Raw genomic sequence first — 113,538 nt, forward strand, 5'->3', positions numbered from 1 at the left:
GCTATGTATAATATTTCTACAAAAGTAGCCCAAGTGCCATCTTTGTTTACGTTATGGCGAGGTGACGGCGTAAAAGTCATCGGCAAGAATTTAAAATATCTACCAACTAAAGAGATAACCGCACAGGAGGTAAATGCGTGGGTTTGGCGTTAAGGATAGCACTGGGATTTTTTATGATTTTCCAGCTTTTAAAAGCTGAACAGATTGAGATAAGCTCAAAAAGCTTTTATGCAAATGAAGCACAGCTAAAAAGTGAATTTAACGGAGATGTACTAGTAAAGCGTGCGAATGATGAGCTAAGAGCAAATAAGGCTATTGTCTATTTTGACAAAAAGCGCCAGCCTCTAAGATATGAAGCCATAGGAAACGCTAAATTTAAAGCCATATTAAAAGGCAAAAGATATAGCGGTAGTGGCGATAAGCTCGTATATGACGCAATAAATGAGACTTACACCATAATAGGAAATGGACACCTAAAAGAGCTTGATGGCGATAAAAATGTCTACGGACAAAAGATAGTGATAAATCAAAAAAATGGCACATATAACGTAGAAGGCGGCGACACCACTCAGCCGGTACGGTTTATTTTTAATGTCCAAGATAAGAAAGATAGATGATAAAATCAATAAACGCGAGCTTTATTACCTCCGCGCCTCGTATAGAGCTTGCGCCTAGTTTTGGGCTTAGCGAGGTGGCTTTTTTAGGGCGTTCAAATGTCGGCAAAAGTAGCCTCATAAACGCTTTAGTAAATCAAAAAGGGCTAGCAAAAAGCTCCTCAACTCCTGGCAAAACTCAGCTTATAAATTTTTTCAAAGCCACTTTTGAGATAGATGATTTTAAAGAATTTTGCGAAAAATACGGGATAAATTTAACCCAAGATGCAGGGCAAAATAGTCAAAGAGTTGAGCTTGTGCTTGTCGATTTGCCAGGCTTTGGTTATGCAAAAGTCAGCAAAAGTATGCACGCACAGTGGCAAAAAAGCCTTGATGAGTTTTTGCGACTTAGAAGCGATATTAGGCTTTTTATTCAGCTTAGGGATAGCAGGCACTTTGACCTAGATATAGATGAAAATGTAAGCGAATATCTATCTAGCTTTTTAAGGCCAGACCAGAGCGTTTTGCGAGTATACACTAAAAGCGACAAGCTAAATCAAAAAGAGCTATCAGCGCTTAAAAAATTTGACCCAAATGCGCTTTGTGTTTCAACTCTTAAAAATAAAGGCATATCAATCCTAAAAGAGCGCCTAATAGCAGGGGCTTTTGGCGTATGAGCCGTACAAATGATGAGGCTAGCCTTTTTCGATTTTTGATTGAGGCTTTGATTTTGGTGCTTTATGAGATAGCCACGACTGTGTCGCAGTACCTGCCTCCACTTATAGGGATATGCTTTGCATTTGTAGTACTTGAGTATCATGAGCGTACCAGAGCCATGCAAAATCTGGGGCTTGCATGGTATGGAGCTGTTGCCTTTTTGTTTTTTGCAGAGCAAATTCATGGATTTTATCTCTTTAGTGCACTTATTGCCTTTATTATTTTTTACTCACTATTTTTTAACTGGCTTTTTGTTTCACTTAAGTGGCGAAGTGGGCTTTTGTTTATTTTTATTGCGGCTGGATATATGCTTAGCTGGGGGGTTAGTAGCTTTTTTACATATACTAAAAGTGAGCAAGTCTTAGCCTTTGGGATACAGTATCTTATTTATATAGTTCTTGAGGGGTTGCTTGCTATGGTTTTTTTAAGGCATAGGTTAGTTTAGATGCGATTAAAGATAGTATTTAGCATTATTGTGCTTTTTTGGATTGTACTTTTAACTAGAATTTATCATCTAAGCGTAAAATCAAATACTTACTACGAAGGCATAGCTGAGCAAAATGCGGCTAAAACGCAGCTTACTGCACCAGTTAGGGGTGAAATTTATGACATCAAAAATCGCCCAGTTGCGATAAATAATCTAGGTTTTGCCATATCAATTAAGCCTCATTTAAGCTCAAAAGAGGATAGGCTTGATGGTGAGATAGAATTTATTGTCTCGCTTTTTCCTGATTTAAACGCCCAAAAGATAAAGCGTGAATACAAAAAGGCAGACTCTCCTTATAACCAAGACTTTATAAAAGTGGTGGAATTTATAGATTATGACCGCTTTATGCCACATTATACGAGTATTAGTCTGCACGAGCTTTTGCGAATAGACCCAGCTAGCAAAAGGCAGTACCCATACTCTTCTATAGCTAGCCACATAATAGGCTACGTCGGACGTGCAAATCAAAAAGACATAGAACAAGACGAGATGACACGCCTTAGTGGATATGTGGGTAGGACTGGTATTGAGGCGTATTATAACTCCGTCCTTCAGGGACAAAAAGGCACTAGAGTAGTGCGCGTAAATGCTCTAAATGAGGAGATAGAACAGCTTAGTATAACTCCACCAAGAAGCGAGGATATAAGGCTAAGCATAGACATGCAGCTGCAAAAATACATAGCCGAAGTCTTTGGTAAAGAGGCTGGTAGTGTAGTTGTGCTAAGCCTAAAAGATGGCTCCATACTAGCAGCAGGTAGCTTTCCTGAGTATGACTTAAATCAGTTTGTAAGCGGCATCTCAAAAGCGCAGTGGGAGGAGATGATAAATGATGTTGATCATCCCTTTACCAACAAACTAGTAAATGGGCTTTATCCTCCAGGATCTGTTGTGAAAATGGGTGTTGGGCTTTCATTTTTAGACAGTGGTAAGCTGACTCGCCACGATACCTTTAATTGTACTGGTAGCTACGAATTAGGCGACAGGAAGTTTCGCTGCTGGAACTCTCATGGGCATGGGATAATGAATCTAAACTCAGCAATCAGAGAAAGCTGTGATGATTATTTTTACAAAGGTAGCCAAAAAGTAGGCATAGACATCATCGCACAAACTCTCGAGCGTATCGGCTTTGGCGTGCGTAGTGGAGTTGATTTGCCAAACGAGTTTGTAGGTACAGTCCCAAGCCGTGAGTGGAAGCAGCGTAGATATAATAAGCCGTGGTTTGTAGGGGAGACACTGATTACTTCTATAGGGCAGGGAAGCTTTTTGGTTACCCCTATGCAGGTGGCAAAGTATACCGCTCAGCTTGCCACTGGCAAGGTGGTGGTGCCACATTTTATTGATAGCATAGATGGTAAAAAGCTAAAATATGAGCTAGAGGATGGTATTTATACAGAATTTGAAAAATCTCAGCTACCATACATAAGACACGCTATGTATGAGGTGGTAAATCACGAAAAGGGCACCGCTAGGCACTATTTTCACGATCTGCCTTTTAAAGTCGCGGCAAAGACAGGTACTGCGCAGGTTGTAGGCATTAGTCAGAGCGAAAAAATAAGAATGAAAGAGGAGGATATGAAGTACCTCCAGCGTTCACATGCGTGGCTTACGACCTACGCTCCATACGATGATCCTCAATATGTCATCACTATGATAATAGAGCATGGTGGGCACGGCGGAAGTGCCGCAGGTCCTAAAATCTCAGCAATTTATAAAAAGCTAATTGAGTTAGGTTATATTAAATTCTAAAATGCAAAAAGCAAAAGACCTGCCTTATAAATTTGCAAACTTTAGCCCCAGTATCGGCTGCGTACCTATAAGCCTAGGTTGCGCTCACTGCTACGCTCGCACCATTGCGTTACGCCTAAAAAAGCGTGGAAATGCTGAGTATAAGGACGGCTTTAGTTATAAAGAGCTTTGGCACAGGCTAGAGCAGCCCCTGCTTGTAAAAAGACCGACTATATTTTTTATGAGTGCTATGAGTGATCTGTTTTTTGAGAGTGCGAGCGAGGGGTTTTTGGATGCTTTATTTGACGTTATTAGGCGTACTCCACACCATCAGTATCAGCTTTTAACTAAGCGTCCAGAGCGCATGCAGCAATATTTTAGCACACATAAAGCACCTTTAAATTTATGGCTAGGCGTTACGGTGGAGGTGGCGACTAGCAAGTGGCGGATGGAGATTTTAAGGCAGATAGAGTGTGCTATGCGCTGGATATGTTGTGAACCTCTGCTATCTTCGCTAGGAGATTTAAATTTAAACGGCATAGACTGGGTCGTGGCTGGGGCTGAGAGCGGATACGGAGCTAGGGCGTGCGAGCCTGAGTGGATGCTTGAGATAAAAAGGCAGTGCGATGCGCAAGGCGTGGCGTTTTATTTTAGAGGTTGGGGCGATAGTGGCGCTGATAAAAAGCCAAAAGCAAGGCTACTTGAGCCTATTGATGAGTTTAGATTTTATCCATTTTTTAAGGACGCGACTAGCCTATTTTAGCCATCGTTTCGTACTATTAGGCTTTTAGGCAAGCCAAAGATGCGCACCACCTCACTCTCTTTTTCTCTCATCTCTCCGTTATCTATTTCGTGATCAAAGCCTAAAATATGCAAAAGCCCATGAGTAAATAATAATGCCCTCTCATCTTGCGCGCTATGCCCTAGCTCAGACGCCATTTGACCTACCGCATCCTCGTTTATCACTATGCTCCCACTTAGCGCTTGTCCTGCATCAAATAGCGGAAAGCTAAGCACGTCTGTTGGTTTGTCTATACCACGGTGGGATAAATTTATCTCTCTTATTTGCTTGCTATTTACAAAGACAAGCTCCACATCTTTATCTGTGAGGTGGGCGCAAATTTTATCCAAAATCTCATCATAGCTTTGTTCGCAAATTATCACTTTTACACCTTTTTTATCAAAAATAAAATATAATTGTATCAAAAATAAAGGAAAATTTGATGAAAAAAAGGGCGGTATGTGTGCTAAGCGGAGGAATGGACTCCACGCTATGCGCCACTTTGGCTTTAAAGGAGGGCTATGAGATTATAGCGCTTCATTTTGACTATTCTCAGCGTACGCAAAACCGTGAAAGACAGGCGTTTAATGATGTCTGCGATGCTTTAGGCATTAGCGAGCGAGTGGTGCTTGATGTGAGCTTTATCGCCACTATTGGCGGCAGCGCACTTACAGATAGTGCGATAGATGTACCAAAAGATGGACTAGGCGAAGCTGTGCCCATAACTTACGTGCCGTATCGCAATGGGATATTTTTAAGTATAGCTGCGGCTTTGGCTGAGAAATCATGCGCAAGTGCCATCTTTTTAGGGGCTGTTGAGGAGGATAGTAGTGGCTATCCAGACTGCCGTGTAGAGTTTATTAAAGCTGCCCAAAATGCGATAAATAGTGGCATCGCAACGGATATAAAAATCGAGATAAAAACGCCTATTATAGGGCTTAGCAAGGCAGAGATAGTCGCTAAATCCATAGAGGTTGGCTCGCCAGTACACTTAAGCTGGAGCTGCTATGATAGCGAGGACGAGGCATGCGGTGAGTGCGATAGTTGCAGACTTCGGCTACGTGGATTTGAGCTTGCCAAAGAAGTGGATAAAATAGCGTATAAAAAGCGTTAAATTTATATAGTATGCGAGGTATTTTAGATTTTGAAGTTGCGTAAAATTCAATAAATTTGCCTTTTTGAATTTAAAATAAATATCTAGCAATACGAAAGATAGTTAAATCATGAGCTGATTTTGCGAGGCTTATGTAAAGTCCATTTAGTAGGCTTACTGGGTTAGCGAGCTAAAAGCGCTCTAAAAGTAAAGCGCTTTTAAATGCCATACTTAAAGATGGCGATATAATGGCACAAGAGGTAAATAAATTTTTAAATGATAGTGTCGCTTTAATTACAAATTTAAGCCATTTTACAAACCTAACGCCACTGATTCTTGCTAGAGGCTTTTAATAATTATCTCCGTTGCAGAGCAATGTCAGCGCAATTTTAGTACTTTGCAAAGCTTGATGTAAAAAATCTATAAGGTATCTGCAAGCTTTCATATTTGGTAAGTTTACTGCTAGGCTTGCCTATAAAGCAATAGTATTTTTTAAAAGCTTAAATTTAATAAGACAAATGTCTGGCATGTTATTATCTTGAGGGAGTGTTTGTGCTTTACGTGCTAGACTTATAATAAGATAGTGTGGATTTTGCTTATGACATGCTTTAGGCTAGATAATGGACGTGAGGATTTGTAGGCTCACCGTTTGACTTGTGGCTTTGACCGCTCTTATATAGCTTATGTCGCAGCGGCGTTTAAATGCGTGTATAGCAAAGCGAGCTAAACCAGACTTTACAATGTGTGGGTGTGGTTAGCTTGATAAGAAGTATATGCAGTGGAACTTTTATCAAAAGTAAAATAAGGCAGCACTAAATAGCAAGCAATATGAGCTATCTGACTATCGGTATCTATGGTGGTGGGCTTATGGTAAGACAGAGTCTAAATTACCTCCCCAAAAATGGCAAGCTAGCTTGAATTAAAAAATAAATTTAAAATTCCAAAAAAGCGTAGCTATAAATCGCAGATAATCAAGCTTAAACCAAAAATCTTACAAAAGTGTCGAGGCTAGTTAAATTTAAAACCAGCCAAAAAGCAAAAACTTAACAAGAGCTTAGCTAGCTAAAAACGTGCCATCCCCAGATAAAGGCACTCAAGCTAATCGATAGGCTAGCCCCTGCTTATGGCTAGCTCTAGCAGGGCAAAAAGCTAGCCGCCCTAGCGAGCCAGCCAGCTTCTAGGCGCAGAAATTATGCGCAGAATAAATTTATTTATTACCCACTTCGGCTAGTTTGCGACGCATATATGCGATTTTGCTCTGAAGTGGCAGGTGCTTAGGGCAGTAATCCTCGCACCCAAGCAAGCTCATACAACCAAACACGCCATCATCATCGCCCACTAGTTCATAAAAATCAGCGTCCGTTCGCTCATCTAGTGGGTCGATTTTAAATCTAGCCACGCGGTTTAGCCCCACAGCTCCGATAAAGTCCTTTCTCATCACAGCAGTGCCGCACGCAGCCACGCAGATACCGCACTCTATACAGCGGTCTAGCTCAAATGTCTCCTCAGCCTGTGCTGGCTCGACACGCTCTTCTAGGCGGCTAATGTCGGTTTGCTTGCTAGTGTGTATCCAGCTTTCTACACGCTTGCTCATATCATTCATCCAGTTGCCAGTATCGACGCTTAGGTCTTTTAGCAGCTTAAACACAGGCAGTGGCATAAGCTCGATAACGCCTTCAGCATAGTCCTTTGTCAGCGTGCGGCAGGCTAGCTTTGGCTTGCCATTTACCAGCATAGCACAGCTGCCGCAAATTCCCGCTCGGCAGACAAAGTCAAAGCTAAGCCCTGGGTCAAAGTTCTCTCTTATGACGTTTAGCGCTATAAACAGCGTCATTCCGTCGGTCTCTTCTATCTCGTAAGTCGCAAAATGCGGCTTTGAAATTTTGCTTAGTGGATTAAATTTAAACGCACGAATGGTTATTTTTCTACTCATCGCCTACTCCTAGTCTTTCATTTGGGGCTTTGTATTCTGGCTGAAGTTCATAAGGCATAAGCGCATCTTGTATCTCGTAGCGGCTCTTACCTTCAGCTTCCATTTTAGCACGTATCTCATCGACTTGTGCTTGGCGGACGGCACTATCTGGGTGTTCGATTATATTGCCCTTTGCGCCATATCCCCTAAATGCAGGCGGTATTTCCATTTTCATTATATCTAGTGGCTCGTACTCGACTATCGGCATAGTGTCGCCTTCACGCCAGCTTGTAAGCGTGCGTTTTAGCCAGTTTGCGTCATCTCGCTTGGTATAGTCCTCTCGGTAGTGAGCGCCACGGCTTTCGGTTCGCAATAAGGCACCATAAGCCACGCAAAGGGCTAGTTTTAGCATTTTTGGCACACGATAAGCCTCTTCTAGCTCTGGGTTGCCGTAGTGTTCTTTGTTTTCTAGCTTTAGGTTGTTGCTCTCTTTGTATAGCTCTTCAAGCTCAGCGACCGCTTTTTCTAGCCCTTCGCCAGTGCGGAAAATCGCCACGTGCTCCCACATTATGTCTTTCATTCTGTTTTTGATTTCAAAGACATTATACTTGCCCTCTTTTTCTAGCAGGCTATCTAGGTAGGCGTTTTCTTTATCTAAAAAGCTCTGGACGACTTCGCTTTTTATATCGACTTTGTTTTGCTCGCAAAAGTCCGCAAAATAGCCGCCCACTATCATACCAGCCACGACGGTTTCAGCCACAGAGTTGCCACCTAGGCGGTTAAAGCCGTGCATATCCCAGCACGCAGCCTCACCAGCTGAGAAAAGCCCTTTTAGCGTTGGGCTTTCGCCTTTGGCGTTGGTTTTGACCCCTCCCATAGAGTAGTGCTGCATAGGTAGTATCGGTGCCCAGCCCTTGCCCTTGCCATTTTCGTCTATTTCGGTGTCAGCTGGATCTATGCCGTTAAAAATTTGACAAATTTCTTGCACGTCTCGTAGGTTTTTCTCGATGTGTTCGCGACCCAAAATAGATATGTCTAGCCAAACGTGCTCGCCGTATGGGCTTTTTACGCCCTTGCCGTTTCTAATATGCTCCATTATACGGCGGCTTACGACGTCTCGGCTAGCAAGCTCTTTTTTCTCAGGCTCATAATCAGGCATAAAGCGGTATCCGTCGACGTCTCTTAAAATTCCGCCGTCCCCACGGCAGCCTTCAGTTAGGAGTATGCCGCTTGGCACGATTGGCGTTGGGTGAAACTGCACGGCCTCCATATTTCCTAGCTTTGCTACGCCAGTCTCAAGTGCGATAGCAGCTCCTATGCCCTCGCAGATGACAGCGTTTGTGGTGTGCTTATACAGCCTGCCGTATCCGCCTGTGGCGATTAGCGTGCCGCGTGCGACGTAGGCGGTTAGCTCGCCAGTTACTAAATCACGCACGATAGCGCCGTAGCAGCGGTTGTTTTCGTGGATTAGTGCGATGGCTTCGGTGCGGTCATGGATCTCGACATTATGCTTAAGTGCTTCGTTTGCCACGCCAAAAAGCATAGTGTGTCCTGTGGCGTCAGAAGTGTAGCAGGTGCGCCATTTTTTCGTGCCACCAAAGTCTCGTGAGTGGATAAGTCCGTGAGCGTCTTCGTCTTCGACTATGGTTGTTTTTTGAGCGTTTATGATAGCGGTTCGCTCGCCCTTTTCTATCCTAGTCCAAGGCACGCCCCAAGCGGCTAGCTCACGAATGGCTTTTGGAGCAGTCTGGGCAAACATTCTAGCCACGTCCTGATCACAGCCCCAGTCGCTACCCTTTACGGTGTCGGCAAAATGCACGTCCTCATTATCGCCCTGGCTCATTTTTGAATTTCCAAGGCTTGCTTGCATGCCGCCCTGAGCCGCTGCCGAGTGGCTTCGCTTGACAGGACACATACTCAAAACTACGGTGCTAAGCCCACGCTCAGCTGTGGCAATGGCTGAGCGTAGACCTGCCAAACCCCCACCAATAACTAATGCGTCATAATATTTAACATTCATATTTTTACCCCAAATTTAATTTGATAAGCCGATTTTGATAAAAGCAAGCAGCGACAATACGCCAAGCACCAAGAAAAATGCGCTTAAATACCACTTTGCCTTTTTAAGCTTTGCGCGGCTCTCTTTTGCGTTTTTGCCTTCAAAAATTCCCCATTTTACGCATACTCTATATAGTCCGATACTGCCGTGAAGCTCGACTGCAAAAAGCAATACCAAATAAAACGCCCACATAAAGTGATTTAACACCCTTGCGCCAGATGCTGTAGCACTTATAGCGTCAGAGTTTGTTATTATGATAATAAGGTGAGCTGAGCCAAGGAAAAACATAATAAAGCCAGTTATTGCTTGTATCCACCACAATGAAGTATCAGTATGCCCCATGCGTCCCATGTGAGCTCTGTATGCCTGCCACTGACGGAAGTTGATAGGAAACTTTCTCATTCCAAGTGCGGCGTGGACGAAAAATACAACCAACACACAGGCGGCTAAGAATGAAGTAACGTAGCTCATCACTGGATTGTCATAGACAAATCTAGCCTCAAGAACGTGAATTACGCTATTGTAAAAATCTGGGCTTATGAGAATCGTCGAAACGAACATCATATGACACCACATAAAAAGCCCCAAAATCACACCTGTACCGCTTTGGATAAGGTCTAATTTAGCTGGCAACTTACTCTTTTTGCGCTCTAAGCTTATGCCCAAAAAGCCCTCAATTTGATTGCTCATCTGCTATCCTTGTAGAGTTTTTTAATAAATTTGCAATGAAAATTATAACTCTAAAAGCTTTAAAAAATATTAATTTATGGGATTAAAGTTTTTTTAATAAAAAGCTGTTTCTAAAATACACACAAATTCCAAAAACAAGCATAGCGATACTTAAAATTTGTCCCATGCTAAGCCCAAATATTATAAATCCAAGCTGTGGGTCTGGCTGCCTAAAGTACTCGCAGAAAAATCGTGCAATAGTGTAAAAAATGGCATAAAGGCTTATGAGTTCGCCGTTAAATTTTTTCCTTTTTCTAAGAAAAAATAGCACAACAAATATTACAAAACCTTCAAAAAATGCCTCGTAAAGCTGACTAGGATGTCTAAGCACCCCATCTACGTTTATAGCCCAAGATACTTCTGTTTGGCGTCCAATTAGCTCTTGATTTAAGAAATTTCCTATCCTGCCAAATGTATAGCCAAGCGGGATAGAAACAGCACATAAATCAAGCAAAATCCAAACACTTACGCCACTTTTTTTGGCGTATGCTAATGTGGCTATTAAAAATCCAAGCACCGCACCATGGTAGCTCATGCCGCTAATTCCAACAAATTCGCCATTTACAAAGGGGTTAAAAATCTGCCAAGGGTGCGTGAGGTAGTAGCTTGCGTGGGTGCTATATATAAGGATATAGCCAAGCCTAGCACCTAGTATTACGCCTATCTCAACCCAAAAAAAGTAGCTATCTAGCTGTGTATTGCTTATGGGAATTTTATCCTTTTTGACAAAGTATTTTGCCGCCATGAGTGCTGTAAGAAGTGCTAAAACATACATTATGCCATACCAGTGCACCTTAAAGCCAAATATGTTAAAAGCTACTGGATTAAAATGCGTATAAATTTCTTGCCAAGCACCCATAGTCCCTCCTAGTTGTAAATCAGGCAGTTTCGCCCAGCGTCTTTTGCTTTATAAAGTAGCTTATCGGCCGCTTTTACCACGTGTGCAAAATCGCCCCCATTGCTGCTATCGCTTAAGCCCATGCTTATGGTGATTTTTACATCGTGGCGAGTTTGCTCGTTTTTACGGCGACGATTTACGACAAATTTCTTATCCTCAATCCTCTGCCTAACCACCTCTAAAAACGGCACGCACTCCTTTTTAAGCCGCCCTGCAAAAACTATGCAAAACTCCTCTCCGCCGTATCTAAAAGCCCGCGCTCCGCCGTCAGTTAGCTTAATCTCAGCCGCTATAAATCTAAGTACCTGATCGCCCACGTGATGACCGTACTCGTCATTAAATTTCTTAAAATGATCGATATCGCACATGCAAACGCTAAATGGCAGACTAAGCGAGCCTGCATACTCATCAAGCGCTCGGCGGCTAGGGATTTGAGTGAGGGTGTCTACATACGCCATTCTATAAGCCTCAACAAGCAAAGCCATGCAAATAACCATAGCTGCTCCGCTTAAGAAAAATATAGCGTACGGCATTAAAATAGGGCTTAAAAACGGCACGTACGCAATTAGCAGGCTAAGCCATAAAAACTGCGAATAAAATCGCTCACCATAGTTTAGCTTATACCAAAGCGTCCCAAGGCAAGCTATGCAAATAATCGCCCCAAGTTGCGATACAGGACCCTTATTCCATGGTAAAAATATCTCACTTGCTGCGAAGTTTGAAAAATTTGAATACCTACCAAGCAGATAAATAATAAGCAAAATAAAAGCCAGCACCAAAGCCCTAGCCAGCCCCTGACGGCTAAATATAAATCTCTCTGGTAGCATGGCAAAAAGAGTAATCACTGGCGCAAGAAGTAGTGCCAAAATAGCATCATAGACGCTTGCGCTGTTTATATCGACGTAGGCTAGCTGGGCTATGACTAAAAATAGCGTGATATAGCCAGCTCGACTTCTTTTAAAATAGACACTAATGCCAAAGCTAAAGGCACACAAAACAAAAGCGATGGTGGGAAATGAGATCCAAGACAAAACTTACCTTTTAAATTTAAAGCGTTGATTATAGCTAAAAATCATAAATTTTTGCATAAATAGGCAGCCCTAGCCACTTTAACCCACTAAAGCTAAAGCCCTTTGCAAAGGTAAAAAACTCTCCAAACTCGCCCTCGCTAAAGCTAGCCTGCCAGACTGCTCCTTGCTCTATAAACTCACGCTCTGGCAGTGGCTCGCCCTTAGCCAAAAAATAGTGCTCAAACCTAGCCAAAAGGCTAAAAGGCGTGTAGAAAATGCACTCACTTTTTTGTGTATATTCGGCTATTGCGCCTGCGGTTTTTGCCTCATCTATGGCTAAATTTACCGCCGATGAGTAAGCCCTTACAAGCCCGCCAACGCCAAGCTTTATCCCGCCAAAATACCGCACAATTACAACGGCTGAGTTTATTAGGCTAGCCCCTCGTAGTGCGTTTAGACTCGGGGCGCCACTGCTACCTTTTGGCTCGCCGTCGTCGCTTTGATTTTCCACTATTTGGGAGTATTTGTTTATTTCTCTGCTAGCCCAGACAAAATGCACCGCTTTTGTGTGTTCTTGTCTTAAATTTAAAAGAGTTTGCTTTAGCTCGCTTGCAGGGATTAAAAATGCGTAAAAAATGGAGTGCTTTATTTCGATTTTAGCAGGAGGCTGGGCTTTATTAATGAGCTTTAGATTTTGCATTTTTGTCCTTATAAAAAGCTAAAATAGTAAGATTTTTTCATAAATTTAAGCAAATAATAGCTAAAATATCCATTATTTATTTTTAAGGATAGTTAATGCTTAAGACCTGCCTTTTCCCAGCTGCTGGCTATGGGACGAGATTTTTACCAGCGACAAAATCCCTGCCAAAAGAGATGCTACCTATACTTACTAAGCCGCTTATTCATTATGGCGTCGATGAGGCGCTTGAGGCCGGCATGGATAGTATGGCGTTTGTTACTGGGCGCGGAAAGAGGGCTTTGGAGGATTATTTTGACATTAGCTACGAGCTGGAGCATCAAATAGCTGGTAGCTCAAAAGAGCCGCTTTTGGCTGAAATTAGGCAGCTTATGAATAAATGCAGCTTTAGCTTTACTAGACAAAACGAGATGAAAGGGCTAGGGCATGCCATATATACGGGTAGGGGGCTAGTAAATGATGAAGCCTTTGGTGTGGTTTTGGCTGATGATTTGTGTATTAATGAGGATGGCGAGGGTGTTCTTTCTCAGATGACTAAAATTTATGAAAAATATAGATGTAGCATAGTCGCTGTCATGGAGGTACCTCGTGAGCAGACCGCAAGCTATGGTGTCATATCAGGCAGAGCGATAGATGATAGTCTTATTATGGTTGATGATATGGTAGAAAAGCCAAACCCAGACGAAGCTCCAAGCAATCTAGCCATAATAGGACGCTATATCCTAACGCCTGATATTTTCTCTATCTTAGAGCGTACTGCACCTGGTAAAAACGGCGAAGTCCAAATCACAGACGCACTAAAAACTCAAGCCTTAGAGGGCATGGTGCTGGCTTTAAAATTTAAAGGTAGGCGGTTTGATTGTGGCTCATTGCACGGATTTGTAGAGGCGACTAATTACTTTTATGAGCGCGAATATGGTAAAGACAACTCTTAAATTTAACACCGCAAAAAGTGAGCATATCGCTGCGTATGCCGCTAGAGTAAATGATGAGTATGAAAAGGGTGAGGTGGGGTATTATCATCTGCCGTCTTTGAGTGCGTCGCTGCTACCTAGCATATCAGAGCTTAATAAAAGCCTAGGAAGCGGGATAGATACGGTGGTACTTGTGGGTGTTGGAGGGAGTGCGCTTGGTGTTAGGGCGATTGAGTTTATGCTCCCTGAGTGCTTAAGCAAAGAGTTAAAAATAATAGATAATCTTGATGAGGTGAGCATAAGAAGTGCGCTTGAAGGCGTAAATTTTAACTCCACGCTTTTTATCATAAGCTCAAAATCAGGCACGACGTTAGAGACTATTACTATTTTTAAATATATTTTGAATAAATTTAAACCAAATAGCCTAAAAGATAATTTTATATTTATAACAGATAAAGGCACTCCGCTTGATGATTTAGCTAGTAAAAACGGCGCTCGTGTGTTTTTTATACCGCATAATGTAGGTGGGCGATTTAGCGTGCTAAGTGCGATAGGGCTTGTGCCTTTGGGGCTTTGTGGAGTGGATATTGCTGGGCTATTAGAGGGTGCTAAGGCGTGCGCTAAACGCTACATAGATGATGGTGATATGAGCCTAATCGCGAAAGCTCACCACTACGCCACACATCGACATGCGCGCATAAACGTGATTTTTAGCTATTCTGATAGGTTTGAGAAATTTAATGAATGGTATGTGCAGCTTTGGGCTGAAAGTCTGGGTAAAAGGCAGGGGCATAAAAGAGTGGGGCTTACGCCTGTAGGGCTTATAGGCAGTAAAGACCAGCATAGCTTTTTGCAGCTTATAATGGACGGTGCAAAGGATAAAAGCGTAACTTTTTTGCGTATTAAAGAGCATATTAAGCATGGGCTAAGTGCGCCTAATGTAAACATTGATGGGCTTAGATTAGAGGATTTGGCTCAGAGTGATTTTGCTGGCAATTTTAGCGTAGGCGAGCTTTTAAATTTACAAGCTGACGCTACTACTATGGCTTTGGTGCAAGAGGGGCTAAGTGTCGATGAAATCGAACTTGATAGGCTTGATGAGTGGCACATAGGCTGGCTTATTTATTATTATGAGCTACTAACCTCTGCTACTGGCATACTTTTAGGCATTAATCCATACGACCAGCCAGCCGTAGAGATAGGAAAGAGGATATTAAGGCTACTTGCGCAAAAAAGAAATCTATCATAGGATTTGTGTTTGATGCTTTGGATGGCTTTTGTATAAATTTAAATACTTTAGATTAGGATTTAAATTTTGTACTCTTTTGTTTTAGGTTAATCTTAAAAATTTATAGGGTTAAAATTAAAGATATTAAAGTATAAAATGGTGCGATTAGCGAGATTTGAACTCGCACACCTACTGGCACTACCCCCTCAAGATAGCGTGTCTACCAATTCCACCATAATCGCAATAGTTTGGGTTAAAAAGCCTCGAAGTCTATCATATCGAGGCTTAAAATATTATTATAGATAAGGGTTAGAGAATAGCACTATAAGAGCGATAACAAGAGCGTAAATAACCTGAGCTTCAATCATCGCAAGTGATATAAACATCGTTGTCATTAGCTTGCCGCCAAGACCTGGATTTCTAGCTGTACCTAGGATTGTAGCTGATGAAGCGTGTCCCATACCGATAGCGCCACCAAGTGCCGCTAGACCTAGACCTACGCCAGCAGCGATAACTGAGTAAGCTTTTAGCATCTCGTTTGCTACTTGCTCGTCAGCGCCAAAAGCAAAGCCACAAAGGGCAAAAAGTAAAAATACAATCTTTTTCATAAAAAGATCCTTGTTTGATAAATTTCTTAGATTAGTTCGGATGTGATCCCTACTTAGAACCTAAGAGTTGGCATAGATTATAACCCTATAAAGCTTTTGTTTGGTTTAAATTTACCCAAAATTTTACTAATTTTAATTGAAAAATAGCAAGTTTAATATCTATTTATTATCTTTATTAAAGATTTTTTTAGGTACGATTGCAAACAATTTTCAAACAGGATAGTAAATGATAGGCGCAAATGATAAATTTAGTAAAATAGGCTTTGTTTTAGCTATGGCTGGTTCTGCTGTGGGGCTTGGAAATGCGTGGAAGTTTCCTACTATGGTGGGGAATAACGGTGGTTCAGCCTTTATAATCCTTTATCTAGCTCTTACTTTTTGCGTGGCTTTTGTTGCGTTTTTGGGCGAGGCTGCGATAGGAAAGCTGGGTGAATCTGATCTGGTGCATTCGCTTTTTAAGCTTGCCCCAAAGCATAAAAAGCAGTGGTCTTTGGCTGGATTTTTCATGATAGGTGCTGTTTTAATCGCAAGCTTTTATATGGTCGTAATAGGCTGGATTTTATATTATATTATTATCTCGTTTGGCTCTTTGCCTGCTGATACGAGCGCGGCTGGAGCGCTATTTGGCGGACTTATAAGTAGTGATATTACAAGCGTTGTGCTGTGTTTTAGTGCTGTATTTTTTGTTGTATTTTACATCGTTTCGCGTGGGATTAAAAATGGCATAGAAAGGCTAAATATATGGATGATGCCGACGCTTTTTGTGCTACTTTTACTTATGCTTTTTTATTCGTTTACCTTTGGGGAGGGATTTTTAAAGGCGGCTCAGTTTTTATTTGTGCCTAATTTTAGTAAAATTAGCGGAGAGCTTGTGCTTCAGGCTTTGGGGCTTGCGTTTTTCTCGCTATCTATGGGTGTAGGGGCTGTGCCTACATATGCGGCTAGTCTACCTGATGGGACAAATTTAATCAAATCAACCCTATCTATAATATTTATAAATATCTTCATAGGGCTTATGATGGGGCTTGTTGTATTTACGTTTATCTTTGCCTATGGTGCAGATACTGCGCAATCTGGCCCTGGGCTTATTTTTGTTAGCCTTACGACGCTATTTGCAAAGCTAGGAATTGTAGGTAATATCCTAGCTATTTGCTTTTTTGTATCGCTGCTTTTTGCTGGCATTACTTCAGCTATTTCTATGATTGAGCCATTTGCTTTTTATTTGATAAATCAGTTTAAATTTACCCGTGCAAAAGCTCTGGTTTTAATAGGAATTTTTACCTATATTTTAGGCATTTTTTCAGCCCTTAGCTTTTATGCTCCAACGGCTGATAGCTTTAGCCTGTTTGGCAAATCGGTCTTTGATGCGCTTGATTATCTTACTTCAAACATCATGATGCCAGTTGGCGCTATTATATTTAGCTTTTTTGTGGGCTTTGTGCTAAATAAAGAGGCACTTAATATACTGCTTGGGCGCTTTATGGGCAGGGCGTTTTTTGAGCTTTGGTACTTTGCTATCCGCTATGTTGTACCTGTTGCGATATGTGCTATTGGAATTTATCAGATAGTTGGCTAAGATGAATGATAAATTTTCTCGTTTAGGTTTTATCCTTTCTATTGTTGGGGCTGCGATTGGGCTTGGAAACGCGTGGAAGTTTCCATATATGACTGGTGCAAACGGCGGCTCGGCTTTTGTGCTTATTTACCTAGTTTTTACTATTTTAGTGGGGCTTAGTATATTTTTTGCTGAGCTTGCTATGGGAAAGCTAAGCGGAGGCGACGTGGTGAGCGCTTTTTACTCGCTTGCGCCAAAGCATAAAAAGCTATGGAGCAAGGCTGGGTTTATGATGATTACAGGCGTGCTAGTGGCTAGCTTTTATACGCTTATTATAGGCTGGGTTATTAAATATGCTGTACTTAGTTTTTCTGATTTGCCAATTAATACAGACCTAGCCCAGCAGAGCTTTGTAGGTTTTATCACAAATGACATAAAAGGGCAGATATTTTATTATTCTATAGCGTTTTTTAGCTACTTTTTTATACTTGCTAAGGGGATAAAATCGGGTATTGAGAGGCTAAATTTATGGCTTATGCCGATACTTTTTGTGCTTCTTATGCTTATGCTTGGTTATTCGGCTAGCATGTCTGGCTTTTCCGCTGCCCTTGAGTTTTTATTAAGTCCTGATTTTAGCAAGGTTACTGGCGAGACTATATTTATGGCTTTGGGACTTGCGTTTTTTACTATGTGTGTAGGTATTGGCGCTATTATCACATATTCAGCCAGCCTAAATGACAGCACAAATCTCTTTACTTCCTCTTTATACGTGGTGGCTTTAAATTTAATCATAAGCATAGTAATTGGGCTTATTGTATTTACCTTTGTTTTTGAGTTTGGAGGTGCACCAAATGGAGGTCCTGGACTTGTTTTTATCACTCTACCTACGCTTTTTGCAAGCCTAAAGGTCGGCATTTTAGGCAATGTGCTAAGCTTTGCGTTTTTTAGTGTGCTTATATTTGCAGGGCTTACATCGGCTATTTCTATGGTTGAGCCTTTGATTTTTTATTTTAGCAAAAGTAGGGGCATAAGCCGTATAAGGGCTATTTTTATAGTGGGCGCTATTACTTATATTTTAGGCATGCTGTGTATATTTGGGCAGAGTGCGGATTACTCAGAGGCTTTAAAATTTGCAGGTAAGAGCTTTTTTGATTGGCTTGATTTTATATCGTCCAATATTATGTTGCCAGTTGGTGGTATGATTATCTGCTTTTTTGTGGGCTGGAGCATGCGCTTTGATGAGGTACAGGGGCTTTTAAAGCCGTATATGGGCAGGACTATTTTTGAGTTTTGGTATTTTTGCGTGCGCTTTATAGCTCCAGCTTGCGTTTTGGCTGTGTTTATTAAAGGATTATATAATGAATAGATTTTCAAAATTAGGTTATGTTTTGGCTGTTGCTGGCTCTGCTGTGGGGCTTGGCAATGCATGGAAGTTTCCATATGTCGTGGGTAATAATGGTGGTTCTGCCTTTGTGCTTTTGTATCTTGGAATTTGTCTAGTGGTAGGCATACCTATATTTTTAGGCGAGCTTAGTATAGGTAAACTCTCAGAAAGCGATAGCGTAAACGCCTTTAGTAAACTTACTGATAAATTTAAAGGCTTTTGGAAAGCAGTGGGCTTTACTTCGGTGCTTACTGGATATATTATAGCTTGTTATTATGTTGTAGTTATTGGCTGGGTGCTTTATTATATTTTTATGGCACTTGGGGGATTTGGCGATATTTCTATGGTGGCAAACTCGGCTAGTTTCTCAGAAGCTTTTGATACGTCAAAGGGTGTATTTATCAGCTTTTTAACCCAAAACTGGCTTATGCAAACGCTCTGTTTTTTTGCTGTTTTAGCAGGCTGCGTATTCATAGTTTCAAGAGGCATAATAGGTGGGATTGAGCGGCTTAATACCTATATGATGCCGTCTTTATTTATCCTGCTTTTGGTTATGCTTGCTTACTCAATTAGTGCGAGCAGTGGCGGATTTAGCGAGGCGGCCAGGTTTTTGCTTGTGCCTAATTTTAGCAAAATAAACTTTAACTCGTTTTTAGAAGCCCTTGGGCTTGCATTTTTTACGATGTCGCTAGGTATAGCAGTGATTATTACCTATTCGGCTAGCCTAAATGACAATGCAAATTTTTTACGCTCCACATTTAGCGTAGTTGGTATTAATATCTTGCTTGCTATTATGATGGGGCTTATAATCTTTACTTTTATTTTTGAATTTAACGCCCCACCAGCCCAGGGTCCAGGGCTTGTGTTTATGTCTTTGCCACTTTTATTTGCCAAAATGGGCTCAGTCGTGGGTACGCTTATGGGTGTTGGCTTTTTTGTGGCGTTGCTTTTTGCTGGGGTTACCTCGGCTATTTCTATTATTGAGCCATTTACCTTTTTTCTGGTTAGAAACTACAACATAAGCAGGGCAAAAGCGCTTTGCATACTTGGCGCTGGTATGGTTATTATAGGGCTTGCTAGCCTGCTTTCTAATGTCTCTGGCGTAGGCGAACATTATCAAATTTTTGGTATGGGATTTTTGGATTTTCTTGATTATGTTGCGTCTAAAATTTTAATGCCACTATGTGGTATAGGGGCTGCTATTTTTGTGGGCTTTGTGATAAAGCGTGATGGGCTTGAGCTACTGTTTTTACCACATATGCCAAAGGCTGTTTTTGAAATTTGGTATATCTGTATTAGATTTATCGCTCCAGCTTGCGTTATAGCGGTTATGATTAATGCTTTGTGGCCTAGATAATGCTTAATAAAATAGTTTCATTTTTTGATGTGCTTGTACGTTTTGTACTTTCGTTGTCTATGGCAGCTATGCTTTTGCTTATTTTAGTAGTGCTTTTTAATGTCGTTTCGCGCTATCTCTTTAGTTACTCAAATGTAGGGCTTTCGGAGCTTGAGTGGCACCTTTTTGCTGTTATTTTCCTACTTGGTATGAGCTGTTGCTTGTATGATGATAGCCATGTTAGGGTGGATATTTTTTATGCTAACATAAGCCCTAGGAAAAAGGCTTTAATAAATATCATCTTTACAATTTTATTTGTCATACCGCTTGCACTTTTAATCTCGCAGCTTTCGCTTGATTATGTAGCCGAAGCATATCAGTCTAATGAAGCAAGCGCAGACCCAGGCGGATTAAGCCATAGATTTATCATAAAAGCCCTAATTCCACTATCATTTTACCTGCTGATATTTATAAGTTTTGGCACCCTAGTTAAAAATTTAATATCTTTAAAAAGCGCACAAGAAAGAGGCGACAAATGATAGGTATTGTTATGTTTGGCGCAGCTTTGCTTGCGCTTGGGTTTGGCTACCCTGTGGCTTTTACCTTTGGGGCTGTGGCTATGGTGTTTGGTGGTATCGGCGCGATTAGTGAGGCCTTTGGCGATGGCGGAGGACTGGCAGAGAGTGCTGAAATATTCATAGACATGTTTAAGTTTATGCCGTATCGAATTTATGCCATAATGGAAAATAAAATTCTAATTGCCGTTCCACTTTTTGTCTTTATGGGGGTTATTTTAGAAAAATCAAAGCTAGCTGAGAGACTTCTAACCTCTATGGCATTTTTATTTGGCGGAGTTAGGGGCGGGGTGGCTATTAGTACTGTGCTTGTCGGTGCTCTACTAGCTGCAAGCACTGGCGTAGTGGGTGCTAGCGTGGTGGCTATGGGTATGATAAGCCTACCTGTCATGCTGCGCTACCGATACAATGCCTCACTTGGCTGTGGTACGATATGCGCTTCTGGTACTTTAGGGCAGATTATTCCGCCTTCAATCGTGCTTATTATCTTGGGCGATGTTTTTAATGTCCCAGTAGGAAGCCTCTTTCACGAGGCGCTTGCACCTGGGCTTGTCTTGGTTTTTGCTTATGTGGTTTATATTTTAGTTGTTGGATATTTTAAGCCAGAGTATGCCCCTATAGTGCCAGCAAATGAGCATGAGGCTTATAGCATCCAGCTTTTTAGAGCTATTAGGGCTATTTTGCCTCCGCTTTTGCTTGTGATATTTGTGCTTGGTTCTATATTTGCTGGAGTTGCCACTCCTACTGAAAGCTCGGCTTTAGGCTGCGCTGGAGCTGTTATTTTGTCTGTTTTTTATCGTACTTTTTCATTTTCTATGATTAAGGCTGCGCTTCTTGAGAGCGTGCGTACAACTGCTGTAATCTTTACCATACTCGTTGGCGCTACGGCGTTTTCTTTGGTGTTTAGCTACGGTGGTGGCGAGGATTTAGTAAGTGAGTTTATGACAAATTTACCAGGGCAAAAATGGGGCTTTATTATCTTTGTTATGGTGGCTATTTTCTTGCTTGGATTTTTTATAGATTTTGTGGAGATTTCTTATATTGTCCTGCCGATTGTTGTGCCTATAATTTCAGATTTAGGGATTGAGCCAGTAGCCTTTGCCATACTTATAGCTATGAATTTACAAACTTCGTTTTTAACACCTCCTTTTGGTTTTAGTCTTTTCTTTTTGCGCGGAGTTGCGCCAAAGAGCATTAAGACCGCCGAAATTTATAAAGGTGTGGTACCTTTTATTGTTATACAGTTGGTTGTTTTGGTTGTGTTTACGCTTTATCTTATGTAAAGTGGCGTAAATGCGCCAAAACTAGCTATAAAATAAATAATTTTTAAACTTAATAATTGTAGAATACAAAAATACTTTTGTAAAGGGTTGTCATGGAGATTAATCTAGTGGTCGAAGGGCTTAGATTTATGATTTTAGGTATGTCAAGCGTCTTTATTTTTTTAAGCGTTATGATATTTGTCTTAAAACTTCAAGGTCGGATTTTATCTTCTTTAGGGTTTAATCAAACTTTACACCAACCCCCCAAGCCAACCCCCCAAGCCAACCCAAATCAAAATCAAATAGATAATGACACCATAGCCGCCATTAGCGTTGCTATTAATAAATTTAGGAGCCAAAAGTGATAGCTGATAAATTCTCTCGCATAGGATTTATACTTGCTGTTGCTGGTTCTGCTGTGGGGCTTGGTAATGCGTGGAAGTTCCCTACTATGGTGGGAAATAACGGCGGTTCGGCTTTTATCGCACTTTATTTGCTGCTTACCTTTGCTATCGCTTTTATTGCATTTTTGGCTGAGCTTGCTATCGGACGGCTTGGCGAGACTGACCTTGTTGGCTGCTTTTACAAGCTAGCCCCAAAGCATAAAAGAGCATGGAGCTTAGCTGGATTTTTCTCAATTAGCGCGATTTTAATAGCCAGCTTTTACATGGTAGTTATTGGCTGGCTTGTTTATTATATATTCCTTAGCTTTACAGGATTGCCAGCTACTCCAGAGGCTTCAGGGGCTAGCTTTGAGCGTATTATCAGTGCAGACGCTACAAGCGCGCTTATCTGCTTTAGTTTTGTTTTTGTTATTGTATTTTTTACCGTTTCAAAGGGGATAAAAAGCGGTATTGAGCGACTGAATGTATTTATGATGCCTAGCCTTTTTATCCTGCTTTGCGTGCTTTTTGCTTACTCGCTTAGTATGGGTGGGGGATTTTTAAAAGCGGCTGAGTTTTTATTTGTTCCTGATTTTAGCAAAATCACTCCACACCTTGTTCTTGAGGCTTTGGGACTTGCGTTTTTCTCGCTATCTATGGGTACTGGCACCATCCCTACATACGCCGCTAGCCTTGATGAGAGGACAAATTTAGTCCGTTCGACGCTTTCGATTATTTTTATAAATATCTTAATTGGCATAATGATGGGACTTATTGTCTTTACCTTTATTTTTGATGCCGGCTTTGATAGTACCCAAGGCGGGCCTGGGCTTATATTTGTTAGTCTTGCTCTACTTTTTGCAAAGCTTGGCGTTGTAGGGCAGGTGCTTGCGGTTTGTTTTTTTACTGCGCTACTTTTTGCCGGAGTTACTTCGGCGGTTTCGATGATAGAGCCATTTGCTTTTTATCTTATAAATAAATTTAACATCACTCGTAAAAGCGCACTTTTAATAATAGGCGTTGTTGTTTATGTACTAGGAATTTTTTGCGTATTTAGTTTTTACAAGCCAACTTCAGAGAGCTTTAGCCTATTTGGCAAGCCTATATTTGATATTTTAGACGCACTTACCTCTACACTACTTATGCCCCTTGGTGCGCTTAGCTTTAGTATTTTTGTCGGCTATGTACTTAAAAAGGATACTTTGTGGGGGCTTTTTAGTGGCTTTATGAGTAGGGTTGGTTTTAATGTTTGGTATTTTGCGCTTAGATACATAGTGCCGCTTGGTATAGTGGCTATAATGCTTTATAAATTTAAATCCTAGTGGGAGGGGATAAATGGCTAAAAAATTCATAGACGTGATGGATACCACCTTTAGAGATGGTTTCCAGTCTGTTTTTGGTGCACGTGTGCTTATGCAGGACTTTTTGCCTGCTGTTGAGGCAGCTAAAGAGGCTGGTATCACGCACTTTGAATTTGGCGGTGGAGCGCGATTTCAAAGCCTTTATTTTTATCTAAACGAAGATGCGTTTGATATGATGGATAAAATTAGAGAAGTTGCTGGCAAGGATGCAAATTTACAAACCCTAAGTCGCGGCGTAAATACCGTAATGCTAGATACTGGAAGTCGTGAGCTTATAGATCTGCACGCTAAGCTTTTTAAAAAGCACGGCACAACGACAGTGCGAAATTTTGATGCGCTAAATGACGTAAACAATCTAAAATATAGTGGCGAGCGTATCACAGCACATGGCTTAAAGCATGAGGTTGTAGTTACTATTATGGATTTGCCTCCAGGCTGCGTTGGGGCGCATGATGTGGCTTTTTATGAGCGAATTTTACGCGATATATTAGACGCTGGTATACCTTTTGATAGTGTCTGTTTTAAGGACGCAAGCGGCACAGCAAATCCTCAAAAAGTCTACGAGAGTATAAAAATGGCTCGTAGGTTACTCCCTGAAGGCACACATTTAAGACTTCACACCCATGAGACAGCTGGCGTGTCTGTAGCCTGCTATTTGGCTGCGCTTGAGGCTGGGGTTGATGGTATAGATCTAGCCGCACACCCAGTTAGTGGAGGGACTAGCCAGCCTGATATTCTTACTATGCTTCATGCGCTTAAAGGCAAGGATTATGATTTAGGCTTAGATGCTGAGAAAATTTTAAAATACGAGGACGTTTTGGCTGATTGCTTAAAAGATTACTTCCTCCCACCAGAAGCTACGCAGGTAAGCCCTATCATACCATTTAGCCCTATGCCAGGAGGGGCTCTTACGGCAAATACGCAAATGATGCGAGATAATGGTATAATGGATAAATTCCCAGCCGTCATAAAAGCTATGCGCGAAGTCGTCGAAAAGGGCGGCTTTGGCACCTCTGTTACGCCTGTTAGCCAGTTTTATTTTCAGCAGGCGTTTAATAATGTGATGTTTGGTAAGTGGGCAAAAATCGCCGATGGCTACGGCAAAATGGTGCTTGGATACTTCGGACGCACCCCAGTCGCTCCAGATTTAGAGATAGTAAAGCTAGCTAGCCAGCAGCTAGGGCTTGAGCCTACTAGCAAAGACGCCATGGATTTAGCTGATTTAGACCCTAAAAAATCAATAGCACATTTTAAGGCTATATTAGAGGATGAGGGTTTGCCACAAACTGATGAAAATATCTTTATAGCGGCTGCTTGCAAAGAAAAGGGTATATCGTTTTTAAAAGGGCAGGCAAAGGTAAATGTACGTAAAATTTCAACCAAACCTAAAGAGCCAGCCAGCCAGCCTGAGCCAAGCCAATCTATGGCTAAAAGCGCAAAATATAGCATAGTTGTAAATGGCAACCGTTACAATGTTGAGGTTGCCGAAGGTTTTGATGCGTCTATTACCTCTATTGCACCAGCCAGCCAGCCAGCCTCTGCGCCTAGTGCGAATGCTCAAGCTGCTGCGGGGACTGCTTCATCTGATGATGTGGCTGTAAATTCTAGTCTACCTGGCAATGTGTATAAAATTTTATTAAAACAGGGAGATAGCGTAAAAAAGGGCGAAGCTATCGTGGTATTAGAGGCTATGAAAATGGAGATAGAAGTCGCTGCACCAGTTGATGGCGTCATATCCAGCATAGATGTATCGGTTGGCGAATCGGTGCAAAATGATCAATTATTAGCGAGGATAAGACCTTGAAGCGCTTTATTATAGCCTTGCTGGCGTTAAATTTATTTGCTGGATTTTTGATAGCTTGCGATAATCCCACATGTTTTAGTGATGATGCAGATGAGCCTAAGAGCATTAGCGTAAGCACTCAAAATCACAGCCAAAGTGCGAATTTAAACCAAACCGAAGACCTATCTAAAAAGCAGTACCACAGCAAGAGCATGGCTGAGCTTTTTGATAGCTTTTATCGTACGACCGGGATTTATGCACTGTTTAACCCACGCTCTGGTGCGCTTGATGCAAACGGGCATGTGATGAGTGAGTTTAACCAAAGTTGGGGCAGAGTGATTATGTTTGGGGTTTGCTTTTTGCTCTTTTATCTAGCGATTAAAAGGGGCTTTGAGCCGCTTTTACTTTTGCCTATCGGTTTTGGTGGGCTTTTGGCAAATATCCCTATCGCAGAAATTGCAGGACCAAATGGCTTTTTAGGCATTATTTATAATAGCGGCATTACAAACGGGCTTTTTCCGCTTATTATTTTTATGGGTGTTGGAGCTATGACTGATTTTGGGCCTTTGCTCGCAAATCCAAAAACAGCTCTGCTCGGTGGTGCGGCGCAGTTTGGAATTTTTGCCACGCTTATAGGTGCGCTTGCCCTATCTCAGTATACAAGTATTTTTAGCTTCTCCCTCCAAGATGCCGCAGCTATCGGCATAATAGGCGGAGCAGATGGGCCAACGGCTATATTTTTAGCAAGCCGCCTTGCGCCTGATTTGCTGGGTGCTATTGCGGTGGCAGCTTATTCGTATATGGCGCTAGTGCCGATTATTCAGCCTCCTATTATGAGGGCACTTACTACAAAGGCAGAACGCCAGATAAAAATGGTGCAACTTCGCACAGTAAGCAAGGCGGAAAAGATACTATTTCCTATTACTATCCTTATGCTTTGTGCGCTTTTTTTACCTGATGCGACGCCGCTTATGGGTGCGCTTGCTTTTGGTAATTTAGTGCGTGAAAGTGGCGTAGTAGCAAGACTTAGCGATACAATGCAAAATGCGCTTATAAATATAGTAACGATATTTTTAGGGCTTGCTGTTGGCTCAAAGCTAGCGGCTGAAAAGTTTTTAGTGCCAAATACCCTTGCTATTTTGCTTTTGGGGCTTATTGCCTTTTCTATCGGTACTGCGGCTGGGGTTTTAATGGCAAAGATTATGAATAAGCTTAGCAAACATAAGATAAATCCGCTAATTGGTGCAGCTGGTGTGTCTGCTGTACCTATGGCTGCGCGCGTGGTGAATAAAGAAGGTGTTAAGGAAGATTGCACTAATATTTTGCTTATGCACGCAATGGGGCCAAATGTGGCTGGAGTGATAGGCTCTGCTATCGCTGCTGGCGTGCTTTTATCGATATTTAAATAAGGAAAATTTATGATAAACGATATTGAAAAGCTTGGGCTTGAAAATACAAAACAGATTTTTCATAATCTAAGCTACGATGAGCTAAAGACCCATGAGATAGAAAATGGCGAGGGGCGACTAAGCGAAAATGGTACCTTTGTAGTAGATACTGGTGTTTTTACAGGCAGAAGCCCAAAGGATAAGTATTTTGTCAAGCAAGCTCCAAGTGATAAATTTATAGCATGGGGAAAGATAAATCAGCCAATCACCGAGGAGCTATTTGAGAAGCTTTTAAAAAAGGCTAAAGCGCAATTAAGCGGCAAGGACATCTATGTCCAAGACGCATTTTGCGGAGCTAGTAAATCTAGCAGAAAATCGGTGCGCTTTGTTACTGAAGTGGCATGGCAGGCGCACTTTGTTAAGAATATGTTTATCCGCCCAACCAAGGCAGAGTTAGAGCAGTTTCACCCAGATTTTGTCGTTTATAATGCTTGCAAAACAAATAATGAAAATTATAAAGAGGATGGATTAAATTCTGAGGTTTTTGTCATATTTAATATAGAAAAAAATGTCGCAGTCATCGGCGGTACGTGGTATGGCGGTGAGATGAAAAAGGGCATATTTTCTATGATGAACTACTGGCTGCCACTTGAGGGTAAGATGAGTATGCACTGTAGTGCAAATGTCGGTAAAGACGGTGATGTGGCGCTATTTTTTGGGCTTTCTGGCACTGGTAAAACTACACTATCAACTGACGCTGCGCGCGCACTTATTGGCGATGATGAGCATGGCTGGGATGATCATGGCGTATTTAATTTTGAAGGCGGATGCTACGCTAAATGTATAAATCTTGACCCAAATAGCGAGCCTGAAATTTACGCTGCTATCCGCCCAAACGCTCTGCTTGAAAACGTTGTGCTAGATGAAAATGGCGTGGTTGATTATAAAGACGCAAGCAAAACGGAAAACACAAGGGTAAGCTATCCTATCGAGCATATCGCAAATCACGAGCCAAGCTTGAGTGCAGGGCATCCTAAAAATATCATATTCCTTACCGCTGATGCTTTTGGCGTATTGCCACCAGTGGCAAAGCTGACTAAAGAGCAGGCTATGTATTATTTCCTAAGCGGCTACACCGCCAAAGTCGCTGGTACAGAGCGTGGTATCACGGAGCCTGTGGCGACCTTTTCAGCATGCTTTGGCGAGCCTTTTATGCCACTTCATCCTACCATTTACGCCAAGCTTTTGGGTGAGAAAATCGACAAACACGGAGTAAACGTCTATCTAGTAAATACTGGCTGGAGTGGCGGTGCGTATGGCGTGGGTAAGCGAATGAGTATAAAAGCGACTCGTGCTTGTATAAATGCCATACTTGACGGCAGTATCACTAAGTGCGAGTTTGAAAACTTTGATAAATTTAATCTAGCCATACCAAAAGCGCTTGATGGCGTGGAGACTTCGCTATTAAATCCTATAAACACATGGGCGTCGCGTGATGAGTATATAGTAGCAAGAGATAAGCTAGCTGTTATGTTTGATGAAAATTTTAAGCGCTACTCTGATGTGCCAGCTGGCGTTGAATTTGCAAAGGCTGGACCTAGCATATAATTTTTAAAGGCGGATTTAATAAGGCTCACTTTATAATCCGCTAACCCTGAGGGCTTTAGCTTTAAAGCCCTTTTTAAATTTTATGAGCTTATGGCAAACACAGAGCCTTATGTTTATAGATTTGTATTAAATTTATACTTGTATTTCTTTGTAAGTTTAAAAGACAATCCATGCGCCACGTTATTAGTGGACTTATTAATCGCTTGTATCATTCTGCGACACTCACTCATATTTAGTCTGATTTTGCTTGTTTTAAATAAACTGCGACTTTGCCTTGTTTTGCAAGATAATTCCATTTTGCTTATATATTTATCATCCTTCCATCGTAAGATGATAAGTTCGCTAATCTCCGGTTTGCTTCATGCCTTATCTAGAAGGCTTTGTCTTAAATTTGGCTTTACAAGCTTCAATTAGCCATACAGTTGTTTACATACACTCCTATGTTGTTAGCAAAAGCATGGCTTCAATGAAAACGAAGTTTTACAAAACAAGGCAAAGCCGCAGTTTCTTTAAAACAAGCGTATGCGATTGGCGTAGTCGATGTTTATTCAAAACAAGGCAAAGTACAGTTTGTTAAAATAAGGTATATTCGTGGTTTTTAAATAAATTTTTATTTAAAAGAAGCTTGGTTTTCCATGCCACTTTGTAGCGCAAACCCACCCAGTCTAGACAAAGCTTGGCAAAACTGGATGTAAGTTAGTATATCAAGCGACACAGAATAGTTGGATTATTAGGTTTTTCTTGCCGATACTTCCTAGATTTTTATATTTAAAAAGCTCTTTAAAAGAATAGTATTATTTTAAATTGTAAAAATTTAAACCGTAACACAAGTTTAATAATAATTAGTATTATTACTATTGCTTTGCAGTGTTATCAAAATTTTTAGCACTTTTGTACAGTGGATTAGCGCAAAAATTGATGCTAACCTACTTTGTATACATGACTAGGGCTTGCCTTTAAATTTACAAAGCAATGCTATTGTTTAAAAGAGCCATTTAAAAATAGTATCGAAATTATTTTACTTTATGATGTTGGTAATTCTAAAAACTACTTGTTGTTGGGATTGTAATGCGGTTTAAATTTGTGATTAAAAATTTATTTTATAGGTTTTAAAATATAAAATAGGGTAGTGGCTTAAATTTTTTATTAGTTATAAAAGCCAAGAATAAATTTAAAATAAAGGTCATTTTTTCATAGTAAAATTTGATATTTTTAGCCCTCGTTTATAAATTTATGCTAAATTTAAGGTATATTTTTATATAATCTCAACTTCAATTCAAATGGGTTCATAGCTCAGTTGGTTAGAGCATCCGGCTCATAACCGGATGGTCCCAGGTTCGAGTCCTGGTGAACCCACCACAACATATATTCTCTCCATTTTTTAAAAAAATTATTTGTTGTAAATATTTTAAAAACTCCTAAAAATGATATTTCGAGCCTTTTGAGTTTTTTATTCTTTGTACTTCATTATTGTTCTTGCATATAGATAAAATTAAAATTGGGGTATAAAGTTTAGTCTTTAATACTCAAATTATAGCTTTAAAGTGCAAAATTGGAAATTAATTTAAAAAGTTACATTGGGTGGCGCTAACAATCTTTATCTTTTTTTTGCATACTCGGATAATGTCAAAGATGAAGGGTTTAAATTTTATGGATGCAATTAATCTATTTTATTTTTACGCTTATTAGAGCCTAGTCTAAGTGTAACCAGCACAAAATCACGCCAAAAAATGTAATTTATGAGTTTGTTGCTCACAAATAAGACTAAGTCGCTACTAGCACAAAAAGCTAAATCGTATCTGCTTGCGCATATGTTTGGTGTTAAATATTTATTAACTAAATCACAGTCTAATCAATCATGCTCCCCTAAGGCTTATCAAGGCTAGTTGTGATATCCTTGAAAATGAATTTTTCCAGTATTCACAATATGCCTTAAACAAAGAGTGCGCAGGAGATAGAGTGTGTCAAATACGTTGGATATTTGGAATAAATTACCTTTGTCTTTTTCTAAGCGTGAGAAATAGCAAAATTATTGAGGCTAGTATGAGCGTGGCTGGGATTATTCCGTTTGGCTTAAAGCTGTCTTTGGAGCTGTCTAAAAGTACGATTTTAACGGTATAATCGTTTGCCTTTAGGTCTATGCTCTGACCTTTGACGCCGCTTAAACGCACGCTTAAAAGATTAGTATCTATCTTTTTTATTTGCACCTTCGCTGTGCCGCTATATACATATTGGCTTAAGGTTTCGTTGCAATTTTTAGGCATGAAAAATATCTCATATTCTGTATTAGGTTGCACGCCTATAGCGTCGTTTTTGTCTATGACAAAGTACTGCTTTTGCGGAGTTTGTGTGCTAAAGTGCCAAATTTTTTGTAGTTTTTTGCCGTTTTGTTCGTAGGACACCCTTGCCTCATATGCGCTATCAAATTCAAATGGCTTTAGCGAAAATAGGGCAAATTGATATGGGCTTAGCCGTTTATTTGGGTCGTTTTTGGAGGTTAAAAGCCTTGTGTTTTTTAGCTTTTTGCCGTCTTTAAAAATCTCAAAATCCAAAAGCCTCACCACCCCTAATGATTCATTAAATTCAACGCTTACAGGAGTGCTTAGTATCTTGCACTCTGGCATAGGGTCTGGATTTTCGCCGCTAAAATAGGGCTGAGCTGGCAAAGAATTTGGGTAGTAAACTATGTCTGTGTTATCGATTTTTAAGGCTTTATCAAAGTTATCCTTTGGGATTTTTGCTTTGGCATTTGCGCAGGCGTTTATGATATACTTTCCACTTTTTGGGCTAAAACTTTGAGCGCAAAGCTCCCCTATTTTTGAGTTTGACATATTAAATACAGTAGCGCTCATATTATCTGTGCTAGCAGTGGCAAAGCCGACCCTGTCAATCTCTTTATTTGTAAAGCCAAACCTGTGATAGATCGCGCTCATTAGGGAGTCTACGTATAGGCTGGGATGCTTTTTGTAGGTGATATTTTCGCTTATTAAGGAGGTTTTAGCTCCAGCTTTTACCGCTCTTTTGCTAGGCGTGGTAGCATAAAAGTAGGGATTATTTTTATCCTCGTTATGCCCTGTAATGCCGTTTTTAACGCAGTAGTTTGCGTGTGCCAGGCTTGAGATACTTAGGCTTTTATCTAGCAAAAGCTGCGAAAGCCCTAGGTCTTTTCTTATTAAATTTAAATATCCTAAAATATCGCCCTTATCGATAAAGTTCTTTGGCTGCCTTGCCTGAGTTAGGTGCTCATCATCAGCGCAAGCTGATAGGAAAATCAGGACAAAGCTAAGCCAAAATAGCCTCATTATACGTTAAATCTAAAGTGCATTACATCGCCATCTTTTACGATGTAGTCTTTGCCCTCAAGGCGCAACTTGCCTGCCTCTTTTGCTCCGCTTTCACCACCACATGTGACAAAATCCTCATAGCTTATCACTTCCGCTTTGATAAATCCACGCTCAAAGTCATTGTGGATTACGCTTGCTGCCTTTGGTGCTTTCCAACCAGCGGTTATAGTCCATGCACGTACCTCTACTACGCCAGCGGTAAAGTAGCTTATTAGGTTTAATTTGGCAAAGCTTGTTCTTATTATCTTATCAAGTCCGCTCTCGCTCACGCCTAGTCCGCTAAGAAGCTCAATTGCTTCCTCGTCGCTTAGTCCGACTAGCTCCTCCTCTATTTTAGCGCATATTTTTATGACTTCATGCCCTGACGTGGCAGCAAATTCTTTTAGCTTTTTTACGTATTCGTTATCCTCAGCTAACGCATCCTCATCGACATTTGCACCATATATGACCTCTTTTGCGGATAGTAGTCTTAGCTCGCGATTTAGGCTTATATACGCCTCATCATCTCGCCCACTAAAGCTGCTTGCTGGTGCGCCATCATCTAGGTGGGATAGTAGTGCTTTTGCTATTTCAAGCTGCTCTTTTGCGCCTTTTTGATTTGCCTTTGCCTCACGAGTTAACTTTTCTATTTTTTTATTTAGCTGCTCCATATCGGCTAGGATTAGCTCGGTTTGGATTATTTCTATGTCTCTTATTGGATCAACGCTGCCTTCTACGTGCGTGATATTGCCATCATCAAAGCAGCGTACGATGTGTAGTATTAGCTCTGTTTCTCGTATGTTTGAGAGGAATTTATTTCCTAGCCCCTCGCCATTGCTAGCTCCGCGCACAAGCCCAGCGATATCGACAAATTCGATTGTAGAGTGCTGTATTTTATTCGGATTTACTATCTTTGCTAGTTCGTTTAATCTAGCGTCTGGGACTGGTACTATCGCTTTATTTGGCTCTATGGTACAAAATGGATAGTTTGCGCTTTGTGCGTTTTGTGCTTTTGTTAGTGCATTAAAAGTTGTGGATTTGCCCACATTTGGAAGCCCTACTATGCCTACACTTAGTCCCATTATTTATCCTTGCCTATTGAATTTAAAAAGTAAAGACACGCCCTTACTCCAGCTCCACTTGCGCCCGCTTGATTATAACCCCATGGCTTTTCTACATAGGCAGGTCCTGCTATGTCTAGGTGTAGCCAGCTGTCCTTATACTCGTCTTTTATAAATTTATCCAAAAATAGCCCAGCCGTTATCGCTCCGCCGTATCTGCTACTAGCGGCGTTGCTTACGTCTGCTATTTGACTTTTTATTAGCTCTTTTAGATAGTCGTTAAACTCAAGCTCGCTATTTAGCTCTCCGCTTAGCTTTGATTTGTGTCTAAAGCTCTCTTTTAGCTCGGAGCTATTTCCCATTACACCAGTGGTGTACTCGCCAAGCCCCACCACGCAAGCCCCAGTTAGCGTGGCTAGGTCTATTAAAATATCAGGCTTTAAATCCTGTGCAAAGCTTAGACAATCAGCCAGCACTAGCCTGCCTTCAGCGTCGGTGTTTCGCACCTCAATGCTTACTCCAGCACGGCTTATTAGTACGTCATCTGGTTTATAGGCATTGCCGCCTATCATATTTTCAGTCGCGCCTATTATGCTATGAATTTCTAGCTTTAGCCCAAGCTCGCTCGCGGCTTTTATGATAGCCATTACAGCTGCGCCACCACTTTTATCAGCTTTCATCGTTAGCATATAATCAGCTGGTTTTAGGCTAAGTCCGCCGCTATCGTAAGTTAGTCCCTTACCTACAAAGACTATGCGCTTTTTGGCGTCTTTTGGAGTGTAGCTTAGATGGATTAGGCGAGGTGGATGTACGCTTGCACGGTTAACGGCTAAAAAGGCGTTCATACTCTCTTTTTGTAAAAATTTCTCGTCATAGACTTTGCATTTTATATTTTTGTCCGATTTTGCAAGCTCTAGTGCGTCTTGTTCAAATTTAAGCGGAGTGTAGACCTCTGGGATTTCGTTTACTATATCTTTGGCGAAATTTGTAGCATTTGCCATTATCTGTCCGTTTGTTATGCCGATTTTAGCTTTTTCTATTTCTAGTGTGTTTTCGTCAAAACTTTCAGAGCTTATTAGTACGCTTTCTAGCTTGCTTTGCTTTTTTTCTTTTTTGTATTTGTCAAATTTATAGCTAGCTAGGATAAAGCCTTCAACTAGTGCTTGGGTGCTAAATTTGGCACATTTTGTGATATAGCTTGCTACTTTTAGCGATGAGACTTCGTAATCTTTTAGCGCGTTATACGCCTTTGCTGCACCTTGTCTAATAGTGTCTACTTCGGTATTTGCTATGCCTACATATAGTCTTTTTTGACTTTGTAAAAATAGTACTCCCTCACCTTTAAATCCATAAAACTCAAACTCACATTTATCTTTTATAAATTTATGCTCTAAGTCCTTATTTACCACAAATATAAGCTCAACATCTGCACCTATCTCTTTTAGAGGTCTTTCGATTAGTTCAAATTTCATCTATACTTTTCCTTTCTTTTTGTTTACTACTGAGTGTTCTATGCGCTTAATGGTGTATAAAAATCCAGCGACTATAAGCAGGATAACTGGTAGCGCAAGGTACCAGTGTTCCGCTATCATATCTATAATTGCGATGATGCTCTCTCCAAAATACCACGCCAAAATTATCGTTATTGCAGCCCATGCCCATGCTGAGAATAAATTTATAATTGCAAATTTTTTGGCGTTATAGCGGGTTATTCCTATGCTAATTGGGATTATTGTCCTAAAACCATACATGTATCTTTGTATAAATATCACAGGCCAACCAAGACGCTGAAGCAATAGGTGCGCTACGGCAAATTTACGCCGCTGTTTTGAAAGGCGCTTGCCAATAAAACGCTTGCCATATCTACCTATGTAAAAATAAATTTGATCTCCACAAAATGCCCCAAGCCCAGCGATAAAGGTAACCATGAAAAGATCAACATGTCCTATGTGAGCTAGTATCCCAGCTAGTATGAGGGCTAGCTCCCCCTCTAGTATACACCAAGCAAAGACAATCGCATATGCTAAAAGTACGTGATTATTAAGAATGGCATTTACCAAAAACTCGATATTTGGGTGATTTGCCACCAGTGTGGTTAGTGCTGTGTCTGCTTGCATTAAATCTCCAAAACACTATAAACTGGCGATAGTTTGGTTAGATTTTCTGCGCCGCCAAGCTCTTTTAAATTTATTAAAAAGCAAGCTTCAATACACTCTGCACCAAGTTGTTTAATTAGCTCAACGCTTGCTTTTGCAGTGCCGCCAGTAGCTATTAAATCGTCTATTAAAAGCACCTTTGCGCCCTGCTTATTTTTAAAGGCATCCACGTGGATTTGTAGCTCATCGACGCCGTATTCTAGGCTATATTTTTGGCTTATTGTAGTGTATGGTAGCTTTTTGGGTTTGCGAATCGGTACAAAGCCAACTCCAAGCCTAGCCGCAAGAGCCGCTCCAAATATAAATCCTCTACTTTCAATGCCAGCTATGTACTCTACGCCCAAGTTTTCATATCTGCTGGCTAAATGCTCGTTTAAAAACTTAAATGCCGCTGGGTCGTTTAAAAGGGTTGTTATATCTCTAAAGACTATTCCAGGTTTTGGAAAGTCTGGTATTTCTCTTATTGTGTTTAGTAGATATTCTTTTTCTTGTATTGTTAAATTTGTCATTTTTATCCTTATAAGAGTGCTTCAATCTTGCCTTCTAGCTCTCGTATCCTGCCACGAAGTTTGTCATTTTCTAAGCGATATTGAGAATTTCTTGTGCGTAGGCTTGTAACGTCATTTTTTGTTTTATTTAGCTCATCCGTGAGAATATCTATATTCCCTAGGCTTCTTTGGAGTTGGATTTGTAGCTTTCGTATGACAATTTCTGTATCTTGGAGGTTGTTTTTCATATTTTCTCTGGTTTTGCGCTCTTTTTTAAGCAGGGTTTTAAAGTAAAAAACCATGACTACTAAGTATATATTTGCGCAGATTAATATGGTAAAAAACAGCCAGTCAAATATCACTATCTGCCTTTATTTATCTTTTCTACGCGACCCTCGTGTCTGCCGCCTTCAAATTTAGTCTCTAAAAATGCTAAAAGCGCATCTTTTGCCACGTCTGTGCCGATTAGCCGCTCTCCAAAAGCAATGACGTTTGCGTTATTGTGCATTCTAGCAAGCCTAGCCGATAGGCTATCGTGTGCTAGAGCGCAGCGGACGTTTTCATGGCGGTTTGCCGCTATACTTATGCCTATGCCGCTTCCACATATAAGCACGCCAAACTCGCCATCATTTAATGCTTTTGCTAAGGCATGGGCATAGTCTGGGTAGTCTACACTGTCTTTACTGTGTGTGCCTAGATCGTTTATTTGATGACCTCGCTCGATTAGGAAGTGTTTTAATGTTTCTTTGAGACAAAATCCTGCGTGATCGCTTGCGATGTGTATTTTCATTTTCTTTGCTTTTTTTAAATTATTCCGTGATTATATCCTAAAAACCCTTAAATAAGCCCACTAACATACCTAATCGTTGCATAAATTGGAGAAAAAATAGAGCTAGAAAATGGGCTCATGACAATTATTATTAGAATAATAAAACCGTACCTTTCAAGCTCCATCATTTTTGCAGTTAGTGCGCTTGCTCCAGCCCAATCTAGCACGTAAGCAAGTGCTTTATATCCGTCAAGCTGAGGTAGGGGATAAAGATTAAAAAGTGCCAGTAAGATATTTAGCTTTAATAGCATAAATAGCGAATTTATCAGCGTTTGCGAGCTTTGACTATCACTTAAACTGCCTGAGTAAATGAGTGCTTTTATCGCAATAAAAGCAGCCGCTGCTAAAGCTAGATTATAAGCAATACCAGCAAGTGCGACTGCTATTGCACCCACGTATTTGCCGTTATTAAACACAGTTTGCATTCTTACTGGCACAGGTTTTGCCCAGCCAAGCACAACTCCGCCAGCTAGATACATAGCAGCTGGAACTATGATGGTGCCAAATATATCTATGTGGCGCAGGGGATTTGGACTTAGGCGGTTTAGGTTTTTAGCGGTGCTATCACCAAATTTATAAGCCACCCAGCCGTGTGCTATCTCATGTCCTACGATAGAGACGATAAGACAGGCTATAAGCACCAAAATTTCAGCTATATCAAGTGAAGTAAGCTTATGTGTAATAGCGTTAATAAACTCCATCAACTTCCTCTTCTTTTATCGCCATTTGGGTAAATTCGTCGCTATTTTCTATCGTGCTTACTAGCCTGCCTATGCGTTCCCATCTTATGCGGTATTTATCGTCCCAGCTTAGGTATATAAACCACGGTTTACCGATGATATTGCGGTATGGCACGCTCCCCCAAAATCTACTATCGTTTGAGTGGTCGCGATTATCCCCTATCATGTAAAACTCATTAGCCTTAACCTTTGTATAAAAGGCGTTAAATGGTAGTTCTCCCCTTTTTTCTAGCGAGTTTATCATTACTGGCTTCATATCAAGCTTACCTGAGTTTAGCGCATAAATCATATAGCTAAACATATCTACGTTTTTATCGTAGTGAATGCCACTAAATTTATACGGCTCCCTTACAAAAAGCCTACCATCAAGGCTAATAATATCCTCTTTTTTGTAGTTTTGGCTTATAAATTCATCGCCTTCGTGTGGGCGCAGATACATGGCATTTCCATCAAATACTATCTCATCATCCCCTACTCCAAAGAGCCTTTTTACGTAGTGCTCGCTCTCGTTTAGCACGTTTAAAAACACCACTATATCACCGCGCTGTGGCTTATCGCCTTCGATTAGGTGTCCGTTGCCGAAAAAATCAGGTAGTATCTTTTTATTTATAAAAGGTATGGTTGGTGTGGGTATGCCGTAGCTAAATTTTTTAACGAATAAATGATCGCCTATTAAAAGTGTGTTTTTCATCGAGCCTGAAGGTATGACAAAGGCCTGAGCGACAAAAAATATCAAAAAAAGTACGATTATTACAGTGCCAGTCCAGCTATTGCTAAATTTATTAAGCCTGCTTAGAAACTTTATCATCGCCCTACCTCTTGCCTCTTGCTTTTGCTGCGGCTAGAGTATTTTTAAGCAGCATAGCAATCGTCATAGGTCCCACTCCACCTGGAACCGGCGTGATATAGCTGGTCTTTTTAGCCACTTCATCATATGCCACGTCGCCAGTTAGCTTGCCGTTTTCTAGGCGGTTTATGCCTACGTCGATGATTATTGCGCCATCTTTTACCATGTCTGCGCTTAAGAAATTAGCCCGCCCTATGGCTACGACTATTATGTCGGCGTTTTGGCAGATTTGTTTTAAATTTTTTGTGTGAGAGTGCGCTATGGTAACAGTCGCATTTGCAGCCAACAGTAGCGCTGCCATAGGCTTTCCGACTATGTTGCTACGCCCTAGCACTACAGCGTTTAGCCCTGTTAATTCTATGCTGTATTTTTCAAGTAAATACATAACCCCAAGCGGAGTACAAGGCACAAAACTAGCCAGTCCGCTCCAAAGTCGCCCCACGCTAGCTGCGCCAAATCCATCTACGTCTTTTTCAGCTGCTATTGCCTGCGTGATGACGTCCTCGTCTATATGCTTTGGTAGTGGTAGCTGTACGAGTATGCCGTCTATGCCAGCGTCTAAGTTTAATACATTGATAAGGGCTAAAAGCTCGCTTTGGCTTACGTTTTCATTTAGGCGGTGCACCACAGAGCGTATCCCTACTGCCTCGCAGGCCTTTTCTTTTGCACCGACGTAGGTTGCGCTTGCAGGGTCGTTGCCGACTAAAATAACAGCTAGGCTTACCTCTTTGCCACTATTTTTTAGGCTGGCTACCTCTACTGCTATTTCATCACGTGCTTGCTTTGCTGTGGCCTTGCCGTCTAAGATTTGCATAAATCGTCCTTTAATTAGGTTTTTAAGGCAAATAGTGTATCATAACAAACTTTGGAATAAATTTAATTTTTAGGTTTAAAATGAGGCTGGTTTTAGTTTTTTTACTCTGTTTTTTTGTCGCAGCGGCTGTGGAGAGTAGCTTTATCACCCCAGCTGAATACTCCAAAATGCTCTATTTTAACCCACATGGCATAGGCTGTAATAAGTGCCACGGCGCAGAGGGAAAGGGTAGTGTGATAGGGGTGTATTATGAGTTTGACAAAGCTAGTGGGCAGAATAAAAAGCATGAGGTAGTAGCGCCAAATATAGTCGGCATTAGCCTTGAAAATTTTAAGCAAGCCCTAGCAAATCCTAAAAATTTTATGCCAAGCTACTCGCTTACAAATAACGAAATAGCAGCACTATACATGTATGTAAATAAACTTTTTAAAAAGGTAGAAAATGACAAATAAAGAGGCGTTTAAACAGGCAAAAGACTTAATCCCAGGCGGAGTAAACTCCCCAGTTAGAGCATTTGGCAGCGTCGGCTCACAGCCGCTTTTTATTGACCGGGGTGAGGGTGCATACATCTATGACATAGAGGGGCAGCGCTATCTTGATTTTGTACAAAGCTGGGGGCCGCTATTGTTTGGGCATGCTGATAAAGATGTGCTAAATGCTGTCATAGAGCAGGCTAAAAAGGGGCTTAGTTTTGGTGCGCCAACGCTTATTGAGAGCGAGCTAGCCAGCCTTGTGCTTGAGCGGTTTAAATTCCTAGATATGATACGCTTTGTAAGTAGCGGCACGGAGGCGACTATGAGTGCTATTCGTGTGGCTCGTGGCTTTAGCGGTAAAATGGGGCTTATTAAATTTGAAGGTAACTACCACGGACACTCAGACTCGCTTTTAATAAAAGCAGGAAGTGGGGCTACGACATACGGCAACGCCTCAAGCGCAGGTGTAAGCCAAAATGCAGTCGCTGACACGTATTTAGCGCGCTATAATGACATAGATAGTGTTAGGGCTATATTTGAAGCAAATGCGGATAAAATAGGCGCCATCATCGTCGAGCCAATAGCTGGAAATATGGGGCTAGTGCCAGCAAGCGCTGAGTTTATTAGAGGGCTTCGTGCGCTTTGTGATGAATTTAAAGCAGTGCTTATATTTGATGAGGTGATGAGTGGCTTTAGGGCTAGCGAAATAGGAGCGATAAAATACTACGACATCTGCCCTGATATGGTTGTTTTTGGCAAGGTTATAGGCGGAGGCATGGCTGCGGCTGCATTTGCGGCTAGGTCTGAGATAATGAGCGTGCTTAGCCCACTTGGGGCAGTCTATCAAGCAGGCACGCTTAGCGGCAATCCAGTGGCTATGGCAGCTGGCGTGGCTATGCTTAAAAAAATTGACGCTAATATCGGACTTTACGAGGGATTGCAATCTCTTGCAGAGCGCTTGATGCAGGGCTTTAAGGACGCCGCAAGAGCCGCAAATGTAAAAATTCAAACCTGCGTGCGTGGGTCGATGTTTGGATATTTTTTCACGGATAAAGAGGTGCAAAACTACGATGACGCACTAAGCTCTGATACAGCGATGTTTGCACGGTTTCATAACGCTATGCTAGCACGCGGAGTGTATCTAGCACCTAGTCAGTTTGAGGCTGGGTTTATATGTGCTAGTATGAGTGAATATGATATAGATTTTGCTATTAGTGCGGCACGAGACGCTATGGCTGAGGTGGCAAATGGCTAGGCTAAACTCCATAGCCACGGGGCTTGGCAAGCTAAGCCTTGGCATTAGCATAGTTGTGGCGATTGCAATAGGCGTGGGGCTTGGCTTGTGGCTTAGAGATATTACAGGGCTAGACTGGACGCTTTATGTGGGGCTATTTTTTGGCGTAGCAGCTGCGGTATTAAATGTCTATAAGGCCTATTTGCAGGCTAAAAATGAGCTTGATGAGCTTAAAGATAGGTATAAATTTGATAAATCTAGCAAAACAGATGATGATGAGGAGTGGGAGGAGCGCGTGTGAAAAATGCGCTTGCCCTTCTTTTTTTCTTTGCTTTTTTGCTCGCTTTTGGCGCTTTTAATGGCGTGGCGTGGCTAGCTAGCGTGAGTGTTGGATTTTTGGGTAGTTCACTTATCATTGTGGCCAGCTTTTATGGATATTATAAGCGTGTAAGGCAAAAGCTAGAACGTGGTGAAATAGAGGCGGATAAATTTAACGATGAGGACGATGATAGCGAGGTTTTAGAGCGTGAGGAGGATATAAAATCCTTTATAGCTACGCAAAAGCAAAAGCGCAAACTTCTGCCCTCTGCACATAGCTTTGGTTCATCTTTTTTGCCACTTAGAATTTTATCATACGCCATTTTTGTGATAGCCTTTTTTATGCTTAAGCGTCATGATTTGCTCGAGTTTGCTGCGCTTTTTATAGGCGTTGGTATTGGTGCATTTGGCGCAATTATTACGGCTAGGAGGTTTTATGGCTAGCTTGGGGCGGACTGTAAGGACTATGGGGGCATTATTTTTTGGCATGGCGCTTATGTTTTTGGGAAATGGGCTTTTAGTAAGCAGTGCTAGCATTCAGCTAAAGCAGCTTGGGTTTGCTGAGCTGGCTATAGGCGTGGTAAATGCGTCTTATTTTTTTGGGGCGATTTTAAGCACGATTTTTGCCCATCGCATAGTCTCACGTGTGGGACATATCCGCAGCTTTGGGATTTTTACCATACTTTTTGGCATTAGTGCAATGTATCACTCCATGACTGGCTCGATTTTTGTGTGGGCTTTGCTTAGGTTTGTGGTGGGATTTTGCTATTACGCTCTTACTATGATTATTGAAAGCTGGCTAAATGAGCGCACCCCAAACTACCTACGCTCGCGCGTGCTTGCGGTGTATGAGGTGGTTTTTTACCTAAGTTTTGGGTTTGGCGTGCTTTTAATGAGCGCACAGCTTGAAAATATGCAGATTTTTATAATCGCCGCAAGCTTTATAATGGTTTCATCAATCCCTTTAAATTTAATCCGCATTCGCCAGCCTAAAATCCCACAAAGGCAAGCGCTTAGCCTTCCAAAAGTCTTTAGCGTCGTCCCACTAGCTCTAGCTTGCGCATGTGTGGGCGGAGTGGTGATAAATGGCTTTTTTTCCATGGGTGGGGCGTTTGCCCTGTCTTTGGGGCTTAGCTTAAAGCTTGCACCTGTTTTTATGTTTGTAGCTATGGTGGGTGGCTTTTGTGGGCATTTTTTCATAGCGCCCCTAAGCGATAAATTTGGCAGGAGGCTTGCTATTATTACAGTCTGCGTTGTTTCGCTTATCGCTTCTGCTTGTTTTATGATTTTTAGCCTTGATATGGTGGCTATTTTTGTGGCTGGATTTTTTTTGGGCAGCGGGGCATTTTGTCTTTATGCGCTCGCACTTGCTAGGGCAAATGATGTCTTAAATGACCGCTCAAAAAGCCTAGAAGTAGGGCGTGCCTTGCTTTTTAGCTATCTTGCTGGTTCGCTCGCTTCGCCTGTGCTTTTAGGTACTGCTATGCAGCTTGATGGGGCTAGGGGGTTTATGGGGATTTATGTGCTTTTGCTTGCACTTTTACTGCTTTTTGCTCTCACTCAAAAAAGCGTGCCACAAGAAAAGCGTCAGCCATGGCAGCCTCATACCATACGCACCACCGCCATTGATGAGCTAAGTAGCAAAACTCAAAACGGATAATACTGTGGCAATTATAAATAATAGCACTTCAATATCTCAGCCGCTTTCTACCCCCACTAGCCCTCAGCCTCGTCTTGCTACTGAAGGCGCTAAAAGTGGACTAATCCAAAACCAGCCACAAAGCCAAAATGCCCCCTTAGCAAACGAGGGCAGGGAGGCTTTAGCTGGAGTTGAGAGGCTTATGGCAAAGGTGCTAAATGAGCTAAATCAAAACTCTAAAGACAGCTCTAGCGTGGCTTTAAATTTAAAGCAAACTGGCGTTGCAAATGGCGTAATGAAAGGCATTAATGAGCTTATAGGCGAACTTGAAAAGGAGGCAGATCCTACTCTAAAGGAGCTAGGGATAAAGCTTAAAGAGTTTTTAAAACCAATAGCAAATATTAGTGCGTCAAATTTAGCCAGCAGTATAAAAGACTCTGGTGTTGGCTTTGAGGCAAAGCTTGCAAATGCGCTAAATCCGCATGTCTTGCCCCCAGCTATAAATAGGCTTTTTTCGCAGATAAAAAATCTCTCAAACCAAGAAATCCTTGCTCAAATTTTAAATTTAGCCAAAGCAGATGATAGCGAGGCAGAGGCTTTTAAAAAGCTAAATAACATCCTTAAAAACGCCGCCTCAAATGCTGAGGCAAAACTCTCATCATCGCCCATATCTAGGGCTTTGAGCCTGCCTAATAAGCTAGATAGCATGGCTAAGTTTTTAAGCCAAAAAGAGCCGTTAAATCAAAGTCCAGATGCTTTAAAGCGTGAAGCTTTATGGATAGGCAAGACTTTAGAAAATGTGCTTAGTCAAGCAAAGGGGCTTGAGGGGACAAAGCAGGCAAATTCGCAGAGCTTTTTGGCGAATAAAAGGGAGCTTGAGGCAAGCATAAAAGAGGCAAAAGAGGTGCTTGATGGGCTTTTAAAAATAGGCTCAAAATCGGAGTTTGTAAGCGAATTTTCAAATCTTAGCGAGCCGTTAAGTGAGCAAGGAAGCTTGCAAGATAGACTAAAATCAATCGCAAGGCGACTAAGTGGAATGCTTGAGAGTGTTGATAGCGAAGCAAGCAGGGCAAAGCGTGACCTAGCCGAGATAAGAGGCGTGATGAAGCACCAAAAAGCTGCTAGCGAGGCCGCTATAAATATAAAAGCTCAAGATGGCTCTGAGCTAGCGCGAAGCATAGAAAATGACATAAAATCCACGATTCTATCGGCAAATTCTGAACTAAAGCAAAGCCCAAATGAGGCGCTAAAATCAGCCGTAGCGCGTACTTTGGCCGGCATAGAGGCGAATCAAATTTTATCCGTCGTAAGTGGCGAACTAAGTAGCTATTTGCCATATTCTTGGGATGACTTAGACGGCGCTAGGGTGGCGTTTAAGCGTGGAAAAAAGGAGAAATTTCACGCACAGGTTGAGCTTAATTTTAAGGCGTTTGGTGGCATCAGTGCACTTATAAGTTTAAGCGATAAAAAGCACATCGATATTAGCGCAGCGACTGAGAGAGATGATTTTGCAAAGCTGATACGCTCGCATAAGGATTCTTTAAGAGATGCGTTAAAGAGTGGGGGGCTGCTTTTGGGGCAACTTAGTATACGTGTTGCGCCTAAAAAAAGCATGAGTGATGAATTTAAGGCATTTGGCGGCTTTGAGCTAGGGCTTAATAAAAGGGCGTAAATGGCAAAGATTGGGCGTAAAAAGGCGGTTGCGCTAGGCTTTAAACAAGGCAGGGATAATGCGCCAAAGGTGCTAGCAAGTGGCGAGGAGTGTACCGCCGAGCGCATAATTGATTTAGCGCAAAAAAACGGCATACCAGTGCGCGAAGATGCCGATTTGGTCGAGGTTTTAAGTAAGGTCGAGATAAATGATGAAATTCCGCCAAATTTATATAAAGCCGTAGCCGAGGTATTTAGTTTTTTATATTCGATTACGAAAAAATAGGGGTATTTTTGGGGTGATATTTTAAATTTAATGTGCCAAAAAGCTTTTTATAAGTGTTGTTATTAGGGGTTTTGAGTGAGTAAAAGGAATGCTTTTTAGCCTTTTTAAAAATTAGTGTCGCTTTTAAATTCTTAAAGCAAAATCTATGGTGCAAGCCTCTTAAGACCTCCAAGAGCCGAATAAGCCTAAAATAAAAGTATAGTTTTAAAAGTTAAATTTAAATGTTAGCGATTTATTGCGCATACTTGGTCAAATTTTAGGAAATAGCTAGTATGATGTTTTGTGGCTTTGTGTGCGAATGTGTTGTCTAGCGGATTGCAAGTAAAGCAAGTCAAAGACAATGCAAGTAATGAAAATATTTGTAAGATAAAGATCTGGTAAGCCGCACATTTTGTTACAATATGCTGGATGATGCTTGGCTTTGCTTTGATGCGCACTCAATAACTGGTGTTGTTAGCCTTTTTATCCGCCATACAGACACTTTATATATTATTTAAATGTTTTGATTTAATTTGTTGGTAAAATAAATTTAAAAAGCAATTATTGACACGTTTAAGAGATATTCAAACTCAAAGAACCTAAGATTATATGCCCCTGTCATAGACTTGTAAGCGCAGTATAGCTTTGCGAGCAGTTGAGGGGTTTGATGCAGTAAATTCTAACCATAATGGAAAATCAGTAGGCAGAGTCTGATTCAGTAATTGTTAGCATGGTGTGAGGTAAGTCAAAGTGCGACTTTTGAAATAAGTACGGTGAGTTTTTTGATTAAAGCAAGGCGAAACGAGAATTACATTTGGCTAATTGTACTTGCAGGGTGCTACAATGCTTTGCAAATTTTGTGGATAATTGCAGTATTAAGTCTTGCTTTAGAAAATTAGTATAAAATAAATTTAAAATATTAACAAAGCAAAAATAAAGTTTTTGTGGTTTCATGAAAGCTTTTAATTTTTAGGTCGCACCCCCCCCCTTTTTTTTTTCAGATGATTTTAAAATTTTAAGTCTTTGTTTGACTATATTTTAACGTACAAAAAGCTAAATTATAAATTTCATAAACTCTTTTATTTTGCGCAAACTCTAAACCCCTAGTGTATTTAGCCTGTGATGTAAGTTTAAAATTTATTGATTTTTTGCTTTTAAATTTTAAGTCTTGGATAAAACAGGACTTTGGGATAAGCCAAAGCCCAAATATGCTTTTTAAATTTAACTCTCTATATAATTTTTCAGCTTTCTACCTACTTTTGGGTGTTTTAGTTTTTTTATCGCAGAGCTTTCGATTTGACGCACGCGCTCGCGAGTTACGTTTAGGGCCTTGCCTATCTCTTCTAGGGTGCGGTCGCTCTCATCATCAAGCAGGCCAAATCTCATAGAAATCACAGCTCTTTCACGCTCGTTTAGCTGTTCTAGTACTTCATCGATCTGCTCCCTTAAATCGCCCTTTAGAATTTGCTCCATAGGGCTTAGCTGGCTTTTATCTTCGACAAAATCGCCAAATTTGCCGTCGTCTTCATTGCCAATCGGGGCTTCTAGGCTGATTGGCTCTTTTGTGATTTTTATCACCTGCTTGACCTTATCCACGCTTAGCCCTACTTCTTTTGCGATCACGCTCACATCGGGCTCTTTGCCCTCTTCTTGTAGGTACTTGCGGTTGATTTTATTTATGCGGTTTATCGTCTCTATCATATGTATAGGTATGCGTATGGTGCGGGCTTGGTCGGCGATGGCACGGCTTATGGCCTGGCGTATCCACCACGTGGCGTAGGTGGAGAATTTATACCCCTTGCGGTATTCAAATTTATCCACCGCCTTCATTAGCCCTATGTTGCCCTCTTGGATTAGGTCTAAAAACGGCAGTCCGCGGTTGGTGTAGCGTTTGGCGATTGAGACGACTAGGCGGAGATTTGATTTTGCCATTCTGGTTTTGGCTTCGTCGCTGATTTTCTTGCCACGCTTTATCTGCTCTAAGACTTCTTTAAGCTTAACTGGATCTAGGTCAAAGCCCTGCTTGCTCGCCTCTTTTGTGGCAAAGAGCTTTTTGATCTCGACATAGGTGCTTACCATCGTCGCTTCTGGCACACGTGCGGCGATCTCTTCTTTGCTTAGCTTTAATATATCTTTTAAAATTCCCTTGTGATTTTTCTTTAGCTCGTCGCTAAACATCGGTAGGCGATACTCCAGCCTTTTAAGCTCCCTATCAAACTCATCATCGCTCTTAAGCGCCGTCTCCATAGACTTTACTATCTCGTTTATTAGCTTGCTCGTTGGTCCTAGATCCATTAGCTTGTCTTTTAGGATTTTTTTCTTAAAGGCTAGGGTTAAATTTGATAAAGTATCGCCCTCGTCTATTTCTGTTTGTTTATTTATCGTCTTTAGCCACTCTTTTTTGGCCTTTTCTAGGGCTTTAAAGCTCTCGATGACTTTCTCGGCGCGCTTGTCGTTTTTAGCACTTTTTTTAGGCGAGTTATCCTCATCATCGCTATCCTCGTCCTCGTCTATCTCCTCATCATCGCTATCGCCGTCATCTTCAAAGCTTTTAAAAAGCTCCTTTACTCGGCGTTCGCGGTTTATTAGCGGCTCTTTATATTCAAGGATAAAATCGATAAGAAAAGGCACGGAGCAAAATGCGTCTATGATGATGTCCTCGCCTAGCTCGATTTTTTTGCTTATCTCGACCTCTTCGTCCTTGCTAAGTAGGGCGATTTGTCCCATTTCACGCAGGTACATACGCACAGGGCTATCAGAGCGTGACCACTCTAAAAAGTCGTTTTCATTTGCTAGATCAAACTCATCCTCTAGGTTTGCGTCTACATTTTTTGCGGCTGCTTCTCGTGCGCGTTTAGCGTCTGCTAAGTGCTGCTGCTTTGCTACTTCGGCTGCACTTAGGAGTTTTACTTTATGCTCCTGTGCTAGAGATTCTATTTTTTTAACGACTGTCGCTGTTGGAGCTTTATCAAATAGCTTGATGAGCTTTTCAAAGGTTACAAAGCCTTTTGCATTTTCACTAAAAAGCTCCTCTATTTGGCTAAATATCTCTTTACTTGATGACATATTTCTCCTTTGTAGGGATAAAAGGGATATATTATACCCAAATTTTCTTAAGCAGTGATAATATTTTAAGTTGGAACGCATTTTGCTTATTTGGAATAAATTGATTTGTAAATGATAAATTTAAGGACGCACAAGTATGCAAAACGGATATTATCAGGCAACTGGCGCTATGGTTACGCAGTTTAACCGCCTAGATACCATAAGTAATAATCTAGCAAATGTAAATACCTACGGTTATAAAAGAAAAGACGTCGTGGTTGGGGATTTTGAGCGAATTTTTAAAGATAGCGAGGACGAACTACCACTAAAAAATCATACAAAAGATGCGGCTAAGTTTTTAAACCGTACTCTTGATAGAGTGCCAGTTATCAGCGAAAGCTATACGGATTTTAGCGCAGCTGGCATGAAGTACACCTCAAATCCGCTTGATTTTGCCATTAAGCAAGATGACGCATTTTTTGCTGTGCAGACTGAAAGTGGGGTAATGCTGAGTAAAAATGGGGCCTTTAGCCTTGATGCTGAGGGGTATATCATAAACAAAGAAGGCTACCGCATACTAGGTGAAAACAACCAGCCCATCGCACTAGATACGGATGCACAAATTTCAGTCGATAAGAGCGGCTATATTTATGAAGATGGCGAAGTGGCGAATAAATTTAATATCCTAAGCGTGCAAGATGTAAGAGATTTAAACAAAATAGGCGATAATCTCTACTCGCCAAATGCACGCGCTGATGTAAGGGCTGGCGACGATGAGGCAGATTTGCTAGTGCAAGGGTATGTTCAGATGAGTAATGTAAATCCAGTAACTGAAATGGTGGCGCTCATAGAGACAAACCGCCTAGTAGAGATGTATCAGCGTGTGATGAATTCGCAGATGAATGACATAAATCAAGACGCCATAACAAAGCTAGGCGCAGTTAAGCAATAAATTTAAAGGATTAAAGCCATGATGAGATCAATTTATACAGCCGCTACTGGCATGATAGCACAACAAACCCAAATCGACGTAACCTCGCACAATATCGCAAACGTAAACACCTACGGCTATAAGAAAAATAGGGCGGAGTTTGCGGATTTGATGTATCAAAATATGGAATACGCAGGCACAGCAACTAGCCAAACTACCACTAGCCCTACAGGAATCGAGGTGGGTCTAGGTGTGCGCCCGACAGCGATAAATAAAATTTTTACTCAGGGCTATTTTAAGGAGACGAGCAATAATTTAGACATGGTAATAGCTGGAAATGGCTTTTTCCAAATTCAGCTGCCTGATGGTACGACAGCATACACTAGAAACGGCGCTTTTAAACTAGACGCAAACGGCACAGTAGTAAACTCAGACGGATATCAGCTAATCCCACAAATCACAATCCCATCAGACGCCACAGCCATATCCATAGGTACAGACGGCACAGTCTCAGTGTTACAAGCTGGGCAGCAGCAGATGACGCAGCTTGGGCAGATTGAGCTTGCAAATTTCATAAATCCAGCTGGACTTCATTCAATGGGCGATAATAACTACCTAGAAACTTCAGCTAGTGGCAATGTCGTAATTGGCACGGCTGGGCTTGAGGGATTTGGGCAGATTAAGCAAGGCTTTGTGGAGATGAGTAACGTCCAGCTAGTTGAGGAGATGACTGATCTAATCACAGGGCAGCGTGCGTACGAGGCAAACTCAAAGGCAATTACAACAAGCGATAGTATGCTTGAGATAGTAAATGGGCTTAAAAGGTAGGTAAAATGGGCTTAGTGATAGCGTTTTTTATAGCATTAGTGCTATTTTTCTGGGCGGTTGATGCGGTCTATTTTGCTAAGGGTACTAGATGAGCAAAAGCGCGTGTGGCGCCAGACAAGATAGCGAAAAAGAGAGCCAAAAGGGCGAATATTATAGCTTTGGCAGGATTTTTAGCCTTAGTGTGCCTGTGATGCTCGGCTTTATTCCGCTTGGCATTGCGTTTGGAATTTTGGCTAAAAGTACTGGAATTAGCCTATTTATCGCCATGAGCCTTAGCTTAATTACTTACGCTGGGGCAGGGCAGTTTGCCTTTTTATCCATGCTTAGCGTAGGAGCTGGCTTTTTTGAGATAGCAGTGGCAAGCTATTTTATAAATTTACGCCATAGTTTTTATGCGATGACCTTGCTTAGGGATTATAAGGGGCTTGGATTTAAATTTTTTAATATTTTTGCACTAACTGATGAGAGCTTTGCTATATTTAAAAGTCTAAATATCGCCGACATTAATACCCGCACTAAGGTTTTTAGCCTCATAAATTTACTCACGTATCTTTACTGGGCGGTGGGTACGATCATAGGATACGTAGCAGGTAGTAGTATAAGGGTTGATTATAGCGGCATTGAGTTTTGTCTTACGGCGCTTTTTATTGTGCTTGCGCTTGAGATGTTTAAGGCTGCCCCTTCAAAGCTGGTGCTATCTTTTAGCATTTTAGCTGGGGTGCTTTCGCTTGCTTTTGTGCCTGATAGATTTATGCTTATTGTTGCGATTATGGCTTGTTTTATTTTTATTTTATTTTTTAAGGACAAACTGTGATAAACCTAGCCTCTAGCCAGTGGGAGATTTTCTCTGCGGTTTTAGTCTGCGCTGGGGCTACTTTTGCCACTCGTGCTTTGCCGTTTTACATGTCTAGCTTTAGCTTTTTATCTAGCCTTGAAGTGGTGGAGAAGTATATCGGACAGATGATTATGGTGGTGCTTGTTTTTTACTCTTTAAAGGGGATAAATTTATTCGCTTATCCCTACGCAATCCCTGAAATATCAGGTGTCGCGGTGGCGATACTCGTGCATTTAATAAGCAAAAATGCGCTTTTTAGTATTATCCTTTCTACTGCGGTTTATATGTGTTTGCTTAGATTTTTATAGCTTAAATTTAGACAATTTTAGCTACAATCAGCGCAAAAATTTAAAAGGACGCAGGATGAATAAGCACAAAGTATGGCGATTTGGGGATAATATCGACACAGATATAATAATCGCCGCGCGCTATTTAAATACTAGCGACGAAAACGAGCTTGCAAAGCATATAATGGAGGATGCTGACCCTGAGTTTTACTCAAAATTATCCACTAATGACGTAATCGTAGCTGGGGAGAACTTTGGCTGTGGCAGTAGCCGTGAGCATGCCCCGCTAGCACTAAAAGCTGCTGGGGTTGGGGCAGTCATAGCCAAAAGCTTTGCACGCATTTTTTACCGCAATAGCTTTAATACAGGGCTTTTAATCCTAGAAACGCCTCAGGCGACAGAGATAAATGAGGGCGATGAGATAGCCATAGACTTAGACGCTGGCGTGATTAAAAACCTAACCCAGCAAAAAGAGTATAAATTTAATCCCATACCGCCATTTATGCAAGAATTAATCAGTGCTGGCGGCTTGATAGAATACGCAAAAAAGGAAATATAAGTTTGAAAAGATATAAAATTTGTGTAATAAAAGGCGACGGCATAGGACCTGAGATCATAGACGAAGCCATAAAGGTGCTTGATAGAGTATCGGCGAAGTTTGGCTTTGAGCTGGAGCTTAGCTATCAGCTAATGGGTGGGGCAGCTATTGATGTTTTTGGTGTGCCGCTACCTGATGAGACGCTAAAATGTGCGCTTGAAAGCGATGCGGTACTATTTGGCGCTATAGGTGGCGCTAAATGGGATGGCCTAGAGCGTCATTTGCGCCCAGAAAGTGGGCTTTTAAAGTTGCGTAAAGAGCTAAATGCGTTTGCAAATCTACGCCCAGCTATTGTCTTTAAGGAGCTTGTAAATGCAAGCACGCTAAAGCCAGAGGTGCTTGATGGTGTGGATATGCTAGTAGTGCGTGAGCTTACGGGCGGACTTTATTTTGGGCAGCCGCGAGCTAAGGAGGCTGATAGAGCGTATAATACTATGGTTTATTCTCGTTCTGAGATAGAGCGTATAGCGCGCATAGCATTTGACGCAGCTAGAATGCGCCAAAAACGCGTTTGTTTGGTGGATAAGGCAAACGTGCTTGAAACCAGTGAGCTTTGGCGAGATGTAGCTCAGAGCGTAAAAAGCGATTATGAGGACGTGAGTTTAGAGTATATGTACGTAGATAATGCAGCCATGCAGCTTGTGCGAAATCCAGCGCAATTTGACGTGATATTAACAGAGAATTTATTTGGCGACATACTAAGCGATGAGGCTAGCCAAATTTGTGGTAGCATAGGGCTTTTGCCAAGTGCTAGCATGGGTGGAAAGGTAGGTATTTACGAGCCTATTCACGGCTCTGCTCCAGATATAGCAGGGCAGGGTGTGGCAAATCCAATAGCCACTATACTAAGTGCAGGGATGATGCTTCGCTATGCGCTAGGCGAGAGTGCGGCAGCAGATGCCATAGATACGGCGGTGCGTAAAATCATAGCGGAGGGGTATCGCACTAAGGATATATCACTTTTTGACGCTAAAGAGATATGCTCGTGTGCTGAAATGGGCTCAATAATTGCCCAACAAATAGACGCGCTGTGAAAAATACCATAACAGAGGCACAAATTTATGAAGCTCAAGGGCTGCGTGATGATGCGCTTGAGGTTTATAAAAATGTCCTTAAAGCAGATCCGCAGAATAAAGATGCGATGTCTGCTATCTTGCGTTTAAGCGGGGTGCGACGCGAACTTCGTGGTGTTAATGAGACTATGCTTGATTTTTTCTTTAATATGAAAACCAAAGAAGAGATAAATGAATTTAAAAGGTGGCTTTTGAAACTATGAGTGCGATTGATGATATAGCCAAAAAGACGATTGAGGAGATAAGCGCAGAGTTGGCCCAGATAGGTGGTGCCCATGATGAGTTTATCCAGCAAAGCCAAAAAGCTAGGGCAGAGCAGCCTCAAAGCCATGCGCATGCTTTTAATACGAATTTAGATAGCACCATTAGTCATTATGGTGCCTCAAATTACAGTCTCCCTGAGGCCAAAATAGGGCAAGACGGCGCTATTATTGCCCATTCTGCTGGTGCTTTGGCGCATGATGGCGTATTTTCTAGCACAGCCTTACCAAAGAATACTGTAGCTGCGCCAAATTCTGATTTAGTCGCTCAAACCACTCCTAATAGTGTAGATTTTTCACGTAGCGATATGATAAGCCCAGAGTATCTTTTTTTGAGGAATTTAAAAGAGCGTGTGGAGGTGCTTTTTGAGGGGCTTGGGCAGACTCCAGCTAGCGAGGCAGAGGAGCGTCTTGAGCTTACGCTTAAATTTTTAGAATTTTTGCTAGCTACGGTACAGAATAGACTTGAAAATCTCCCTAAATAGCGATCTCTTAGCCGTAAAAGACGCCCTAAGCCCATACACAAAGCGAGTTTATTTTGTCGGAGGATGCGTTAGGGATGCGCTTTTGGGGCGAGATATTTATGATTATGATATTGAGGTTTATGGTATAAGCCCTGATAAATTTGATAAAATCATGCAAAAACTCGGTAGCGAAGGCGTTGGCAAGAGCTATTTTATCTATAAATTTAAAAACATCGATATAGGGCTTGCTAGGAGCGAGAGTTGTGTCGGTAGTGGACATCGTGATTTTGCAGTCAAATATGAGGACGATCCGCGTTTTGCGAGCCTTAGGCGAGATTTTAGTGTAAATGCTATGATGATAGATATTTTTAGCGGAGAGCTTCTTGATTTTTGGGGCGGTATGAAGGATTTGCAGGACAAAACCTTAAGGCACATAGACTCAGATAAATTTAGTGAAGATAGTTTAAGGGTGCTTCGAGGGGTGCAGTTTGCCTCTCGCTTTGGTTTTAAAATAGCTCCATCCACACTAAAACTTATGTGTAAATTAAGCATATCAAATTTAAGCACCTCTCGCATAAGTACCGAGCTTTTAAAATTTTTTAGAGCCGATTATTTAGAGATCGGCGTGCGTTATCTTTTTATACTTGGGCTTTTTAGTGAGCTTTTTGGCATATCTTTATCCAAGGCTAGACTTCGAGATTTTATCTATGTCCTTAAAACAGCTAATAATGATATAAAAGATGAGACCTTATTTTTGTATCTTTTGGGTGGGTTTTTTGGAGTTAGTGCTTATGATTTAGCTAGGAGACTAGGACTTTTACGCAGGTTTTCTAGGCTTAAAAATGAGCCTTATTTTAGCGATACTCCTAGTGATTTTGAGCTTGTTAGGATAGCTTTAAGACGCCCTTTAAAGCAGTGGCTAGGCTGCTATGCAGAGCGTAAAAAGCGTGCTTTAGAGCTTAATATTTTTGAAAAAAAGCTAGATTTTTGCGTTGATAATTCTAAATTTAACAGCCTAAAATCAGATGAGATAGCAAAAGAGGTTTTTCGGCAAGAAAATGAGTTTATCAAGGCTTATTTAAAAGTTTAGCCTTTTAAATTTAAGCCCAAATCCGCTAAAATATCCAAATATCTTTTAAAAATAGGGCTTGGTTTTTGAATGTTTAATATCGTTTTGGTAAATCCCCAAATCCCACAAAATACTGGCGCAATAGGCAGGATGTGTGTTAACGCTGGATTTAGATTACATATTATTAAGCCGACTGTGTTTGACCTAAGCCAAAAGGCGGTCAGGCGGGCTGGACTTGATTACTGGCATAAGTTAAATCCGATAATTTGGGAGAATTTGGAGGAGTTTTTAGCAAAAAATAATCAAGTAAAGGATAGATTTTTCTTTGCTAGCACAAAGGCGAGCGAATATTATTTTAATGTTAAATTTAAACCAAATGATTTTATATTTTTTGGCGCTGAAAGTACTGGGCTTCCGCTATCTTTGATGAGTCTAAATCCTCAAAATATGGTAAAAATCCCAATGACAAAAGAGGGGCGTAGCCTAAATCAGGCGATGGCTGCTGGGATTATTTCATATGAGGCTTTGCGTCAAAATATGGGCGAAAATCCAGAAATTTATATGTAAGTAGGAGTTGGTTTGAGAGCGGTTTTTGCGTGGCTTTTTTTGGTTGCGTGCATGTTTGGTGCGCAGCTTAAAATAGCTAGTTTTAATGTAGAAAATTTATTTGACGGACGAGAACAGGGAAGTGAGTATAAAGACTTTCGTTATCCAAAATGGAACGCGAGCCTTTATGAGATAAAGCTGGCTAAAATAGTGTCCGTGCTTCGTGAGTTAGATGCCGATATAATCGGACTTCAAGAGATAGAAAATGCTCAAGTTTTAGCTCTTTTGGCTAAAAAAGCTGGCTATGAGTATTATTATTTTAGCTCGACTGAGAGGGCGCCAGTTGGCATAGGCATTTTATCGCGCGTGCCATATGTTGGGGTAAAAGAATTTAGCGTCCCACGCTTTAAAACTAGAAATATTTTACAGACCATATTTTTTGTGGATAACGTAAGCTTTAGCGTCTTTAACGCACACTTTCCAGCCTATAATCACGGCAAAGGAAAGCAAGCGTCAATCGAGGCAAAAAAGACCATGAGCCTAGCTGTAAGAGGCGCACAAAATGCCATAATTTTGGGTGATTTTAATAGCCCTTATGGCTCAAAATTTGTGCTTAAAAATTTAATAGATTATAAAGGCTACACGGATCTTTGGAAGTATATAAAAGACCCAAAAGAGCGCTACTCTCATGTAGCTGGTGCTAGCTATAGAGCGATAGATCACATACTGCTTTCAGATGAGTTTTTTAAGAAAAACTCTGGGGTTTGGTTTGAGGATTTTTATGTATTTAAAAAACAGGTTGTTGGAGCAAAGGATTATTCAGATCATCTACCTATAGTAGCTGTAATAAAGGTTGGAAAATGAGTGCATTTGACGCTATTATGCTGGTTTTGTTTGTGCTATTTTTGTGCTTTATGCTAACTGGAATGACAAGACAAATATTAAAAAAAGATGAACTTAGACGAAAAATAAAGGATAAAAAATGAAAGAACTTTTGGTTGAAATAGGCGTAGAGGAGCTGCCTGCGATACCCTTTTTAAAGGAACTTGCAAATATCCCAAAAAAGTGGCAAGACGCACTAGATGCGCACTCCTTAGAGGCTGATGAAGCTAGCTTTTACTACACGCCAAGGAGGCTTGTTTTTTTTCATAAAGCCTTTAGCCAAAAGGCAAAAGATAGCCTAGAAGTCGCTATCGGGGCGCCTTATCACGTGGCTGTAAAAGACGGAGAGTATACAAATGCGGCTATTGGATTTGCGAAAAAAAATGGGCTAAGTGTTGATGAGTTAAAATTTAAAGAAATAGACGGCAAAAACGTGCTTTATAACGAAAAAGTTGTGGTTGGTAAGCCTAGTGAGGAGCTTTTTTGTAGCGTGATTTCGCACTTTTTGTCTTCTTTAAGCTTTGGAAAATCTATGCGCTGGGGGAGTGGAGAGTTTGAGTTTATCCGCCCTATACGCTCTATTGTATGCCTTTTTGGCGGCAAAAACGTGGATTTTAGCTGCTACGGAGTAAACTCAAAGGCGGCATTTTATCCGCATAGATATTATGGTTATGATTTAGTGCCTTTTGGTTCGGCTAGTGAGTACTTTGAGCTAACTCAAAAAATGGGCATAGTGCTAGATCAATCTAGGCGCAAAGCCATGGTGCTAGAGCAGATAAAGGCGCTTGAGAGTGCTGAGATTAGCGTGCAAATCGATGAGGGGTTACTTGATGAGGTGGTGGCTATTACAGAGCTTCCAAATGCGCTTTTGGGCAGTTTTGAGGAGGAGTTTTTAGAAATTCCAAGCGAAGTCATAATAACCTCTATGAAGGAAAATCAGCGATATTTTGCAGTGTTTAACGGCGATAAACTTACAAATAAATTTGTAGTAGTAAGCAACATGCCAAAATCTGATGACGAGACTATAGTCCTAGGTAATGAAAAAGTCCTAAGAGCTAGGCTAAGTGATGCGGCATTTTTCTGGCGTCAAGATTTGGAGAATGGGCTAAATCCAGAGGGGTTAAAAAACGTAACGTATCTAAAAGAGTTAGGCAGCATGTATGATAAGCAGCTGCGAGAAGCTAAGCTTGCGGTGGCTTTGGGTGAGCTTTATAAGAGTAGGCTTGAGCGTGAGGTTGGCAGTGATGCAATAGAGCTTCTAAGGCGCGCTGCAGGGCTTGCAAAGGCTGATTTAATAAGCGGCATGGTGTATGAATTTACTGAGCTTCAGGGCATTATGGGCGGATATTATGCTAAAGCGGCAAATGAGCGTGCGGAGGTGGCTTTAGCTATTAGCGAGCAATATCTTCCAAATGGCGAGGATAGTTCGATGCCTAGTACTCTTTTTAGCTCCATTATTGCACTTAGCAATAAGCTTGATAGTCTATTTTCGCTATTTAGCCTAGGTAGAGTACCAAGTGGCACGAAGGATCCATATGCTCTGCGCCGTGCGGCAAATGGGGTGCTAAAAATAATTTTAAAAGAGGGGATTGAGTTTGATATTTCTCAGACTTTAGCAGGGCTTGCGAAGGGCTATGATGGGCTTGATGTTAAAACTCTTGAGGAGTTTATTTTAGGGCGGATTTATACATTTTTTGATACAAATGCCTCGGTGGTAAAAGCCTGCATAGCCAGCGGCGAGCGGGATGTAGTAAGGCTTTTTGATAGCATAAGTGCGCTTAGTGATGTGGTGCAAAATGATAGTTTTAAGGAAAACTTCTCTACGTTTAAGCGTCTTGCAAATATTCTAAAAGAGGCAAAAATAGGGCAGGTTGATGTAAGCTTGTTTGAGCTTGAGGCTGAAAGAGAGCTTAATAATGCCTTTAACGCCCTTGATAAAAGCGCCCCTTTAAGGGAGCGACTTGAGGCTCTTTTTGCGCTAAAGCCAGCGATTGATAAGTTTTTTGATGATGTGATGATAAATGTTGATGATGAGCGTGTGCGCGCAAATCGTATCGCAAATATCGGACAAATTTATAATGCATTTTTAAGTATCGCTGATATAAAAGAGATTAGCATTTAACGCAGATAATGCCAAAATAGGCTTTTTGGATAAATTTAAAGCCTAAATTTATCCAAAGCTTAAAATTTATTACTTTTTAAAAATCCCACCAGCTGCCTTTTTTAGCTTTGAAAGCCCAAGCCTAACTCCGCTATATACCATAATTTTTGCCATGTGCTTATAGCGGCTTTTTTCATAGCAGGGATTTTTGCATTTTCTGCATTTTGGTTTTGGCTCATGCGGGCAGTTTTGTAGTCTTTTTAGCGCGTATTTAAGAGTGTCATCACACTCGCTACAAAGCCTTGTACATAGTGTTAAGTTTATATCTTTGTAGCTTATGTCTAAGCTTTTTTCTAGCTTTTTATCATTATGCTTTTCATCACAATAAATTTGTATAAATTTAACCAAAGTCTGCGCTTCTTGTCTGAATTTATCGCTATCCACGGCTACTCCTAATATTTTTAATAATTTTACCCAAGCAATCTGGACAAAATCCTTGATTTAAGTCAGCTTTTGATACAATTAGCCAAAAAAGGCAAACATGAACAAAAAGCTATTTTTACTCCCATTTTTAGGCGCTCTTAGTGCATTTGGACCATTTGTGCTAGATCTTTATCTGCCTGCTTTGCCACTTATTCAAAAATATTTTAGTACCTCTACATCCTACGCCCAGCTTACGCTTAGTACGACTATGGCTGGACTTGCGTTTGGGCAGCTTATAGCTGGACCATTAAGTGATAAATTTGGGCGCAAAATTCCACTTTTAATCTCACTCATGCTTTATACAATTAGTACGATTATTATATTTTTTACCCCAAGTATTGAGATTTTTATCGCTATGCGTGCGATTGAGGGGCTAGCAAGCGCTGGAAGCATCGTCATAGCTAGGGCGATAGTAGGTGATTTATATGAGGGGGAGGAGATGAGGAGATTTTTCTCACTTCTTGTAGTGATTAACTCCCTTGCGCCAATTTTTTCGCCTATAATAGGCTCTTTTATCCTCACTTTTGCTAGCTGGAGGGGCGAGTTTACCGTGCTTAGTGTGATAGGTGTTTTGCTTTTTATAGCTAGTTTTAAATTCCACGAGAGCCTGCCAAAAGGACGCAGGCTAAAAGGTGGTGTCTTGCAAAGCTATGGCGTGTATTTAAAGCTTATTTGTATGCGAGATTTTTTAGTGTTTGTCGCTATCTCAGCTGGGGCTTTGGATGCTATATTTACCTATATTTCAGCCTCGGCTTTTATCCTTGAGGATACTTATGGCTTTAGTCAGAGCCAGTTTGCCTTTGCCTTTGCGGCAAATGGTGCTGGCTTTGGAATAGCTGCTAGTTTAGCCTCTAGACTAAGCGCTAGGCAGGCTATGATATTTGGTGCTTTTTTGCTTATTTTTGCTGGTGTTTTTTTGGCTATTAGTTTGATTTTTAAATTTGACGCCATTTTTCTTATGACTTTGTTTTTTGCCGTACTTTTTAGTGCTGGCTTTATTTTACCAACGACATCGTTTTACGCTATTTCACTGGCTAAAAGCTACGCTGGCTCAGCCTCAGCTTTGCTTGGTTTTGCCGGATTTAGCATGGGCGGGATAGTCTCTGCTAGCATAGGTAGGGTTGAAATTTTTAACGGAGCCGCGGTCTCTTTTTTATTATGCTCTGCGCTTTGCTTTTTTGGGGTTGGTTTTGCCTATTTTAGGGGGCTTTTGCGATGATATATCTAGTCTCAAATACTATTTTTAAAGATGAAAATATAAAGCAAATTAGCCTTTTAGAGATAAAATTTTTTAGCTTTTATGTGAATTTAGATGCGTTTGAAGCCATTATAATAAGCTCAAAAAACAGCATAAATGCGCTTAAATTTAATGCCATTTTGCCAGCGAATGTGCCAGTTTTTGCCATATCAAAAGCAAGCGCAAAGGCTGCGTTTGATTTTGGATTTAGTGAGGTTTATGATTTTTCAGCTAGCGATGCGCGCGAGTTTTCGCAATTGTTGGAGCCTAAGATAAAGCAAAAGCGCGTGCTTTATCTTAGGGGCGAGGATGTGGCGTTTAATCTAGCTTTAAGTTTAAAAAATAAAGGCATCGAGGTATCTGAGCTAATCTGCTATAAAAATGAGCCTGTTAAAAGCCATATTCTAGCCTCACCAGAGCCAAAGAGCATTATAATTTTTGCGTCTGCTTTAAATTTTAAAGCCTTTTTTAATAAATTTGGCTTTAGCGATGATTACGTGGGTATTGCCATAGGTAAAAGCACGGCTTTAGCCATGAGTGAGCGTGGTGTGAGCTTTCAAATGCCACAAAATCCAAGCTTAAAAGAGTGCGTAAATTTAGCCAAAGCCATCGAAAATAAACTTGCTTCATCTAAAGAGAGGCTTAAATAATAGCCCTTTAGCTAGATTTTAAGCTAATTTTGTTTATAATTAGTTTGCCTGAGTGATTCGAGAGCGTCTTTTTGAGGGTCCAACATATGAGTATAGGCGATGATGTGCGAGGCTTGTGAGACGCGACCTTGCTTGACTTGCTAGCGCAAGGAGAGGCTGCGACCTAATGGCTGTGCCTAATCGCAAGATTGGCTTTTTCGGGCCGATTCTTACTACGCAACGGTCGCTTGGGTATCTACTTTGGAGAAATAATGAAAATTTTAATAATCGGAAATGGTGGCAGGGAGTATGCGCTAGGGCTTAGACTGCTTGCTGATACCGCAAAACATAATTTATTTTTTGCTCCTGGAAATGGCGCAACTACACGTCTAGGAAAAAATATCAAATTTAATAATCTTAATGAGCTTGCCCTATGGGCTAAAGATAATGCCATAGAGCTTACTATAGTCGGTGGCGAGGAACCGCTAAGCGCTGGAGTTGTGGATATATTTAAATCTTATGGCTTAGAGATTTTTGGGCCTAGTAAAGCTGCGGCTAGACTTGAGGCGAGTAAGGTTTTTATGAAGGATGTGCTAACTCGCGCTGGGGTACGCACGGCTAAGCATATAAGCACAAACGACATCGCTCAGGCGGATAAATTTATCGATGAGCAAGCTGCAAAAAATCGAAATGTAGTTGTAAAAGCTGACGGACTTTGTGCTGGAAAAGGCGTAATAATCGCCAAAAGCGCAGACGAAGCCAAAAATGCTGTACGTCAAATGCTAAGTGAAAATAGCTTTGGCGTAGCTGGTAGCAGGGTCGTGATTGAGGAGTATTTAGACGGATTTGAGCTTAGCTTTTTTGCTATTTGCGATGGCGAGCGATTTTCTAGCTTGCCAGTAGCGCAAGATCACAAAAGACTTCTTGATGGGGACGAGGGGCCAAATACTGGTGGAATGGGGGCTTATGCGCCAACTCCGCTAGCTAGCACAGAGCTTATAAAAAAGATAGAAAAAGACGTAATCGCACCTACGCTTAAGGCTATGAAAGAGCTAGACTGCGAGTTTTGCGGGGTGCTTTTTGCTGGGATTATGGTGGTGGATAATGAGCCAATCGTGCTTGAATTTAACGTCCGCTTTGGTGATCCAGAGTGTGAGGTTCTTATGCCTTTAATTGACGGCGAGTTAGCCGATGGGCTAGCAGCCGCTGCAAGAGGCGAGCTTGTTGAGTTTAAAATAAAAAAAGCCTATGCCGTTGGTGTAGTTATAGCTAGCCAAAACTATCCATATGGCGCTAGTGAGCCAGCTAAAATAACAGAGCCAGCTGAGCGCGAGGGAGCGTATATAGATTATGCTAGAGTGAGTGATGACAAGAGCGCTTTAATGGCAACTGGCGGGCGAGTTTGCGTTTGTGTAGGTGTTGCGCCTAGTATACAAGAGGCCGCAAATAATGCTTATTTGCTTGCTGGTGATGTCAAATTTAAAGGCGCAAAATATCGCAAAGATATAGCGTATCAGGTGCTTTGATGAATTTAGCAGATAGACTTGAGTTTGAGGGGCTAAAGGTAGCGTCGGTTAAAAAGCGTGCCTTTGCATTTATAATAGATGAGTTTATTATAAGCGTGCTTTTTTATATTATATATTATGACGCATTTTCGGTAGCTAGAGACTTTTTGGATATTAATGCGCTACTTACAAATTTAGTCTCGCAGGCGATACTGCTACGCGTGATTTATCAGACATTTTTTACTTGGTACTTTGGTGCGAGTCTTGGTAAAATGGCGGTTAAAATAGAGGTTATTGATGCAAATGGACTTTATAAACCAACTCTTGTTGCTAGCTTTTTAAGGGCGTGCATTAGGGCGATTAGCGAGATGTGCTTTTATCTTGGATTTTTGTGGGTGTTTAATAGCCCTGCTAGGCAGGCTTGGGAGGATTTGGTGGCTAAGACGGTGGTAATTGATGTTGGGTAGGAAAATATTATCTGCTTGCGCTTGTGTGGCAATTGCTAGTACTTTATCCGCAGAAACGGCGGAGATAATGGCAAAAAATGTCGTAAAAAATGGCGATATAATAGAGGCTAAAGAGCAGGTTTTACTGTTTTCCCCTACTTATCTTATTAGTGCTGATATGGCTAAGTATGACCAAAAAAACGGCATAGTCGAGCTTTTTGGTAATGTAAATATGATGCGTTCAAATACTGACGCTTCTAGGTCTAATTATGCTAGGATAAACTTAAACACCCATGATGTTAGCTTTAAGCGTATTTTTGGAGTAAATAAGCAAAATGAGGTTTGGTTGCGCTCTGATGAGGCATACTCTGAAAATAAAATTTACTACACCAAAAAAGTTACCGTCTCAAGCTGCAATGTAGCAGATCCAGACTGGTCCATAAATGCCAGTAGCGCAGAGCTAAAAGATGACTTCTTGCACCTTTATAATCCAGTTTTTAAAATAGGCGAAGTACCTGTATTTTGGCTTCCTTATTTTGCGTTTAACACCAATACAAAGCGGCGTACAGGGCTTTTATATCCTGATTTTGGTTATAGTAGAAGTGAGGGGTTTTACTACAGGCAGCCTGTGTATTTTGCTCCATCTGATAATTGGGATTGGCAGTTTGATCCGCAAATTAGGACTAAGCGAGGGCAGGGGCTTTATACTACTTTTAGGTTTGTTGACTCGCCTTATTCAAGTGGTGAGATAAGTGCTGGAGCCTTTCGCGATAGGAAAAATTTTAAAAACACAGACAATGTAAACTCAAAATACCGTACTCACAAAGGCTTTGGAGTAGAGTACTCACGTGATAGATTAATCGCTCATCTGCTAAGCCCAAAGGCACAAGAGGGCTTGTGGATAAATGCGACATTTTTAAACGATATAGAGTATTTGAATTTAAAAAATAGAGGCGATGATTATGATTCTTTGGTGGAGTCTAGGCTAAATTATTTTATGTCAAACTCAAAGCACTATGCTGGAATTTATGCAAAATATTACATAGATACGCAAAAAATAGGCTACGGTGTGCAAAATAAAGACACCCTTCAAGAGCTACCTAGCTTACAGTATCATAAATTTACAGACTCGTTTTTGCTTAGAAATCTCCTATATTCAGTTGATTTAAGCGCTCATAGATATGAAAGAGAGGTGGGCGTTACGGCTACTCAGTATGAGTTTAATGCCCCTATAAGCTTGCATTTGCCGCTATTAAATGAGGCTTTTACGCTTTCGCTTTATGAAAATATCTATGCAAGTCAGATAAATTATGGAGATAAGCGCACCAGCAAGGACGACAACAGCAAAGATAGGCATGCCCAAAGCTTTGAAAACTATCATAGATTTGTGCTTCATACCGATTTGGCTAGGCGATATGAGAGCTTTTTTCATACTTTAAATTTAGGCTTTGAATATATCCTGCCAGGCGAGTATAAGGGTGGAGATAATAGTGAGTTTATCTATGATGAAAATGGAAGGGAGTATGAGAACTTCCTATCTCAGGAGAAAAAGCGTGAGGAGGCAAGCTTATTTGCCACGCAGTATTTTTACAGCTCAAGTGGGAGAAAATTCTTAAGACATAGCGTATCTCAGGGATATTTAAGAAAAGACGGCAAATACTCAAGTCTAAAGCACTCTTTGCATTTTTATCCATTTAGCTGGCTTACGCTGTATAATAAATTTGAATATTCCCAGATAGAACATAGGCTAAACTCAATGCAAACAGGCATATCTGCAAGTGCTGAGATGGGAAGTATTGACTTTTGGCACACTATGCGTCGCACAAGCATTACAAATAAAAATAGCTCCCAAGCCAAAGAGAGCTACCTAAATGCAGCGGCTAGCATAAATTTACCACATCAATATAGCTTAAATGCCGGCATTCAATACGATAACGAAAGAGACTTTACCAAAATGTGGCGCGTTGGCATAGCGCACAGCCGCAAGTGTTGGAATTACTCTTTAGCATACAGATCAGACATAGAGCCGACAACTACAAGCGAGGGCGTGCGTGCAAGCCGCAAGCAGGGCGTATTTTTCAGTGTGGCGTTTTACCCTATGGGTGGGATACACTACTCATATTCTGTAAGTTCAGATAAAAACAGCACCGCCAATTAAAGGAGAAAAAGTGCAATATAGTATAGAAGTAAATAATCAAGTTGAAATTTATGATTTAAATAAAGTAGCAAAGCAAGCAGCTGGTGCGGTGCTTTTGCGAGTAAAAAATACAGTAGTCCTAGCCACAGTGGCTAGAGAGGATAAGCCTGTGGAGGAGGACTTTTTACCACTTACGGTACAATATCTTGAAAAGGCGTATGCAGCAGGTAAAATTCCAGGCGGATATGTCAAGCGAGAGACCAAGCCAGGGGAGTTTGAGACGCTTACTTCGCGTATTATAGACCGTAGTTTACGTCCGCTTTTTCCAAAGGGGTATGCTTATCCTACGCAGATTGTTGTCATGGTGCTTTCAGCCGATCCTGAAGTTGATTTACAGGTTGTTTCCCTAAATGCTGCAAGTGCTGCACTTTATCTAAGCGACATACCTATAAAAGCCCCAGTTTGTGGCGTGCGCGTGGGTAGGATAGAGGATAAGTGGGTGCTAAATCCTACTAATAGCGAGCTTGAGGAAAGCACATTAGACCTTTACGTGGCTGGGGTAAAGGATGAGCTTTTGATGATTGAGATGAGGGCTATTGCTAGTAAAAAGGACAATACTTCAGCCATTGTGGCGATAGATCCTATAATAGCTGATGCTATGTTTTGCTCGCCTCAGAGTATGAATGAGCTTTGCGAGGATGAGGTCGTAGAGGCTATTAAATTTGCCTCAGAAGCGATACTGCGAGGTTCTAGGGCTTATGAGGAGGCCTTTGCGCCACATAAAAAACCATCTGCAAATTTTGAGCTAAAGTCTGAGGTAGAAAATGAGCGTATAGCCTCGTATTTAAGGGAGTTTTATCTAAGTGAGATAAAAGACGCAATAAATCAAATGGCAAAATCAGAGCGCGCAAGCGAGCTTAACGCCATAGCCAAAAAAGTGGCAAGCGATGAGAGTGCGATAAATGAGGAGTGGAGTGAGGAGGAGATATCCAAGGTACTCTCAAAAGTAAAAAAAGAGATAGTAAGAGCGCAGATAATAAATGAAGGGCGCAGGGCTGATGGCAGGGCGCTTGATGAGGTTCGTCCTATCTCGATAGAGACAAATTTATTACCAAATGCCCACGGCAGCTGCCTTTTTACTAGAGGCCAGACGCAAGCCCTAGTCGTAGCTACGCTAGGCACTGACGGCGACGCCCAGCTAAGCGATAGTCTTACAAGCAAATCAGCCATTGTTGAAAGATTTATGTTTAATTACAACTTCCCAGGCTTTAGTGTGGGTGAGGCAAGTCCGCTAAAAGCTCCGGGTAGACGCGAGCTAGGGCATGGAAATCTAGCAAAAAGAGCGCTTGCGCCTAGTATAGATGAGAGCAATCCTTACACCATAAGGTTAGTTAGCGAGATACTGGAGAGTAATGGCTCAAGCTCTATGGCTAGCGTTTGTGGTGGTGCTTTGGCACTTCGTGCAGCTGGGGTGGAGACTTTAGAGCTTGTGGCTGGCGTGGCTATGGGGCTAGTATTTGAGGGCGATAAGCACGCTGTACTAACAGACATAATGGGGCTAGAGGATCACGATGGAGATATGGATTTTAAAGTCGCTGGACCTCGTGGAGGTATAACTGCGCTTCAGATGGATATAAAGCTGGGTGGAATTAGCCTAGAAGTGCTAAAAGAGGCGCTTGAACAGGCTAGAAAAGGGCGCGAGCATATATTAAATTTAATGCAAATTGCGGATAGTGAGATAGCTGTGAATGAAGACGTCCTTCCAAAGCTCGAGCTTTTTAGTGTGGATCCAAGTAAGATAGTTGACATCATCGGACAGGCTGGAAAGACGATAAAAGAGATAATCGAACGCTTTGGTGTAAGCGTGGATCTTGACCGTGAAAAGGGCGAGGTAAAGATTTCTGGCGATGACAGAAAAGGCGTTGACGGAGCAAAAAGCTACATCATAGAGCTAACCTCAAAGGGAGGCGACAGGGGAGCAAAAAGATTTAACGATAAAAGAGAAAGAGCGCCAAAGCCTATTTTTAACGTCGGAGATGAGATAGATGGTACTGTAAAAAGCGTCGTTGACTTTGGCGCATTTATCGAGATAGCTGCTGGCGTAGATGGTTTGCTTCACATTTCAAAGATCCGCTCTCCACTAGCGGTAGGCGATAAGGTGCGTGTAGTAGTAGCAGAACAAAAAGGCAATAAAATATCTTTAAATTTAGCGTAAAGGATGCGTTGTGAGAAGCAAAAAGCTATTTTTCCCTATCGGTGCTGGCGAGGATTATTATGAGAGATTTTATGGCGCACTGAGCGTTGCTAGGCATTTTTGCGCACATATGGAGGTGCTTTGTTGCTATCTTGACCCAGGTGAGGCTTATAATATGAAAAGCACCATGCGAGGAAGCGTACTTTATGAGCAGTTTTTGCGCTCCGCAAATGAGGAGCTTGATAGAGAGCATTCTCGAATTAGGGGACTTTTTGAGCGTGCAGCTAGCGAGCTTGGCGTGGTGGTGTCTGATAGTCCTATTGATAATATCGCAAGTGCAAATTTTGTCTTGCGTTCTGGCAATCGTAGCCGTCTAGTCGAGGCAGAGAGCCGATTTTGCGATTTAGTAGTAGCGGCTGTGCCATTTGATGGCAAGATTACTGGTACTTTTGAAGCTGCTACTATGAAAAGCGGCAAATCAGCCATTGTTATTCCTAGAAATTTAAAGGACTTTAAGGCGGATAGTATTTTGGTTAGCTGGACTGGTACGACTGCAAGCAGCGCGGCACTTACGGCCTCTGTGCCACTTTTAGAACAGGCTAGTAGAGTACACTGCATAACCTCAAAGGCGAGTCTAGGCGATGATGCTAGCATAAATTTGGCTCGCCTTGAGGAGTATTTTGCAATCCACGGCATAGAGGCTAGTTTTGAGATTATAGACACTACGGCTATACCTGGCGAGGCTTTGCTAAAGACCGCTAGAGAGGGTGAGTTTGACCTAGTTATAGCTGGCAAACAGGGAGAAAACGGCTTAAGAGAGATGTTTTTGGGAGGGACAGCTAAGTTTTTCTTAAAAAATACAGAAATTCCAGTCTTTATCTGATTTGTCCTTAGGTATTTAAACAGTTTTTGCTTTGGATAAATTTAATTTTTTACTTAACTTAAATTTATCCTAAATATCCTTTTTAAATTTAAAAAGGAATTAGAAAGACTTTAGTTCTTAACTCGGCTTTAAATTTATACAACTAAAATTCCACTAATCCCAAAATATTTATTGTTATCGTCTTTTTAAACAATACTATTGCTTTATAAATTTCAAAGACTTTGTTTTAAAAAACATTGCTTTTTAGTGACACTAAAGCAAGAGCGGTATCCATAATTTGTGCCAGTAGCATAAAGCATTACCGCCCTTGTTGCACAATGTTGGTACGATTTTTAGCACTTTGCAGTGACTCAGCGCAAAAATCTGGGGAACGCCCTTAAGTCCGGAGGACTTAGGACGACGACTGCTTTTATGCGGCTCGTATCGCTTTGCGATATACTTCGCTAACGTCCAGTTCCGCTTCGCTTCACCTAGAAACTGCGGCTATGCCTTGTTTTTGCTTTATGCACGCAGGGCAAGCAGTTGCCTTGCTAAGCCACTTTGTGGCTTGCATACGCTCCTGTGCTTTAAGCGAGTGAGCGAGCATATTTTCAGCTCACTGCGTTTACTTAGACCCAATGGGTTCAAGCCGCGAAGTGGAGCAGAAAGCAAAGCTTCTTTAAAACTTGCGGCTACGTCTTGTTTTAAAGAAGCTTCTCGTTTTGCTAAAGAAGCTAACGCTTTGCAAAGCAATGTGAGCGATGGCTAAGCCACTCATATACGTGGTACTGGCAAATTAAGCTTTTAAGAAAGTAATGCTTTTTTAAAACAGAGCCATTTCAACTATAACCCTACGTCACACATATGAGCGGCTTACTAATTGACTAGCTTACGTCTGGTTTTGCTTCGCTTTGATTGTTTTAAAGAAGCTATGATTTACCAAATAAACTTAGTCTTCACTTTAACACGTAGCAAGTATTGCCCTGATAAGCCATTGTGCGGCTCTCATGCACTCCTTTGCTGTTAGCAAAAGCAGATCTTCTTTAAGCCGCAGTTTATTTAAAACAAATGAAGTGCAGTTTCTGTGAAAACAAACGAAGTGTAAGTTTTTAAGGTAGTGCATAGTAGTAGTTTTTTAAAAAAACCATATTTTACTAAAGAAGCTTTGTTTTAAAAGGTTCTATTTTCTATGCTACTTTATGGTACAAGCTTGCCCAGCATAGACAAATTCTAGAAAAGCTGGACGCACTGGCATATCGCTACCTAATAAAAACAGCCTTAGATTACTAGGCTTTTCCTAAGAGAGTTTTTACTTAGCTCTGTAAATAGATAAAAAACATGCTTTAGTAGCAGTGACACCAAAAACCACTAGCATAAGTTTGCGCTTAGGCTTAAAATTCATGATTAAAATAACAGTATGTTTTTTTAAATAGTTTAGCAATGTGAGTATGGTTGAATGGAATTTGGCATAATTTATAAAGATTGTTTAGTTTTAAGGCGTTTAAAGGGTTGCTTTGGCTTTTTGTGGATTTTTAAGCTCATAAAATCAATTTTATGGAGTTTAGATTTTAGTATGTTATATAGTGTAAAAGCCCGATCTATTCGGGCTTTTGGATTACTTGTCTCTTATGCCTAATTCAGCTATAATTTTTGAGTATTTAGCGTAGTCTGTGCTTTTTAGGTATTTTAGTAGTCTTTTTCTGCGTCCGACTAATTTAAGTAGACCTAAACGAGATGAAAAGTCTTTTTTAAATACTTTTAAATGCTCTGTAAGATCGCTAATGCGGTTGCTTAATAGAGCTATTTGAACCTCTGGTGAACCAGTATCACCCTCTTTACGTGCAAATTTAGAGATAATCTCCGCTTTTTTCGCCGTATCCAAAGCCATAATAGACCTCCTGATTGGTAATTAAAATAGAGACGGAGTATACTGAAAATAAGCTTAAATATATATAAATTTAACCCAAAGTCAAAGCGCTTAAAAACTCTGTCTAGTGAAACAAAAAAGCAGGTTTTAAAAAAAAATTCAATATAATGATAAGCTTAAATTTTAAACAAGGATTTATATTGCTTTTTACAAAGGCCAGCGAGTACGCACTTTTATCGCTTATATTAATATCACAAAAGCCCGAGGCTACAGACGCTTTGAGTATAGCAAATGAGCTTGGTATATCAAAGAGCTTTTTGGCAAAGATACTTCAAAACCTAGCTAGGGCTAAAATACTACACTCATATAAAGGGGCAAATGGTGGCTTTACGCTTGCCGTAGCACCAGAGGAACTTAGCGTGCTTCGCATAATAGAAAGCGCAGAAAAGCGCCGTGCGAGCGTGTTTGACTGCTCTGCTGATGCGAGTGCTTGCCCAGGACAAAAGGCACCCATATGTCAAATTTGGCCGATGTTTACTGGCTTTCAGGCGCAGGTTGATGATATGCTAGAGTCTATTAAATTAAGCGACATCATCAAGGCCTCCTAACTTGGCAAAAAAAGAGACTATACTAACCCTAGTTGCCCCATACATAGCGCCGATACTTAAATTTAAAAGTCTAAGTATCGTTGGCGTCATAATCGCCATACTAGCCGTTATCATAGTCCCTTTGCCGTCTTTTGTACTGGATTTTTTGCTTTCGGTTTCGATTGCTATTTCAGTGCTTATTATACTCATTTCCATATATGTCCCACGCCCTACCGACCTTAGTACTTTTCCTACTTTGGTGCTTATTATCACGCTTTTTAGGCTATCTTTAAATATCGCCACAACCCGCATGATACTAAGTAAAGGGCATCTTGGCCCAGAAGCCGTAAGCGATATAATCGCTAGCTTTGGCGAGTTTGTCGTGGGCGGAAACTACGTCATAGGTATCATTGTTTTTTGTATTTTGGTACTTATAAATTTTATGGTTATTACAAAGGGTAGTACGAGGGTGAGTGAGGTGCAAGCTCGCTTTACACTAGATGCGATGCCTGGTAAACAGATGGCGATTGATGCGGATTTAAACGCTGGATTAATCGATGAAGCTACCGCAAAATCACGCCGTCAAGCCATAATCGCAGAGGCAAATTTTTACGGCGCGATGGACGGTTCGTCTAAATTTATAAAAGGCGATGCTGCAGCTGGCATTATCATCACTATTATAAATATCATCGGTGGCTTTGCGATAGGGGCTTTTCAGTATGATCTAGACCTTGCTACTTCGGCACAAAATTATACCATTTTAACCATAGGTGACGGACTAGTAAGCCAGATACCGGGGCTTATTACATCAACTGCTACAGCTATCATCATCACACGTGCTAGCAAGGAGGATTCGGCGAATTTTGCTGATGAGAGCATACATCAGCTTTTGGGGGATTATCGCATACTTTTTATAGTGGGTGGGATACTTGCTATGTTTGCTTTGGTGCCTGGACTTCCTACGCTTTCGCTTGGGTTTATAGCACTTATTTTTATAGGTATGGCTTTTTTAATGCGCCAAAGCGAGGGTACGCCTATTGTGCCTGGTCTTGCTAAATCCACGCAAGCTGGGGCGGCAAAATCTGGTGCAGGTGGCGCTTCTAGCGAGGCTGGTGTAAAGCCAGCTAAAAAAAGCGATGAGGAGATAGCTAGAGAGGAAGAGCAAAAGATAAATGATATTTTAAAGCTCGAAATTTTAGAGCTTGATTTAGGCTATAGTCTGCTTAAAATGGCTGAGACGGATCTTATAGAGCGCATCCGTGCAATACGCAGAAACATAGCCACGACTTTGGGCTTTTTAATGCCAAAAATTCGTATCCGAGACAATCTCCAGCTCTCTCCAAACGAGTATCAGTTTAAACTAAAGGGCGTGGTAATTGGCAAGGGTGAGGTCTATCCTGATAAATTCCTAGCTATGGATGGCGGACTTGTAACAGAGGACATTGAGGGCATACCTACAAAAGAGCCTGCTTTTGGGCTTGATGCGCTTTGGATTGATGCCAAAAACAAAGAGGATGCGTTATTAAACGGCTATACCACGGTTGATCCAGCAAGTGTGATAAGTACACATATGAGCGAGCTAATAAAGGCAAATGCAGCTGAAATCCTCACTCGTCAAGAGACACAAAATCTGCTCGATAAGCTAAAAAATGAGTATCCTGTACTAGTTGAGGACACTCTGCGAATAACTGGCGTCGCACTCGTGCAAAAGGTGCTTAGGGCACTATTAAAAGACGGCATACCGATAAAGGATATGCTAAGTATCCTTGAGGCGGTTAGTGATACGGCGGAAATTAGTAAGAATGTCGAATTTATCGTAGAGCATGTTAGGCACGCGCTTGCACGGGTTATTACCTCGCTTTATCTTAATGATAGTGGGCAGCTTGAGTTTTATGTATTAGAGCAAAACGCACAGCAAAAGCTAATGGAGGCTCTTAGCCAAAATAAAGACGGCAGTTACAGCCTAGCTATTAGCATAGCGCAGACTACGGCGCTAGTACAAGCGATAAAAAATGCATATGAAAAGCGTCCAGCTAGTCAGGTACATAATAAAATGGTGCTTTGTGTTGAGCCGGCCATTAGGAAAAATATAGACACGCTAACTAGCACTTATGGTATCGATGTTGCTGTTATTAGCGGTGCTGAGATAGCGCCAAATACGCCTTATGAGATAGTAGGCGTCATTGAAATACCAAATTTATAAGGAACATAATGAAAATTTTTCATCTCTCTCATACCGATTTAGACGGATATGGGGCGCAGTTTATAGTGGATTATTATTTTAAAGATGTGGAGTTTTTTAACTCAAATTACGGGCGTGAGATTGATGAGCAGTTTGGGCGGATTTTGGCTAGGCTTGATGGGCTAGGAGATGAAAAGGCTATCGTGCTTATAACCGACCTTAATCTAACCTTAGAGCAATGTGCTGAATTTGAGGAGAGAATAAAAGGCAAAAATGCAAAATTATTCTTACTTGACCATCACGCAAGCGGGGCTGAGTGCGCGAGCAAATATGAGTGGTATTTTTTAGATAGCTCACGCTGTGCGAGCAAGATTACGTATGATTTTTTCTCAAATATCTGTGGTAAAAGCGATTATTTAGAAAAAATAAGCGATGTGATAAATGCTGTGGATATTTGGCTAAAAGACAGCGAGCATTTTGAGATGGGTAAGGTGTGTTTAGGGCTAATTGCTGGCGCAAAAGAGATAAATAGGGTGATGTTTGAAAATCACAACAATAAATATATGTTTCATCTAATTAAAAGTGCGGCTAAATTTTTTAATGAAAAAAACGACTACATAGGGCTTGATAGTGCGGTACATACTATGAAAAAGGAATTTTTTAAAGATGCCAAAGACGACACGCTAAGCAATCTAATCTCAGCCTTTGTGGTTAGTAATCTAAGTAAAAATGCAGATAAGCTTAGCATATATTTTGAGGGCAAAAAAGGGCTTTTAACGTACAATATAGGCAATACTTCAGTTATCGGTAATGACTTTTTGGTTGCTAATGATGATTTTGATTTTTTCCTTGATGTTACGAGTAAAAAATCTATGAGCTTTAGAGCAAATGGAAAGTGCGATGTCGCAGCGCTTAGTAAGCGTTTAGTCGGCGGCGGCGGACACGTAAATGCAAGCGGAGGAATGTATGCTGGCTTTAAGGATGGCTTTAGCTATGAGATGATAAAGGCTCAAATTGATGAGCTTTTGGCCAAAAAAGAAAAGGAGAACGTATGAGAGAAAATGAGATAAGTATAGAGGAGCTTAGCTATGAGCTAAGCATCGTGCTGGACGGACTTTTATACTACGCAGGTGTGGCAAAAACAGACCTTGAAGAGGTGGCAAATTTATACGTTGAGTGTAGTGATGAGGCGTTAGAGGGTAGCGACGCACAGGGCGTTGATGAAGTCATTGTGATAGTTGAATATCTAAAACAAAAATATCCACAATATTTTAAGAAAAAGGGGAAATAATGAAAAAAATAGTAGCGTTTTTTATGGCTGGTTTGGCTGGTGCTTTGCTGGCAAGCGATTTAAGCGTGACAAAGGGCAGCTACGAGTATGCTTATGGGCTTTATAAGCATGGTAAATTTGATGAGGCGTATGCGGATTTTAGCTCACTTTGTAAAAATGGCAGCGATAAATCCTGCTCTATGAAGGCGATAATGGATTTTAATGGCGAGGGTGTAGTTGCTAATAAAGAGGCTGCTATTAATGAATTTAAATCGCTTTGTGATAAAAACGAAGCCATGGCTTGCGGTAAACTCGGCGAGCTGTATACCTATGGATACGATAGGAAAAATGTAAAATTAGAGCAGATTGAAGCTGTGCTTAAAAAGGCGTGCGAGGGTGGCTACGCGCCGTCTTGTGATTTAGCAAAGTAGGTGCGATATGCGTTATTTGCGTAAGGATTTGCTCGGTATTGAGGATTTAAGCGCTGACGAGATACTCTATTTTTTAGATTCCGCTAATGAATTTAAACGCCTAAATTCAGGTGATTTTAAAAAGGCAGATCATCTGCGTGGTAAGACCACGATAAATGCCTTTTTTGAAAACTCTACCCGCACTAGAACGAGCTTTGAGATAGCGGCAAAGCGACTGGGAGCGGACGCGATAAATTTCACCGCCGCTAGCTCAAGCGTGAGCAAGGGCGAGACGCTCATTGACACTATCGCAAATTTAACAGCGATGAAAAGCGACATCATCGTCATCCGCCACCCAAGCAGCGGAGCGGCCGAGCTAGTGGCAAAGCACACAGACGCCTGCGTCGTAAATGCAGGCGACGGCACTCACGCTCACCCCAGCCAAGCCCTGCTAGATCTTTTCACCCTGCGTGAAGCGGGCAAGCTAAAGCCAGGAGCAAAAGTCGCTATCATTGGCGACATCGCTAGAAGCCGTGTGGCACGCTCAAACATCTGGGGGCTGGCTAAATTTGACATTAAGCCCACGCTTTTTGCCCCTGCGATGATGATGCCACTGGGCGTAGAGAGCTTTGGCTGCCCTGTGGCACAAAATATGGAGCAGGCCTGCGAGGGTGCGGACGTGATAATGATGCTGCGGATTCAGCTTGAACGTGGCGGCGATGATGTCGCTTTTCCTTCAAGCCGAGAGTATTCTAAATTTTTTGGGCTAAACAGAGCTAGACTTGCCCTAGCTAAGCCTGACGCCCTAGTCCTGCACCCAGGCCCCATAAATAGGGGCGTAGAGATAAACTCAGACGTGGCCGATAGCCTAAACTCCCGCATACTAGACCAGGTCGAAAACGGCGTGGCGGTGCGTATGGCGATACTCTCAAGCCTAATAAATAATGGAAAATAGACGATGAAAACACTGATAAAAAACGGCATTTTGGTAAATTCAGACGGCAAGGTAAGGGCAAATTTATTAATAGAGAATGAAAATATAAGCGAGATAACGCAGGCTAGCCCAGACGCAGATCTCGTCATCGACGCTAGTGGCAAGCTCGTCCTGCCAGGGCTAATCGATATGCACGTGCATTTTCGTGACCCTGGGCTTGAGTATAAAGATGACATAGAAAGCGGCTCAAGGGCGGCTGTGGCTGGGGGCGTAACGACCTGTCTGCCGATGGCAAACACAAACCCAGTCAATGACACCGCCTACATCACGGCTGCGATGATAGCCAAGGCAAAGGCGGTGGGGCTAATCGACCTGCTGCCAATAGCGGCGATTAGCAAGCATTTAAAGGGCGATGAGCTAGTGGAAATGGGCGATCTGATCGCAGCTGGAGCGGTGGCGTTTAGCGATGACGGACTGCCAGTGTCTAGCTCGTCCGTGATGCGTGCGGCACTTGAGTATTCAAAGCAGTTTAATAGCTTTTGCATTAGCCACAGCGAGGACTGCTCGCTCTGCCGCAGCGGCGTGATGCACGAGGGCAGGGTATCGGCACTTTTAGGACTGCGTGGAATGGCAAGAGAAAAGGAAGAAATCAGCGTCAGTCGTGATATGCTCCTAGCCAAGCTAACTGGCGGACACGTGCATATCGCTCACGTAAGCTCAGCCTACTCGCTAAAAATCATCGAAATGGCTAAGCGTGATGGCATAAACATCACCTGCGAGGCCACGCCACACCACTTTAGCTTTAGCGATGATGAGCTTTTGGCAAACCGCTATGATGCGAATTTTAAAATGTCGCCGCCGCTGCGTGAGATAAGCGACGTGCAGGCGATTCGTGCAGCTCTTAAAAGCGGGCTAATCGACGTCATCGCCACCGACCACGCCCCACACCACAGCGATGAGAAAGTGGTTGAATTTGACAAGGCGCCATTTGGCATTATAGGGCTGCAAACACTCGTGCCGCTTACTTTGGGGCTGGTGCGTGATGGCGTCATAGATGAGTGCGATATGGCTAGGCTTACTTCGGCAAATCCTGCTAGGATTTTAAATTTAAAAAGCAAAGGCAGGCTGGAGGCTGGCTATCTAGCCGACATCGCTATCATTGACCCTGAGCTAGAATACACCTACGATGAGCGCATAAATCGCTCTAAGTCAGTTAACTCTCCACTTTTTGGCAAGCGTCTGCGTGGGGCTTGCGTGGCGACCTTTAAAAACGGACGGCAGGTGTTTAGCTGGGCGGAGCTTGGGCTGTAGCGAGTGCTTTAATCCGCTAACCCTGAGGGCTTTAGCTTTAAAGCCCTTTTTAAATTTTATGAGCTTATGGCAAACACGGAGCCTTCTATTCTAGCGTGTATTTATGGCTTTATATTAAATTTAATATTCGTTGCACCTAGACCAAACGGATTTTGCGCTAAGTGGGACATAAAACAAAGATTTTAACTTAAACCCCTATTAAACCCCAATACTTAAAATGTGTTTTTGTATTATTTCCTCTTAATCTTACTGTATCTAAGGCTAAAATTATAAATACAATCAACTTTTGATTTTAGTTTTTGTAGGTAACCAAGTTTTTTATTTGTGGCTATAAGCGACTTTTCTAATTCATTTAGCCTTTTGTTTATGCCTGATAACTTTATAAAAATCAGCCAATTAATGGTAAGCTCTTTTAAAGCAGTCATAATCTCATTCTCGCTTTTGCTAATCTTAGTAAGTAGTGTAAAAGCCCTATCTGAGATTTGCCAGTTATGGTAGTGTGGTAAAACTCACTTTCTACGTCACTGCCCTCAGTTTGTTTTCTTTCATAGATTGCATATTCGCCCTGCAAAAGCTTTGGCTTTTTGAGCACCGCAAGGCAAAGCCATACCAATGACATTATTATTGCCTAGTTTATTCCTTATTAGTGTTTTTGCCATTACTTATTTTCCTCCCATTAATGCGTCAAATTTTAAGCTTAAATATTCACATTTGGTATCTATATCATAGCCACAATCAAAATTACCGATAATAGCAGTCTCTAAATCGCTTATACCTTTTGCGGTATTAATATGTGGCAAATGAACCATAATCGATAATCGTCCTGTAACGTCTTTTTTGCCAACAATTAGCTTTTTTAAAATGAAGTTTTTTAAAACAACAACCTCTTTAAAAACCGCAACCATGCCTTGTTTTACAAAAGCTCTGTTTTTCTTACACTACAGAAGCGTATGAAAGCTGAAAATAACTTATTGCTATGCGTGTATTAAGTTGTGCTAAGTTTCTTTGAATAATAAAAACATCTACTCAAATTGTGAGGGCAACAAGCCCATTAAGGCAGAGATTTACTAAAGAATCTCACCTAAAGGCTTGCTTTACTAAAGAAAGTCGCTTAAAAGCTCCTTTTGCCTGGGTTGGTGGTAAATCAAAGCTAGCCAAAGAGATCACATCATTTATGCCAGAGCATAAAACTTATGTCGAGGTTTTCCAGTTCCTCTTCGCTTCACCTAGAAACATCGGCTACGCCGACCGCATACGCTTGTTTTCACAGAAACTTCGCTTCGCTTGTTTTCGGTGGAGCTTTAAGCGTATTTTATGCCAAAGCACCCAGCAAATGTGAGATAGTAAATGATATAAACTCTGAGCTAATTAACCTTCACAAAATAATCCGCTCACGTCCTGCTAGCCTAGCTGGGTGCCTAAACACTATGCTAAAAAGCAGAGAGCTTTTTAACGACATCAGGCACGCTAGGCTAAAGCCAAGGGGCAAGATAGAAGCAGCGGCATTTTACTTTTACCGCATAGCCTTAAGCTTTGGGGCAAAGGGCGAAAACTATGCAAAGGCTAGGAGTGCTGGTGGGATTTATAGGGAGTTTAGCTTGCACGCACGCAGACTAAAAAGGGCTAGCATTGAAAATCTTGATTACAAGACGCTTATTACTCGCTATGATGCCCCTGATACGCTCTTTTATCTTGATCCACCATACGTGGGGACTGAGAGCTATTATAAAAACACAGACGGCTTTGGGTTAGCTGAGCATAAAAGGCTGGCTGAGATTTTAAGGAGCATAAATGGTAAGTTTATCCTAAGCTATAATGACTGCAAACTAGTGCGGGAGCTTTACGCAGGCTTTAAATTTAAAGAGCTAAAAACTGATTATAGCCTAAACGCACTAAGCAAAAACAGGGAAAAAACCGAGCTTTTAATAATGAATTTCTAGCTTTTTAAAAGGGGTTTAAAGCCCCTTTGAATTTGTTCTAGCGTAGTTTAAGCAAAGGTCAGGATGTGGGTTGGGTTGTTGGGATATTTGGATAAATTTAACCCTAAAGCTTAAACCGAAAAATGTAAAAAATTGACGTTTCAAATCTAAATAATTTTATGGATTTTTATCATAGTTGGATTTGAAACGTTGATTGAAAATTTACTAAGTGTGCAATATTTGTATAAAATTAAATTTATATTAAAGCCATAAAATAAATAGACCATCTTGCTTTTAGATCAAGGTAATGATTTATACTAGCTGTGGCGACATATTCGAATTTTTGAGATTTTGCTTTTGATTTTTGTGGCCAGTCTGTTTTTGCCTAGCAGATAAATTTCCTTATAAAACCTAATAAATTTCGACTGCTTTTTGACATAAATTGCCGCAAACACCTGCTCCAAATCCGCCTTTTCCTTATGTGTTAGTCCGTTCATTTCTCGCTCTTTTCTAGCTTTTTTATCTTTTTAATCACAAACAGCACATCCTCATCATCTAGCTCGCAGAGCATTTGGCACACAGCGGCGGCGGCTTGGGGGTTTGAGTTTCCCAATCGCCAGTCCTGATACGTTCGCATAGATACGCCCAGCTGCCTAGCCATAGTTGACTGTGAGATTTTTTTTCCCATATTTTTGGCCTCTAGTGCGTTGTGTAAGATATTAAAGATGTTGCTCGTTTTAAACATGGGCGATATTATACGTTATTATTCTTTAAATACGAATTAAATATTATATTTTATTATTAAAATAGTATGTTATATTTAAATAAACTTATATTTTATCTATTATTATCAGTAGAATATACGTAAAAATGTATAAAATAAAATGTATCGGCACGCAATAATAGCTTTTTGGATTAAGTTTTGTGTATATATCCACTTTTGTATGAGCTGGCGTTAAGCTTTTAATTGGCGAGAATAAATCAAATTTCTATTAGCATAAGTCCCTAGTAATCGTATTTTTGTGCTACTTGTGAACGTAAATAATTATACTTTTGATACTATTATGAGTAATTGAGCTTGGTAACGTGCTATAAGCTTATGGGGCTTAAAAAATAAATCGCATCATGGCGATGGTTATTTTTTATAAAAGGCTTGATAGTAGATTAGGCTATCTCATTAAACTAATTTAAAAGTTGAGGGGGGGGGGTATAAAATGATTAATTTAATCATGGTTTTATAAAAATATCTAGCACTTTATAACTTATATTGCTAAGTTTTTTAAATTTTTATGTGAAATTCTTTAAAAATTTAAGTTTTTGATTTTAAAATTTTTACATGAAAATTTAAAAAATACCGATAAATAGGGCTATAAAACTTTAGTGTATAAGACTAAATAAAAATAAATTAAAAAATTTAATCTTAGCCCTTGACAAAGATAGGCTAAAGTTGTATAATATCGCTAGCAATTTAAAATAAAGAGTGCTAATAAATAAAATAGCGAGGGTGGAATGAATAAGCTTGATAAAAGAGATTTAATACTTAGATCTATCATTGAAGCATATTTAAACCAAAATCTCCCTATTGGCTCGGCTGAACTTGGCACTAGAATGAGCGAAGCCATACCAGCCTCGACTATTAGAGTTTATTTTAAAAAGCTCTCAGACGAGGGCGAAATCACCCAGCTACACATCAGTGGAGGACGTATACCAACGCATTCGGCTATGAGGCGTTACTGGAGCAACGAGTTTAGCGGATTTTTGCCTGAAATTTATATAGATGATGAGAGGGCTTTAAGCCTGCTTTGTGAAAAATTTGGGGTGTATTGTATGGTGTTTGCCTCGTCAGCTCAGAGTCTAAAAGATGTTTTAAACTTAAATGATAAATTTATAGTTTTAGAGTTTGATAATGATGAGCTTGTTATTAAATTTGATGCTAGGGTGCAGAAGTTTTTGGCAAATTTAAAAGGTGTTAGTTTAGATCAGCTTGAGGAGTTTAGCGCTCAGGTTGGTCTAAGCGAACTTAGAAGCAAAATAAGGGAGCTAAAACGTACAAAAATTTACTTTCAGGCAAATGAAATAGTTGCTTTTAAAATGTTTGGCGATAATAGATTTAAGGCGCTACTTGAGCCATCGGTTGCTAGCATTTTATCGGAGCCGCTTACGTTTTCGCCGATATTTGAAAGTGGTTATATGGGGCTAAAGCTGCCAGTTAACTTTCAGGATAAAGGTGCGACTTTGGTTTGCGCGGGAAGTGTTTATGTGGATTATTTAAATTTTTTAAATCAAATTAAGGAGGCAGCGTGAATGAAGAGATAAACAGTGAGCAGGCTGAAATATCAAGCGAACAAGCGCAGACCCAAAATAGTGATGAGAGCATAAATTTAGATGCCTTAAAATCAAACGATAAGGCTTTGGAGCTTGAGAGTAAGCTAGCGGAGATGACGGATAAGTTTTACAGAGCCAACGCAGACTTTGAAAACCTAAAAAAACGCACCGAAAAGGAAAAGGCAGACATCGCAAGCTATGCAAATGAGAAATTTGCTAGGGATTTGCTAGGCGTGCTTGACGCACTGCAAATGGGTGCTAGCTTTGAGCCAGCTGATGAGTTTGGCGCTAAGATAAAAGAGGGCATCGAGCTTAGCATAGCGGAGTTTATAAAAGCGCTAGCCAAGCACGGCGTAAGCGAAGTGGAGGTGGGCGGCGAGTTTGACCCAAATATCCACAACGCCGTAATGCACGTCGATAGCGATGAACACGAAAGCGGGGCGATAGTGCAGGTGCTGCAAAAAGGCTATAAGATAAATGATAGGGTTTTACGCCCAGCGATGGTAAGTATCGCAAAATAAATTTAAATTTAAAGGAAAAATAAAATGTCAAAAGTAATAGGAATAGATTTAGGAACTACAAACTCTTGTGTGAGCGTGTATGAGCGTGGGGAAGCGAAGGTAATCCCAAACAAAGAGGGCAAAAACACCACTCCAAGCGTGGTTGCCTTTACCGATAAGGGCGAGGTGCTAGTGGGCGACGTGGCAAAGCGACAAGCCGTAACAAACCCAGAAAAGACAATCTACTCAATCAAGCGTATAATGGGTCTAATGAGCAACGAAAAAAACGCCACTGAAGCAAAAGCTAGACTGCCGTATCACGTGGTGGATAGAAACGGCGCGTGTGCGGTCGAGATAGCTGGCAAGGTCTATACTCCGCAAGAAATCTCGGCCAAAATTCTAATGAAGCTAAAAGAGGACGCGGAGGCGTTTTTGGGCGAGAAGGTAGTCGATGCTGTTATCACCGTGCCTGCGTATTTTAACGACAGCCAAAGAAAGGCGACAAAGGAAGCTGGCACTATCGCTGGACTAAACGTGCTAAGGATAATCAACGAACCAACAGCTGCGGCACTTGCTTATGGGCTGGATAAAAAGGACGCTGAGAAAATTTTAGTCTATGACCTAGGCGGCGGCACATTTGACGTTACTGTGCTAGAAACTGGCGATAATGTAGTCGAAGTGCTAGCTACTGGCGGTAATGCTTTCCTTGGTGGCGATGACTTTGATAATAAGATAATCGACTGGCTAGTAAGCGAGTTTAAGAACGAAAGCGGCATAGATCTTAAAAACGACGTAATGGCTATGCAGCGTCTAAAAGAAGCGGCTGAAAATGCTAAAAAAGAGCTAAGCTCTGCGGCTGAAACGCAGATAAACCTGCCGTTTATCACAGCTGACGCCACTGGTCCAAAGCACCTAGTAAAGACGCTAACTAGGGCTAAATTTGAAGGTATGATAGAACCACTTGTGGCTGAAACTATCACAAAAATAAACGAAGTCGTAAAAGACGCTGGACTAAGTAAGAGCGACATAAAAGAGGTCGTGATGGTGGGTGGTTCTACCCGTGTGCCGCTAGTGCAAGAAGAGGTCAAAAAGGCCTTTAATAAGGAGCTAAATAAGAGCGTAAATCCTGATGAGGTAGTCGCAATCGGTGCTGCTATTCAGGGTGCGGTTATTAAGGGCGATGTAAAAGACGTGCTGCTGCTTGACGTTACTCCACTTAGCCTGGGTATCGAGACATTAGGTGGTGTGATGACAAAGGTAATCGAAAAAGGCACGACCATACCTGTAAAGAAAAATCAAGTCTTCTCAACCGCTGAAGATAACCAAAGTGCGGTTACCATTCACGTGCTGCAGGGCGAAAGGGAGTTTGCTAGGGATAATAAATCTTTAGGGCAGTTTAATCTTGAAGGAATCCCAGCTGCACCAAGGGGCGTGCCGCAGATTGAAGTTGAGTTTGACATCGACGCAAACGGAATTTTAACGGTTTCTGCAAAAGATAAGGCCACTGGTAAAGCGCAAAATATAACAATTAGCGGCAGCAGCGGGCTAAGCGAAGATGAGATAAATAATATGGTAAAAGACGCTGAGCTGCATAAAGAAGAGGATAAAAAACGCAAAGAAGCGGTCGAAGCTCGCAATAGTGCGGACGCGCTAGTTCATCAGACTGAGAAATCTCTGGCTGAGCTAGGCGAGAAAGTCCCAGCTGAAGATAGGGCAAATATCGAAGCGGCGCTAAATGAGCTAAAGGCGACTTTAAAAGATGAGAATGCGGATAAGGCGGCGATTGACGCAAAGGTGGCTGCCCTAAGTGCTGCAAGCCACAAGCTAGCTGAAGCTATGTATAAAAAAGATGACGCTAAAGCAGAGCAGGGCAAGAAAAAGGACGATGACGTAATTGACGCTGAAGTGGAGTAAGGCGTAAACAAAGGCTAGCTGCTAGGCTAGCCTTACAATTTTGATACTTTTATAAACTACCAAACATTAAATTTCCAATCTTTGAATTTATCTTTACTAACTATTTTTTGATATAATTTTAGGCTATTTTAATAAAAAAGGGGGGGGCTAAATGTCAAAGTTTAAAATTTTAATAGTAACTATTTTTGGTTTTTTGCTTACGGGGTGTTTGCCGTTTTTGCAGCCTGAGACACCGCGTGAAATTGACCCAAATAAGCCACTTACTATCTTTGTTTTGGATATTTCTGGTAGCATGGAGAGTATTGACGCTCAAAGTGGTGTTTCGATGATAAAAACAGCAAAACAGACCATAAAAGATATCGCTTTAAAGCTAGATACAAATAAGACAAATTTATCGCTTGTTTCATTTGGTGGGTGGTGTAGTGTTGACACGGAAGTATTTTCTACTTCAAGCAAAGATGAGCTTATAGGTAAACTGCAAGGGCTATCAGCAGACGGTAAAACTCCTTTGGCTTTGGCTATTAAAAGAGTCTCTAAAATGGCTAATAAATTTAAAAATACTGTAAATATAATTCTCTTAAGCGATGGACTTGAGAGTTGCGGAGGTAATCCTTTGGGTGAGATTAATGCCTTAGTGGCTAATAATCCGCAGATTAATTTTAACGCTTTTGTGCTTGGGTATAACGTAGATAGTGGAACAAGAAATATGCTAAGCCAGCTAAGCTATGGCAAGGGCGTTTATTATGACGTTTTGGGCGCAGCTGAGCTTAGTGTTATTTTAAATAGAATTATTACGACGCTTGATGTTGTGGAGCTTGGCTGGGAAAATGGGGTATATAATTTTTTGATAAATTTTGACCACGATAGCGACATCATAAAGGCTGAGTTTGCTCCAAATTTGGCAAGATTTGCAAGCTATTTAATAAGCTCAAACGCCAAAGCAGAAATAGGCGGACATACTGATAATGTGGGCAATGCTAATTATAACAAGAATCTGTCAAAACGTAGAGCAAAGTCAGTCAGAGACGCTCTAGTTGCACTTGGCGTAAGGTCTGATAGGCTAAGCTATAAGGGATATGGCGAGACAAACCCAAAAGTCCCAAACACAACCAGAGAAAACAGATATAAAAATAGGCGAGTGGAGGCTAGAGTTTATTAATTTGTGCTTAAAAAAAGGAAAATTATGCCATACATAAATATAAAAATCACTAAAGAAAACGGCACTCCAACGCAAGAACAAAAGGACGAGCTGGCTCGTGGAGTGGTGGAGCTTTTTGAAAAAGTAATGAAGCGAAGTGCTAAAAACGCTGTCGTAATTATCGATGAGATAGCACCAAGTGATTATTTTATATCTGGGATAAGTGTTAAAAATTTAAAGGAGAAACAATGAAAAACTTCACATATCAGTGTCCGACAAAGCTCATTTTTGGGCGTGGAGAGATAGCAAATCTAGCTGGCGAGATAGACAAAAGCGAGCGTGTGTTGCTCGTCTATGGCGGCGGTAGCATTAAGCAAAACGGAGTGTATGAGCAGGTGATGGCGGCTTTGGCTGGCGTTAGCGTTGTGGAGTTTGGCGGCGTCGAGCCAAATCCTGACTTTGACACCTGCGTTAGGGCTGCCGAGCTAGCTAGGAGTATCAATGCTACCTGTCTGCTGGCTGTGGGCGGGGGCAGCGTGCTTGATGCGTGTAAATTTATTGCTCAAATTATTCCGCTTAAGGGCAGGGAGAGCGAGCTATATGAGCGAAAGATCACCGCCACTGCCGCCACTCCGATATACGCGGTGCTCACGCTACCTGCGACTGGCTCTGAGATGAATATGGGCTGCGTGATAAGCCGCCGAAGCAGTGGCGAGAAAAAGGGCTTTCACAACCCACTGACCTTTCCGCGAGTATCCGTCGTCGATCCAGCTACAACGCTATCCCTGCCGCCACGACAAATTCAAAACGGCATAATCGACGCATTCGTCCATACCATTGAGCAGTATGCGACCTATGACGTGGATACTCCGCTACAGGATCTTTGGGCGATAGGTGTGATGAGAACGCTAATGAGCGAGGGAGTAAAGAGCCTAAAAAATTCCGCTGATTACGACGCTAGGGCGAATTTGTGCTGGTCGGCGACTTGTGCATTAAACTACTGGATAGGGCTTGGCGTGGTGCAGGACTGGAGCGTGCATGCGATAGGGCATGAGCTGACGGCTCTGTATGGGCTAGATCACGCTCAGACGCTGGCGATTGTGCTACCGTCGCTTTATCGGCTAAAGCTATCTTCAAAGCAGACAAAGCTAGCACGTCTTGGGCGAGAGGCGTTTGGATTAGTGGGCGATGAAGTGGTAGTGGCTAGCGAGTGCGTGGAGCGTATAGTGGCGTTTTTTCGCTCTCTTGGGGTTAAAACTACGCTAGCTGAGTATGGTATCGACGCAGCAGAAGCAGCCCAGGCTGTAGCGGCTAGATTTAGCGAGCGTTGCTTTAGATGTGGCGAACGCGGTGACATCGACGCAGAGGCTGTTAGGCAGATACTGCTTAAAGCTTAGGGTTAAGGCGGCGTTTGGGATAGTGCCTAATCGCCAGCTAAATAATATTTCATGCAGGTAAATTCGTAAATTTAATGCTAGAATTTATCTGTTTTTTGCTTCATTTTTTAAATTTTCTAACTCCGCATAGTAATCTTTTTGCTTTTTTAAAATTTCATCTATCTTAAAGCCCAACATCAGAGTTTGATATAGGTTTGGCTTGTTTTTTCGCCAGTTGTAAAGCGTGGAGACGTCAATGCCTAAAAATGCTGCCATATCACGCTTTGTCTGTTTTTGCAATTTTAATCCTTAGCTTTTTTAAGCTGATTTTACTTGCTTTTTTCTGATAAAAAAACTATTGAAATATTCTATAAATAATATAAAAAATATTTAATATTTCAATTATTTTTAAAGCAAATGAATTTATAATAGCGAACTTTTTATCTATTTTAAAGGAGAGAAAATGAATAAATTTTCAAAGATTGCTTTATCTGTGGCGGCGGTTTTGGTTTTTGTGGGGTGTGGGAGCGATTTCCCAGGGCAGCCTAGTGATACAGTAAAGGTAAATGAGAGCAAGTATAGCGACGGGTCTATAAAGTCTGAAACTCCGCTTAATAAAGAAAACAGAATTCACGGTGTAAAAAAGGAGTATTACGCTGACGGCACTCCAAAACTCGAGCAAAATTATAAAAATGGGGCTAAAGACGGCGTAAGTAAAGAGTACTATGAAGACGGTACTTTAGCGCTTGAGCAAAATTATAAAAATAATAAATTATATGGTGTTTATAAGCAATATTATCCAAATGGCAATCTTGATGAGGTTGGCGGGTATGACGAAAACGGCAAAATAAGTGGAGAGTTTAAAAAGTATAATAAAGATGGAGTTTTGCTAGGGGAAGGGGCTTTTAAAGCTGGCAAAAAAGATGGCGCGTTTAAGCAGTATAATAGCGATGGCGTATTGCTTAAAGAGGCTAATTATAAAGATGATAAGCTAGATGGAGCTGAGAAGGAGTATAATGAAAATGGGGTGCTAACATATGAGGGAAATTACAAAAATGGTAAAAAAGATGGAATTTTTAAGTACTACACAAATGACGGTGCTTTAGTAAGTGAAGAGGGATATAAAGACGATAGAAAAAATGGCAAATTTATAGAGTATAAAAACGGCGAAGTGGCAAGCGAGACCTACTACGAAAACGGCGTAAAACAGAAAAATAAGCAGTAAATTTATAACCTTTAGTCTCAGGCGGCTAAGACTTGATCAATTATAATTTAAGGGAAAAAGATGAAAAAGATAGTTTTTGCGCTTTTGTTTTGCGTGGCTTGCTTTGGTGCTGGGGTGTTTGATGATGCTTTTAGTAGGGATAGCGGACGAAAATCTAGTAATAAAAGCGTAAACTGCGATGATGAGGCAGTCGTGGCTGATTTAAATAAAAAATTTAGACAGCTTATGAGAGTAGCGATTAAGGCAAATAAAAATGATAAGAATATAAGAACGATGCTTGATGCTGTGGGTGAAAAGGGCACTATGGAGATGTTTGATTTTACATTTAGTGAATTTGATGAAGTAGAGCGAGATGTCAGTAAAAAGCACCTAGAATGTCAAGTATATGTCAATATGACTATGTTTGGGCAAAGGCTGGGAGATGATCTTTTAGAGTATGCTGTCGATTATTCAAACGGTATTAAGACTAGCTTTGATATGGGATTTTTTGATTAAATACTATTTTTCAAATTTTAAAGCAAATCATAGCCACACATATTAGGCTTGGCGCCGATTTTGTGCTAAGTCTGTGCAAAGTGCCAAAAAATCGTGCCGACATTACAAGGCGATGTCGGTAATACCAAAAGCCACTGGCATGAATTAATGATGCTAGGCTTGCGCTGTGGCTTAAATTTGTAATTAAAAACAATATTTTACTTCAGAGCTTTGGCGACAAACTCCGCCAAAGCCTATAGGCAGCTTATAAAAAACTCCCTTAGTTGCTCGCTTAGCCTACTTGGCTTTTTGTCTTTTATGTAGGCTAGCGTTACTTTTGCTAAAAATATAGTGCTTTCATTTAGGCTTATGCTTTGTTCTAGTATTACCTTGCTAGCGCCTATTTGCAGGGCTTTTGTGTGTACCGTGATTATGTCATTTAGTCTAGCCGGGCTTATAAAATCAGCCTGCACGCTACGCAGGATGAAATACTCTCTATCGCTAAAGCCGCCGATATTTTGACTTAGTAGCATCTCGCTTCTTGCGCGCTCACAGAATTTTAAGTAGTTTGCGTGATAGACTATGCCCTGCGCGTCGGTGTCCTCGTAATAAACCCTAAAACTTATCTCTTTTTGCATGGTATTAGCCTTATGAAAAATAGCGCAACTTGGGCTATCATTATGATTTTTAGGGTATATTCGCTTGCGATATGAATTTGTAAAAACTCCTGCGTACTCACGCTAGCTTCGCCTAGCTTTTGGGCGTTAAGGATAAAATCGGTAAAGTAAAAGACAAATAAAAATGCTCCACCAGCGCAGATGATTGAGAGCATTAATCGGCTAAATTTGAGATAAAAATTGCATTTACTAAATACCCCCGCTGTCTCAAAAAGCAAGCTAAAAATGCAAACAGCTACCAAAACATAGCCAAATCTGACAAAAATTTCACTCATTAAAACGCCACTATCAAATTTACTTAACACCGCACTTAGACTTTCTGGCGGAAAAAATATAGTAGGTGCGACGATAGCCCCTATGCCAAGCTCAAAGCCGACTATGGCTGCGAGTAAGAATAGATAAATGCTTTTCAAATTTTCTCCTTTTTAAATGCTAAAAATCCCCTGTCAAAGCCTGCTAAATCCTGATAAAAGCTCGCCTTATAGCCGTTTTTATCAAGTGCTTTTTCTAGTGAGGCTTTTTGGTCGTACCCCATCTCGCAAGCTAGCAAAGGCACACCTCTAGCTGCGGCTAAATCGATAATCTCTAAGAGCAGCTCATCGCCCCTATCCCCTCCAAAAAGTGCGGCGCTAGGCTCGCTTAGTACCCATTTATCAAGTGCATAATCCTTTGCAATGTAGGGCGGATTTGATACTATGGCGTCAAATTTTTCACCATTTTCGCTAACGCCTGTCATTAGGCTCGTTTGTATTAAATTTAAGCTAACATTAAATTTATCCGCATTGATTTTTGCGTTTTTTAGAGCGATTTGGCTTATGTCTGTGGCGGTTATTTTTGCCTTTGGAAGCAAAAGAGCTAGTATAACACTAATCACGCCGCTTCCCACGCCTATTTCGCATATTTTTGGTGCGTTTTTATATTTTAGGGCATTTGCCACTTTTTCTACGAGAAGCTCCGTTTCTGGGCGAGGGATTAGCACATCAGGAAGCACCGTAAATTCGTGCGAATAAAAGCTCACGCGCTGCGTGATATACTCTATGGGAGTGCCTTTTATAAAGCTCTTTATATTTTGTTTAAATTCAAACTCTTGCTCCTTGCTTAGCTCATTTTGGCTGTGTAGCACTAGCTTTGAAGGCTCGCACTCAAGCGTATGAGCTAGTAACAAAGAGGCTATGCGCATAGGCGTCGCTGGAAGCTCGCTAGATTTTGCCAGCAGCTCACTTTGAGCTTTTAATGCACTAGCTACTTTCACCGCTTAGCTCGCTTATACGCTCATAAAGGCTAGGGTGAGAGTGGTATATCGCTGAGTAAAGTGGGTGCGATTTTGGGAAGGCTTTATTCTCGCTACCTAGCTTTTTTAGGGCGTTTATCATGTCGTTTTTATTTTGCATTTGTGAGCCAAATTTATCAGCATTAAATTCATTCTGTCTGCTAAAAGCGCCTATAATTGGCGAGAAAATAAGACTAAAAGCAGAGCTAAAAAGCAGTAAAAAGACTAAAATTCCTCCTCCGCTGTTTATGCCCAGTGCACTATAAACAGAAGCTGGCATATTGCCAAAGACAAAAAATATAACAAACAGCATAAATGCACTAAGCGCTAACATTTTTAGTATATCTTTGTGCTTAAAATGCCCCAGCTCATGCCCTAAAACTGCTAGGATTTCACTGTTTTCTAGCTTGAGTAAAAGAGTGTCAAAAAGCACCACACGCTTACTTGCTCCAAGCCCGCCAAAATAGGCATTTAGCCTGCCATCTCGACGACTTGCGTCCATGACAAATACACCACTGCTTTTAAAGCCACACCTGTTTAAAAGCTCTGTTATCTTGCTTGAAAGCTCGCTATCTGTAAGCGGGGTCATTTTATTAAAAATAGGCGCAATTAGAGTAGGGTAGATTAAGTTTATCATAAGTATTACACCAAAGCTAAAGCAAAATCCAATTAGCCACCATAAATTTGGCGATTTTTGCATAATCCACAAAAGAACCCACACAAAAGCTCCGCCAAATATGACTGTCAGAGCTATGGTTTTTACGGTATCAAGCGCGAATAATTTTGCGTTAATATTTGAAAAGCCCTGCCTTTTGTCTTTGATAAATTTTTCATAAATATCAAACGGAAGCCATAAAATTGACTGCATTATTAAAAATGCAACTACAAAAATAGTCTGCTGGGTTATATCAGATGTGTTGTTTATTAGGGCATTTTGTAATGCGCTAAGCCCCCATGTCGCCCAAATCAAAAATATGAAAAATGAAAATAGGCTTGAAGCTATACTAAATTTTTCGTTTTCATCCGCTACAACTCCAGCTTGATGGTAGCTAGCCTCATCTAAAATCACTGCTTTTTCTCGTAGCTGTGCCTTTATAAATTTAATTTGCAAAATGCTTAAAGCTATCTTAAAAGCTGTGTAAATGGCGAATATTATGATTAAATTTAATAGCATATTTTTACTTTATAAAATTGTCATAAAAGCTGCTTATAAACACGGCTAAGATTATAAACGGCACTATAAATTTGACATACCAAAACCATATCGGTACCACCCAGCGGTGCTTTTCACTTCCTTGTAGCACCTCTGCTATCGCCTCTTTTTTAAGTACGAGAGTGGCAAAAAGCACGCAGCCAAGCGAGGTCAGGATAAAAAATATCGTGGCTGAAATGGAGTCATATGCGTCAAAGATGTCCTTGCCAAAAAATCTCACATCGCTTAGGTAGTTTGATGAGAGCAGGCTGGGGACGTTGCCTAGGATAAATATGCCACCAAGGGTGAGTGCGATAGCTGTTTTGCGTGATAGCTTTGCTTTTTCGCATAGGACTGTGATGATTACCTCGTAAATAGGTAGCGAGGTCGTAAGGGCTGCTATCATCAAAAGCGAGAAAAACGAAATCGCAAAGAAATTTCCTGCAAACATATTTGAAAAGACTATAGGTAGACTTTTAAACACAAGACTAGGGCCACTTGCCGGCTCGATACCAAAGGTAAAAAGTGAAGGAAAAATCATAAAGCCAGCAAGCACGGCTATGGCGGTATTTAGCACGCCTGTGATGACTGAGACTTTTATCAAAGATTCGTCTTTTTTGACAAAGCTAGCTAGGGTTATCATCACGCCAAAGCCTATGCTAAGTGCGAAAAATACCTGTCCCAAAACATCTACAAAAAGCTTTGCGTTTATCTTTGAAAAATCAGGTGTGAGGTAAAATTTAATCCCCTCGCTTGCCCCTGGCAAGCTAACATTTCTAATCACCATTATAAACATCAGCATAAAAAGTATGGGCATTAGGTATTTGGCGGCTCTTTCTATGCCCTCAACTGCGCCTTTTATTAGGATTATGAAATTTATAGCGACAAAAATAAGCGTCGCAATGCCTATGTCAAGGGGTGAGTTTTTTATGTTATTTTCGTAAAATTCGCTAGTCGCGCTTAGTGTTACTGGAGTGCTTAAATCAAGTGTACCATAGGCTATTTTGCCAATATAATTTAGCACCCAGCCACCTATTACCATGTAATATGACATGATTCCAAAAGCACCTATTAGCCCCATATAGCCGACGATTTTCCACGTTGGATTTATGCGTTTGCCACTTAGGCTGCCAGAAAATGCGTCCACGGAGTTTACTTTAAGCCTTCTGCCTATTGCGCTTTCAACTAGCATCATGGGAATGCCGATTAATAGCATCGCTATGCAAAATACAAGAACGTATGCGCCACCGCCATTTTGCCCAACTAAATATGGAAAGCGCCAAGTAGCCCCAAAGCCCACTGTTGCGCCAGCTACGGCCAGCACGTATGTGAGCCTTGAGCTCCAGTTTTTTCTTTTTTTCATGACATAATACTCTTTAAATTTATTTTAAACGTGAGATTTTAACAAAAGTTGGCTTACATTTAAATTTATATGCTCCCTTTAAAGCTCTTAAGTCATAATTTAGTAAACCTTAGCTAAAATTGCCCCTTTATTTTATCTAAAGGATATAGTCTATGAAACGAACCTATCAACCGCACAATACTCCAAAAAAGCGCACTCATGGCTTTCGTGTACGCATGAAAACTAAAAATGGTCGCAAAGTAATAAAAGCAAGACGTGCTAAAGGTAGAAAAAGATTGGCTGCGTAGCAGGATACGCCTCGCTAAATAGCCAGCGTGATTTCTCTACTGTTTACTCTCAGGCAAAGAAATGGTATAACGAGATTTGTATAGTCTTTTACCTACCGGGTGAACATAGGAGAATAGCTGTCGTAGCTAGCAAAAAGGTTGGAAAAGCAGTTGCTAGAAATAGGGCTAAGAGAGTGCTAAGAGCCTCTTTTTCCTGTTTTGCAGATGAGTTAAGACCCGGTGTTTATATTTTAGTAGCTAAAAGTGGCGTTGAGAGCTTTAACCTATCCATAGCGACTAAAAATATGCGTTGGTCTTTTAAAAAGTTAGGGTGTCTAAAGTGAAAAAATGGCTAGTCGGACTTATTAAATTTTATCAGCTTTATATCTCAAAGCTATTGCCACGTTCTTGTAGATATTATCCAACTTGTTCTGAGTATGCTATGTGGCAGTTTAAATTTAACTCTCCGTTTAGGGCTTTTTGGGCGACTTTACTTCGTTTACTTAGGTGTAATCAGCTATTTTCTGGCGGTGTTGATTATCCTGTGGTATCAAAGCCGTTTAACTACTTTGTATATCAAAAAAAGCATATAAGCTTTTGGTTTATACCACTTAAAAATAATAAATTTCAAATAATTAAGGCAATTTGTTAAAGGAATAAAATGCAAAATCTATCCACCCAAAAGCGAGTGTTGCTTGCTACACTTTTATCATTTATATTTTTTATAGCATATGATTACTTTTTTATACCAAAGCAACCACTGCAAGAGCAGAACGCTAAAAACGTATCCCAAAGCACTACTTCAAATTTAAATACAGTAGAGCAAGGCTCATCTAATGCTCCAGCTTTACAATCATCAAGCCCTGTTAAGCCGTCTGATGATAGCTTAAATAAAATAATAGCAGTTGTAAAATCAGCTAGTTATGAAATACACATAGATGCGCTGGGTAGAATTAGTAAATACTATATAGAGGATTCAAGGTATAATGACGAAAACGGACAGAGGCTTCAGCTTTTATCACTCTCTCCGTTACCGCTTGAGCTTAGATTTAGCGATTCTGCTATAAATGATGAGGCTTTTAAGATTCCTTATACTTCAAGCGCTAGTAGCGTGGAGGTGGGTAGTGAAGCAGCGGAGATAACGCTAACTCAAGAGCTTAATGGGCTAAACATAGTAAAAAAGATAAAATTTAATCCAAATGGCAGTTATGATGTAAGCGTGCTACCTAGTCGCGATGTAGAGTATTTTATGACACCTGGACTTAGACCAAATATAGCTGTAGATAACTACACAGTCCACGGAGTGCTCTTGCAAAATAGTGATGAGAGTTTAGAGATTTTATCAGATGATAGTGTCAAGTCCCCTGAAGTCTTTAATAACATAAACATATTAGCCGATTCAGATAGATATTATACTACACTTTTTTACTCATTTAACAGTCCACTTAATGTAGTAGTTGATAATGACAAATCAAAGGATTTAAATTCTATCGCTTTTATTAAGGCTAACGGTGCGCTTAGCGTTGGTGGCTACATAGGACCAAAAGGGCATAAAGAGCTAAATGGGATAAATCCACAGCTAACAAATGTAATAGAGTATGGTTGGTTTACTTTTATAGCAAAGCCTATGTTTAAATTTATAGATTTTTTATATAACCATATAGGAAACTGGGGCTGGGCTATTGTTGTTCTTACGCTTATTATTAGGCTTGTGCTTTTCCCACTTACTTATAAAGGCATGCTATCTATGAATAAGCTTAAAGAGCTTGCACCTAAGGTAAAAGAGCTTCAAGCTAAGTATAAAGGCGACCCACAAAAGCTAAATGTGCATATGATGGAGCTTTATAAAAAGCACGGTGCAAACCCTATGGGAGGATGTCTACCTATAATAATACAAATACCTATATTTTTCGCTATTTATAGGGTGCTTTTAAATGCTATAGAGCTTAAATCCGCACCATGGATACTGTGGATACATGACCTATCGGCAATGGATCCATACTATGTCTTGCCTATATTAATGGGTGCAACTATGTTTTTGCAACAAAAGCTCACACCGACAACTTTTACAGACCCTATGCAAGAAAAAATTATTAAATTTCTACCATTGATATTTACCTTTTTCTTTGTAAATTTCCCAGCAGGACTTACCCTTTACTGGTTTGTAAATAACGTCTGTTCTGTCATTCAGCAAATATTTGTCAATAAGCTTTTTGCAAAGCATAAATCCAGCGGAGCTAAGTAATGCGTATCGAAGCTCCGAGTTTACAAGAGGCTTTTGCTAGAGCTGCTGATGAGCTTAAGTGCTCTGTAACCGAGCTTGATATAAAGGTACTTCAGCATCCAAGAGCTGGATTTTTTGGGCTTTTTAAAAAGCCTGCTATTATAGAGGTAGCTCGTGAAAATGGCATTAAATTTGATGACGAAAAACACCATGAAAATAGAAAAAAAGAACATGTAAAAGAGTCAGTTTGGGAGACAAATAAAGGCTCTAATGATTTTATATCTAAAAAAAATAGGCAAAAAAGAAAAGAACAAAAGCAGGCTTTAAATAACACTAAGGACAATCAAGGCTTTGATAATTTCTTTAAAGAGGAGTTTATAGGGGAGGCTCAAAATACAGAATCAAAAGAGCAAAAGCACATAAAAAAAGAGCAAAAACCGACAAAATCAAAGCACCAAGACATACCAAAGCAACGCCATAAGGAGCGTGGTATATTAGACAACTCTATAATAGATACCTTTAATCAAGCAAGACCAGCTGAGGAGACAAAATCTCCTGCAAGTAGCGAAACCTTAAACGAAATAAAACAAAAACTTATAAAGCTTTTTGAGGTTAGTGATTTTGATATAAATAGTATTGATGTGTTTGCCTACGATGACGAAACTATACAGATATGCCTAGATGGGGCTGACGCTGCGCTTTTAATAGGAAAAGAGGGGCATAGATACAAAGCACTTTCTTATATTTTATTTAACTGGATAAATCTCAAATACAATTATGCCCTGCGTCTTGAAATAGCTCAGTTTTTAAAAGCTCAGGAGGAGTCTGCTAGACAGTATGCCGTAGTATTAGCACAAAAAGTCGATGAAAATGGCAGGGTGCAATCTAGGCCTATTGATGGAGTAGGGCTTAAGATAATCCTAGATGAGCTAAGAGCTACTTTTCCAAATAAGTATGTCGGAGTTAAAAATACCCAAGAGGGCAAGTGTGTGGTGGTAAATGAGTTTTACCGCAAATGATACAATAGTTGCTATTGCTACAGCTTATGGTGTTGGGGCTATTTGTATTATTCGCATTAGTGGTTCGCGTGCACTTAGTATAGCTACTGCTTTAAGCGGGTGCGAGCTAAAGCCTAGATATGCTACTCTTGTAAATTTAACCTCCTCAAAAGGCGAGCCTTTAGACGAAGCTATAGCCATATATTTTAAAGCACCCCATAGCTTTACGGGCGAGGATGTAGTAGAGCTTCAGACCCATGGTGGTATAGTGGTGGCGCAAATAGTGCTTGCTGAAATCCAAAATCACGGCGCTAGATTGGCTGATGCTGGGGAGTTTAGCAAGAGAGCCTTTATAAATGGCAAAATAGACCTAGCAAAGGCCGAGGCTATACAGGCTATTATAAGCTCTCAAAGTGAAAGTGCAGTAAAAATTCTAGCCAGAAGTTTGCGCGGAGAGCTTGGCGAGTTTGTAAGTGAGCTTAGGGGGGAGCTTGTGCGTACTCTTGCATACTCTGAGACTGCTATTGATTATGCTGATGATGATTTGCCAGAGGATATACTTAAAAGCACCCATGAAATGCTTCGTAAGAATGTCCAAAAGCTTGATAAAATAGTTTCGATTAGCCAAAGCAGGAGAGGGCTTATAGATGGCTTTAGGGTTGCTATTATAGGCAAGCCAAATGTAGGAAAAAGCTCTCTTTTAAACTCCCTTTTGCATTATGAAAGAGCGATTATTAGTGATGAGGCTGGCACGACTAGAGATAGGATAGAAGAGAGCCTAAAAATAGGCACCCATCTTGTAAAGATTATTGATACGGCGGGTATTAGAGCTGGTGCTGGGTATGTAGAAGCAAAGGGCATAGAATACTCAATAGCAGCAGCCAGCGAGGCTGACATCGTTGTTTGTGTGTTTGATGGTGCTAGAATTAGTGATGATGAGGATAGGAAAATTTTAAATTTATGCCAAAGTCTAACTGGTAAAAAAATAATCTATGCCTTTAATAAATCGGATCTTGAGTTTAAATTTGACATTGATTTAGCGGACGCAGTGCGCATATCGCGCCATGATACAAGCGAGCTTGAGAGTGCTTTACAGGCGTATTTGGATAGCCTTGAGACCACTTCGATAATGCTTAGCTCAACTCGTCAGATAGACTGCTCTAAAGCAGCAAGTGTGGCGTTGACTCGAGCTGATGAACTACTTGATGAAGGCTCGCTCGAGCTTTTTTCCTATGAGCTTAATAAGGCTATTTTGGAGCTTTCAAATATAACAGAGCCGTTTAACAGAAACGAAATACTTGATGAAATGTTTTCAAATTTCTGTCTAGGCAAGTAGGCAAATTTAATGATTTATCCTCTGTTTTCTCGCTTTAAATGTCCCAAAGACTGGAGTGAATTTAAATTTTACCAACTCACAGGCATAGCTTATAAAGCCTAAATCACTCCTGTATCGGCACAAAACTAGCATTTTCTAGCCTATACAGCCTTGTATTATAAAGCACCTTATTAGACACTATTTGCTCTTTAAAATCCGCCTCATCAACCACATCTACATATTTTTGACTAAGCCGCTCAAAGCCTAGTGCACAGCTATAGTTCACCCAGTTATACCAGCCTCCAGCCCCCAAAAGCTCTGCAGCTAGGTTTAGCTTTTTGTCCATTTCGTCTATCGAACTAGCCACTATCATTTCACCTCTAGCAAGCGGAGATATGAGACTAAAGACCTGGGGATTATAGCCTATTTGCGTACTTAGTAGCATTTTTGGTTTGATTTCAAATTTTGGTAGATAATTTATTGCAAACGCTGCTTTTATTAGCGGTAAATTTAAGAATATATTAGCGTTATTTAGGGCGTTCGCTCTATCTTGCAGCACCTTTGTGCTTGTCTCGTCGCTATTTATTTTTATGCGGTTCATGACTTTAACGCCTGCTTCATTTATAAGCCCGTCAAGCTTTTGCGCCAAGGCACTATTATCGCTAAAAATCGCAGATTTTGACTGTGCTTTTTGCGTTAGCGCAAAAATCTGCTCTTTATAATCTATTCCACCAAAGATTATTCTGCCGTCTGATGGTGCTTGCATAGCAGCCAGTGTCGGGACATAGGCTATCTCGCCCTCTTTAAGCTCAGTAGCCAAAAGTCCTAGCCCAGCCTCTTTAACAGGTGCTATAAATATATTTGCTCCAAGTTCTCTTGCTTTTTTTAGGGCGATTTTTATCTCGCTTTCGTTTTGACACTGGATAAAATGTGCGCTTAGGGCTGCTTCATGGCTTACAATGTAGGCTTGTAGGGAGGATTTTATTGCTTTTGCGTAAGATTTTAACGTCTTTGGCAAAAGTACGGCTATTTGGGCTTTTTTGTTTAAATTTAATCCCCATTTTATAGCGTTATAGCTTCGCAAAAGCTCTCTGTCTGCTGAGCTTTTGGGGTTATATTTGGCCATAAAGCTTGCAAATTCTCGATTTTTTATTAGGTTTTTTAAGCACGCCTCATCGCATTGATTTATGTCTAGGTCTATCCATATCTCATAAGCTGGCGGTATAGGCGAGGGAAGTTCACTTCTTGCTATTAGTGTGTTAAAAGCTAGTAAAATACATAAAAAAACTCTCATAAGTAGCTCCTAATTTTTATCAAATCGGCTATAAACTCGCCCTCTTTGCTGGGATTTTTTATCACGTATTCATCGCTAAAGCAAGCCACAGCCTTTGTGTTTGCGATATTTTGCACTATCCCTCTAGCTCGACTTAGCTCCTCTGTAAAAATATACCCACACGCCTCATCTCCCAATACGATAGCAGCCTTTATGTCGCGTAATGACAATTCGTTGTAAAAATATGGCAGGCAAAGGTTTATTGAGTGCTTGTTTATCTTGTCTTTTGCTGGGCATTTAATCACTGAGATAAAATCGATCTCATCTTTGGCTATATTTAGGTTTTTGCTTGCAATATTTGTTAAAAATTCCCTATTTTTTACCTCTAAAATACTAACAAAAACTAGCTTTGGGGTTGTTAAATTTATCCCAGCGCTTGCATTTTGCTTATTTTTTTGGCGTAGGTGCGATAGTTCGCAAAGCTGACATCTGTCTATTTGTGCGTAAAGTTCGTTTAATGATGTGTATTCTATTTTGGTTTTTGTTTTGGCTGGTTCGTAAAATTTAAAACCAAACGCCTTTAAGTAAAATAGCGAGCGTAGAGTCTGGCTCATACGCTCTTTAATTTATCTAGGCTCTCGCCCTCTAGCCTGTAAACTCTCCACTCTTTTGACTGGTTGTTTGCGTTTAGACTTTCGTAGAATTTAATACTAGGCTCATTCCAGTGTAGACATGCCCACTCAAGCCTGCCAAGACCGTCTTTAGCGCATTTATTAGCAAGTTCTTTAAAAAATGCCTTACCTATGCCTTTGGCTCTAAACTCGGGCTTTACATATAAATCCTCCAAATATATCCCAGCCTTTCCAAGCCATGTAGAAAATGAGTAAAAATATATCGCATAGCCAACTAGCGCACCATTAATCTCAGCGACTAGGATGTTTGCCCTTTTTTGCTTAAATATGGTATCTAAAAACTCGCCCTCGTCAAATACGACCGCATCTGGCTCCTTTTCATACTCTGCAAGCTCTCTTATCATGGCAAACACAGCTGGCATATCCTGCTTATTTGCGCCTCTTATGTTAAAGTTTTTCATACCATAAATAGCGATACAAATCTCTTTTTAGGAATAGGAGAAAACTGTGTCATATACTCAAACGCCTCTTCATAATCTCCATCAGTATATCCAGCTACTTGCTCTATTAGCTCATATAATTCCTCATCGTCCATAGAATCAAAACTGCCTCTGTTTTCAAGTACCTCAAGCAGCACAGCGTCAAGTTCTAACTCGTCATAAGTCATCTAAACTTCCTTTTGTGGTCTAAAGTAAAAAATTGCGAAAATATACCAAAAAAACCTTATATTAATCTTTTATTTAGTCTTTTGTAAAATTTAAAGCCTAAAATAGCACCATAAATATCCTGTTTTAAGCGAGCATTAAGCCAAAACAAATTAAAGTTTTTATTTTTAAATTTAAGGATAAAAATGCAGATAAATAGTGACATTTTAACCAGCATTGCTCCATTTTTAAGTACTATTTCTCATACAAAAGGCAGGCTTAGAGTGCGTGTAAGCCCAAAAATCAAGCAGCTTGAGCTTCCAGTAAGCGGTATAGAGGATAGGGTGAAAAATATAGACGGCATAAAAAATGTTAAATTTAATAAGCTAATTGGTTCTGTTACTATAGAGTATGACGAAAATTTATTGCCTGCTAAGTTTTGGGATAGCCTTATAGCTGGAGAAAATAGTGAATATGTTGCAGAAATTATAGCTAGGGTGGGTGCTTTATGATAGATGTTAAAAAAGAGCCTTTTAAAGATAGCGTGGCTAATGCTTTAAATATGGCTTATGCTAGTGAGCTTGGCGGGGTAATGCTTTATTCTCAGCTTGCCTTAAAAGGCTATGAGGCTGAGGAGTTTGCTAGTATTAGGGATGTTAGATTAAGGGCGTGCGAGCTGCTAAAAGAGGCGGCAAATTCTTATAATTTAAGCTTAAAAGATGAGGCTGGTGTGCCCGTATTTGCGCCTGATATTTTTGATGAAGCGCTTATTGTGGCGATTAATTATGAAATTTCAATCGCTGCATTTTATGATAGCTTATGTGAACAGTGCGATGATGAGGCGCTAAGAGATCTATTTTTTAGGCTTTGGGCTACTTCACAAAATGAATTTATTCCTGCTTTAAAGCTTAGACTTTATCACGCTTTAGCCGCTGAGCAAAAAGATAGCTTTCATTTAGCTCATGGGTCAAAAAATGAGCTTGCTAGATTTTTAAACGGGGATTTTAAAAGCTATCAAGATGACATAAACTCGCTAAATCAAAAGCTAAGTCGTATAGTAAATGGCGAGGCTAGAGAGGGCGAGATAAAAGAGCTTTTAAATCATAAGCAGTTTGCCTTTTTTAGCGGTGCAGCCCTTGGGGCTATGGGCTTGGCTGCTTTTATAAAAAATACAAATAAAGATGAGAAAAATGATGAATAATCTTAATAAAAAGGGGTTTAAAATGGCACTACCGTTTTTAGTTGGCGCTGCTGCTGGCGCACTTGCAGTGATTGCTTTTAATAAAAAAGATGAGCTATTAAAAGAGGCAAAAACTGGCATAAAAAAGGGAAAAGAGGCTGCTATTAAGGCATATAAAAATGGTAAAAGCGAGGTTAATGCCATAGTATCTAGTGGTGAAAAAGAGGTAAAAAAGCTAGCCAAAAAGCCAACAGCGAGAAAATCTCCAGTAAAAAAAGCCACCAAAGCAGAGTAGGGTGATATAGATGCTAAAAAATTTAAAACAAAATCAAATGCCCTTAGTCTCGACTTCTCGCTTGCCGCTTGATAATTTTATAAGTGGGGCTTTGCTAGGCGGAATGAGTAGCGTAGCACTGGGATATGCCAGGGTGCAAAAAGGCGAGGCTAATACCAAAGACGTGGTAAAAGAGGCTGCAAAGCTAGCTGTGGGCGGTGGCGTGGTAACTGCTGCTGCCATTGGTGCATCAAATGCTATTGTAAGGAGAGATTTTGCAAGCGCTTTGCTTTGGGCAGCTGGTGGTGCTGCTAGCTTGATATTGATTGAAAAATTTATAAATAAGGAAAAACAGTGAAAAATCCATACATAAACGAAAATATGCAGAATAAAGCGCCTCAGAGTACTTTGGATAAAAGCATAAATGAAGCCGCTAGCAATATGCCTTTTGTGCCTGAAAATTTTAATACAGCTGGGTTTTTAAAAGGGCTTGCAGTAGGCGCAATAGGTGCATATTTGCTTACAAATGAAAAGGCTCAACAAACTCTTTTTCGCGCTATTATAAAAGGTGGCGCACTTTTAAATGCTGGCTTTGAAGAGTTAAAAGAACGGTTTGAAGATGCCAAAGCAGAAATCGCAGCCGAAGAGGAATAGTATCCGCATAGTCCACAGCTTACCAGGGCGTGCGAGACTTATTGTAGATGGGCTTTGTAAATATAGTGATGAGGCACGCATAGAGACTAGTGTAAGTGAGTGCGCTGGGGTAAAATTTGCCAGAGTAAACCGCTATGCAAAAAGCATAATAGTAGAATATAGTGGGAGCCTTGATGATATAATCTCTCATGTAAGTAGCATAGCCCTGCCTACAAAACAAGGCTCCACGCCTGATAAAAGCGGTATCTACAAGGCTGCTGTAGCTATGGGCATATCGCCACTTTTAAGCTCTGATTTAGCTAAAACAGCTCTAGGGCTTTACGCAGCAAGCGCAAATTTAAAAGAGGGCTTTGAGGAGCTAAAAAGCGAGGGTATTACCTCAAAGGTACTTGAATCAATGGCTGTTGGCGTGAGCCTAGCCAGAAAGGACTATCTGGCTGCAAACTCGACAAATTTAATGCTAAATTTAGGCGAATATATGGAAGAATCTGCCGTACATAAAAGTGATGATCTTATAAAAGAACTAGCTAAGCCAAGTATTGAGGATGTCTGGGTCGAGGAGATAAAAGATGGTAAAAAAACCCTAAGTAAAATTAAGACTAAAGACGTAAAAGAGGGTGATATAGTCGTAGTTGGAGCTGGCGAGAGTATAGGAGTAGATGGCTACATAGTAGAAGGAAGTGCTAGCGTAAATCAAGTCTCTATGACTGGCGAAGCTGAGCCAGTGGCTAAAATGCGTGGAGATAGGGTTATAAGTGGCACGGTCGTAGAAGAGGGGCGTATAAAGATATGGGCTGAAAATGTCGGTTCTGACACCGCAACTGCTAGGATAAAAGAGTATATTCAAGCCTCCTTAAATGAAAAATCATCAGTAGGGCTAAAAGCAAGCAGGCTGGCTGATAAGCTAGTGCCTGTTACGCTTTCGTTAGCTGGGCTTTCATACTTGCTAAAGCGCGACATGCAAAGCGTGGCTAGCGTGCTTCAGGCTGATTATTCGTGCGCTTTAAAGCTTGCGACTCCAGTGGCTTTTAAATCAAGTATATCAAAAGCTGGTAGGGGTGGCATACTGGTAAAAGGCGCAAAGGCGCTAGAGGCGCTAGCTGCTGTGGACACCTTTGTCTTTGATAAAACCGGTACACTCACTCATGGTAAATTATCTGTGGTAAAAGTCCACTCTTTTAAGGAAGGACTAAGTGAAAACGAGCTTTTAAATTTAACCGCTTCGGCTGAGGAGCACTATTTTCACCCAGTGGCCGAGGCTATAGTAGACGCAGCGCACAAGATAGGCTTTAAGCACATACATCATGACGAGGTGGAATTTATCGTCGCGCACGGCGTAAAAACCCAAATGCACGGCAAAGAGGTAATCATTGGTAGTAGACACTTCTTAGAGGATGATGAGGGCATTAGCTTTGCTGGGCATGAGGCGATTATATCAAGCTCGCTTGAGGCTGGATATACCCTATTATACATAGGCTACGGCGGCGATCTAGCTGGCATGATAGCTATGAGAGACACTATGCGCCAAAATGCAAAGCAGACCCTAGAGCGTCTTAGAGCTTTAGGGGTAAAAGAGCTTGTAATGCTAACTGGCGATATACGCCAAAAAGCAGAGCAGGTCGCTAAGGAGTTAGGCATAGATAAGGTATATGCAGAGTGTTTGCCTACGGATAAGGCAAAGGTCATAGATGAGCTTAGAAATAGTGGACGCAATGTAGCCTTTATAGGCGACGGTATAAACGACGCGCCTTCGCTGAGTAAGGCAAATGTGGGTATTAGTATGCACAAGGGCGCAGATATAGCAAAGGCTACGGCTGATGTGAGCCTTTTAAAAGATGACATAGCAAGCGTGGCGGATATAAAGGAGCTATCCATTAAAACCATGGCGCTTATTAATGCAAATTTCAAAGCTACTGTGGGTATAAACTCTGCTATCTTAGGTGCCGCTACGCTCGGTTTTTTAAACCCTATAGCCACAGCTGTGCTTCATAATGGCACGACTATTTGGCTGCTTTTAAATTCAATAAAAGGTGTAAAATTTGGCAAATAAAATGCAAAAAGAGTTAAATCAAAGCGAAAAATCGGTATCGCATACCAGTGCTAGTACGCAAAAGCCTCGTTCTAAAAAAAGTATAATAAACGGCGATTTGCTCGATATTGATGCGCACAGGAGATTTGCTAAGGCTGGAATGAGCGTGTCCTTGGGTGCGCTTGTGCTTACTGCCTTTGGTATGAAAAATAAAACCGTAAAAAAAATCCACATCGTAGCTGGTGTGGCTATGGTTGGATTTAGCCTTTATCATGCTGGACTTTATGATAATGGCGTCATTAAGAAAATGATAAATAATGCCGCTAAAAAGCGTCGCATAAAGATAAAAGCTGGTAAGGGCTATGAGTGATTTTTTGGCTTGACTTCGTTTTAAAGCCAGCTCGTCTCGTGAACGCTTTTTACGGAGTTTTGCCATTTTAAATACTCACGTGCTATATGTATGCTCCGTTTTAAAATGGCTTACAATCCTAAAAATCATCTCACTATACTTCGCATATAGCCAGTCAATACAGAGCAAGAATTGAAAGCAAAGTGAAGCAAAATATCGCTTGATACCTGCGTAGAAAAGTCTTGCGCCCCCCCCCATGTAATGAGTAGATTATTCATAGCTCACGTCGCAAAGCGACAAGTTCGCCCACTCGCTTACGGCACGGACAACAAGTAGTTGTCGTCCTAGGCTTCGCCTGCCGACGCTGCGAAGTAGCGGCGGTCATACCCAAGGGTACTGCCACAGGAGCGTATGCAAGCCACGAAGTGGCTTAGCACAGCAACTGCTTGCTATGCGTGCATAAAGCGAAAACAAGCGAAGCGAAGTGAAACTGGACGTCGGCGAGTATATCGCAGAGCGATGCGAGCCGCATAGACAGTGGGGTTTTAGGGTACTGGACTGAAAGAAGGGCGACTTCGTAATTCAAGCTCCTTTTCCCCTGGCGTAAAAATAAAAGCCGTAACATTAAGCAGACTTAGCCTTTGATGTAAAAAATGAAAGCTAGGGTACAAAAATAAATTTAAACTTAAGTAAAGCTAAAGTTATACGGTTTAGGAATTTAGCACTGATAAATTTAATCATAGCTATACAGTGTTTTTGCGGATGTCGGGCGGGTTGCATTACAAGCATAACGAAGTTAAAAGCAATGCGAGTAAAAGGCGTTAATAAAAATAAGTACGGTGATTTCGCAATAAAAAAACTACTTTTTGGTGCAAAAATAAATTTAAATTCTAAAGTTTCTGCGGTTTTGTCCCCTTTTTAACAGTAAAAAACAAAGTTTAAATTTATCTCGTATATAGCCAGTTTTTAACGAGTGGTTCGCAAGCAGTGGACGCAGTATGAAAAATGGGCGGCTTCGTCAAACAAGCTAAGCGATGTTTCTGTGGAAACAATTATCGTGAGTGGGCAAAATAAGCTGTGCATTGCTTTTAAAATGGATTAAAAAGTCTTTGTGGTTTGAAAATTTATAAAATACATATCCGCACAAAAGACTAAGATTAAATTCTAAGGTGCGGATATTTGTTATAGCAGATAGTGATGTTGGAGCTTATTCGTTTAAAAGTGTTTTTTAAAAAAGATAAAGGCTTACTTTGTGATTTTAAAGCTAGCAAGCCATTTTAATTAGCCATCGTAAGCAGTAGATTAAAGATATAGGGATTTACGCCCTTCTAAAAAGGCGTAAATTTATTCCAAAAAGCTCACATATGGCTAGCTTGGTGCCGATTTTTACAGAGCAATATTAGCAACATAAAAAACCACTAGCGCAAATTAGCGGCATTAGGCTCATAATGCAGCTTAAAATTTGTAATTAAAGTAGCATTATTAATTTAGCCCAGCATGCTCTTAAGTATGTTTATGGCCGCTGCTAGTGAGCCTCCGCACACGGCTGGTACTGCGTCGCTTTGAGCGTTGCTGGGGGTGTCAAAGACAGGGTTAAAGCCTAGTAGCTCTTTACACTGATTTGTTTTTTGACTTTGGATAAATTTTTCATCAAACTCGCGAGTCTTTTGTAGTCTTAAGTCGCGATTTTCATCATGACTTAAGTTCGGATTAAAAAACGCAAGTCCCAAAATCATATAAGCTGCCGAAACTGAGCCACAGACATCGCCTTTATTCATGCCGGCACCAAAATTTAATCCCATGGCAACCATGGCGTCTTTGCTTATTTTGTCGCTAAATCGTGGCGCAAAGTGTGCTAGCAGTGTCTGCGCGCAGTTTAATCCTAGTTCGTTTTTTAGGCTAAAAGCCTCCGCTGGCGTCATTTTTTCTCCTTTGCTTTTGGGCGAAATGCTCTCATTTTGCTCTCGTTAGTCTGTATGTATGCTCCGCCTATTAAGTCTATGCAATACGGAACTGCTGGAAATACAGGCTCTAAGCACTCTTTTATGGCCTTTGGGCTGCCTGGGAGGTTTATGATTAGGCTTTTGCCTCTTATGCCAGCACTTTGGCGCGATAGTATGGCTGTGGGGACGGATTTTAGGCTCACGCTTCGCATTAGCTCGCCAAAGCCTGGTAGCATTTTCTCACATACTGCTTCTGTGGCTTCTGGGGTTACATCACGAGGTGCTGGACCAGTGCCTCCTGTTGTTAGGATTAGGTCACATTTTTCATCATCGGCTAGCCTAATTAGGGTGCGGTGTATGAGGTCATAATCATCTGGTATTACCTCATAAACGTACTCATGCTCGCCTAAAAGCCACTCGTTTAAGCACTCTTTTACCCCAAGCCCTGAGGCATCCTCATACACCCCAGCACTTGCTCTATCACTTAGGGTTAGTATTGCGATTTTTGCCACTTTTTATCCTTTAAATTTGTAATAATTCTCTTATTTTTCCTTGTGTTATACTCTCATTTTGGCTTAGATGCTCTGCTACTTTACGCACTGAGTCATCTCCTGATTTAAGAAGCTCAGCTATCTCTTTTTGAGCTAGGTTTAAAAGCTCTATTTCGCTGCTTGCCATGGCGTACTCATTTACCATTTTACTAGCCAGTACTGAGGCTTGACGTAGATCGTATCTTGCGTTTGAGTAGCTCTCATCTAGCGCTATTTGCACCCATTCATTACCAGCGCAAAGCACCTTTAGCCTTGAAAGAAGCTCGCTTTTTGAATAAATTTCAGCGTCAACTTCACTAAATCTATCTTCTATAAGCGATATGCGCTCAAACTCCACACCCAGCCAGTACGCCGCATATGCCTTTGCTCCTTGATACTGTGCGAGGACGGCTTGTTCTGCTTTTGTGTAACTTAGTACGCGTTTTTTGCCATCAAGTACCTTTCTAGCTACTGCGTTAAAGTCGCTAAGCTCAATAAGAGCCTTGCCATTTCTTAGTGCGCAAAGTCCAGCCTCATTTACCAAAGTAGCCAGCGCAGCCCCACTAAATCCCACAGTAAGCTTTGCTATGTCGTTTATATTTTGTATGTTGTGAGGCTTGTCTTTTAGGTAGCTTTTAATGATTTCAGCTCGCTCGTTTAGGCTAGGCATGGATAGGTATATGCGCCTATCAAAGCGTCCAGAGCGCAGTAGTGCTCCATCTATCATCTCTATGCGGTTTGTGGCGGCTATGACGATTACTCCGTTGCTATCCTCAAAGCCGTCCATCTCGGTTAGTAGCTGATTTAGTGTCGCCTCTCGCTCCTCGTTTGCTCCGCTTGTGCCTCTAGCTCTGCCTATAGCGTCTATTTCATCTATAAATACTATCGACGGTGCGCTTGCTCTAGCCTTGGCAAAAAGCTGCCTCACGCGTTTTGCTCCAACGCCGACATACATCTCCACAAAGCTACTGCCATTTTGGTAAAAAAATGGCGTATTTGCCTCTCCAGCGACCGCTTTTGCGACCATGGTTTTGCCCACACCAGGAGGCCCGATTAAAAGTACGCCCTTTGGCATGCTTACGCCAAAACGTTTAAATTTATTAGGGTGTCGTAAAAACTCCACTATCTCCTCAAGCTCGCTTTTAACATCGTCAATGCCTGCTACATCGCTAAAGCGTACTTTTGAGTGTGTTATTTCTGTAAAATTTGCGCCTTCGCTCTCTTTTTGGTTTGATATTAATAGGCTTTGAGTGCGCTTTTGCTGGCGTAAGAGCGAGATAATAAAAATCACAAAAAACACAGCTATGGCATAAAAGGCAATATCCTCTGCCATATTATCAGCGCTACTGCTTTCGTAATTTATGGCAAGCTTTGCGATGACTGTATCAACCACGCTTTGTGTTGCTGGCATAGAGTATGTCTCGTTGCCGTTTTTTATGAGCAGTACTCCATCTTGCAAGCTTGCGCTTAAGCCTTCTGGTTGAGCTAGTAGGGTTTGTAGCTCTGGTAGGCTGATTGAGCGCGCGCTGGTGTAGTTTCTAGTAGCGACAACGGTTAAAAGCGCAATTAAAAGCACAAGGGCAAAAATGGCTATTTTTGATTTTTTAAAGATTTGCATAGTTTGCATCCTCTTTTATCTCATATTTGTTTAAGCTTACCCACTCTTTTGATATGTCGCGATTTGAGTGAATGATTATTTTATTGTAAAACTGATCAAGCCCACTATAAATTCCACTTTCTTGTTCGCTTTCAACTAGCACATTTAGGGTTTGCTTTTTGTGGGCTAGTCTAAATTTATGGTTATTTTGTGTGACTATCTGCTTTATCTGGGCTAGCCTAGCCTTTGCCACGTCGCCCTTTACGTCGTTTTTTAGCGTGGCTGAGTGAGTACCTTCTCTGGGCGAGTAGACAAAGGCATGCAAATGAGTAAGGGGGAAGGCTTTAAAATTTTCTAAAGCCTCAGCCCATATCTGCTCGCTTTCACCAGGGTGTCCCACGATAAAATCCGTCCCAAGCGCAAAGCCACGCTGCGCAAGATATTCAAAAAGCTCTCTATCTTTTAGCGCAGTATTTCGCCGTCTCATTATGCTTAGCATTTTAGGGCTTGTGTGCTGAAGTGCGATATGCAGGTGTCTCTCCAGCCATGGCTCGCTTAAAAGCTCTTTAAATTCATCATCAATTTGTACTGGCTCAATCGAGCCAAGTCTTATGCGCTTTATGCCAGCGATGCTTCCAAGGCGCTTTAAAAGCTTTGCTAGGCTACTGCCCTCCTTACGTCCGTAGCTGCCAATATTTGTGCCAGTAAGCACTAGCTCATTATAGCCATTTTGCGCTAGGGTTTTGGCTTCGTTTATGATTGATTCCTCGTTCATACTACGTGCTGCGCCACGGACGCTTGGGATTATGCAGTAGCTGCATGCAAAATCGCAGCCCTCTTGAATTTTAATAAATGCTTTTGTATGGTTTTCGTAATTTGTTACGATATTTTTATCCACACTGTTTAAATTCCCTAGCTCAAAGAATTTAGCCTTGCTTGATAAAAGCTCGTTTATCCTGGATTTTTCACTAGCTCCTAGCACGCCGTCTATCTTGCCAGCTTCAAATAGCCCTCGCCCCTTGCTAACTGCCCCACAGCCTGTTAAAACCACCTGCGCACCACGCTTTTTTACGCTATTTATGTAGGCTCTCGTGCCGCTATCAGCACTGTTTGTTACGGTGCAGGAGTTTATTATAACTATGTCGGCTAGGTTTTCATCATTTACTATCTCGTAGTCTTTTACGTAGCTTTTAATGAGTTCGGTATCATAGATGTTTGTGCGGCAGCCAAAGGTTTTAAAATAAATTTTTTTCATACACTAGTCTCCTTTTGGCTTGCTGGACCATTGACTTTCTTTTTTTCCAGATAGAGATTTTGCGCTGGGTAGGAGATACTTATGTCAGATTCAGCTTTAAAAGCATCAATTATCTCCGTTCCTATCGTGCTTCTTAGCTTTAGTGTGGCATAAGAATCAGTCATGTACCAGACTGAAATTTTAATTCCATAAGGTTCGACAAAGGTAAAGACACGTGGTTCTATGAGTGGATTTCGCAGGCTGTATTGATCTCTTAGTTTATTCATCTGTCTGCGTGCGCTTTCTGTTATGCCTTTTGAGTTTCTTGCGGCTATGGTATGTGCTAGGTGGGCTGCTTTTTTGTAATTGCTCTCAAAGCTTATAAGCACGTCTATGCCGTCCCAGACCGTCTTTAGCCCCGAGTGAGTGTAGTTGCAAATTAGCTCTGTGAAAATATAGTTATTTGGCACAAATACTATGCGTCCGCTTCGTCTGTTTGTGGTGTATGTAGTTAGTGTGATGTCCTCAAAAATAGTCATCCTTAAAAGCGAAATATCTATAATGTCTCCGACAAACTCATGCCCTGCGTGGCTTACTTTTACCCTATCTCCCACGTGAAATGTCCCGCCAAATACCACGACCGCCCAGCCAAGCATTGACATAAACATATCCTTCATCGCAATGGCAATACCAGCCGAGGCAAAGCCAAGCACTGTAACAAGGTAGCTTACATTTTCAATGTAGGCAAAGAGCAAAATCAAAATAATGAGCGAAAAGTTTATGAAGTTTATAAATTTATTAAAAGTATAAATTCTCTCCTTGTCTTTCATCGTTCGCTTTGCGATGATTTTGCATAAAAACGAAATCAGAATGCTCGCTATTATAAAAACGGCGATATTTGCCATGCTAAAAAGCTGGCTTTTTATGTCGTTTGTGGTGGTGGCGACTAGCTCCTCGACCTTTTTATCATATACGCTATGAGTTATCGTTACTATGTCGTTTGCGGCGTTAAATTCACTTATCTCGCTTTTTGTAACACTTAGCGCGACCTTTAGTTCGTCTATTTTATCGCTGTCAAATTCATCCTGATGTTTTAGTAGACTTGATAGTATGTCTTGCTTTTTTTCTAAAGTTAGTATAAGGTTAGCAAGATCGTTTATGTGTCTTTCAAATTCCTCCCTATCAAGGCGGAGTTTTTTTATATAGCTAAATCCTGAAATTAGAGCGATGGGATTTGTTATGCGAGGTGGGGCGTCTATCTCTGGGGCTTGTAAAATGCTAGAAAACGGCGTCTCCTCGTACTCTTTAAGCATTGAAATTTGCTCTTTTAGAGTTGCTATTTTTTTAATTAGCTCGCTATTTTTGTTATCTTTTGCCGATTTTAGGCTGTATTCGCTACTTGCTAAGTCCTCTTTTAAATTTTGATATGTGTTGTAGTTTAGATACCTTGTAATCCACACATTACCCCTAAGTCCCCTGTCTATAGTCTCAAGCTCTTTAATCAAGCTTGATACATCAAAGCTTTTGGCTATGCTCTGAGCCTGGCTGGGTTGTGCGGTATTTTGAGGCTCTTTTCCGTCTGGTGTAGCCGAAAAAAGCGTACCTAAAAATATAAAAAATGCTAAAAAAGCTCCTCTCATTTAAACTCTCCAAGCACGCTTAAGACAAGCTCCTCGCTAATGTCGCTTCTAATAACCGCATCTCCTATGCCGTGCGGTAGGATAAATTTAATATTTCTACCTTCGCTTTTTTTATCCATAAAAAACTCATCATAAAAGCTAAGGACGTCTTTTACGCTATACGAGACTGGTAGATTGTGGCGCTTTAGCAGGGCTTTTATGCGCTCTTTTTCACTTTGGCTAATTAACCCAAGTCTAAAAGCAAGCTCATTTGCCATTACCATTCCCACAGCGACCGCTTCGCCATGAAGTAGCGTGCCATATCCGCTTTCTCGCTCTATGACATGCGCAAATGTGTGTCCGTAATTTAGTACGGCTCTTATTCCGCTTTCTCGCTCATCGGCTGCTACGACGCGAGCCTTTATCTGCACGCATTTTGCGACTAGATGAGCTAAGTTTTCTTTAAGTCTTAAATCAGCGCTCTCGCACCACGCAAAAAACTCCTCATCAAAGCAGACCGCCATTTTTATCGCTTCGGCTATGCCAGCGGCCATTTCTCGCTTAGGCAGGGTGCTTAGCCACTGACTATCGCAATATACCCTGTTTGGCTGATAAAACGAGCCTATTAAATTTTTGCCAAATTTGGAGTTTATTCCTGTTTTCCCGCCTACGCTTGCGTCAACCTGTGCTAGTAGTGTGGTGGGAACTGAGATAAATTTAATCCCACGCTTGTAAATGCTAGCCGCAAAGCCAGTCATATCCGTTATCACGCCCCCACCAAAGGCTAGCAGGGTGCTTGATCTATCTAGGCGGCTTACAAAAAGCTGTTCTAGTATCGTCTCAAGCGTGTTTAAATTTTTATACTCCTCACCATCTGGGACGCTTATTATGTAAATCTCATCGGCGCTTAGCCTTTTAAGCAGGGTTTGTAGATGAAGTCCAGCGACCTTTGCGTTTGTGATTATGGCACATTTGCCGTTAATTTTTATATTTTCGTTTTCATCTATAAAGACTTCGTAGTTTATCTCATTTTGCTTTAAATTTAGTGGTATTTTCATCATTTTGCCTTATTCAAATTTATCAGATGATGGTATAAAAAGTTGTGCGTTTTTACTAAGTAGTCTGTAAAGTCTATTAAATTTAGTGCTAAAAACCGCCCAAAAATCGCTATTTACTATCGCCTCATCAAAGATTACAAACTGCATAAAATCGCTCCTTTTTTGAAGCATTAAAAGGGGATTTTCCTCGCTAAATACGCTCACTTTTACGCTTTTTTCAAAAAGGCGGCTAAGTCCGTCAAAATAATCAATAAGCTCGTTTGTGTTTGATTGAGTGTTGTAGCAAAAAAGCTCAGTTCTTAGCCCAAGCTGACTGCATACGTCCATAATTACAGCCGAGTGGTCTTGCAGCTCGTCCTCATCGCCTCCTAGTATGACGCCAGAGTTTACTTGCTGCAGGCTTACATCGCCTATTTTTAACACAGGTAGCCCAAGCGAGTAAAGCTCTTTTTTAAATTTAAAGAAAAACCTACTATCGCTTATGACTAGCCCAATGTCTAGATTTGCTGTATCACCTAAAATATCCATAACTCCGATATTTTCATACTCTATCATCACGCTTACCCCAGCCTCGTCAAGCACCCTAAGTGCCTCATAAGCTGAATTTAATGTAGGGTTTAAAACCTTGAAAAATAGCTTTTTATTAGCGATTTTGTAGTGCATAAAAAGTGCACTATCAATAAGTCTTAAAATATCTGCCTCATTTTGTATGCTCATATCAATCAAGCAGTAGATATTTGTTCCAAATGGATTTGGAAACTGCGCTTGATCTCGTTTTATAGCGCGAAAGACATTCTCAAGGACATTTGGATCTCCTACTGTGATTAGGCTATCGCCTGGGCGGATCTTTTCAGCGGAGTTTGGTAAGACTATATCGCCCTCTCTAATAACTAAGGCTATGCGCCATTTTCGCTGCTGGATACTGCCTATATTTCTATACGCATATGGGCTGTGAGCTGGTACTCTAACTTCCATTATCTCGCCCTCTCCAAGCCCTATATTATCGGCAAATAGCGGCATTTCAGGCAGGCTATCGACTAGCTTTGTAGCCATGGTGTTTTTGCCGTCTATTACATCAAGCCTTTTGTCGTTTTCTAATACGTCTTTATACTCCGTTAAAGACCACATAGAAAGCATCACGACCTCGACTTCTTTATTGACTTCTCGTATGTTTTCATAGCAGGCGTAGGTGTCGCGCTTTGAGCTTGTTACAATAATGGCTTGTGCATATGATTGTGAGGAGGTGTTAAATTTAAACTTAGAAAGGCTTGTCGGATCAAACTCAAGTAGCTTAAATCTTTGCTTATTTAGTTCCATTTTTGTTATGCGCTCATCGTTTGATATTACGGTGTAGTAGTATGCGCCTAGCTTTGAGCCTGCAAGACGGTTTATAAAGTGCTTAGCCAAGACGCCTTCTGCTAGAATTAAGATATTTTTCATCACCCCTCCAAAAATAGGTGCATTATACCAAAGCAAAGCTTTAAATCGCTATAATCACGCCTAAAAAAGGAGCAAAAATGGCAAAAGCAAAGTCTATTTTTGAGTGTGAGGCTTGCGGACATCAGCAAGCTAAATGGACTGGTAAATGCCCGCAATGCGGGGCGTGGGACAGTCTAAAAGAGCTTAGTAAAACTGAGATTGAGACGATAAAACAAATAAAAAAAGCAAGCAGCCAAACTCAAGTTGCAAAGAGTATAAAAGAGGTTGAGGTAGAGCGTATAGTCCGATATAGCACTGGTGATAGCGAGCTTGATTTGGTGCTCGGTGGTGGAGTAGTGGAGGGTAGCCTCGTGCTAATAGGCGGTAGCCCTGGGATTGGTAAGAGTACGCTTTTATTAAAAATCGCTTCAAATTTAGCCACGCCAGAGCGTAAAGCTCTGTATGTCAGTGGCGAGGAGAGCGCAAGCCAGATAAAAATGCGAGCCGATAGGCTAGGCGCTGTTAAAAGCGAGCTTTTTTTGCTTACGGAGATAAATTTAGAAAGCATTATCGCTGAGATTAGAAATGGAGGGTATAAAACGGTCGTTATTGATTCCATTCAGACGCTTTATAGCGAGAAAAGCCAAAGCGCACCAGGGTCTATTTCGCAGGTTAGAGAGATTACCTTTGAGCTTATGCGCTTAGCAAAGGACAGTGGCATAAGCATATTTATAATCGGGCATATCACAAAAGAAGGCTCCATAGCAGGTCCTAGGGTACTTGAGCATATGGTCGATGTGGTGCTTTATTTTGAAGGCGATGCTGGGCGCGAGCTAAGGATGCTAAGAGGCTTTAAAAACCGCTTTGGCTCAACCAGCGAGGTTGGAATTTTTGAGATGAGCCCACAAGGATTAATAAGTGCTACTGAAATATCTAGTAAATTCTTTACTCGTGGAGAGGCAATAAGTGGCTCAGCTATTACAATCATAATGGAAGGCTCAAGAGCATTAAGTGTAGAAGTACAAGCCCTAGTATGTGAAAGCAGCTACCCAAAGCGAAGTGCAACAGGCTATGAAAGAAATAGATTAGACATGCTCTTAGCCTTACTTGAGAGAAAGCTAGAGCTTGCCTTAGGACATTATGATGTATTTATAAATATCTCAGGTGGTGTTAGAGTAGGAGAGACTGCAGCTGATTTAGCTGTCATTGCAGCTATTGTCTCAAGCTTTAAAAATAGACCCATAAGCAAAGAGAGTGTATTTATAGGAGAGCTAAGCCTAAATGGAGAGATAAGAGATGTCTTTAACCTAGAGCAACGCCTAAAAGAGGCTAGTACTCAAAAATTTAAAAATGCAATAATTCCTTCAAAACCTGCAAATTTAAATGGCATAAAAAGCTACATAGTAAAAGACATAAGGCAGGTTTTAGAATGGATGTAAGAATAAATTTAATTGGGATAAAATGATAGCTATTCATGCTAGAGGTAATGAAAGTATAGGCATAGGTAATCTTTCACGCTGCTTTGAGCTTTTTAAATTCTTGCAAAAAAGTGGGGAGGATGTGGTTTGTGTGTTTGAATGCACTAAGGAGCTTTTTGGTAGGTATGTGGAAAATGGAGTTATTAGAAGTGATGGGCTAGAGGCGTCTTTGCATGCTTTAAGCAAGCTTAAAATAGACGTGTATATCTGCGATTTAGTGGATGCCACAAAGAGCCTAAGCGACGCCCTAAGAGCCATGGGGGTGCCTAAGATAGCGCATTTTAATGGGCTTGAAGGTGGCTTTGAGGTGGATGCGCTTTTTATCACAGATGGCTTTAGCTACCCTGCGCCAAGTGGGGGTTTTAGGGTATTTCGTGGGTTTAATTATTACATAGTGCCTGAAAATTTATTATCAAAACGGCTTAAAAATCCAAAAAACTTAAACGAGATAAAAAACATTTTAATAAGCTTTGGGGGTGCTGATCCAGCCTTTTACACGGAGCATTTTGTAAGGTGTATAAATCCTGATGATGGACGCGAGTACAAGGTAGTG

At 41.0% G+C, this 113,538-nt stretch carries 117 protein-coding genes, 2 tRNA genes and 2 pseudogenes (2 of these 121 only partly in view); 78 read left to right on the forward strand and 43 right to left on the reverse strand.

The genetic code is table 11. The features are described 5' to 3' along the window. The 6 genes in view from LBC_RS02750 to LBC_RS02775 are tightly spaced (at most 1 nt apart) and all read left to right on the forward strand, a layout consistent with a single transcriptional unit that may run on beyond the window. Positions 1–153, forward strand: partial view of an LPS export ABC transporter periplasmic protein LptC gene (locus LBC_RS02750; protein WP_221254586.1) — the final stretch only. The gene continues 363 nt to the left of window position 1, outside the view; the window shows 153 of its 516 coding nt (coding positions 364–516); the start codon falls outside the window, past its left edge; its stop codon occupies positions 151–153. Beyond that, complete coding sequence (gene lptA, locus LBC_RS02755; RefSeq protein WP_409240984.1) at positions 138–617, forward strand: lipopolysaccharide transport periplasmic protein LptA; 480 nt, start codon at positions 138–140, stop codon at positions 615–617. The genes LBC_RS02750 and lptA overlap by 16 nt, the downstream gene beginning before the upstream one ends. Then, a complete protein-coding gene (locus LBC_RS02760; RefSeq protein ID WP_221254587.1) occupies positions 614–1,270 on the forward strand; it encodes a GTP-binding protein in 657 nt (218 codons plus the stop codon). Before lptA ends, LBC_RS02760 begins: the two co-directional genes overlap by 4 nt. Next, on the forward strand, positions 1,267–1,755 hold the full coding sequence (locus tag LBC_RS02765) for a hypothetical protein (protein ID WP_221254588.1): 489 nt from the start codon (positions 1,267–1,269) through the stop codon (positions 1,753–1,755). Before LBC_RS02760 ends, LBC_RS02765 begins: the two co-directional genes overlap by 4 nt. After that, positions 1,756–3,543: a penicillin-binding protein 2 gene (gene mrdA / locus LBC_RS02770; protein WP_221254589.1), complete on the forward strand. Its 1,788-nt coding sequence runs from the start codon at positions 1,756–1,758 to the stop codon at positions 3,541–3,543. 1 nt (position 3,544) lies between these two features. Further along, positions 3,545–4,285, forward strand: coding sequence for a DUF5131 family protein (locus LBC_RS02775; protein ID WP_221254590.1), 741 nt, complete (start codon positions 3,545–3,547; stop codon positions 4,283–4,285). Here LBC_RS02775 and ybeY read toward each other — a convergent pair. Next, the gene (gene ybeY, locus LBC_RS02780; RefSeq protein ID WP_221254591.1) at positions 4,282–4,686 is read right to left on the reverse strand and encodes an rRNA maturation RNase YbeY; all 405 of its coding nucleotides are present in this window, start codon (positions 4,684–4,686) and stop codon (positions 4,282–4,284) included. The two genes, LBC_RS02775 and ybeY, sit on opposite strands and share 4 nt — an antisense overlap. A 59-nt stretch (positions 4,687–4,745) precedes the next feature. Here ybeY and queC point away from each other — a divergent pair, with 59 nt between their 5' ends. Next, the gene (gene queC / locus LBC_RS02785) at positions 4,746–5,417 is read left to right on the forward strand and encodes a 7-cyano-7-deazaguanine synthase QueC (RefSeq protein ID WP_221254592.1); all 672 of its coding nucleotides are present in this window, start codon (positions 4,746–4,748) and stop codon (positions 5,415–5,417) included. A gap of 1,186 nt (positions 5,418–6,603) precedes the next feature. On the opposite strand, the gene LBC_RS02790 is transcribed toward queC, so the two are convergent. From LBC_RS02790 to LBC_RS02815, 6 genes and pseudogenes are all read right to left on the reverse strand, one after another. Beyond that, positions 6,604–7,329 carry a fumarate reductase iron-sulfur subunit gene (locus LBC_RS02790; RefSeq protein WP_221254593.1) on the reverse strand — a complete coding sequence of 242 codons (726 nt, stop codon included), beginning with the start codon at positions 7,327–7,329 and terminating at the stop codon, positions 6,604–6,606. Beyond that, positions 7,322–9,328: a fumarate reductase flavoprotein subunit gene (locus LBC_RS02795; protein WP_221254594.1), complete on the reverse strand. Its 2,007-nt coding sequence runs from the start codon at positions 9,326–9,328 to the stop codon at positions 7,322–7,324. The genes LBC_RS02790 and LBC_RS02795 overlap by 8 nt, the downstream gene beginning before the upstream one ends. 18 nt (positions 9,329–9,346) lie before the next feature. Beyond that, a pseudogene (locus LBC_RS02800) lies at positions 9,347–10,057 on the reverse strand (fumarate reductase cytochrome b subunit); the annotation flags it as partial. An 82-nt stretch (positions 10,058–10,139) separates the two neighbouring features. Continuing rightward, positions 10,140–10,955, reverse strand: coding sequence for a prolipoprotein diacylglyceryl transferase (gene lgt, locus LBC_RS02805; protein ID WP_221254596.1), 816 nt, complete (start codon positions 10,953–10,955; stop codon positions 10,140–10,142). Between the two features lie 8 nt (positions 10,956–10,963). Continuing rightward, positions 10,964–12,025 carry a diguanylate cyclase gene (locus tag LBC_RS02810; protein WP_221254597.1) on the reverse strand — a complete coding sequence of 354 codons (1,062 nt, stop codon included), beginning with the start codon at positions 12,023–12,025 and terminating at the stop codon, positions 10,964–10,966. Positions 12,026–12,059: 34 nt separating this feature from the next. Beyond that, the gene (locus LBC_RS02815; protein ID WP_221254598.1) at positions 12,060–12,704 is read right to left on the reverse strand and encodes a YigZ family protein; all 645 of its coding nucleotides are present in this window, start codon (positions 12,702–12,704) and stop codon (positions 12,060–12,062) included. Between the two features lie 95 nt (positions 12,705–12,799). Here LBC_RS02815 and galU point away from each other — a divergent pair, with 95 nt between their 5' ends. Continuing rightward, on the forward strand, positions 12,800–13,636 hold the full coding sequence (galU, locus tag LBC_RS02820; protein ID WP_221254599.1) for a UTP--glucose-1-phosphate uridylyltransferase GalU: 837 nt from the start codon (positions 12,800–12,802) through the stop codon (positions 13,634–13,636). Continuing rightward, on the forward strand, positions 13,617–14,864 hold the full coding sequence (locus LBC_RS02825) for a glucose-6-phosphate isomerase (protein ID WP_221254934.1): 1,248 nt from the start codon (positions 13,617–13,619) through the stop codon (positions 14,862–14,864). Before galU ends, LBC_RS02825 begins: the two co-directional genes overlap by 20 nt. 136 nt (positions 14,865–15,000) lie before the next feature. Here the strand turns inward: LBC_RS02825 and LBC_RS02830 are convergent. Beyond that, positions 15,001–15,085, reverse strand: a tRNA-Leu gene (locus LBC_RS02830). A gap of 54 nt (positions 15,086–15,139) precedes the next feature. Continuing rightward, the gene (locus tag LBC_RS02835) at positions 15,140–15,451 is read right to left on the reverse strand and encodes a F0F1 ATP synthase subunit C (protein ID WP_221254600.1); all 312 of its coding nucleotides are present in this window, start codon (positions 15,449–15,451) and stop codon (positions 15,140–15,142) included. Between the two features lie 226 nt (positions 15,452–15,677). Between LBC_RS02835 and LBC_RS02840 the strand changes: the two genes are divergently transcribed. The 11 genes from LBC_RS02840 to LBC_RS02890 all read left to right on the forward strand — a co-directional run bounded on the left by LBC_RS02840 (position 15,678) and on the right by LBC_RS02890 (position 29,445). Continuing rightward, entirely contained in the window at positions 15,678–17,027 is a 1,350-nt protein-coding gene (locus LBC_RS02840) for a sodium-dependent transporter (RefSeq protein ID WP_221254601.1), read from the forward strand. A 1-nt stretch (position 17,028) separates the two neighbouring features. Further along, positions 17,029–18,372, forward strand: coding sequence for a sodium-dependent transporter (locus tag LBC_RS02845; protein ID WP_221254602.1), 1,344 nt, complete (start codon positions 17,029–17,031; stop codon positions 18,370–18,372). Next, complete coding sequence (locus LBC_RS02850; RefSeq protein ID WP_221254603.1) at positions 18,365–19,747, forward strand: sodium-dependent transporter; 1,383 nt, start codon at positions 18,365–18,367, stop codon at positions 19,745–19,747. Before LBC_RS02845 ends, LBC_RS02850 begins: the two co-directional genes overlap by 8 nt. Continuing rightward, on the forward strand, positions 19,747–20,265 hold the full coding sequence (locus LBC_RS02855; RefSeq protein ID WP_221254604.1) for a TRAP transporter small permease subunit: 519 nt from the start codon (positions 19,747–19,749) through the stop codon (positions 20,263–20,265). Before LBC_RS02850 ends, LBC_RS02855 begins: the two co-directional genes overlap by 1 nt. Beyond that, on the forward strand, positions 20,262–21,584 hold the full coding sequence (locus tag LBC_RS02860) for a TRAP transporter large permease subunit (protein ID WP_221254605.1): 1,323 nt from the start codon (positions 20,262–20,264) through the stop codon (positions 21,582–21,584). The genes LBC_RS02855 and LBC_RS02860 overlap by 4 nt, the downstream gene beginning before the upstream one ends. Before the next feature lie 92 nt (positions 21,585–21,676). After that, entirely contained in the window at positions 21,677–21,928 is a 252-nt protein-coding gene (locus LBC_RS02865; protein WP_221254606.1) for an OadG family protein, read from the forward strand. Beyond that, positions 21,928–23,268, forward strand: a complete 1,341-nt coding sequence (locus LBC_RS02870; protein ID WP_221254935.1) for a sodium-dependent transporter — start codon at positions 21,928–21,930, stop codon at positions 23,266–23,268. Before LBC_RS02865 ends, LBC_RS02870 begins: the two co-directional genes overlap by 1 nt. A 13-nt stretch (positions 23,269–23,281) precedes the next feature. Next, complete coding sequence (locus tag LBC_RS02875; RefSeq protein WP_221254607.1) at positions 23,282–25,111, forward strand: biotin/lipoyl-containing protein; 1,830 nt, start codon at positions 23,282–23,284, stop codon at positions 25,109–25,111. A 104-nt stretch (positions 25,112–25,215) separates the two neighbouring features. Next, complete coding sequence (locus LBC_RS02880) at positions 25,216–26,499, forward strand: sodium ion-translocating decarboxylase subunit beta (protein WP_260173457.1); 1,284 nt, start codon at positions 25,216–25,218, stop codon at positions 26,497–26,499. A 9-nt stretch (positions 26,500–26,508) separates the two neighbouring features. After that, positions 26,509–28,086, forward strand: coding sequence for a phosphoenolpyruvate carboxykinase (ATP) (gene pckA / locus LBC_RS02885; RefSeq protein WP_409240985.1), 1,578 nt, complete (start codon positions 26,509–26,511; stop codon positions 28,084–28,086). Positions 28,087–29,368: 1,282 nt separating this feature from the next. After that, positions 29,369–29,445 (forward strand) — tRNA-Ile (locus LBC_RS02890). 632 nt (positions 29,446–30,077) lie between these two features. On the opposite strand, the gene LBC_RS02895 is transcribed toward LBC_RS02890, so the two are convergent. The 10 genes from LBC_RS02895 to folD are packed head-to-tail and all read right to left on the reverse strand — an operon-like array spanning position 30,078 to position 38,344. Then, positions 30,078–31,388: a CAP domain-containing protein gene (locus tag LBC_RS02895; RefSeq protein ID WP_221254608.1), complete on the reverse strand. Its 1,311-nt coding sequence runs from the start codon at positions 31,386–31,388 to the stop codon at positions 30,078–30,080. After that, the gene (ychF, locus tag LBC_RS02900; RefSeq protein WP_221254609.1) at positions 31,388–32,491 is read right to left on the reverse strand and encodes a redox-regulated ATPase YchF; all 1,104 of its coding nucleotides are present in this window, start codon (positions 32,489–32,491) and stop codon (positions 31,388–31,390) included. The genes LBC_RS02895 and ychF overlap by 1 nt, the downstream gene beginning before the upstream one ends. Continuing rightward, complete coding sequence (locus LBC_RS02905; RefSeq protein ID WP_221254610.1) at positions 32,491–33,942, reverse strand: leucyl aminopeptidase; 1,452 nt, start codon at positions 33,940–33,942, stop codon at positions 32,491–32,493. Before LBC_RS02905 ends, ychF begins: the two co-directional genes overlap by 1 nt. Then, positions 33,943–34,587, reverse strand: a complete 645-nt coding sequence (locus LBC_RS02910; protein ID WP_221254611.1) for a DedA family protein — start codon at positions 34,585–34,587, stop codon at positions 33,943–33,945. It lies immediately after the preceding gene. Then, positions 34,587–35,135: an adenine phosphoribosyltransferase gene (locus LBC_RS02915; RefSeq protein ID WP_221254612.1), complete on the reverse strand. Its 549-nt coding sequence runs from the start codon at positions 35,133–35,135 to the stop codon at positions 34,587–34,589. Before LBC_RS02915 ends, LBC_RS02910 begins: the two co-directional genes overlap by 1 nt. Before the next feature lie 8 nt (positions 35,136–35,143). After that, entirely contained in the window at positions 35,144–35,416 is a 273-nt protein-coding gene (locus LBC_RS02920; RefSeq protein ID WP_409240990.1) for a hypothetical protein, read from the reverse strand. Positions 35,417–35,475: 59 nt separating this feature from the next. Next, a complete protein-coding gene (gene rpiB / locus LBC_RS02925) occupies positions 35,476–35,904 on the reverse strand; it encodes a ribose 5-phosphate isomerase B (protein WP_221254614.1) in 429 nt (142 codons plus the stop codon). A gap of 47 nt (positions 35,905–35,951) precedes the next feature. Further along, positions 35,952–36,644: a site-2 protease family protein gene (locus LBC_RS02930; protein ID WP_221254615.1), complete on the reverse strand. Its 693-nt coding sequence runs from the start codon at positions 36,642–36,644 to the stop codon at positions 35,952–35,954. Beyond that, on the reverse strand, positions 36,631–37,491 hold the full coding sequence (gene lepB / locus LBC_RS02935; protein WP_221254616.1) for a signal peptidase I: 861 nt from the start codon (positions 37,489–37,491) through the stop codon (positions 36,631–36,633). Before lepB ends, LBC_RS02930 begins: the two co-directional genes overlap by 14 nt. A gap of 4 nt (positions 37,492–37,495) precedes the next feature. Beyond that, on the reverse strand, positions 37,496–38,344 hold the full coding sequence (gene folD / locus LBC_RS02940) for a bifunctional methylenetetrahydrofolate dehydrogenase/methenyltetrahydrofolate cyclohydrolase FolD (RefSeq protein WP_221254617.1): 849 nt from the start codon (positions 38,342–38,344) through the stop codon (positions 37,496–37,498). Between the two features lie 80 nt (positions 38,345–38,424). On the opposite strand from folD, the gene LBC_RS02945 reads away from it, so the two are divergent. Genes LBC_RS02945 through LBC_RS02975 form a run of 7 tightly spaced genes read left to right on the forward strand, consistent with a single transcriptional unit; the run spans position 38,425 to position 43,944 of the window. Next, on the forward strand, positions 38,425–38,796 hold the full coding sequence (locus LBC_RS02945) for a c-type cytochrome (RefSeq protein WP_221254618.1): 372 nt from the start codon (positions 38,425–38,427) through the stop codon (positions 38,794–38,796). Beyond that, positions 38,786–40,072 carry a glutamate-1-semialdehyde 2,1-aminomutase gene (gene hemL / locus LBC_RS02950; RefSeq protein ID WP_221254619.1) on the forward strand — a complete coding sequence of 429 codons (1,287 nt, stop codon included), beginning with the start codon at positions 38,786–38,788 and terminating at the stop codon, positions 40,070–40,072. Before LBC_RS02945 ends, hemL begins: the two co-directional genes overlap by 11 nt. Then, on the forward strand, positions 40,065–40,352 hold the full coding sequence (locus LBC_RS02955; protein ID WP_221254620.1) for an AtpZ/AtpI family protein: 288 nt from the start codon (positions 40,065–40,067) through the stop codon (positions 40,350–40,352). Before hemL ends, LBC_RS02955 begins: the two co-directional genes overlap by 8 nt. Beyond that, positions 40,349–40,813: a hypothetical protein gene (locus LBC_RS02960; RefSeq protein ID WP_221254621.1), complete on the forward strand. Its 465-nt coding sequence runs from the start codon at positions 40,349–40,351 to the stop codon at positions 40,811–40,813. The genes LBC_RS02955 and LBC_RS02960 overlap by 4 nt, the downstream gene beginning before the upstream one ends. Beyond that, the gene (locus tag LBC_RS02965; protein WP_221254622.1) at positions 40,806–42,029 is read left to right on the forward strand and encodes an MFS transporter; all 1,224 of its coding nucleotides are present in this window, start codon (positions 40,806–40,808) and stop codon (positions 42,027–42,029) included. Before LBC_RS02960 ends, LBC_RS02965 begins: the two co-directional genes overlap by 8 nt. A 4-nt stretch (positions 42,030–42,033) precedes the next feature. Continuing rightward, positions 42,034–43,680, forward strand: a complete 1,647-nt coding sequence (locus LBC_RS02970; protein ID WP_221254623.1) for a flagellar hook-length control protein FliK — start codon at positions 42,034–42,036, stop codon at positions 43,678–43,680. Continuing rightward, positions 43,681–43,944 carry an EscU/YscU/HrcU family type III secretion system export apparatus switch protein gene (locus LBC_RS02975; protein ID WP_221254624.1) on the forward strand — a complete coding sequence of 88 codons (264 nt, stop codon included), beginning with the start codon at positions 43,681–43,683 and terminating at the stop codon, positions 43,942–43,944. A gap of 1,200 nt (positions 43,945–45,144) precedes the next feature. Here the strand turns inward: LBC_RS02975 and rpoD are convergent. Then, positions 45,145–46,989 carry an RNA polymerase sigma factor RpoD gene (rpoD, locus tag LBC_RS02980; protein WP_221254625.1) on the reverse strand — a complete coding sequence of 615 codons (1,845 nt, stop codon included), beginning with the start codon at positions 46,987–46,989 and terminating at the stop codon, positions 45,145–45,147. A 136-nt stretch (positions 46,990–47,125) separates the two neighbouring features. Here rpoD and LBC_RS02985 point away from each other — a divergent pair, with 136 nt between their 5' ends. The 13 genes from LBC_RS02985 (at position 47,126) to glyS (ending at position 56,863) form a co-directional block, all read left to right on the forward strand. Continuing rightward, positions 47,126–47,920 carry a flagellar hook-basal body protein gene (locus tag LBC_RS02985; RefSeq protein ID WP_221254626.1) on the forward strand — a complete coding sequence of 265 codons (795 nt, stop codon included), beginning with the start codon at positions 47,126–47,128 and terminating at the stop codon, positions 47,918–47,920. Between the two features lie 18 nt (positions 47,921–47,938). After that, a complete protein-coding gene (gene flgG, locus LBC_RS02990) occupies positions 47,939–48,727 on the forward strand; it encodes a flagellar basal-body rod protein FlgG (protein ID WP_221254627.1) in 789 nt (262 codons plus the stop codon). Positions 48,728–48,815: 88 nt separating this feature from the next. Continuing rightward, positions 48,816–49,541, forward strand: coding sequence for an AzlC family ABC transporter permease (locus LBC_RS02995; RefSeq protein WP_221254628.1), 726 nt, complete (start codon positions 48,816–48,818; stop codon positions 49,539–49,541). Beyond that, on the forward strand, positions 49,538–49,870 hold the full coding sequence (locus LBC_RS03000; RefSeq protein ID WP_221254629.1) for a branched-chain amino acid transporter permease: 333 nt from the start codon (positions 49,538–49,540) through the stop codon (positions 49,868–49,870). The genes LBC_RS02995 and LBC_RS03000 overlap by 4 nt, the downstream gene beginning before the upstream one ends. A 55-nt stretch (positions 49,871–49,925) precedes the next feature. Beyond that, positions 49,926–50,408 carry a 3-isopropylmalate dehydratase small subunit gene (locus LBC_RS03005; protein WP_221254630.1) on the forward strand — a complete coding sequence of 161 codons (483 nt, stop codon included), beginning with the start codon at positions 49,926–49,928 and terminating at the stop codon, positions 50,406–50,408. Positions 50,409–50,410: 2 nt separating this feature from the next. Then, positions 50,411–51,481: a 3-isopropylmalate dehydrogenase gene (leuB, locus tag LBC_RS03010; RefSeq protein WP_221254631.1), complete on the forward strand. Its 1,071-nt coding sequence runs from the start codon at positions 50,411–50,413 to the stop codon at positions 51,479–51,481. After that, complete coding sequence (locus tag LBC_RS03015) at positions 51,478–51,723, forward strand: hypothetical protein (RefSeq protein ID WP_221254632.1); 246 nt, start codon at positions 51,478–51,480, stop codon at positions 51,721–51,723. The genes leuB and LBC_RS03015 overlap by 4 nt, the downstream gene beginning before the upstream one ends. After that, a complete protein-coding gene (locus LBC_RS03020) occupies positions 51,720–52,265 on the forward strand; it encodes a CiaD-like domain-containing protein (RefSeq protein ID WP_221254633.1) in 546 nt (181 codons plus the stop codon). The genes LBC_RS03015 and LBC_RS03020 overlap by 4 nt, the downstream gene beginning before the upstream one ends. Next, positions 52,246–53,334, forward strand: a complete 1,089-nt coding sequence (locus LBC_RS03025) for a CCA tRNA nucleotidyltransferase (protein ID WP_260173430.1) — start codon at positions 52,246–52,248, stop codon at positions 53,332–53,334. Before LBC_RS03020 ends, LBC_RS03025 begins: the two co-directional genes overlap by 20 nt. 69 nt (positions 53,335–53,403) lie before the next feature. Beyond that, complete coding sequence (locus LBC_RS03030) at positions 53,404–53,880, forward strand: tRNA (cytidine(34)-2'-O)-methyltransferase (RefSeq protein ID WP_221254634.1); 477 nt, start codon at positions 53,404–53,406, stop codon at positions 53,878–53,880. Between the two features lie 12 nt (positions 53,881–53,892). Next, positions 53,893–54,723, forward strand: a complete 831-nt coding sequence (locus LBC_RS03035) for an endonuclease/exonuclease/phosphatase family protein (RefSeq protein ID WP_221254635.1) — start codon at positions 53,893–53,895, stop codon at positions 54,721–54,723. After that, positions 54,720–54,845 (forward strand): hypothetical protein, encoded by a 126-nt coding sequence (locus tag LBC_RS09000; RefSeq protein WP_260173431.1) that lies wholly within the window; start codon positions 54,720–54,722, stop codon positions 54,843–54,845. The genes LBC_RS03035 and LBC_RS09000 overlap by 4 nt, the downstream gene beginning before the upstream one ends. Beyond that, entirely contained in the window at positions 54,842–56,863 is a 2,022-nt protein-coding gene (glyS, locus tag LBC_RS03040; RefSeq protein WP_221254636.1) for a glycine--tRNA ligase subunit beta, read from the forward strand. The genes LBC_RS09000 and glyS overlap by 4 nt, the downstream gene beginning before the upstream one ends. A 69-nt stretch (positions 56,864–56,932) precedes the next feature. Here glyS and LBC_RS03045 read toward each other — a convergent pair whose 3' ends face one another. After that, complete coding sequence (locus LBC_RS03045) at positions 56,933–57,286, reverse strand: nitrous oxide-stimulated promoter family protein (RefSeq protein WP_221254637.1); 354 nt, start codon at positions 57,284–57,286, stop codon at positions 56,933–56,935. Positions 57,287–57,383: 97 nt separating this feature from the next. On the opposite strand from LBC_RS03045, the gene LBC_RS03050 reads away from it, so the two are divergent. The 7 genes from LBC_RS03050 (at position 57,384) to LBC_RS03080 (ending at position 66,356) form a co-directional block, all read left to right on the forward strand. Beyond that, complete coding sequence (locus tag LBC_RS03050) at positions 57,384–58,544, forward strand: Bcr/CflA family efflux MFS transporter (RefSeq protein ID WP_221254638.1); 1,161 nt, start codon at positions 57,384–57,386, stop codon at positions 58,542–58,544. Next, entirely contained in the window at positions 58,541–59,212 is a 672-nt protein-coding gene (locus tag LBC_RS03055) for a uroporphyrinogen-III synthase (RefSeq protein ID WP_221254639.1), read from the forward strand. Before LBC_RS03050 ends, LBC_RS03055 begins: the two co-directional genes overlap by 4 nt. 251 nt (positions 59,213–59,463) lie before the next feature. Then, entirely contained in the window at positions 59,464–60,717 is a 1,254-nt protein-coding gene (purD, locus tag LBC_RS03060) for a phosphoribosylamine--glycine ligase (protein WP_221254640.1), read from the forward strand. Then, positions 60,717–61,163 carry an RDD family protein gene (locus tag LBC_RS03065; protein ID WP_221254641.1) on the forward strand — a complete coding sequence of 149 codons (447 nt, stop codon included), beginning with the start codon at positions 60,717–60,719 and terminating at the stop codon, positions 61,161–61,163. Before purD ends, LBC_RS03065 begins: the two co-directional genes overlap by 1 nt. Further along, the gene (locus LBC_RS03070) at positions 61,153–63,300 is read left to right on the forward strand and encodes an LPS-assembly protein LptD (protein ID WP_221254642.1); all 2,148 of its coding nucleotides are present in this window, start codon (positions 61,153–61,155) and stop codon (positions 63,298–63,300) included. The genes LBC_RS03065 and LBC_RS03070 overlap by 11 nt, the downstream gene beginning before the upstream one ends. 10 nt (positions 63,301–63,310) lie before the next feature. After that, entirely contained in the window at positions 63,311–65,494 is a 2,184-nt protein-coding gene (locus LBC_RS03075; protein WP_221254643.1) for a polyribonucleotide nucleotidyltransferase, read from the forward strand. Positions 65,495–65,504: 10 nt separating this feature from the next. Then, the gene (locus tag LBC_RS03080) at positions 65,505–66,356 is read left to right on the forward strand and encodes a universal stress protein (RefSeq protein WP_221254644.1); all 852 of its coding nucleotides are present in this window, start codon (positions 65,505–65,507) and stop codon (positions 66,354–66,356) included. A 1,594-nt stretch (positions 66,357–67,950) separates the two neighbouring features. Here the strand turns inward: LBC_RS03080 and rpsO are convergent. Next, positions 67,951–68,223, reverse strand: a complete 273-nt coding sequence (rpsO, locus tag LBC_RS03085) for a 30S ribosomal protein S15 (RefSeq protein WP_221254645.1) — start codon at positions 68,221–68,223, stop codon at positions 67,951–67,953. A 179-nt stretch (positions 68,224–68,402) separates the two neighbouring features. Here rpsO and LBC_RS03090 point away from each other — a divergent pair, with 179 nt between their 5' ends. From LBC_RS03090 to LBC_RS03120, 7 genes are read left to right on the forward strand one after another with little or no spacing between them, the layout of a single operon-like run. Continuing rightward, positions 68,403–68,810, forward strand: coding sequence for an Rrf2 family transcriptional regulator (locus LBC_RS03090; protein ID WP_221254646.1), 408 nt, complete (start codon positions 68,403–68,405; stop codon positions 68,808–68,810). Between the two features lies 1 nt (position 68,811). After that, complete coding sequence (gene flhA, locus LBC_RS03095; RefSeq protein WP_221254647.1) at positions 68,812–70,992, forward strand: flagellar biosynthesis protein FlhA; 2,181 nt, start codon at positions 68,812–68,814, stop codon at positions 70,990–70,992. An 8-nt stretch (positions 70,993–71,000) separates the two neighbouring features. Then, entirely contained in the window at positions 71,001–72,026 is a 1,026-nt protein-coding gene (locus tag LBC_RS03100; RefSeq protein WP_221254648.1) for a DHH family phosphoesterase, read from the forward strand. Further along, positions 72,023–72,262: a hypothetical protein gene (locus tag LBC_RS03105; RefSeq protein ID WP_221254649.1), complete on the forward strand. Its 240-nt coding sequence runs from the start codon at positions 72,023–72,025 to the stop codon at positions 72,260–72,262. Before LBC_RS03100 ends, LBC_RS03105 begins: the two co-directional genes overlap by 4 nt. Then, positions 72,262–72,672, forward strand: coding sequence for a sel1 repeat family protein (locus tag LBC_RS03110; protein WP_221254650.1), 411 nt, complete (start codon positions 72,262–72,264; stop codon positions 72,670–72,672). The genes LBC_RS03105 and LBC_RS03110 overlap by 1 nt, the downstream gene beginning before the upstream one ends. Before the next feature lie 7 nt (positions 72,673–72,679). Then, positions 72,680–73,606, forward strand: a complete 927-nt coding sequence (locus LBC_RS03115; protein ID WP_221254651.1) for an aspartate carbamoyltransferase catalytic subunit — start codon at positions 72,680–72,682, stop codon at positions 73,604–73,606. Between the two features lie 3 nt (positions 73,607–73,609). Next, a complete protein-coding gene (locus tag LBC_RS03120; RefSeq protein WP_221254652.1) occupies positions 73,610–74,896 on the forward strand; it encodes a dihydroorotase in 1,287 nt (428 codons plus the stop codon). A 421-nt stretch (positions 74,897–75,317) separates the two neighbouring features. On the opposite strand, the gene LBC_RS03125 is transcribed toward LBC_RS03120, so the two are convergent. Beyond that, positions 75,318–75,515, reverse strand: a complete 198-nt coding sequence (locus tag LBC_RS03125) for a hypothetical protein (protein WP_221254179.1) — start codon at positions 75,513–75,515, stop codon at positions 75,318–75,320. Positions 75,516–75,558: 43 nt separating this feature from the next. After that, positions 75,559–75,801, reverse strand: a complete 243-nt coding sequence (locus tag LBC_RS03130; RefSeq protein ID WP_221254178.1) for a hypothetical protein — start codon at positions 75,799–75,801, stop codon at positions 75,559–75,561. Between the two features lie 107 nt (positions 75,802–75,908). On the opposite strand from LBC_RS03130, the pseudogene LBC_RS03135 reads away from it, so the two are divergent. After that, positions 75,909–76,836 (forward strand): annotated as a pseudogene (locus LBC_RS03135) (DNA adenine methylase). 296 nt (positions 76,837–77,132) lie between these two features. On the opposite strand, the gene LBC_RS03140 reads toward LBC_RS03135, so the two are convergent. Both LBC_RS03140 and LBC_RS03145 read right to left on the reverse strand, forming a co-directional pair. Further along, on the reverse strand, positions 77,133–77,312 hold the full coding sequence (locus LBC_RS03140) for a hypothetical protein (RefSeq protein ID WP_221254653.1): 180 nt from the start codon (positions 77,310–77,312) through the stop codon (positions 77,133–77,135). Further along, entirely contained in the window at positions 77,309–77,560 is a 252-nt protein-coding gene (locus tag LBC_RS03145) for an XRE family transcriptional regulator (protein ID WP_221254654.1), read from the reverse strand. The genes LBC_RS03140 and LBC_RS03145 overlap by 4 nt, the downstream gene beginning before the upstream one ends. 764 nt (positions 77,561–78,324) lie before the next feature. Here LBC_RS03145 and LBC_RS03150 point away from each other — a divergent pair. The 6 genes from LBC_RS03150 to LBC_RS03175 all read left to right on the forward strand — a co-directional run bounded on the left by LBC_RS03150 (position 78,325) and on the right by LBC_RS03175 (position 84,089). Next, positions 78,325–79,119, forward strand: coding sequence for an HrcA family transcriptional regulator (locus LBC_RS03150; RefSeq protein ID WP_221254655.1), 795 nt, complete (start codon positions 78,325–78,327; stop codon positions 79,117–79,119). Continuing rightward, a complete protein-coding gene (gene grpE, locus LBC_RS03155; RefSeq protein ID WP_409240986.1) occupies positions 79,116–79,661 on the forward strand; it encodes a nucleotide exchange factor GrpE in 546 nt (181 codons plus the stop codon). The genes LBC_RS03150 and grpE overlap by 4 nt, the downstream gene beginning before the upstream one ends. A 24-nt stretch (positions 79,662–79,685) precedes the next feature. Then, positions 79,686–81,554, forward strand: a complete 1,869-nt coding sequence (gene dnaK, locus LBC_RS03160) for a molecular chaperone DnaK (protein WP_221254656.1) — start codon at positions 79,686–79,688, stop codon at positions 81,552–81,554. Positions 81,555–81,705: 151 nt separating this feature from the next. Next, complete coding sequence (locus LBC_RS03165) at positions 81,706–82,713, forward strand: OmpA family protein (protein WP_221254657.1); 1,008 nt, start codon at positions 81,706–81,708, stop codon at positions 82,711–82,713. A gap of 24 nt (positions 82,714–82,737) precedes the next feature. After that, complete coding sequence (locus LBC_RS03170) at positions 82,738–82,944, forward strand: tautomerase family protein (RefSeq protein ID WP_221254658.1); 207 nt, start codon at positions 82,738–82,740, stop codon at positions 82,942–82,944. Beyond that, entirely contained in the window at positions 82,941–84,089 is a 1,149-nt protein-coding gene (locus tag LBC_RS03175) for an iron-containing alcohol dehydrogenase (RefSeq protein ID WP_221254659.1), read from the forward strand. Before LBC_RS03170 ends, LBC_RS03175 begins: the two co-directional genes overlap by 4 nt. An 84-nt stretch (positions 84,090–84,173) precedes the next feature. Here the strand turns inward: LBC_RS03175 and LBC_RS03180 are convergent, their stop codons facing one another. Beyond that, a complete protein-coding gene (locus tag LBC_RS03180) occupies positions 84,174–84,368 on the reverse strand; it encodes a transcriptional regulator (protein ID WP_221254660.1) in 195 nt (64 codons plus the stop codon). Positions 84,369–84,531: 163 nt separating this feature from the next. On the opposite strand from LBC_RS03180, the gene LBC_RS03185 reads away from it, so the two are divergent. Together LBC_RS03185 and LBC_RS03190 are read left to right on the forward strand one after the other, a co-directional pair. After that, positions 84,532–85,293 carry a toxin-antitoxin system YwqK family antitoxin gene (locus tag LBC_RS03185; protein ID WP_221254661.1) on the forward strand — a complete coding sequence of 254 codons (762 nt, stop codon included), beginning with the start codon at positions 84,532–84,534 and terminating at the stop codon, positions 85,291–85,293. Between the two features lie 60 nt (positions 85,294–85,353). Further along, positions 85,354–85,788 (forward strand): hypothetical protein, encoded by a 435-nt coding sequence (locus tag LBC_RS03190; protein ID WP_221254662.1) that lies wholly within the window; start codon positions 85,354–85,356, stop codon positions 85,786–85,788. A gap of 233 nt (positions 85,789–86,021) precedes the next feature. Here the strand turns inward: LBC_RS03190 and LBC_RS03195 are convergent, their stop codons facing one another. Genes LBC_RS03195 through LBC_RS03215 form a run of 5 tightly spaced genes read right to left on the reverse strand, consistent with a single transcriptional unit; the run spans position 86,022 to position 90,269 of the window. Further along, the gene (locus LBC_RS03195) at positions 86,022–86,405 is read right to left on the reverse strand and encodes a YbgC/FadM family acyl-CoA thioesterase (protein ID WP_260173433.1); all 384 of its coding nucleotides are present in this window, start codon (positions 86,403–86,405) and stop codon (positions 86,022–86,024) included. Further along, positions 86,390–86,857, reverse strand: coding sequence for a DUF4149 domain-containing protein (locus LBC_RS03200; RefSeq protein ID WP_221254663.1), 468 nt, complete (start codon positions 86,855–86,857; stop codon positions 86,390–86,392). The genes LBC_RS03195 and LBC_RS03200 overlap by 16 nt, the downstream gene beginning before the upstream one ends. After that, positions 86,854–87,696, reverse strand: coding sequence for a peptide chain release factor N(5)-glutamine methyltransferase (prmC, locus tag LBC_RS03205; RefSeq protein WP_221254664.1), 843 nt, complete (start codon positions 87,694–87,696; stop codon positions 86,854–86,856). Before prmC ends, LBC_RS03200 begins: the two co-directional genes overlap by 4 nt. Beyond that, entirely contained in the window at positions 87,683–88,888 is a 1,206-nt protein-coding gene (locus LBC_RS03210) for a M48 family metallopeptidase (RefSeq protein WP_221254665.1), read from the reverse strand. Before LBC_RS03210 ends, prmC begins: the two co-directional genes overlap by 14 nt. Before the next feature lie 4 nt (positions 88,889–88,892). Further along, the gene (locus LBC_RS03215; RefSeq protein WP_221254666.1) at positions 88,893–90,269 is read right to left on the reverse strand and encodes a sodium-dependent transporter; all 1,377 of its coding nucleotides are present in this window, start codon (positions 90,267–90,269) and stop codon (positions 88,893–88,895) included. A 152-nt stretch (positions 90,270–90,421) separates the two neighbouring features. Between LBC_RS03215 and rpmH the strand changes: the two genes are divergently transcribed. From rpmH to mnmE, 6 genes are read left to right on the forward strand one after another with little or no spacing between them, the layout of a single operon-like run. Then, entirely contained in the window at positions 90,422–90,556 is a 135-nt protein-coding gene (gene rpmH / locus LBC_RS03220; protein ID WP_221254667.1) for a 50S ribosomal protein L34, read from the forward strand. After that, positions 90,544–90,879 carry a ribonuclease P protein component gene (rnpA, locus tag LBC_RS03225; RefSeq protein WP_221254941.1) on the forward strand — a complete coding sequence of 112 codons (336 nt, stop codon included), beginning with the start codon at positions 90,544–90,546 and terminating at the stop codon, positions 90,877–90,879. Before rpmH ends, rnpA begins: the two co-directional genes overlap by 13 nt. Beyond that, positions 90,876–91,187, forward strand: coding sequence for a membrane protein insertion efficiency factor YidD (yidD, locus tag LBC_RS03230; RefSeq protein WP_221254668.1), 312 nt, complete (start codon positions 90,876–90,878; stop codon positions 91,185–91,187). The genes rnpA and yidD overlap by 4 nt, the downstream gene beginning before the upstream one ends. Before the next feature lie 9 nt (positions 91,188–91,196). Next, positions 91,197–92,780 (forward strand): membrane protein insertase YidC, encoded by a 1,584-nt coding sequence (gene yidC, locus LBC_RS03235; RefSeq protein WP_221254669.1) that lies wholly within the window; start codon positions 91,197–91,199, stop codon positions 92,778–92,780. Beyond that, complete coding sequence (locus LBC_RS03240) at positions 92,780–93,778, forward strand: Jag N-terminal domain-containing protein (protein WP_221254670.1); 999 nt, start codon at positions 92,780–92,782, stop codon at positions 93,776–93,778. The genes yidC and LBC_RS03240 overlap by 1 nt, the downstream gene beginning before the upstream one ends. Continuing rightward, positions 93,759–95,093, forward strand: a complete 1,335-nt coding sequence (gene mnmE, locus LBC_RS03245; protein WP_221254671.1) for a tRNA uridine-5-carboxymethylaminomethyl(34) synthesis GTPase MnmE — start codon at positions 93,759–93,761, stop codon at positions 95,091–95,093. Before LBC_RS03240 ends, mnmE begins: the two co-directional genes overlap by 20 nt. Positions 95,094–95,196: 103 nt before the next feature. Here the strand turns inward: mnmE and LBC_RS03250 are convergent, their stop codons facing one another. Genes LBC_RS03250 through LBC_RS03265 form a run of 4 tightly spaced genes read right to left on the reverse strand, consistent with a single transcriptional unit; the run spans position 95,197 to position 97,644 of the window. Then, positions 95,197–96,366 (reverse strand): hypothetical protein, encoded by a 1,170-nt coding sequence (locus LBC_RS03250; RefSeq protein WP_221254672.1) that lies wholly within the window; start codon positions 96,364–96,366, stop codon positions 95,197–95,199. Next, complete coding sequence (locus LBC_RS03255) at positions 96,363–96,959, reverse strand: hypothetical protein (RefSeq protein ID WP_221254673.1); 597 nt, start codon at positions 96,957–96,959, stop codon at positions 96,363–96,365. The genes LBC_RS03250 and LBC_RS03255 overlap by 4 nt, the downstream gene beginning before the upstream one ends. Continuing rightward, a complete protein-coding gene (locus LBC_RS03260) occupies positions 96,956–97,438 on the reverse strand; it encodes a GNAT family N-acetyltransferase (protein WP_221254674.1) in 483 nt (160 codons plus the stop codon). Before LBC_RS03260 ends, LBC_RS03255 begins: the two co-directional genes overlap by 4 nt. Beyond that, entirely contained in the window at positions 97,435–97,644 is a 210-nt protein-coding gene (locus tag LBC_RS03265; RefSeq protein WP_221254675.1) for a hypothetical protein, read from the reverse strand. Before LBC_RS03265 ends, LBC_RS03260 begins: the two co-directional genes overlap by 4 nt. A gap of 183 nt (positions 97,645–97,827) precedes the next feature. Here LBC_RS03265 and LBC_RS03270 point away from each other — a divergent pair, with 183 nt between their 5' ends. From LBC_RS03270 to LBC_RS03300, 7 genes are read left to right on the forward strand one after another with little or no spacing between them, the layout of a single operon-like run. Continuing rightward, the gene (locus LBC_RS03270) at positions 97,828–98,133 is read left to right on the forward strand and encodes an HMA2 domain-containing protein (RefSeq protein WP_221254676.1); all 306 of its coding nucleotides are present in this window, start codon (positions 97,828–97,830) and stop codon (positions 98,131–98,133) included. Then, complete coding sequence (locus LBC_RS03275; RefSeq protein ID WP_221254677.1) at positions 98,130–98,822, forward strand: hypothetical protein; 693 nt, start codon at positions 98,130–98,132, stop codon at positions 98,820–98,822. The genes LBC_RS03270 and LBC_RS03275 overlap by 4 nt, the downstream gene beginning before the upstream one ends. Further along, positions 98,812–99,096, forward strand: a complete 285-nt coding sequence (locus LBC_RS03280) for a hypothetical protein (protein WP_260173434.1) — start codon at positions 98,812–98,814, stop codon at positions 99,094–99,096. The genes LBC_RS03275 and LBC_RS03280 overlap by 11 nt, the downstream gene beginning before the upstream one ends. Before the next feature lie 10 nt (positions 99,097–99,106). Next, complete coding sequence (locus LBC_RS03285) at positions 99,107–99,433, forward strand: Cys/Met metabolism pyridoxal-phosphate-dependent enzyme (RefSeq protein ID WP_221254678.1); 327 nt, start codon at positions 99,107–99,109, stop codon at positions 99,431–99,433. Continuing rightward, on the forward strand, positions 99,430–99,729 hold the full coding sequence (locus LBC_RS03290; protein WP_221254679.1) for a YtxH domain-containing protein: 300 nt from the start codon (positions 99,430–99,432) through the stop codon (positions 99,727–99,729). The genes LBC_RS03285 and LBC_RS03290 overlap by 4 nt, the downstream gene beginning before the upstream one ends. Beyond that, positions 99,695–101,779 (forward strand): heavy metal translocating P-type ATPase, encoded by a 2,085-nt coding sequence (locus LBC_RS03295; protein WP_221254680.1) that lies wholly within the window; start codon positions 99,695–99,697, stop codon positions 101,777–101,779. The genes LBC_RS03290 and LBC_RS03295 overlap by 35 nt, the downstream gene beginning before the upstream one ends. Further along, positions 101,769–102,128 carry a helicase gene (locus LBC_RS03300; RefSeq protein WP_260173435.1) on the forward strand — a complete coding sequence of 120 codons (360 nt, stop codon included), beginning with the start codon at positions 101,769–101,771 and terminating at the stop codon, positions 102,126–102,128. Before LBC_RS03295 ends, LBC_RS03300 begins: the two co-directional genes overlap by 11 nt. A 1,466-nt stretch (positions 102,129–103,594) precedes the next feature. Here the strand turns inward: LBC_RS03300 and LBC_RS03305 are convergent. Genes LBC_RS03305 through LBC_RS03335 form a run of 7 tightly spaced genes read right to left on the reverse strand, consistent with a single transcriptional unit; the run spans position 103,595 to position 111,528 of the window. Further along, the gene (locus LBC_RS03305; protein WP_221254681.1) at positions 103,595–104,029 is read right to left on the reverse strand and encodes a C-GCAxxG-C-C family protein; all 435 of its coding nucleotides are present in this window, start codon (positions 104,027–104,029) and stop codon (positions 103,595–103,597) included. Next, a complete protein-coding gene (gene mog, locus LBC_RS03310; protein ID WP_221254682.1) occupies positions 104,026–104,562 on the reverse strand; it encodes a molybdopterin adenylyltransferase in 537 nt (178 codons plus the stop codon). The genes LBC_RS03305 and mog overlap by 4 nt, the downstream gene beginning before the upstream one ends. A gap of 10 nt (positions 104,563–104,572) precedes the next feature. After that, the gene (locus LBC_RS03315) at positions 104,573–106,198 is read right to left on the reverse strand and encodes an AAA family ATPase (protein ID WP_260173436.1); all 1,626 of its coding nucleotides are present in this window, start codon (positions 106,196–106,198) and stop codon (positions 104,573–104,575) included. Further along, positions 106,185–107,432, reverse strand: coding sequence for a tRNA (N(6)-L-threonylcarbamoyladenosine(37)-C(2))-methylthiotransferase MtaB (gene mtaB, locus LBC_RS03320; RefSeq protein ID WP_221254684.1), 1,248 nt, complete (start codon positions 107,430–107,432; stop codon positions 106,185–106,187). Before mtaB ends, LBC_RS03315 begins: the two co-directional genes overlap by 14 nt. Beyond that, positions 107,429–109,051, reverse strand: coding sequence for a mechanosensitive ion channel family protein (locus LBC_RS03325; protein WP_221254685.1), 1,623 nt, complete (start codon positions 109,049–109,051; stop codon positions 107,429–107,431). The genes mtaB and LBC_RS03325 overlap by 4 nt, the downstream gene beginning before the upstream one ends. Continuing rightward, complete coding sequence (aroB, locus tag LBC_RS03330; RefSeq protein WP_221254686.1) at positions 109,048–110,088, reverse strand: 3-dehydroquinate synthase; 1,041 nt, start codon at positions 110,086–110,088, stop codon at positions 109,048–109,050. The genes LBC_RS03325 and aroB overlap by 4 nt, the downstream gene beginning before the upstream one ends. 9 nt (positions 110,089–110,097) lie before the next feature. After that, the gene (locus tag LBC_RS03335; protein ID WP_221254687.1) at positions 110,098–111,528 is read right to left on the reverse strand and encodes a COG3400 family protein; all 1,431 of its coding nucleotides are present in this window, start codon (positions 111,526–111,528) and stop codon (positions 110,098–110,100) included. Positions 111,529–111,605: 77 nt separating this feature from the next. On the opposite strand from LBC_RS03335, the gene radA reads away from it, so the two are divergent. Together radA and LBC_RS03345 are read left to right on the forward strand one after the other, a co-directional pair. Then, positions 111,606–112,946, forward strand: a complete 1,341-nt coding sequence (radA, locus tag LBC_RS03340) for a DNA repair protein RadA (protein WP_221254688.1) — start codon at positions 111,606–111,608, stop codon at positions 112,944–112,946. Between the two features lie 22 nt (positions 112,947–112,968). After that, a protein-coding gene (locus LBC_RS03345; protein ID WP_221254689.1) for a hypothetical protein crosses the window boundary here: on the forward strand, positions 112,969–113,538 show its 5' portion. It continues 393 nt past the right edge of the window; 570 of the gene's 963 nt are visible here — the first part of the coding sequence; the start codon lies at positions 112,969–112,971; its stop codon lies off the right edge, out of view.

This window comes from Campylobacter sp. 19-13652 (assembly GCF_019702925.1).
Lineage (GTDB): Bacteria > Campylobacterota > Campylobacteria > Campylobacterales > Campylobacteraceae > Campylobacter_A.

What these genes read in the sequence shown, in the direction of transcription:
- LBC_RS09000 (WP_260173431.1), top strand. Translation starts at nt 54,720, where the DNA reads ATGAGTGCATTTGACGCTATTATGCTGGTTTTGTTTGTGCTATTTTTG.
- LBC_RS02945 (WP_221254618.1), top strand. Translation starts at nt 38,425, where the DNA reads ATGAGGCTGGTTTTAGTTTTTTTACTCTGTTTTTTTGTCGCAGCGGCT.
- LBC_RS02905 (WP_221254610.1), bottom strand. Translation starts at nt 33,942, where the DNA reads ATGAAATTTGAACTAATCGAAAGACCTCTAAAAGAGATAGGTGCAGAT.
- LBC_RS02910 (WP_221254611.1), bottom strand. Translation starts at nt 34,587, where the DNA reads ATGCAAGCAGACACAGCACTAACCACACTGGTGGCAAATCACCCAAAT.
- LBC_RS02835 (WP_221254600.1), bottom strand. Translation starts at nt 15,451, where the DNA reads ATGAAAAAGATTGTATTTTTACTTTTTGCCCTTTGTGGCTTTGCTTTT.
- LBC_RS03175 (WP_221254659.1), top strand. Translation starts at nt 82,941, where the DNA reads ATGAAAAACTTCACATATCAGTGTCCGACAAAGCTCATTTTTGGGCGT.
- LBC_RS02975 (WP_221254624.1), top strand. Translation starts at nt 43,681, where the DNA reads ATGGCAAAGATTGGGCGTAAAAAGGCGGTTGCGCTAGGCTTTAAACAA.
- LBC_RS03125 (WP_221254179.1), bottom strand. Translation starts at nt 75,515, where the DNA reads ATGTCATTGGTATGGCTTTGCCTTGCGGTGCTCAAAAAGCCAAAGCTT.
- LBC_RS02875 (WP_221254607.1), top strand. Translation starts at nt 23,282, where the DNA reads ATGGCTAAAAAATTCATAGACGTGATGGATACCACCTTTAGAGATGGT.
- LBC_RS02790 (WP_221254593.1), bottom strand. Translation starts at nt 7,329, where the DNA reads ATGAGTAGAAAAATAACCATTCGTGCGTTTAAATTTAATCCACTAAGC.
- LBC_RS03100 (WP_221254648.1), top strand. Translation starts at nt 71,001, where the DNA reads ATGAAAATTTTTCATCTCTCTCATACCGATTTAGACGGATATGGGGCG.
- pckA (WP_409240985.1), top strand. Translation starts at nt 26,509, where the DNA reads ATGATAAACGATATTGAAAAGCTTGGGCTTGAAAATACAAAACAGATT.
- LBC_RS02825 (WP_221254934.1), top strand. Translation starts at nt 13,617, where the DNA reads ATGGTAAAGACAACTCTTAAATTTAACACCGCAAAAAGTGAGCATATC.
- LBC_RS03335 (WP_221254687.1), bottom strand. Translation starts at nt 111,528, where the DNA reads ATGAAAAATATCTTAATTCTAGCAGAAGGCGTCTTGGCTAAGCACTTT.
- LBC_RS03020 (WP_221254633.1), top strand. Translation starts at nt 51,720, where the DNA reads ATGAGTGCGATTGATGATATAGCCAAAAAGACGATTGAGGAGATAAGC.
- lgt (WP_221254596.1), bottom strand. Translation starts at nt 10,955, where the DNA reads ATGGGTGCTTGGCAAGAAATTTATACGCATTTTAATCCAGTAGCTTTT.
- LBC_RS02995 (WP_221254628.1), top strand. Translation starts at nt 48,816, where the DNA reads ATGAGCAAAAGCGCGTGTGGCGCCAGACAAGATAGCGAAAAAGAGAGC.
- LBC_RS03295 (WP_221254680.1), top strand. Translation starts at nt 99,695, where the DNA reads ATGCCAAAGCAGAAATCGCAGCCGAAGAGGAATAGTATCCGCATAGTC.
- LBC_RS03115 (WP_221254651.1), top strand. Translation starts at nt 72,680, where the DNA reads ATGCGTTATTTGCGTAAGGATTTGCTCGGTATTGAGGATTTAAGCGCT.
- LBC_RS03050 (WP_221254638.1), top strand. Translation starts at nt 57,384, where the DNA reads ATGAACAAAAAGCTATTTTTACTCCCATTTTTAGGCGCTCTTAGTGCA.
- LBC_RS03070 (WP_221254642.1), top strand. Translation starts at nt 61,153, where the DNA reads ATGTTGGGTAGGAAAATATTATCTGCTTGCGCTTGTGTGGCAATTGCT.
- LBC_RS03315 (WP_260173436.1), bottom strand. Translation starts at nt 106,198, where the DNA reads ATGCAAATCTTTAAAAAATCAAAAATAGCCATTTTTGCCCTTGTGCTT.
- LBC_RS02850 (WP_221254603.1), top strand. Translation starts at nt 18,365, where the DNA reads ATGAATAGATTTTCAAAATTAGGTTATGTTTTGGCTGTTGCTGGCTCT.
- ychF (WP_221254609.1), bottom strand. Translation starts at nt 32,491, where the DNA reads ATGGGACTAAGTGTAGGCATAGTAGGGCTTCCAAATGTGGGCAAATCC.
- LBC_RS03110 (WP_221254650.1), top strand. Translation starts at nt 72,262, where the DNA reads ATGAAAAAAATAGTAGCGTTTTTTATGGCTGGTTTGGCTGGTGCTTTG.
- LBC_RS03130 (WP_221254178.1), bottom strand. Translation starts at nt 75,801, where the DNA reads ATGGTTGCGGTTTTTAAAGAGGTTGTTGTTTTAAAAAACTTCATTTTA.
- radA (WP_221254688.1), top strand. Translation starts at nt 111,606, where the DNA reads ATGGCAAAAGCAAAGTCTATTTTTGAGTGTGAGGCTTGCGGACATCAG.
- LBC_RS03285 (WP_221254678.1), top strand. Translation starts at nt 99,107, where the DNA reads ATGCTAAAAAATTTAAAACAAAATCAAATGCCCTTAGTCTCGACTTCT.
- LBC_RS02965 (WP_221254622.1), top strand. Translation starts at nt 40,806, where the DNA reads ATGGCTAGCTTGGGGCGGACTGTAAGGACTATGGGGGCATTATTTTTT.
- LBC_RS02840 (WP_221254601.1), top strand. Translation starts at nt 15,678, where the DNA reads ATGATAGGCGCAAATGATAAATTTAGTAAAATAGGCTTTGTTTTAGCT.
- LBC_RS02855 (WP_221254604.1), top strand. Translation starts at nt 19,747, where the DNA reads ATGCTTAATAAAATAGTTTCATTTTTTGATGTGCTTGTACGTTTTGTA.
- rpmH (WP_221254667.1), top strand. Translation starts at nt 90,422, where the DNA reads ATGAAACGAACCTATCAACCGCACAATACTCCAAAAAAGCGCACTCAT.
- LBC_RS03165 (WP_221254657.1), top strand. Translation starts at nt 81,706, where the DNA reads ATGTCAAAGTTTAAAATTTTAATAGTAACTATTTTTGGTTTTTTGCTT.
- LBC_RS02930 (WP_221254615.1), bottom strand. Translation starts at nt 36,644, where the DNA reads ATGGAGTTTATTAACGCTATTACACATAAGCTTACTTCACTTGATATA.
- LBC_RS03255 (WP_221254673.1), bottom strand. Translation starts at nt 96,959, where the DNA reads ATGAGCCAGACTCTACGCTCGCTATTTTACTTAAAGGCGTTTGGTTTT.
- LBC_RS03105 (WP_221254649.1), top strand. Translation starts at nt 72,023, where the DNA reads ATGAGAGAAAATGAGATAAGTATAGAGGAGCTTAGCTATGAGCTAAGC.
- mtaB (WP_221254684.1), bottom strand. Translation starts at nt 107,432, where the DNA reads ATGAAAAAAATTTATTTTAAAACCTTTGGCTGCCGCACAAACATCTAT.
- LBC_RS02860 (WP_221254605.1), top strand. Translation starts at nt 20,262, where the DNA reads ATGATAGGTATTGTTATGTTTGGCGCAGCTTTGCTTGCGCTTGGGTTT.
- LBC_RS03210 (WP_221254665.1), bottom strand. Translation starts at nt 88,888, where the DNA reads ATGCTATTAAATTTAATCATAATATTCGCCATTTACACAGCTTTTAAG.
- LBC_RS03030 (WP_221254634.1), top strand. Translation starts at nt 53,404, where the DNA reads ATGTTTAATATCGTTTTGGTAAATCCCCAAATCCCACAAAATACTGGC.
- LBC_RS02815 (WP_221254598.1), bottom strand. Translation starts at nt 12,704, where the DNA reads ATGCAAAATCTAAAGCTCATTAATAAAGCCCAGCCTCCTGCTAAAATC.
- LBC_RS02985 (WP_221254626.1), top strand. Translation starts at nt 47,126, where the DNA reads ATGCAAAACGGATATTATCAGGCAACTGGCGCTATGGTTACGCAGTTT.
- purD (WP_221254640.1), top strand. Translation starts at nt 59,464, where the DNA reads ATGAAAATTTTAATAATCGGAAATGGTGGCAGGGAGTATGCGCTAGGG.
- LBC_RS02920 (WP_409240990.1), bottom strand. Translation starts at nt 35,416, where the DNA reads ATGGTTTTTTACTTTAAAACCCTGCTTAAAAAAGAGCGCAAAACCAGA.
- LBC_RS02795 (WP_221254594.1), bottom strand. Translation starts at nt 9,328, where the DNA reads ATGAATGTTAAATATTATGACGCATTAGTTATTGGTGGGGGTTTGGCA.
- LBC_RS03120 (WP_221254652.1), top strand. Translation starts at nt 73,610, where the DNA reads ATGAAAACACTGATAAAAAACGGCATTTTGGTAAATTCAGACGGCAAG.
- LBC_RS03055 (WP_221254639.1), top strand. Translation starts at nt 58,541, where the DNA reads ATGATATATCTAGTCTCAAATACTATTTTTAAAGATGAAAATATAAAG.
- LBC_RS03250 (WP_221254672.1), bottom strand. Translation starts at nt 96,366, where the DNA reads ATGAGAGTTTTTTTATGTATTTTACTAGCTTTTAACACACTAATAGCA.
- LBC_RS02775 (WP_221254590.1), top strand. Translation starts at nt 3,545, where the DNA reads ATGCAAAAAGCAAAAGACCTGCCTTATAAATTTGCAAACTTTAGCCCC.
- yidC (WP_221254669.1), top strand. Translation starts at nt 91,197, where the DNA reads ATGCAAAATCTATCCACCCAAAAGCGAGTGTTGCTTGCTACACTTTTA.
- LBC_RS03065 (WP_221254641.1), top strand. Translation starts at nt 60,717, where the DNA reads ATGAATTTAGCAGATAGACTTGAGTTTGAGGGGCTAAAGGTAGCGTCG.
- LBC_RS03195 (WP_260173433.1), bottom strand. Translation starts at nt 86,405, where the DNA reads ATGCAAAAAGAGATAAGTTTTAGGGTTTATTACGAGGACACCGACGCG.
- LBC_RS03260 (WP_221254674.1), bottom strand. Translation starts at nt 97,438, where the DNA reads ATGAAAAACTTTAACATAAGAGGCGCAAATAAGCAGGATATGCCAGCT.
- flgG (WP_221254627.1), top strand. Translation starts at nt 47,939, where the DNA reads ATGATGAGATCAATTTATACAGCCGCTACTGGCATGATAGCACAACAA.
- LBC_RS02895 (WP_221254608.1), bottom strand. Translation starts at nt 31,388, where the DNA reads ATGAGGCTATTTTGGCTTAGCTTTGTCCTGATTTTCCTATCAGCTTGC.
- LBC_RS03140 (WP_221254653.1), bottom strand. Translation starts at nt 77,312, where the DNA reads ATGAACGGACTAACACATAAGGAAAAGGCGGATTTGGAGCAGGTGTTT.
- LBC_RS03240 (WP_221254670.1), top strand. Translation starts at nt 92,780, where the DNA reads ATGCGTATCGAAGCTCCGAGTTTACAAGAGGCTTTTGCTAGAGCTGCT.
- LBC_RS02915 (WP_221254612.1), bottom strand. Translation starts at nt 35,135, where the DNA reads ATGACAAATTTAACAATACAAGAAAAAGAATATCTACTAAACACAATA.
- LBC_RS03185 (WP_221254661.1), top strand. Translation starts at nt 84,532, where the DNA reads ATGAATAAATTTTCAAAGATTGCTTTATCTGTGGCGGCGGTTTTGGTT.
- mrdA (WP_221254589.1), top strand. Translation starts at nt 1,756, where the DNA reads ATGCGATTAAAGATAGTATTTAGCATTATTGTGCTTTTTTGGATTGTA.
- LBC_RS02955 (WP_221254620.1), top strand. Translation starts at nt 40,065, where the DNA reads ATGGCTAGGCTAAACTCCATAGCCACGGGGCTTGGCAAGCTAAGCCTT.
- queC (WP_221254592.1), top strand. Translation starts at nt 4,746, where the DNA reads ATGAAAAAAAGGGCGGTATGTGTGCTAAGCGGAGGAATGGACTCCACG.
- folD (WP_221254617.1), bottom strand. Translation starts at nt 38,344, where the DNA reads ATGCAAATCTTAGACGGCAAGGCCACAGCAAAGCAAGCACGTGATGAA.
- LBC_RS03145 (WP_221254654.1), bottom strand. Translation starts at nt 77,560, where the DNA reads ATGTTTAAAACGAGCAACATCTTTAATATCTTACACAACGCACTAGAG.
- LBC_RS03215 (WP_221254666.1), bottom strand. Translation starts at nt 90,269, where the DNA reads ATGAAAAAAAGAAAAAACTGGAGCTCAAGGCTCACATACGTGCTGGCC.
- hemL (WP_221254619.1), top strand. Translation starts at nt 38,786, where the DNA reads ATGACAAATAAAGAGGCGTTTAAACAGGCAAAAGACTTAATCCCAGGC.
- LBC_RS03305 (WP_221254681.1), bottom strand. Translation starts at nt 104,029, where the DNA reads ATGACGCCAGCGGAGGCTTTTAGCCTAAAAAACGAACTAGGATTAAAC.
- aroB (WP_221254686.1), bottom strand. Translation starts at nt 110,088, where the DNA reads ATGAAAATACCACTAAATTTAAAGCAAAATGAGATAAACTACGAAGTC.
- LBC_RS02760 (WP_221254587.1), top strand. Translation starts at nt 614, where the DNA reads ATGATAAAATCAATAAACGCGAGCTTTATTACCTCCGCGCCTCGTATA.
- dnaK (WP_221254656.1), top strand. Translation starts at nt 79,686, where the DNA reads ATGTCAAAAGTAATAGGAATAGATTTAGGAACTACAAACTCTTGTGTG.
- LBC_RS03280 (WP_260173434.1), top strand. Translation starts at nt 98,812, where the DNA reads ATGATGAATAATCTTAATAAAAAGGGGTTTAAAATGGCACTACCGTTT.
- mnmE (WP_221254671.1), top strand. Translation starts at nt 93,759, where the DNA reads ATGAGTTTTACCGCAAATGATACAATAGTTGCTATTGCTACAGCTTAT.
- LBC_RS03005 (WP_221254630.1), top strand. Translation starts at nt 49,926, where the DNA reads ATGAATAAGCACAAAGTATGGCGATTTGGGGATAATATCGACACAGAT.
- lepB (WP_221254616.1), bottom strand. Translation starts at nt 37,491, where the DNA reads ATGATAAAGTTTCTAAGCAGGCTTAATAAATTTAGCAATAGCTGGACT.
- glyS (WP_221254636.1), top strand. Translation starts at nt 54,842, where the DNA reads ATGAAAGAACTTTTGGTTGAAATAGGCGTAGAGGAGCTGCCTGCGATA.
- LBC_RS03190 (WP_221254662.1), top strand. Translation starts at nt 85,354, where the DNA reads ATGAAAAAGATAGTTTTTGCGCTTTTGTTTTGCGTGGCTTGCTTTGGT.
- rpiB (WP_221254614.1), bottom strand. Translation starts at nt 35,904, where the DNA reads ATGAAAATACACATCGCAAGCGATCACGCAGGATTTTGTCTCAAAGAA.
- LBC_RS03325 (WP_221254685.1), bottom strand. Translation starts at nt 109,051, where the DNA reads ATGAGAGGAGCTTTTTTAGCATTTTTTATATTTTTAGGTACGCTTTTT.
- galU (WP_221254599.1), top strand. Translation starts at nt 12,800, where the DNA reads ATGCTTAAGACCTGCCTTTTCCCAGCTGCTGGCTATGGGACGAGATTT.
- LBC_RS02765 (WP_221254588.1), top strand. Translation starts at nt 1,267, where the DNA reads ATGAGCCGTACAAATGATGAGGCTAGCCTTTTTCGATTTTTGATTGAG.
- LBC_RS03170 (WP_221254658.1), top strand. Translation starts at nt 82,738, where the DNA reads ATGCCATACATAAATATAAAAATCACTAAAGAAAACGGCACTCCAACG.
- LBC_RS02845 (WP_221254602.1), top strand. Translation starts at nt 17,029, where the DNA reads ATGAATGATAAATTTTCTCGTTTAGGTTTTATCCTTTCTATTGTTGGG.
- rpsO (WP_221254645.1), bottom strand. Translation starts at nt 68,223, where the DNA reads ATGGCTTTGGATACGGCGAAAAAAGCGGAGATTATCTCTAAATTTGCA.
- LBC_RS03275 (WP_221254677.1), top strand. Translation starts at nt 98,130, where the DNA reads ATGATAGATGTTAAAAAAGAGCCTTTTAAAGATAGCGTGGCTAATGCT.
- rpoD (WP_221254625.1), bottom strand. Translation starts at nt 46,989, where the DNA reads ATGTCATCAAGTAAAGAGATATTTAGCCAAATAGAGGAGCTTTTTAGT.
- LBC_RS03265 (WP_221254675.1), bottom strand. Translation starts at nt 97,644, where the DNA reads ATGACTTATGACGAGTTAGAACTTGACGCTGTGCTGCTTGAGGTACTT.
- LBC_RS02865 (WP_221254606.1), top strand. Translation starts at nt 21,677, where the DNA reads ATGGAGATTAATCTAGTGGTCGAAGGGCTTAGATTTATGATTTTAGGT.
- LBC_RS03150 (WP_221254655.1), top strand. Translation starts at nt 78,325, where the DNA reads ATGAATAAGCTTGATAAAAGAGATTTAATACTTAGATCTATCATTGAA.
- LBC_RS03270 (WP_221254676.1), top strand. Translation starts at nt 97,828, where the DNA reads ATGCAGATAAATAGTGACATTTTAACCAGCATTGCTCCATTTTTAAGT.